The organism is Paraburkholderia sp. GAS206C (genome assembly GCF_050435645.1).
Lineage (GTDB): Bacteria > Pseudomonadota > Gammaproteobacteria > Burkholderiales > Burkholderiaceae > Paraburkholderia > Paraburkholderia phenazinium_B.
In genome coordinates this window covers 230,686-346,028 of the sequence record NZ_JBNDKR010000008.1, presented here as the reverse complement: position 1 = coordinate 346,028, position 115,343 = coordinate 230,686, and the positions used below count along the sequence as shown (strand labels likewise).

The 115,343-nt window shown below is 61.2% G+C and carries 99 protein-coding genes, 1 tRNA gene and 2 pseudogenes (1 of these 102 running past the window's edge); 64 read left to right on the top strand and 38 right to left on the bottom strand.

What is annotated here, in order from left to right; all coding sequences use genetic code 11:
- Positions 1-11: 11 nt before the first annotated feature.
- Positions 12-1,295, bottom strand: coding sequence for a putative zinc-binding metallopeptidase (locus P3T20_RS23695; RefSeq protein WP_429288045.1), 1,284 nt, complete (start codon positions 1,293-1,295; stop codon positions 12-14).
- Between the two features lie 362 nt (positions 1,296-1,657).
- Between P3T20_RS23695 and P3T20_RS23690 the strand changes: the two genes are divergently transcribed.
- The 6 genes from P3T20_RS23690 to P3T20_RS23665 all read left to right on the top strand — a co-directional run bounded on the left by P3T20_RS23690 (position 1,658) and on the right by P3T20_RS23665 (position 11,021).
- On the top strand, positions 1,658-5,203 hold the full coding sequence (locus P3T20_RS23690; protein ID WP_429288044.1) for a DUF2126 domain-containing protein: 3,546 nt from the start codon (positions 1,658-1,660) through the stop codon (positions 5,201-5,203).
- Positions 5,204-5,230: 27 nt separating this feature from the next.
- Positions 5,231-7,864 carry a circularly permuted type 2 ATP-grasp protein gene (locus P3T20_RS23685; RefSeq protein WP_429288043.1) on the top strand — a complete coding sequence of 878 codons (2,634 nt, stop codon included), beginning with the start codon at positions 5,231-5,233 and terminating at the stop codon, positions 7,862-7,864.
- A complete protein-coding gene (locus tag P3T20_RS23680) occupies positions 7,861-8,754 on the top strand; it encodes a transglutaminase family protein (protein ID WP_429288042.1) in 894 nt (297 codons plus the stop codon). Before P3T20_RS23685 ends, P3T20_RS23680 begins: the two co-directional genes overlap by 4 nt.
- Positions 8,755-8,815: 61 nt before the next feature.
- A complete protein-coding gene (locus P3T20_RS23675) occupies positions 8,816-9,571 on the top strand; it encodes a transporter substrate-binding domain-containing protein (protein ID WP_429288041.1) in 756 nt (251 codons plus the stop codon).
- A 17-nt stretch (positions 9,572-9,588) separates the two neighbouring features.
- The gene (locus tag P3T20_RS23670; protein ID WP_074267717.1) at positions 9,589-10,257 is read left to right on the top strand and encodes an amino acid ABC transporter permease; all 669 of its coding nucleotides are present in this window, start codon (positions 9,589-9,591) and stop codon (positions 10,255-10,257) included.
- Positions 10,254-11,021 (top strand): amino acid ABC transporter ATP-binding protein, encoded by a 768-nt coding sequence (locus tag P3T20_RS23665; protein WP_429288040.1) that lies wholly within the window; start codon positions 10,254-10,256, stop codon positions 11,019-11,021. Before P3T20_RS23670 ends, P3T20_RS23665 begins: the two co-directional genes overlap by 4 nt.
- Before the next feature lie 17 nt (positions 11,022-11,038).
- Here the strand turns inward: P3T20_RS23665 and fliD are convergent, their stop codons facing one another.
- The gene (gene fliD / locus P3T20_RS23660) at positions 11,039-12,526 is read right to left on the bottom strand and encodes a flagellar filament capping protein FliD (RefSeq protein WP_429288039.1); all 1,488 of its coding nucleotides are present in this window, start codon (positions 12,524-12,526) and stop codon (positions 11,039-11,041) included.
- Between the two features lie 195 nt (positions 12,527-12,721).
- Here fliD and P3T20_RS23655 point away from each other — a divergent pair, with 195 nt between their 5' ends.
- The 8 genes from P3T20_RS23655 (at position 12,722) to P3T20_RS23620 (ending at position 20,745) form a co-directional block, all read left to right on the top strand.
- Positions 12,722-13,147: a MarR family winged helix-turn-helix transcriptional regulator gene (locus P3T20_RS23655; RefSeq protein ID WP_074267720.1), complete on the top strand. Its 426-nt coding sequence runs from the start codon at positions 12,722-12,724 to the stop codon at positions 13,145-13,147.
- 101 nt (positions 13,148-13,248) lie between these two features.
- Entirely contained in the window at positions 13,249-13,665 is a 417-nt protein-coding gene (locus P3T20_RS23650) for a MarR family winged helix-turn-helix transcriptional regulator (protein WP_074267721.1), read from the top strand.
- Between the two features lie 74 nt (positions 13,666-13,739).
- Positions 13,740-14,843: an HlyD family secretion protein gene (locus P3T20_RS23645; protein WP_429288038.1), complete on the top strand. Its 1,104-nt coding sequence runs from the start codon at positions 13,740-13,742 to the stop codon at positions 14,841-14,843.
- Between the two features lie 61 nt (positions 14,844-14,904).
- The gene (locus P3T20_RS23640) at positions 14,905-16,473 is read left to right on the top strand and encodes a DHA2 family efflux MFS transporter permease subunit (protein WP_429288037.1); all 1,569 of its coding nucleotides are present in this window, start codon (positions 14,905-14,907) and stop codon (positions 16,471-16,473) included.
- A 20-nt stretch (positions 16,474-16,493) separates the two neighbouring features.
- Complete coding sequence (locus P3T20_RS23635) at positions 16,494-17,915, top strand: efflux transporter outer membrane subunit (protein WP_429288036.1); 1,422 nt, start codon at positions 16,494-16,496, stop codon at positions 17,913-17,915.
- Between the two features lie 61 nt (positions 17,916-17,976).
- The gene (locus P3T20_RS23630; protein WP_429288035.1) at positions 17,977-19,161 is read left to right on the top strand and encodes a thiolase family protein; all 1,185 of its coding nucleotides are present in this window, start codon (positions 17,977-17,979) and stop codon (positions 19,159-19,161) included.
- Between the two features lie 198 nt (positions 19,162-19,359).
- Positions 19,360-20,298 carry a 2-dehydropantoate 2-reductase gene (gene panE / locus P3T20_RS23625; protein ID WP_429288034.1) on the top strand — a complete coding sequence of 313 codons (939 nt, stop codon included), beginning with the start codon at positions 19,360-19,362 and terminating at the stop codon, positions 20,296-20,298.
- 141 nt (positions 20,299-20,439) lie between these two features.
- Complete coding sequence (locus tag P3T20_RS23620) at positions 20,440-20,745, top strand: hypothetical protein (protein ID WP_074267726.1); 306 nt, start codon at positions 20,440-20,442, stop codon at positions 20,743-20,745.
- A 55-nt stretch (positions 20,746-20,800) separates the two neighbouring features.
- Here the strand turns inward: P3T20_RS23620 and P3T20_RS23615 are convergent, their stop codons facing one another.
- From P3T20_RS23615 to P3T20_RS23585, 7 genes and pseudogenes are all read right to left on the bottom strand, one after another.
- Positions 20,801-21,847 (bottom strand): ABC transporter substrate-binding protein, encoded by a 1,047-nt coding sequence (locus tag P3T20_RS23615; RefSeq protein WP_429288033.1) that lies wholly within the window; start codon positions 21,845-21,847, stop codon positions 20,801-20,803.
- A 20-nt stretch (positions 21,848-21,867) separates the two neighbouring features.
- Positions 21,868-22,995 (bottom strand): NAD(P)/FAD-dependent oxidoreductase, encoded by a 1,128-nt coding sequence (locus P3T20_RS23610; protein WP_429288032.1) that lies wholly within the window; start codon positions 22,993-22,995, stop codon positions 21,868-21,870.
- Positions 22,988-24,421, bottom strand: coding sequence for an FAD-dependent oxidoreductase (locus tag P3T20_RS23605; RefSeq protein ID WP_429288031.1), 1,434 nt, complete (start codon positions 24,419-24,421; stop codon positions 22,988-22,990). Before P3T20_RS23605 ends, P3T20_RS23610 begins: the two co-directional genes overlap by 8 nt.
- 92 nt (positions 24,422-24,513) lie before the next feature.
- Positions 24,514-24,891: pseudogene (locus P3T20_RS23600) on the bottom strand ((2Fe-2S)-binding protein); the annotation flags it as partial.
- Between the two features lie 23 nt (positions 24,892-24,914).
- Positions 24,915-25,709 carry an ABC transporter permease gene (locus tag P3T20_RS23595; protein WP_429288030.1) on the bottom strand — a complete coding sequence of 265 codons (795 nt, stop codon included), beginning with the start codon at positions 25,707-25,709 and terminating at the stop codon, positions 24,915-24,917.
- 22 nt (positions 25,710-25,731) lie between these two features.
- Positions 25,732-26,709 carry an ABC transporter permease gene (locus P3T20_RS23590; RefSeq protein ID WP_429288029.1) on the bottom strand — a complete coding sequence of 326 codons (978 nt, stop codon included), beginning with the start codon at positions 26,707-26,709 and terminating at the stop codon, positions 25,732-25,734.
- Positions 26,702-27,793 (bottom strand): ABC transporter ATP-binding protein, encoded by a 1,092-nt coding sequence (locus tag P3T20_RS23585; protein ID WP_429288028.1) that lies wholly within the window; start codon positions 27,791-27,793, stop codon positions 26,702-26,704. Before P3T20_RS23585 ends, P3T20_RS23590 begins: the two co-directional genes overlap by 8 nt.
- A gap of 302 nt (positions 27,794-28,095) precedes the next feature.
- On the opposite strand from P3T20_RS23585, the gene P3T20_RS23580 reads away from it, so the two are divergent.
- Complete coding sequence (locus tag P3T20_RS23580; RefSeq protein WP_429288027.1) at positions 28,096-28,974, top strand: IclR family transcriptional regulator; 879 nt, start codon at positions 28,096-28,098, stop codon at positions 28,972-28,974.
- A gap of 23 nt (positions 28,975-28,997) precedes the next feature.
- On the opposite strand, the gene P3T20_RS23575 is transcribed toward P3T20_RS23580, so the two are convergent.
- Positions 28,998-29,570, bottom strand: a complete 573-nt coding sequence (locus P3T20_RS23575; protein WP_074267734.1) for a helix-turn-helix domain-containing protein — start codon at positions 29,568-29,570, stop codon at positions 28,998-29,000.
- Between the two features lie 503 nt (positions 29,571-30,073).
- Here P3T20_RS23575 and P3T20_RS23570 point away from each other — a divergent pair.
- Entirely contained in the window at positions 30,074-31,597 is a 1,524-nt protein-coding gene (locus tag P3T20_RS23570; RefSeq protein WP_429288026.1) for a peptide MFS transporter, read from the top strand.
- 128 nt (positions 31,598-31,725) lie between these two features.
- Here P3T20_RS23570 and P3T20_RS23565 read toward each other — a convergent pair whose 3' ends face one another.
- Positions 31,726-32,163: a carboxymuconolactone decarboxylase family protein gene (locus tag P3T20_RS23565; protein WP_429288025.1), complete on the bottom strand. Its 438-nt coding sequence runs from the start codon at positions 32,161-32,163 to the stop codon at positions 31,726-31,728.
- 111 nt (positions 32,164-32,274) lie between these two features.
- Here P3T20_RS23565 and P3T20_RS23560 point away from each other — a divergent pair, with 111 nt between their 5' ends.
- The 6 genes from P3T20_RS23560 to P3T20_RS23535 all read left to right on the top strand — a co-directional run bounded on the left by P3T20_RS23560 (position 32,275) and on the right by P3T20_RS23535 (position 39,094).
- A complete protein-coding gene (locus P3T20_RS23560) occupies positions 32,275-33,747 on the top strand; it encodes a PLP-dependent aminotransferase family protein (protein WP_429288024.1) in 1,473 nt (490 codons plus the stop codon).
- Between the two features lie 213 nt (positions 33,748-33,960).
- A complete protein-coding gene (locus P3T20_RS23555) occupies positions 33,961-34,413 on the top strand; it encodes an HU family DNA-binding protein (RefSeq protein ID WP_074267738.1) in 453 nt (150 codons plus the stop codon).
- A gap of 397 nt (positions 34,414-34,810) precedes the next feature.
- Entirely contained in the window at positions 34,811-36,220 is a 1,410-nt protein-coding gene (locus P3T20_RS23550; protein WP_074269340.1) for a circularly permuted type 2 ATP-grasp protein, read from the top strand.
- A 160-nt stretch (positions 36,221-36,380) separates the two neighbouring features.
- The gene (locus P3T20_RS23545; protein ID WP_074267739.1) at positions 36,381-37,331 is read left to right on the top strand and encodes an alpha-E domain-containing protein; all 951 of its coding nucleotides are present in this window, start codon (positions 36,381-36,383) and stop codon (positions 37,329-37,331) included.
- Between the two features lie 13 nt (positions 37,332-37,344).
- Positions 37,345-38,142 (top strand): transglutaminase family protein, encoded by a 798-nt coding sequence (locus P3T20_RS23540; RefSeq protein WP_429288023.1) that lies wholly within the window; start codon positions 37,345-37,347, stop codon positions 38,140-38,142.
- A 73-nt stretch (positions 38,143-38,215) separates the two neighbouring features.
- Positions 38,216-39,094, top strand: a complete 879-nt coding sequence (locus tag P3T20_RS23535) for a proteasome-type protease (protein WP_074267741.1) — start codon at positions 38,216-38,218, stop codon at positions 39,092-39,094.
- Between the two features lie 138 nt (positions 39,095-39,232).
- Here the strand turns inward: P3T20_RS23535 and P3T20_RS23530 are convergent, their stop codons facing one another.
- Both P3T20_RS23530 and P3T20_RS23525 read right to left on the bottom strand, forming a co-directional pair.
- Positions 39,233-40,378 carry a porin gene (locus P3T20_RS23530; protein ID WP_074267742.1) on the bottom strand — a complete coding sequence of 382 codons (1,146 nt, stop codon included), beginning with the start codon at positions 40,376-40,378 and terminating at the stop codon, positions 39,233-39,235.
- Between the two features lie 383 nt (positions 40,379-40,761).
- Positions 40,762-42,135, bottom strand: a complete 1,374-nt coding sequence (locus P3T20_RS23525) for a YhjD/YihY/BrkB family envelope integrity protein (RefSeq protein WP_429288022.1) — start codon at positions 42,133-42,135, stop codon at positions 40,762-40,764.
- Between the two features lie 220 nt (positions 42,136-42,355).
- On the opposite strand from P3T20_RS23525, the gene fdnG reads away from it, so the two are divergent.
- The 7 genes from fdnG (at position 42,356) to P3T20_RS23490 (ending at position 51,593) form a co-directional block, all read left to right on the top strand.
- Positions 42,356-45,427, top strand: a complete 3,072-nt coding sequence (fdnG, locus tag P3T20_RS23520) for a formate dehydrogenase-N subunit alpha (protein WP_429288021.1) — start codon at positions 42,356-42,358, stop codon at positions 45,425-45,427.
- Between the two features lie 15 nt (positions 45,428-45,442).
- Positions 45,443-46,378 carry a formate dehydrogenase subunit beta gene (gene fdxH, locus P3T20_RS23515; RefSeq protein ID WP_429288020.1) on the top strand — a complete coding sequence of 312 codons (936 nt, stop codon included), beginning with the start codon at positions 45,443-45,445 and terminating at the stop codon, positions 46,376-46,378.
- The gene (locus tag P3T20_RS23510) at positions 46,365-46,991 is read left to right on the top strand and encodes a formate dehydrogenase subunit gamma (RefSeq protein WP_074267747.1); all 627 of its coding nucleotides are present in this window, start codon (positions 46,365-46,367) and stop codon (positions 46,989-46,991) included. The genes fdxH and P3T20_RS23510 overlap by 14 nt, the downstream gene beginning before the upstream one ends.
- A 76-nt stretch (positions 46,992-47,067) precedes the next feature.
- A complete protein-coding gene (gene fdhE / locus P3T20_RS23505) occupies positions 47,068-48,000 on the top strand; it encodes a formate dehydrogenase accessory protein FdhE (RefSeq protein ID WP_429288019.1) in 933 nt (310 codons plus the stop codon).
- Positions 48,001-48,016: 16 nt separating this feature from the next.
- The gene (gene selA / locus P3T20_RS23500) at positions 48,017-49,534 is read left to right on the top strand and encodes an L-seryl-tRNA(Sec) selenium transferase (protein ID WP_429288018.1); all 1,518 of its coding nucleotides are present in this window, start codon (positions 48,017-48,019) and stop codon (positions 49,532-49,534) included.
- Entirely contained in the window at positions 49,531-51,453 is a 1,923-nt protein-coding gene (selB, locus tag P3T20_RS23495) for a selenocysteine-specific translation elongation factor (protein ID WP_429288017.1), read from the top strand. The genes selA and selB overlap by 4 nt, the downstream gene beginning before the upstream one ends.
- 47 nt (positions 51,454-51,500) lie before the next feature.
- Positions 51,501-51,593 (top strand) — tRNA-Sec (locus tag P3T20_RS23490).
- A 515-nt stretch (positions 51,594-52,108) separates the two neighbouring features.
- Here P3T20_RS23490 and P3T20_RS23485 read toward each other — a convergent pair.
- Both P3T20_RS23485 and P3T20_RS23480 read right to left on the bottom strand, forming a co-directional pair.
- Complete coding sequence (locus P3T20_RS23485; RefSeq protein WP_429288016.1) at positions 52,109-53,395, bottom strand: ATP-binding protein; 1,287 nt, start codon at positions 53,393-53,395, stop codon at positions 52,109-52,111.
- A complete protein-coding gene (locus P3T20_RS23480; RefSeq protein ID WP_429288015.1) occupies positions 53,379-54,113 on the bottom strand; it encodes a response regulator in 735 nt (244 codons plus the stop codon). Before P3T20_RS23480 ends, P3T20_RS23485 begins: the two co-directional genes overlap by 17 nt.
- A gap of 469 nt (positions 54,114-54,582) precedes the next feature.
- Here P3T20_RS23480 and P3T20_RS23475 point away from each other — a divergent pair, with 469 nt between their 5' ends.
- The 3 genes from P3T20_RS23475 to P3T20_RS23465 are packed head-to-tail and all read left to right on the top strand — an operon-like array spanning position 54,583 to position 60,455.
- Positions 54,583-55,821: an efflux RND transporter periplasmic adaptor subunit gene (locus tag P3T20_RS23475; RefSeq protein WP_429288014.1), complete on the top strand. Its 1,239-nt coding sequence runs from the start codon at positions 54,583-54,585 to the stop codon at positions 55,819-55,821.
- Between the two features lie 12 nt (positions 55,822-55,833).
- Positions 55,834-59,040: an efflux RND transporter permease subunit gene (locus P3T20_RS23470; RefSeq protein WP_429288013.1), complete on the top strand. Its 3,207-nt coding sequence runs from the start codon at positions 55,834-55,836 to the stop codon at positions 59,038-59,040.
- Entirely contained in the window at positions 59,037-60,455 is a 1,419-nt protein-coding gene (locus P3T20_RS23465; RefSeq protein ID WP_429288012.1) for an efflux transporter outer membrane subunit, read from the top strand. The genes P3T20_RS23470 and P3T20_RS23465 overlap by 4 nt, the downstream gene beginning before the upstream one ends.
- Positions 60,456-60,574: 119 nt before the next feature.
- Here P3T20_RS23465 and P3T20_RS23460 read toward each other — a convergent pair whose 3' ends face one another.
- Positions 60,575-61,231: a TetR family transcriptional regulator gene (locus tag P3T20_RS23460; protein ID WP_429288011.1), complete on the bottom strand. Its 657-nt coding sequence runs from the start codon at positions 61,229-61,231 to the stop codon at positions 60,575-60,577.
- A 341-nt stretch (positions 61,232-61,572) separates the two neighbouring features.
- On the opposite strand from P3T20_RS23460, the gene P3T20_RS23455 reads away from it, so the two are divergent.
- The 3 genes from P3T20_RS23455 (at position 61,573) to P3T20_RS23445 (ending at position 65,293) form a co-directional block, all read left to right on the top strand.
- Entirely contained in the window at positions 61,573-62,982 is a 1,410-nt protein-coding gene (locus P3T20_RS23455; protein ID WP_429288010.1) for a chloride channel protein, read from the top strand.
- A 197-nt stretch (positions 62,983-63,179) separates the two neighbouring features.
- The gene (gene pal / locus P3T20_RS23450; protein ID WP_429288009.1) at positions 63,180-63,683 is read left to right on the top strand and encodes a peptidoglycan-associated lipoprotein Pal; all 504 of its coding nucleotides are present in this window, start codon (positions 63,180-63,182) and stop codon (positions 63,681-63,683) included.
- A 539-nt stretch (positions 63,684-64,222) separates the two neighbouring features.
- Positions 64,223-65,293, top strand: a complete 1,071-nt coding sequence (locus P3T20_RS23445; protein WP_429288008.1) for a sensor histidine kinase — start codon at positions 64,223-64,225, stop codon at positions 65,291-65,293.
- Between the two features lie 167 nt (positions 65,294-65,460).
- Here the strand turns inward: P3T20_RS23445 and P3T20_RS23440 are convergent, their stop codons facing one another.
- Both P3T20_RS23440 and P3T20_RS23435 read right to left on the bottom strand, forming a co-directional pair.
- On the bottom strand, positions 65,461-65,895 hold the full coding sequence (locus P3T20_RS23440) for a universal stress protein (protein WP_429288132.1): 435 nt from the start codon (positions 65,893-65,895) through the stop codon (positions 65,461-65,463).
- 112 nt (positions 65,896-66,007) lie between these two features.
- Positions 66,008-66,292, bottom strand: a complete 285-nt coding sequence (locus P3T20_RS23435) for a hypothetical protein (protein ID WP_429288007.1) — start codon at positions 66,290-66,292, stop codon at positions 66,008-66,010.
- A 472-nt stretch (positions 66,293-66,764) separates the two neighbouring features.
- On the opposite strand from P3T20_RS23435, the gene P3T20_RS23430 reads away from it, so the two are divergent.
- On the top strand, positions 66,765-66,980 hold the full coding sequence (locus tag P3T20_RS23430) for a hypothetical protein (RefSeq protein ID WP_429288006.1): 216 nt from the start codon (positions 66,765-66,767) through the stop codon (positions 66,978-66,980).
- Positions 66,981-67,016: 36 nt separating this feature from the next.
- On the opposite strand, the gene P3T20_RS23425 is transcribed toward P3T20_RS23430, so the two are convergent.
- The 3 genes from P3T20_RS23425 to P3T20_RS23415 form a co-directional block, all read right to left on the bottom strand.
- The gene (locus P3T20_RS23425) at positions 67,017-67,412 is read right to left on the bottom strand and encodes a MarR family winged helix-turn-helix transcriptional regulator (RefSeq protein WP_083611650.1); all 396 of its coding nucleotides are present in this window, start codon (positions 67,410-67,412) and stop codon (positions 67,017-67,019) included.
- A 584-nt stretch (positions 67,413-67,996) separates the two neighbouring features.
- Positions 67,997-68,299 carry a putative quinol monooxygenase gene (locus tag P3T20_RS23420; protein ID WP_074267763.1) on the bottom strand — a complete coding sequence of 101 codons (303 nt, stop codon included), beginning with the start codon at positions 68,297-68,299 and terminating at the stop codon, positions 67,997-67,999.
- Between the two features lie 373 nt (positions 68,300-68,672).
- Positions 68,673-69,413, bottom strand: coding sequence for a YkgJ family cysteine cluster protein (locus tag P3T20_RS23415; RefSeq protein ID WP_429288131.1), 741 nt, complete (start codon positions 69,411-69,413; stop codon positions 68,673-68,675).
- Positions 69,414-69,729: 316 nt separating this feature from the next.
- Between P3T20_RS23415 and P3T20_RS23410 the strand changes: the two genes are divergently transcribed.
- Entirely contained in the window at positions 69,730-70,119 is a 390-nt protein-coding gene (locus P3T20_RS23410) for a thioredoxin family protein (protein WP_429288005.1), read from the top strand.
- Entirely contained in the window at positions 70,119-70,847 is a 729-nt protein-coding gene (locus P3T20_RS23405) for a cytochrome c biogenesis CcdA family protein (RefSeq protein ID WP_429288004.1), read from the top strand. The genes P3T20_RS23410 and P3T20_RS23405 overlap by 1 nt, the downstream gene beginning before the upstream one ends.
- Positions 70,848-71,012: 165 nt before the next feature.
- On the opposite strand, the gene P3T20_RS23400 is transcribed toward P3T20_RS23405, so the two are convergent.
- The 3 genes from P3T20_RS23400 to P3T20_RS23390 all read right to left on the bottom strand — a co-directional run bounded on the left by P3T20_RS23400 (position 71,013) and on the right by P3T20_RS23390 (position 72,897).
- On the bottom strand, positions 71,013-71,789 hold the full coding sequence (locus P3T20_RS23400) for a molybdopterin-dependent oxidoreductase (RefSeq protein ID WP_429288003.1): 777 nt from the start codon (positions 71,787-71,789) through the stop codon (positions 71,013-71,015).
- 15 nt (positions 71,790-71,804) lie between these two features.
- Positions 71,805-72,431, bottom strand: coding sequence for a cytochrome b/b6 domain-containing protein (locus P3T20_RS23395; RefSeq protein ID WP_074267767.1), 627 nt, complete (start codon positions 72,429-72,431; stop codon positions 71,805-71,807).
- A 199-nt stretch (positions 72,432-72,630) separates the two neighbouring features.
- Complete coding sequence (locus tag P3T20_RS23390) at positions 72,631-72,897, bottom strand: pentapeptide MXKDX repeat protein (protein WP_429288002.1); 267 nt, start codon at positions 72,895-72,897, stop codon at positions 72,631-72,633.
- A 207-nt stretch (positions 72,898-73,104) separates the two neighbouring features.
- Here P3T20_RS23390 and P3T20_RS23385 point away from each other — a divergent pair, with 207 nt between their 5' ends.
- Positions 73,105-73,329, top strand: a complete 225-nt coding sequence (locus P3T20_RS23385) for an NrsF family protein (protein WP_429288001.1) — start codon at positions 73,105-73,107, stop codon at positions 73,327-73,329.
- A 189-nt stretch (positions 73,330-73,518) separates the two neighbouring features.
- On the opposite strand, the gene P3T20_RS23380 is transcribed toward P3T20_RS23385, so the two are convergent.
- On the bottom strand, positions 73,519-74,424 hold the full coding sequence (locus P3T20_RS23380) for a LysR family transcriptional regulator (RefSeq protein ID WP_429288000.1): 906 nt from the start codon (positions 74,422-74,424) through the stop codon (positions 73,519-73,521).
- A 95-nt stretch (positions 74,425-74,519) separates the two neighbouring features.
- Here P3T20_RS23380 and P3T20_RS23375 point away from each other — a divergent pair, with 95 nt between their 5' ends.
- From P3T20_RS23375 to P3T20_RS23295, 17 genes are all read left to right on the top strand, one after another.
- Positions 74,520-75,470, top strand: a complete 951-nt coding sequence (locus P3T20_RS23375; RefSeq protein WP_429287999.1) for a ketopantoate reductase family protein — start codon at positions 74,520-74,522, stop codon at positions 75,468-75,470.
- Positions 75,467-75,859, top strand: a complete 393-nt coding sequence (locus P3T20_RS23370; protein ID WP_429287998.1) for a VOC family protein — start codon at positions 75,467-75,469, stop codon at positions 75,857-75,859. The genes P3T20_RS23375 and P3T20_RS23370 overlap by 4 nt, the downstream gene beginning before the upstream one ends.
- A 1-nt stretch (position 75,860) precedes the next feature.
- On the top strand, positions 75,861-76,319 hold the full coding sequence (locus P3T20_RS23365; protein WP_429287997.1) for a MaoC family dehydratase: 459 nt from the start codon (positions 75,861-75,863) through the stop codon (positions 76,317-76,319).
- Positions 76,319-77,539, top strand: coding sequence for a CaiB/BaiF CoA transferase family protein (locus P3T20_RS23360; RefSeq protein WP_429287996.1), 1,221 nt, complete (start codon positions 76,319-76,321; stop codon positions 77,537-77,539). Before P3T20_RS23365 ends, P3T20_RS23360 begins: the two co-directional genes overlap by 1 nt.
- The gene (gene aroE / locus P3T20_RS23355) at positions 77,539-78,372 is read left to right on the top strand and encodes a shikimate dehydrogenase (protein WP_429288130.1); all 834 of its coding nucleotides are present in this window, start codon (positions 77,539-77,541) and stop codon (positions 78,370-78,372) included. The genes P3T20_RS23360 and aroE overlap by 1 nt, the downstream gene beginning before the upstream one ends.
- 255 nt (positions 78,373-78,627) lie before the next feature.
- The gene (locus tag P3T20_RS23350) at positions 78,628-79,311 is read left to right on the top strand and encodes a GntR family transcriptional regulator (protein WP_429288129.1); all 684 of its coding nucleotides are present in this window, start codon (positions 78,628-78,630) and stop codon (positions 79,309-79,311) included.
- Between the two features lie 139 nt (positions 79,312-79,450).
- A complete protein-coding gene (locus P3T20_RS23345) occupies positions 79,451-80,248 on the top strand; it encodes an SDR family oxidoreductase (protein ID WP_429287995.1) in 798 nt (265 codons plus the stop codon).
- Between the two features lie 42 nt (positions 80,249-80,290).
- Complete coding sequence (locus P3T20_RS23340; protein WP_429287994.1) at positions 80,291-81,223, top strand: 3-keto-5-aminohexanoate cleavage protein; 933 nt, start codon at positions 80,291-80,293, stop codon at positions 81,221-81,223.
- 59 nt (positions 81,224-81,282) lie between these two features.
- The gene (locus P3T20_RS23335) at positions 81,283-82,029 is read left to right on the top strand and encodes an N-acyl homoserine lactonase family protein (protein ID WP_429288128.1); all 747 of its coding nucleotides are present in this window, start codon (positions 81,283-81,285) and stop codon (positions 82,027-82,029) included.
- Between the two features lie 26 nt (positions 82,030-82,055).
- Entirely contained in the window at positions 82,056-83,195 is a 1,140-nt protein-coding gene (locus P3T20_RS23330) for a sugar ABC transporter substrate-binding protein (protein ID WP_429287993.1), read from the top strand.
- Positions 83,196-83,253: 58 nt separating this feature from the next.
- Positions 83,254-84,783: a sugar ABC transporter ATP-binding protein gene (locus P3T20_RS23325; RefSeq protein WP_429287992.1), complete on the top strand. Its 1,530-nt coding sequence runs from the start codon at positions 83,254-83,256 to the stop codon at positions 84,781-84,783.
- 41 nt (positions 84,784-84,824) lie between these two features.
- Positions 84,825-86,933, top strand: coding sequence for an ABC transporter permease (locus P3T20_RS23320; RefSeq protein WP_429287991.1), 2,109 nt, complete (start codon positions 84,825-84,827; stop codon positions 86,931-86,933).
- An 18-nt stretch (positions 86,934-86,951) separates the two neighbouring features.
- A complete protein-coding gene (locus P3T20_RS23315; protein WP_429287990.1) occupies positions 86,952-87,908 on the top strand; it encodes a 3-hydroxyacyl-CoA dehydrogenase in 957 nt (318 codons plus the stop codon).
- Between the two features lie 31 nt (positions 87,909-87,939).
- Entirely contained in the window at positions 87,940-88,842 is a 903-nt protein-coding gene (locus tag P3T20_RS23310; protein WP_429287989.1) for an SMP-30/gluconolactonase/LRE family protein, read from the top strand.
- Between the two features lie 435 nt (positions 88,843-89,277).
- Positions 89,278-89,841 (top strand): (2Fe-2S)-binding protein, encoded by a 564-nt coding sequence (locus P3T20_RS23305; RefSeq protein WP_429287988.1) that lies wholly within the window; start codon positions 89,278-89,280, stop codon positions 89,839-89,841.
- 10 nt (positions 89,842-89,851) lie between these two features.
- On the top strand, positions 89,852-90,856 hold the full coding sequence (locus tag P3T20_RS23300; RefSeq protein WP_429287987.1) for an FAD binding domain-containing protein: 1,005 nt from the start codon (positions 89,852-89,854) through the stop codon (positions 90,854-90,856).
- A gap of 30 nt (positions 90,857-90,886) precedes the next feature.
- A complete protein-coding gene (locus P3T20_RS23295) occupies positions 90,887-93,121 on the top strand; it encodes a xanthine dehydrogenase family protein molybdopterin-binding subunit (RefSeq protein WP_429287986.1) in 2,235 nt (744 codons plus the stop codon).
- A gap of 742 nt (positions 93,122-93,863) precedes the next feature.
- Here P3T20_RS23295 and P3T20_RS23290 read toward each other — a convergent pair.
- The 3 genes from P3T20_RS23290 to P3T20_RS23280 all read right to left on the bottom strand — a co-directional run bounded on the left by P3T20_RS23290 (position 93,864) and on the right by P3T20_RS23280 (position 97,482).
- Positions 93,864-95,660 carry a thiamine pyrophosphate-requiring protein gene (locus P3T20_RS23290; RefSeq protein WP_429287985.1) on the bottom strand — a complete coding sequence of 599 codons (1,797 nt, stop codon included), beginning with the start codon at positions 95,658-95,660 and terminating at the stop codon, positions 93,864-93,866.
- A 79-nt stretch (positions 95,661-95,739) separates the two neighbouring features.
- Positions 95,740-96,606, bottom strand: a complete 867-nt coding sequence (locus P3T20_RS23285; protein ID WP_429287984.1) for a glucose 1-dehydrogenase — start codon at positions 96,604-96,606, stop codon at positions 95,740-95,742.
- Between the two features lie 507 nt (positions 96,607-97,113).
- Entirely contained in the window at positions 97,114-97,482 is a 369-nt protein-coding gene (locus tag P3T20_RS23280; RefSeq protein ID WP_074267772.1) for a winged helix-turn-helix transcriptional regulator, read from the bottom strand.
- Positions 97,483-97,591: 109 nt separating this feature from the next.
- Here P3T20_RS23280 and P3T20_RS23275 point away from each other — a divergent pair, with 109 nt between their 5' ends.
- Entirely contained in the window at positions 97,592-98,326 is a 735-nt protein-coding gene (locus P3T20_RS23275) for an SDR family NAD(P)-dependent oxidoreductase (protein ID WP_429288127.1), read from the top strand.
- Between the two features lie 137 nt (positions 98,327-98,463).
- On the opposite strand, the gene chrA is transcribed toward P3T20_RS23275, so the two are convergent.
- From chrA to P3T20_RS23260, 3 genes are read right to left on the bottom strand one after another with little or no spacing between them, the layout of a single operon-like run.
- Positions 98,464-99,699 (bottom strand): chromate efflux transporter, encoded by a 1,236-nt coding sequence (gene chrA, locus P3T20_RS23270; RefSeq protein ID WP_429287983.1) that lies wholly within the window; start codon positions 99,697-99,699, stop codon positions 98,464-98,466.
- A 27-nt stretch (positions 99,700-99,726) separates the two neighbouring features.
- Positions 99,727-101,145 (bottom strand): ATP-binding protein, encoded by a 1,419-nt coding sequence (locus P3T20_RS23265; RefSeq protein ID WP_429287982.1) that lies wholly within the window; start codon positions 101,143-101,145, stop codon positions 99,727-99,729.
- Entirely contained in the window at positions 101,142-101,801 is a 660-nt protein-coding gene (locus P3T20_RS23260; RefSeq protein WP_074267775.1) for a response regulator transcription factor, read from the bottom strand. The genes P3T20_RS23265 and P3T20_RS23260 overlap by 4 nt, the downstream gene beginning before the upstream one ends.
- Positions 101,802-102,443: 642 nt before the next feature.
- Between P3T20_RS23260 and P3T20_RS23255 the strand changes: the two genes are divergently transcribed.
- Positions 102,444-102,983, top strand: a complete 540-nt coding sequence (locus tag P3T20_RS23255) for a cytochrome b (RefSeq protein WP_429287981.1) — start codon at positions 102,444-102,446, stop codon at positions 102,981-102,983.
- A 275-nt stretch (positions 102,984-103,258) separates the two neighbouring features.
- Here the strand turns inward: P3T20_RS23255 and P3T20_RS23250 are convergent, their stop codons facing one another.
- The 5 genes from P3T20_RS23250 to P3T20_RS23230 form a co-directional block, all read right to left on the bottom strand.
- Entirely contained in the window at positions 103,259-103,816 is a 558-nt protein-coding gene (locus tag P3T20_RS23250; RefSeq protein ID WP_429287980.1) for a c-type cytochrome, read from the bottom strand.
- A gap of 527 nt (positions 103,817-104,343) precedes the next feature.
- Positions 104,344-105,177, bottom strand: coding sequence for a hypothetical protein (locus tag P3T20_RS23245; protein WP_429287979.1), 834 nt, complete (start codon positions 105,175-105,177; stop codon positions 104,344-104,346).
- A 170-nt stretch (positions 105,178-105,347) separates the two neighbouring features.
- Positions 105,348-106,451 (bottom strand): alkene reductase, encoded by a 1,104-nt coding sequence (locus P3T20_RS23240; protein ID WP_429287978.1) that lies wholly within the window; start codon positions 106,449-106,451, stop codon positions 105,348-105,350.
- Between the two features lie 219 nt (positions 106,452-106,670).
- Positions 106,671-107,393: an SDR family oxidoreductase gene (locus P3T20_RS23235; protein ID WP_429287977.1), complete on the bottom strand. Its 723-nt coding sequence runs from the start codon at positions 107,391-107,393 to the stop codon at positions 106,671-106,673.
- A gap of 79 nt (positions 107,394-107,472) precedes the next feature.
- Positions 107,473-108,147 carry a peroxiredoxin-like family protein gene (locus P3T20_RS23230; protein ID WP_429287976.1) on the bottom strand — a complete coding sequence of 225 codons (675 nt, stop codon included), beginning with the start codon at positions 108,145-108,147 and terminating at the stop codon, positions 107,473-107,475.
- A gap of 418 nt (positions 108,148-108,565) precedes the next feature.
- On the opposite strand from P3T20_RS23230, the gene P3T20_RS23225 reads away from it, so the two are divergent.
- Together P3T20_RS23225 and P3T20_RS23220 are read left to right on the top strand one after the other, a co-directional pair.
- Positions 108,566-108,958, top strand: a complete 393-nt coding sequence (locus P3T20_RS23225) for a lysozyme inhibitor LprI family protein (protein WP_429287975.1) — start codon at positions 108,566-108,568, stop codon at positions 108,956-108,958.
- Positions 108,959-109,164: 206 nt separating this feature from the next.
- Complete coding sequence (locus P3T20_RS23220; protein ID WP_429287974.1) at positions 109,165-109,707, top strand: GNAT family N-acetyltransferase; 543 nt, start codon at positions 109,165-109,167, stop codon at positions 109,705-109,707.
- A 96-nt stretch (positions 109,708-109,803) separates the two neighbouring features.
- On the opposite strand, the gene P3T20_RS23215 is transcribed toward P3T20_RS23220, so the two are convergent.
- Together P3T20_RS23215 and P3T20_RS23210 are read right to left on the bottom strand one after the other, a co-directional pair.
- Positions 109,804-110,205, bottom strand: a complete 402-nt coding sequence (locus P3T20_RS23215; protein ID WP_429287973.1) for a GFA family protein — start codon at positions 110,203-110,205, stop codon at positions 109,804-109,806.
- A 287-nt stretch (positions 110,206-110,492) separates the two neighbouring features.
- Positions 110,493-111,260: an SAM-dependent methyltransferase gene (locus tag P3T20_RS23210; RefSeq protein ID WP_429287972.1), complete on the bottom strand. Its 768-nt coding sequence runs from the start codon at positions 111,258-111,260 to the stop codon at positions 110,493-110,495.
- A 935-nt stretch (positions 111,261-112,195) separates the two neighbouring features.
- Here P3T20_RS23210 and P3T20_RS23205 point away from each other — a divergent pair.
- The 4 genes and pseudogenes from P3T20_RS23205 to P3T20_RS23190 all read left to right on the top strand — a co-directional run.
- Entirely contained in the window at positions 112,196-112,741 is a 546-nt protein-coding gene (locus P3T20_RS23205) for a hypothetical protein (RefSeq protein WP_429287971.1), read from the top strand.
- A gap of 101 nt (positions 112,742-112,842) precedes the next feature.
- Positions 112,843-114,075 carry a hypothetical protein gene (locus tag P3T20_RS23200; protein WP_429287970.1) on the top strand — a complete coding sequence of 411 codons (1,233 nt, stop codon included), beginning with the start codon at positions 112,843-112,845 and terminating at the stop codon, positions 114,073-114,075.
- Between the two features lie 419 nt (positions 114,076-114,494).
- Positions 114,495-114,857: pseudogene (locus P3T20_RS23195) on the top strand (integrase); the annotation flags it as partial.
- A 236-nt stretch (positions 114,858-115,093) separates the two neighbouring features.
- On the top strand, positions 115,094-115,343 hold the 5' portion of the coding sequence (locus tag P3T20_RS23190) for a tetratricopeptide repeat protein (protein WP_429287969.1). Its footprint extends 233 nt past the window's final position; the window shows 250 of its 483 coding nt (coding positions 1-250); its start codon is at positions 115,094-115,096; the stop codon falls past the right edge of the window.

Sequence of the window (115,343 nt, the reverse complement as noted above, 5' to 3'; positions counted from 1 at the left end):
GTAACAATATATTACGGAGCGGTTGCAGGATTCGGCGCGGGCGTGTCTTGCGGCGCTTGCTGTGGTTGATCGGGTTGCGGCGCCGGAGCGGGCTCAGCCGCTGAGGCGGTTTGGCCCGGCTGGCTCGTTTGACCGGGTTGCCCCGCTTGCCCCGTTTGACCTGTTTGACCCGGTTGGGCCCCTGCCGTCGGCCCCGGCGCCTGCGCCGCCTGGGCCGCCTGCGCAGGTTCCACCCCTGCCGCCGATTGCGCCGCAATCACCCGGTGCACCAGCCGCAGCTTCTCCACCACCGGTGCGGCAAGCGTGAACGGATACCCATCCGGCATGCCGAGGCTGCGGTTCAAACTGTTGAGCGCGTAAGTCAGCGGAAACCAGCGCTTCATCAGATTATCGAAGCTGGCGTCTTCAACCGGCGTCTGGTCGGTGAGCGTCGGATCGCTCGGGTCGAGCGGGATCAGCGCCACGCCGTACGAGGTGGCGGTGTCGAGCACGTCGACGATCAACAGGTAATGCGCCCAGGTTTCCGCCCAGTCTTCCCACGGATGCATCGTCGCGTAGGCGCTCACGTACGACTGCGACCAGTCGGCCGGGGCGCCGTCGCGATAGTAAGTGTCGAGCGCCGCGGCGTAGTCGACGCTTTCGTCGCCGAACAGCGCGCGAAACGGCTCCAGCCAGGGTGTGCCGTCCACCAGCCGGTCGAAAAAGTAGTGACCCGTTTCATGCCGGAAATGCCCAAGCAGCGTCCGGTAGGGCTCGTGCATGGCAGTGCGGGTGCGCTCCCGGTAAGCGTCGTCGGCCTCCGCGATATTCAGCGTGATCAGGCCGTTGTCATGGCCGGTGAGGACCTTCTCGCCGGGACTCGTCTCTTCGAGAAACTCGAACTCGAGCCCCGTCTGCGGATTCTCATGGCGCGACTCGACCTTGATGCCCAACGCCGCCAGCGTATAGAGCAGGCGCCGTTTGGCGACTTCCAGGCGGTACCAGTAGAGCCGGTTGTCCGGCGCGGTGAGGTTCGGGATGGTGCGCGTCAACTGGCAGGAGCGGCACAGCGTCTCCGGCTGGTCCGCCGGGATCATCCAGTTGCAGACGTTTTCGACCGCGTAGTTGTGGCATTGGCGATACAGCGCACCTTCGGCCTTGGGATGCAGGCTGCGCCACAGCCCTTCGCCGGCTTCCTCGAAGGCGCTGAGTTCGCCGAGATCAGGCAGATAGCCCAGCAGCGCCTCGCAGCGCTCGCAGCGGACGTTTTCGAAGAACACGAGTTGTTCGCAGCGGTTGCAGTGAAAGGTTCGCATGGCGGGGCTTCTAGTAAGGAACGGGGAGGCGTGACTGTCGCGGAGGATGCCGCAATCTTCATGCCGCATTTGCCAGAGGTCACTGGTTTAACGCACATTACGTGCATGATGGGGCATGTGGAGTGCGCCGCTTTGGTGCGCGCGGTCGGCAACGCCCGTTGCGGGGCGGGCTGGCGAAGGGCGCTCGACGCTCGCGCGCGGGCTCGCGAAGGCTGCAACGTCCACTGCGATGCGTGCAGGGTGTGTTTTCCGGCCGGCAGGCCAAAGCCGGGTCGAATCAGGACCGAACCCGGAAAGTTTTTCTACCAACGGCATGAAGCTTGCTTTTTGGCGGGCTGCCATTCTTCGCCCAGGAGTCAGGTGTGTCTATACGTGTCGCGCTGAACCATGTCACACATTATCGTTATGACCGCCTCGTCGGACTGTCGCCGCAAGTCGTGCGGCTGCGTCCGGCGCCCCATTGCCGTACCCCGATCGTGTCTTATTCGATGCGCGTCGAACCGGCCGAGCATTTCATCAACTGGCAGCAGGATGCCTTCGCCAACTACCAGGCGCGGCTGGTGTTTCCCGAGAAGACCCGCGAGTTCAAGATCACGGTAGATCTGGTGGCCGAAATGGCCGTCTATAACCCGTTCGACTTTTTCCTCGAGCCGTCTGCCGAGAAATTCCCGTTCGAGTACGCGCCTGGCCTCGCAGCCGAGCTGGCGCCGTATCTGGTCAAGCGTGAGCCGACGCCGCGCTTTGCCGAATTCGTGGCGAGCATCGACCGCTCGCCCAAGGTCACGGCGGATTTTCTGGTCGAGATCAACCAGCGGTTGCAGCGCGAGATTCGTTACCTGATCCGCATGGAACCTGGCGTGCAGACGCCCGAAGAGACCCTCACCACGGCTGCCGGCTCGTGCCGCGACTCGGGCTGGCTGCTGGTCGAGACACTGCGCCAACTGGGGCTCGCGGCGCGCTTCGTGTCCGGCTATCTGCTGCAACTGGCACCGGATACCAAGTCGCTGGACGGCCCGAGCGGCACCGAAATCGACTTCACCGACCTGCACGCGTGGTGCGAAGTGTATTTGCCGGGCGCGGGTTGGATCGGCCTCGACCCGACCTCGGGTCTGCTGGCGGGCGAGGGACACATTCCCGTCGCCTGTACGCCGGAACCGGGCAGCGCCGCGCCGATTTCGGGCGCGGTCGACGAGTCGGAAGTCGAGTTCGAGCACACGATGTCGATTCAGCGGGTGCTGGAAACCCCGCGCGTCACCAAGCCGTACACCGAGGAAGTGTGGTCCGACGTGCTGCAGATGGGCGCGCACGTGGACCGCGAACTGGAGGCCATGGACGTGCGCCTGACGATGGGTGGCGAGCCGACCTTCGTCGCGGTGCGCGACCGCGACGCCGCGGAATGGAACACAGACGCGCTGGGGCCGACCAAGCGCAGCTACGCGGTCGGGTTGATGGACAAGCTGCGCGCGCGGTATGGCGCGAATGGCTTCCTGCATATCGGTCAGGGCAAGTGGTATCCGGGCGAGCAACTGCCGCGCTGGGCGCTGTCGCTGTACTGGCGTGCAGATGGCGAGCCGTGCTGGCACGACCACACGCTGTTCGCCGACGAGCGCGAGCCGGGCAGCTATACCGCCGAGGACGCAAGGCGTTTCCTGACCCACCTGACGGGCAAGCTCGCGCTTGATACGCAGTTCATCAAGCCTGGTTACGAGGACACGTGGTACTACCTGTGGCGCGAGCGTCGCCTGCCGGTCAACGTCGATCCGTTCGAATCGCGTCTCGATGACGAGATGGAGCGCGTGCGCCTGCGACGTGTGTACGACAGCGGGCTGGCGTCGGTGACGGGCTACGTGCTGCCGCTGTCGCGCGAACGTGATCTGCCGCTGCAAGGGCCGCGTTGGGTCACCGGGCCGTGGTATTTCCGCGGAGACCGGATGTATCTGATCCCTGGCGATTCGCCGATGGGCTACCGCTTGCCGCTCGATGCGCTGCCGTGGGTCTCGGAGACGGACTATCCGTACCAGCACGCGCACGATCCGTTCGCGCCGCCTGCGCCGCTGCGCAGCGCGGCGCAGTTGCGCATGCAGTATGAAGGCAGCACGGGTGGGGCGGGGCGTGCGGGCGGTGCTTCTGGCGCAGATGCTAACGCAGCGGATGGCCAGGGCGCAGCGGGCCATGGTGGCGTTAGCGGCGCTGCGGCGTTGGGCACAGCCGGCAGCGGTCTTGGCGGTACAGGCACGGGCACGGGCACCGGCATTGGCGCCGACGCTTCAGACGCCTCACGCGCCTCCCTGCGCGTGCCCGAACGCGGTGAATCGGCAAGCTGGATCACCCGCACCGCACTGTGCGTCGAAGCGCGCGACCCGGCCCGCGCAGCCGGTCCGAAGGTCGAAACCGAAACCTTCGGCAGCGGTCGCAAGATGTTGCACGTCTTCATGCCGCCGCTGACCGAGCTCGACGACTACCTGGATCTGCTGGCCGCCGTCGAAGCGACCGCCGCCGAACTGGGCATGAAGATCGTCATCGAAGGCTACCCGCCGCCGCGCGATCAGCGTCTGAAGTTGCTGCAAGTGACGCCGGACCCGGGCGTGATCGAAGTGAACATCCACCCGGCTTCGAGCTGGGATCAACTGGTCGATCACACCGAGTACCTCTATCAGTCGGCGCACGAAACCTATCTGAGCACCGAGAAGTTCATGACCGACGGCCGCCACACCGGCACCGGCGGCGGCAATCACTTCGTGCTCGGCGGCGCGACGCCGGCTGACAGTCCGTTCCTGCGCAGGCCGGATCTGCTTGCTAGCCTGGTGGCGTACTGGATCAACCATCCTTCGCTGTCGTATCTGTTCTCGGGCCTGTTTATCGGACCGACCAGCCAGGCGCCACGCGTCGACGAGGCGCGCAACGACCAGGTCTACGAACTGGAGATCGCGTTCCGGGAACTGCAGCGGCAGATCGACCTGCTCGGCGGCCGCGAGGGCGGGCAACTGCCGTCGTGGATGATCGACCGGTCGCTGCGCAATATCCTGATCGACGTCACCGGCAACACGCACCGCGCCGAGTTCTGCGTCGACAAGCTCTATTCGCCCGATGGCCCGACCGGCCGCCTCGGTCTGCTCGAGCTGCGTGGTTTCGAAATGCCGCCGCATGCGCGCATGAGCCTGGTCCAGCAGTTGCTGCTGCGCGCGCTGGTGGCGCGCTTCTGGAAGACGCCGTACACCGCGCGGCTCACGCGCTGGGGCACGGAATTGCACGACCGTTTCCTGCTCGGCACGTTTGTGCAGATGGATTTCGACGACGTGCTCGCGGACCTGGCCGAGGCTGGCTACGCGTTCGACCGCTCGTGGTTCGCGCCGCATTTCGAGTTCCGTTTCCCGCTGGTGGGCGAAACCACCACCAGCGGCGTGACGCTGTCCATCCGCAGTGCGCTCGAACCGTGGCACGTGATGGGCGAGGAGGGGGCGCCCGGCGGTACGGTGCGCTATGTCGATTCGTCGGTGGAGCGGCTCGAAGTGCGAGTACTCGGTCTGAACGAGAACCGCCACGTCGTGACGGTCAACGGCGTGCCGTTGCCGCTGCAGCCCACGGGCCGTGTCAGCGAGTACGTGGCCGGCGTACGCTATCGCGCGTGGTCGCAACCGTCGGCCTTGCATCCGACGATTGGCGTCGACGCACCGCTGGTTTTTGACCTTGTTGACAATTGGACTGGGCGATCCATAGGCGGATGCCAGTATCATGTGGCTCATCCGGGTGGGCGCAATTACCAGACCTTCCCGGTCAACGCGTACGAGGCCGAAAGCCGGCGGCGCGCGCGCTTCTTCACGATGGGTCATACACCTGGGCCGCTCGTGGCCGAAGCGCCGCAACGCAGCCTGGAATTCCCGTTCACGCTGGACTTACGCTACTGGTGATCTGAAAACAATTAACCTGACACGACCTTGGCCTTTCAATCGACTTTTCCCTTTGAGGCAACCGCGGCTCACGCGGATGCGCTGTCGCTCCTGCGGGTGCTGCCGGTCCGCGATGGGCACTGGGACGAGTTGCTCGATTCGTCCGGGGCGTTGCGCGAACCGTGGCGGCAGTTTTTCGATCTGCTAGGCGAAGACGGTATCGCCAGGCTTGAAAACAACACCGCCTCGGTCGCGCAGCAGATCCGCGATAACGACATCAGCTACAACGTCTACGCGGACAAGGGCGAGCCACGGCCGTGGGCGCTCGATCTCTTACCGTTACTGATTGGCGAGGCCGAGTGGGCCGAAATCGAGCAGGGCGTGATGCAGCGTGCGCAGTTGCTGAACGCGGTGGTGGCCGATGTTTATGGCCCACAGACCCTGCTGCAGAATGGGCAGTTGCCGCCGGCGCTGGTGTTCGGCCATCCGGGTTATCTGCGTTCCGTGCGCGGCTTTACGCCTCCGGGCGGCCAGTATCTGCACGTTGTCGCCGTCGATCTGGCGCGTGCGTCTAACGGCAACTGGACCGTGATGTCGCATCGTACCGAGGCGCCGTCGGGCCTCGGCTACGCGCTGGAAAACCGGCTGATCGTTTCGAGCCAGTTTGCCGAGCCGTTCCGCTCGCTGCATGTGAACCGGCTCGCGCCGACCTATTCGCAACTGATCGCCACGCTGGTGGAGTCGGCGCGCGCCGTGATGCATGGCGACGCCGCGGACAGTTCCCCGCATATCGCACTGCTCACGCCGGGGCCGTTCAGCGAAACCTATTTCGAACATGTTTTTCTGGCGCGCTACCTGGGCGTGACGCTCGTCGAGGGCAAAGACCTCACGGTGCGCGACGACAAGCTGTATCTGAAGACGCTCGCAGGACTCGAGCGCGTGCACGTGGTGCTGCGCCGCCTCGACGACGCGTTTTGCGATCCGGTCGAGCTACGCGCGGATTCGAGCATCGGTGTGCCTGGTCTGTTGCAGGTGATGCGGGCAGGTAACGTGATCGTCTCGAACGTGCCGGGCTCGGGCTTCGTCGAATCGCCCGCGTTGCACGGCTTTCTGCCGGGCATCGCCGAGGCGCTGCTGGGCGAAGATCTGCTGCTGCCGGGCGTGCCGACGTGGTGGTGCGGCGAGGAAGCGGCTCGCGAGCATGCCTTCAGGCGGCTGGATGAAGCCTTTCTCGTGCCGACCTGGCCCGCGGCGCGGCGCGACAGTCCACCTGGACTGGAGCAAGGTCTACAGAATCTCGAAGCGTGGCGCAGCCGTATTGAAGCGCTGCCCGATAACTTCACGATCCAGCTTCCGTTGCCGTATTCGTGCACGCCTCGTTTCGAGGACGGCACGCTTGGCCGTCGGCCGTCGGTGCTGCGCGTGTATGCCATCGCGGATTTCGACGGCGGCTGGCATGTGATGCCTGGCGGCTTCACGCGCCTCGCGGCGGAACGGCAGGCCACCGTCTCGATGCAGTTCGGCGGTAGCAGCGTCGACACGTGGGTGCTATCGAGCCAGCCGATCTCCACGTTCACGCTGTTGCCATCGCCGATGCAGCCCGCCGATCTCGCGCGCAAGCATCGTACGGTGTCGAGCCGTGCCGCGGAGAATCTGTTCTGGGCCGGCCGCTATAGCGAGCGCGCTGAAAACAACGTGCGGCTGTTGCGCCTGATTCTCGGCTCGCTCGAAAGCGCCGACGCGGACGCGATGTTCGAGACGCTGGTCGAACTGGCCTTGTACTGCGGCCTGGTGCAATCCGGTGACGTGCGCGCCGAGGACTCGCTGCAGGCCTTCGAGCGGACGCTGGTGGCCAATCTGCACGAGGCCAACGGCGCGGCCAGCATCGGCCAGGTGCTGTCTGCGCAGGCGCGGGCGAGTGGCGAGATTCGTGGCCGCCTGTCGAATGATCATTGGCGCACGATTCTCGCCGCGCGCAACGATTTCCGCGACGCGTTGCAGAGGCTTATGCCGGCGAGCGTGTCGCAGGCGGGCGGCAATGGTTCGAACGGCGCCGCCGCGTCGGCCGGCAGCGGACGCTACGACCGCTATGACCGCGTTACCTTGATGGATGCGCTCGAACACCTCGCGACCCAGCTCTCGGCGATCAGCGGCGCGCAAGGCGACCGCATGACGCGCGACGAAGCGTGGCGTCTGTTGTTCGCCGGCCGGCATATCGAGCGGGTCGCGGCGATGACGTCGATCCTGCGCGTGGTAGCCGATAAGGGACAGCTTGCAACGCCCGCCGGATTCGATCTGCTGCTGCAGCTTTTCGACAGCACGCTCACGTATCGCTCGCTCTATCCGGGGCGTCTCGAAGTTCCGGCGCTAATCGATCTGCTGGTGGTCGAGCCGACCAATCCGCGTGGTTTATACGGGGTCTACGAGCGCCTGTGCGGCAAGCTCGACGAGATTTCGATTGCGGCGGGCAGCGCCCGGAGTCGCTCGTTTGTCGATCTGATGCCGCCGCCCGGCACGCTGCCATCGCTCGAAAGCCTGTGCCAAACGGATGAAAACGGCGCCTATGTCGCACTGATCCAGGTGTGCGACGAACTCGGCGCCTTTGCCGCCGCCGCGGCCAATGAAATCAGCGCGCGCTATTTCAGCCACGCCAACACGCTCGCTTCGCAGGTATCGTCATGAAGACCGCGCAGACCATCCTGTCGGTTTCGCATCGCACCACTTATCGTTATTCGACGTTCGTCGAGACCGCCCAGCATCTGGCGACGATCCGGCCGCTGGAGTGCGAGTGGCAGCGTGTCATCTCGCACGAAGAGACGATCGAACCGCAGCCGTCGTATCTGCATAGCCGGGTCGACGCATTCGGCAACGATGTGCTGTACTTCACGCTCGATGCGCCGCACGAACGGTTGCAAATGATCAGCGAAACGACCGTGGAACTGACGCCGCGCTGGACGCAGCTCGATCCGGAGACCACGCCGGCTTGGGACGAGGTGGCCGAGGCGCTGCGTTTTCGCGTGGGCGGCGAATTCCGGCCCGAAGTCGAGTTCTGTTTTGCTTCGCCGAATATCACGCTGCGGCCCGCATTGCGTGCCTATGCGCTGCCGAGCTTCGCGCCCGGCACGCCGATCGCAGCTGGAGCGATCGACCTGATGCATCGCATTTACGAGGACTTCGACTACAAGCCTTCGGCGACGATGTTCGATACGCCGGCCGAGCGCGCCTTCGAACTCAAGAGCGGCGTGTGCCAGGATTTTGCGCAGGTGATGATCGGCTGTCTGCGCTCGCTTGGGCTGCCGGCGCGCTACGTCAGCGGCTATCTGCGCAACGATCCGCCGCCCGGACAGCCGCGCCTGATTGGCGCGGATGCGTCGCATGCGTGGGTGTCGGTGCATTGCCCCGGCAGCGGCTGGATCGATCTCGATCCTACCAATGACGTGCTGGCCGATATGGATCACGTGACGCTGGCCATTGGCCGCGATTACAGCGATGTATCCTTGTTGCGCGGGATGATTCTCGGTGGCGGGGCGCATCGTGTTGAAGTGGGGGTGAGCGTGCTTCCGCTTGAGTGAATCGAGCGTCGCATTGATCCTTGCATCGAGCCTTTCATTGATCCTCTTAAGGAGCGCCGCCTTGAAACTGCATCGCCTGTTGTCTCTCGCGTGTTTCGCGCTCGCCGTCACGTTCGCCGGTTTCTCCGGGACCGCTTCCGCGCAAGGCGCCAACGTGCTGCAGGTCGCCACCGACGCCACCTTCCCGCCGATGGAGTTCACCGAAAACGGCGCGCGTACCGGCTTCGATATCGACATCATGAATGCGCTGGCGAAGGTGATGGGCAAGACCGTGCAGTGGACCGATATCGACTTCAAAGGCCTGATTCCGGGTCTGATTGCGCACCGCTTCGACATTGCGATTTCGGCGATCTACATCACGGACGAGCGCGCCAAAGTGGTCGACTTCACCGAGCCATACTATGCAGGTGGTCTCGTCGCGCTGGTGAAAACCGATTCGCCCATCAAGGCACTCACCGACCTGAACGGCAAGAAGATCTCGGTGCAGGTGGGCACGAAGTCGGTCAACTTCCTGCGTGACAACTACCCGCAAGTGCAGCGCGTCGAGGTGGAGAAGAATCAGGAGATGTTCGATCTGGTCGGCATTGGCCGCGTCGACGCTGCCGTCACCGGCAAGCCTGCTGCTTATCAACTGGCGAAAACGCGCGGCGGTTTTCGCGTGATCAGCCAGCAGCTCACCACCGAGCAATACGGCATTGCGGTCCGTAAGGACGAGCCTGAACTGAAGACCGCGTTGAACACCGCGCTTGCGAAGATCAAGGCGGACGGCACCTACACGGCGATTGTCCGCAAATGGTTCGGCGCCGACGCACAGTAAACGGCTAAGCCATCCAGATGGAACTCGATTTCTCGCCGGTCGTCGCAGGCTGGAGCGACATCGCACACGGTGCGCTCGTCACCGTGGAAGTGACTGCCGCGGCGCTTGCGCTGAGTTGTGTGCTCGGACTTCTTATCGGCATTGGCCGGCTTACGCCGAAACGCCGCGTGCTGTACGGGTTTTGTACTGCTTATCTGACGTTCTTTCGCGGTACGCCGTTGCTTGTGCAACTGTTTTTGCTGTTCTTCGGCTTGCCGCAGTTCGGCATCCTGTTGCCTGCGTTCGTGTGCGGCGTGCTTGGGCTTGGGCTGTATTCGGCTGCGTATGTGTCCGAGATCGTACGCGGGGCGATTCAATCCGTGGACCGCGGGCAAATGGAGGCGGCACGCTCGATCGGCATGTCGTCGGGGCAGGCGATGCGCGCCATCATTCTCCCGCAGGCCGTGGTGCGGATGATCCCGCCGCTCGGCAACGAGTTCATTGCGCTGATCAAGAACTCGGCGCTGGTTTCGCTGCTGACGATCGACGATCTCATGCATGAAGGACAGAAGATCATCAGCGTGTCGTATCGTTCGCTCGAGGTGTATCTCGTCATTGCGCTGGTCTATCTCGTGTTGACCCAGGCGACGCATTACGCGCTGCATCGCGTCGAACGCCATCTGCGCGCAGGGGGCATGGTGCAATGAACGACGCATCGCAACCTATCGTTCAGATTCGCGGACTGACCAAATCGTTTGGCTCGCATGTGGTGTTGAACGGCATCGACTTCGACATTCAGCCGCAGCAAGTGGTGGTCGTGATCGGGCCGAGCGGCTCGGGCAAGAGCACGTTTCTGCGCTGCTGCAATGGGCTCGAGCAGGCCGAGGGGGGCACCGTCGATATTTGCGGACATCGTCTGGTGGATCACGGCGTCATGCTCAAGGAGCGCTCGCTCAATGCGTTGCGTGCTGAAGTGGGTATGGTGTTTCAGTCGTTCAATCTGTTTCCGCATCTGTCCGTACTGCATAACATTACCGTGGGGCCGCGCATGTTGCGTGGTTTGAGCAAAGGCGATGCTGACGCCGCGGCGCTGGCGTTGCTTGAGAAGGTTGGCCTTGCACATAAGGCCGATGCGATGCCCGCCAGTCTTTCGGGTGGCCAGAAGCAACGTGTTGCGATTGCGCGCGCTCTCGCCATGCAGCCGCGTGTGATGCTGTTCGATGAGCCCACCTCGGCGCTTGACCCGGAACTGGTTGGGGAAGTGCTGCAGGTGATGAAACTGCTGGCTAGCGAAGGTATGACGATGGTAGTCGTCACGCACGAAATGGGCTTCGCGAGAGAAGTCGCCGACGTCGTCGTAGTGATGGACGGCGGCGTGATTGTCGAAGCCGGTCCGCCCTCGGAGATTTTCTCGGCGCCGACTCAACCGCGGACACAGGTTTTTTTGCAGGCTGTCTTGTCGCGGGGGTGAGGTGTGCGGTTGGCGACCTACTTGTTATTCGCCAGCGCCCCATCACTATTCTTCCCGCCAAACAACGCGGTCAGATAGTCTGCGTTGTGGCTGGTCTGCGCCATCAACTGATTGAGCGCCGTGAACTGCGCCTCATACCGCTTGGTGAGCTTGTCCGTGTAATCGGTGAGCTGGTCCTGCTGGGTGGTCAGCGATTTCAGATCAGTAGTGAGCGCTGCGGAGTGCGTATCGAGCAAACCGCCGGTCTTCAGGAACGACGTAAGCGACGTGTCCAGCGACGCAGCCAGACCAGTCTTCGAATTGAAGAGCGCTGAGACCGCTGTCGAGTCGTTACTCAACGCGCTAGTCAGTCTGGCATCGTCGATCTTGAGCGTACCGTCTTTCTGAAACGTGATGCCGATCCCTGCGAGATTCGCCGCGCCGCTACCCTGTTTCACGCCGCCGCTCATCGCGCCGGAGAGCGTGTTGCGGATCGCGTTGAGCGTCGAGTCGCCGAGCAGCACGCTACCCTGGGAACCGGCCGCCTTCGTTGCATCGAAGCCCGTGAACGAAGCCGCCGCGGTGACGAAGTTGTTGTACGCCGTGACGAACGCGCCAATGGCGGTCTTCTGATCGGTGACGTCCTGCGCGATCGTCAGCGTCTGCGGGTTGCCTACGGCATCGTCGGAAAGGTTTAGCGTCAAGCCGTCGATCGCCGAGGTGACGGTGTTGCTCGCACTCGCGATCGCCATGCCGGAGATACTGAAATGCGCGTCCTGGCCGGCAACGCTTTGCTTCCAGTTGCCCGAATCGTCCACTACCGTGGTGGCAGGCGTCGTGGTCGAGGTGCTGGTTTTGACGCTGAGCTTGTTGAGTTCAGCGTCGCTAGAGGTGACCTGCACGTTGATGCCGTTAGCCAGCCCTGTGGAGGTGGAGTGCAGCAACAGATGCGTACCGTCCACGCCGTTGACGACCGTGGCCGACACGCCCGGATTACCGGATGCCGAGTTGATAGCCGCGGCAATATCGGCAAGCGTGCTCTTGCCCGGTTCGATATTGATCGTGGTGCTGTTGCCGCCCAACGATATCTTCAGCGAGCCAGAGCCGAGCGCCTCTTTGCTGCTGAACGCGCCCGAGGTGATGGACTGCGAGGAGGCAATGTTGTCGACGTCGACCGTGTAGCTTCCAGCCACAGCGCCTTTGCCGGCAGTGGCGGTGAGCCCCTTGCCGCTGGCGGTGGCCGTGAAACTCGAGAAGGCGGTGCCGTTTGCGAGCGGCGTCAAGGCGCTTTGCATCAGCGACAGGACCGACTTCAATGTGCCGAGTGCGGTCAACTGATTGTTGTCGCGCGTCGCCTGGCTGGCGAGCATGGCCGTTTTGCCGGCCACTTTCGCATTGACGAGCGCTGTGACGAGGGCGTTCACGTCAGTAGTCGAGTTGGTCGAGCCGCTGATGATCGATTGCGCGGCTTCCTGGAGTGCGGCGCTCGCTGAACTGGAAGCGGTGTTGCTGGTTACCGTTGTCATGACGTGTTAGCCCCTCGCGTCTTTTTTGATACATAGAAACGGCGGTAAGCGGGCGCTCAAACAAGTGCCCAAGCCGCTCTAACCCCGGTGAATCGATTTGTAAGATATTGTAATAACGTATTCGAGGAGATTACAAGAAGTTTTCGATTTGCTTGCTTCTTGACTCTGTGTGTACGCACATATAGACTCGCTCTCATGACCCGACCTATCTCTTACGACGAGTGCAATTGCTTCGCGCTGCGGCAAGCCGCCCGCTATGTTACGCAGCTTTACGAGCGCCATCTCGGCGAGGTGGGGCTGACGGCTGCGCAGTTCACGATTCTGGCGAAGCTGGCGCGGCGGGCACCGGCCACCATGGTCGAGATGGCCGATTCGATGGTGATGGACCGCACAACGCTGGTGCGAGCGCTCAAACCGCTGCAGCGCGATGGTTTGGTGGTTAGCGAAGCATCGGAGCACGATGGGCGGACCTATCTGCTCAGCTTGTCGGAAGCGGGCAAGGCGACCTTCGCGCAGGGATCCGCGGCATGGCACAACGCGCAAGCCGAGTTCGAAGGAAAGTTCGGCCACGCGAGGGCGAAGGCGTTGCGGGCTGAACTGTTCGGTATGACCGCTGAGTGAAGCGGCCACCGGACGCGCCCGTTAGCACTGCAAGGCTGTAAGGTTGGCGATCATCTTTTATGCTGGTAAGTGCGTATGCACTTGGAATCAGGATCGACGAGATGCAGGTGTTCCCCGATGACGATTGTTTCGCGATTCGCCAGGCCGCTCGCTACGTGTCGCAGCTTTATGACCGGCATCTCACCGAGGTTGGTTTGACGATCACGCAGTTCTCGATCCTGAGCCGGATCAGTCGCGCGGCGTCGATGACGATGAAGGTATTGGCGGATCAGATGGTGATGGAACGGACCACGCTGGTGCGTGCGATCCAGCCGCTGCAGCGCGATGGCCTGTTGCAGAGTCGCAGCGCGGCAACGAAGGGCAGGGAACTGGCGCTTAGCCTGACCGAGGCCGGTGAGGCGAAACTCGCGGCCGCGCGCGTTTGCTGGCACGCGGCGCAGGACGACTTCGAGCGCCGTTTCGGCGCTCAACGCGCGGCATCGCTGCGGCGCGAGCTGTTCGATATGACCAAGGCTTGATTATCAGGTAAGGGGTGGCGTGGTTTTCACGCTCGCTTTGACCAATATTTAGTGCATACACACACACCATCATCATGTCCACTACACCTTCGACTATTGCTCCGCCCGGCGCCGCCGGCCTCGCAAAACCGGCACGACGTACCCCGTGGATGCTGCTCGCGGTGATTGCCGTGGCCGTGGTTCTGGCCGCGGCGCTGTCGTACTGGTTTGTGATTGGCCGCTTTGTCGAGACCACGGACGATGCCTACGTCGGCGGCGACGTCACGGTGATGGCGCCGAAGGTGAACGGTTTCGTCACCGATCTGCTGGTCCATGACAATCAGCACGTGCAGGTGAATCAGGTACTGATCCGGCTGGATTCGCGCGATTACGATGCGCGTCTCGCGCAAGCTACCGCCGACGTCCAGAGCGCCCAGGCAGCGGTCACCGAGTTGCAGGCCAGGAAGTCGCTGCAACTGGCAACCATCGCCGAGCAGGCGGCCGAGGTGAAGGCATCGGGCGCGGAGTTGACCCGTAGTGCCCAGGACGAGACCCGTTACCGCGAACTCGTCAAGGATGAAGCCGTGTCGAACCAGATCGTCGAGCGCGCCGATGCGGATCTCACCAAGGCGCATGCCGCGGTGGATCGCAGCGGCGCGGCGCTGCTGGCCGCGCAGCGCCAGATCAGCGTGCTCGACGCGCAAATCGGTGCAGCGCAGGCGCGCGTGGCGACGGCGCAGGCGGCACAGCGCGTCGCGGAGCTGAACGTCGAATACACCACGATCCGCTCGCCGGTGGATGGCTACATTGGTAATCGCACGGCCCAGGTGGGGTTGCTCGCCAATACCGGCGTTTCGCTGCTGACGGTCGTGCCTTCGACGGGTCTGTGGGTCGACGCGAACTTCAAGGAAGACCAGTTGAAGAAGATGCGCGTGGGCGATGCGGTCGACGTGTCGCTCGACGCTTCCAGCAAGTCGCTGCACGGCGTGGTCGACAGTCTGGCGCCTGCTACTGGCGCGACCTTTAGCGTCCTGCCCGCAGAAAACGCAACCGGCAACTTCACGAAAATCGTGCAGCGCGTGCCGGTGCGGATACACCTCGAGGTGCCTCCAGACATGCTGGGCGTGCTGCGCCCCGGCTTGTCCGCGACGGTGAAGGTTCATGTCGGCAGCGGCGGCAGCACGCCGGCGCATTCGTGACCGCAGCGCCGAATCGCGCGGCTCTGCGCTCGCGTCCACGTCCGTTTGAGACCTGCCGACCATGACCCAACCCTTGAACCCTGCCGACCAGCCCACCCGCACCAAGGCGTTTGCATTCGCGCTGATGTGCCTCGGGTTTTTCATGGCCACGCTGGATATCCAGATCGTCGCGTCTTCGCTGCGGGATATTGGCGGTGGCCTGTCCGCCAGCCAGGATGAGCTCTCGTGGGTGCAGACCTCGTACCTGATCGCGGAGATCATGGTGATCCCGATGTCGGGCTGGCTCACGCGCGTTTTTTCGACGCGCTGGCTGTTTGCGTTCTCTTCCCTCGGCTTCACGATCACCAGCATGCTGTGCGGTCTCGCGTGGGACATCAACTCGATGATCCTGTTTCGCGGCCTGCAAGGCGCACTCGGCGCCGCGATGATTCCCACTGTGTTCACCACCGCGTTCGTGCTTTTCCCCGGCAAACAGCGGCTGATTGCGTCCACCACCATCGGCGCACTCGCTTCGCTTGCGCCGACTATCGGCCCGGTGATCGGCGGCTGGATCACCGATCAGTGGTCATGGCACTGGCTGTTCTACCTGAACCTCGTGCCGGGCGTATTAGTCACGGTGCTGGTGCCGAAGTTCGTGCACATCGATAAAGTCGAGCTGTCGCTGATAAAAAAAGGCGACTACCTCGGCATGCTGCTGATGTCGCTTTTTCTCGGCTGCCTCGAATACGTGCTCGAAGAAGGGCCGCGCAAGAACTGGTTCGGCGACGACGTAATCGTGCTGTGTACGTGGGTCTCCGCCGTCAGCGGGTTTCTGTTCCTCGTGCATGCGTTCACGGCCAAAGAGCCGATCGTCGATTTGCGTGCGCTGGCGATCCGCAACTTCGGCATTGGCAGCCTGCTGTCGTTCATCACGGGCATTGGCCTCTTTTGCACGGTGTTTCTGACACCTGTGTTCCTCGGGCGCGTGCGTGGCTTCGACTCGCTGCAGATTGGTATCGCGCTGCTGTCCGTGGGGTGTTTTCAATTGATCGCGCTGGTGGCGTATTCGCGGCTCGCACGGGTGATCAACATGCGCTGGCTGATGGTCTTCGGACTCGCGTGTTTTGGTCTGGGCTGCTATCTGTATGTGCCGTTGACTAACCAATGGGGCTGGCAGGAATTGCTGTTGCCGCAGGCGTTGCGCGGTATCGGCCAGCAGTTCTGCGTGCCGCCAATAGTCACCATGGCGCTTGGTTCGCTGCCGCAATCGCGGCTGCGCTCGGCAAGCGGGCTGTTCAACCTGATGCGAAACCTGGGCGGTGCTATCGGCATTGCAGTGAGCAGCACGATGCTCAACGACCGCCTGAACCTGCACTACGAGCGGCTCGACGAGCACGTCACCGCCGGGCGTCCGATAGTCGAAGGGTTACTGCAACAGCAGGCTGCGCGGCTCGCCGCGATCGGCGGCGACACGCTCAATGCTGGCCATGCGGGACTGGACTTGCTGCACACGCTTCTGATGCGCGAAGCGCTGGTGCTGACCTTCTCCGACGCCTATCTTGCGGTGGCGCTCTGTTTTGTGGTGGCTTTGGTGAGCGTGGCGTTTTCGCGTCCGTTCGGCCTGAACGTGCCGCCTCCCGACGCTCATTAGAAATTGATCAGGATAGCGATATGAAATCGATCGCAGCATATAGCATGGCGAGTGCGCTGCTTCTGGGACTCGCGGCCTGTGCGGTACAGCCCGAGACGCACGCGGATCTGCCACACTCGGCTCAGGCTGTGGCGCCGGCCGCGTGGAGCGTCGACGCACCGCAAGATACGGTGGACGCAAATACCTGGTGGACGCATTTCGGCGACCCGGTGATGCACCAACTCGTCGAGTCAGTGCTGAACAGCAATCTGGATGTGCAGGCCGCGGTAGAGCGCGTCAAGCAGGCACAGGCCGTCACCACGCAGCAACGCTCGACGTTGCTGCCCGAACTCGACGCTACGGCGACGGCCGCGGACCAACGGGAGAATGCGCCGCCACCGCTCGGCTATGTACGTCAGGCTGGCTTCGGCGTAGCGGCGAGCTGGACGCCCGACGTCTTCGGCGGCGAGCGGCTCGCGGTGCTGGCTGCCGAGGCTCAGGTTTCGGGCCGTGAGGGTGCGCTCGACGAACTGCGCCTCGCGCTCGCGGCCAACACTGCGTCGGCCTACATCGATCTGCGTTGGGCGCAGTCGGAGCTGCAGATCCTGAACGACAACGAGCAGATTCGAAGCCGGGCGTTGAAGCTGACGCAAGAACGGCTGCACTATGGCCTGTCGACGCAGCTCGACGTCGCCCGTGCGCAGAACCAGTTGCAGGACCTGCAGGCGCAGATTCCGCATGTGCAGTCGACGATCCAGCATCAGTTGAGTCTGATCGCGGTTTACTCGGGACGTACGCCGGAAAGCGTCAATGACCTGCTGCTGACCACGGCGCGCGATATCCCCGTGCCGGCGCAAAGCGTGCCGCAAGTTCTGCCCTCCGAAGCATTGTTGCGCCGTCCCGATGTGCGGACTGCCTATGCGAGCGTCGAACAACGTGCAGCGGAAGTGGGGCAGTCGAAGGCGCAACGTTATCCGCAGTTCAATCTGAATCTCGCGGATGGTTTGCTGGCGTCGTCGTATCTCGGCTTGCCAACCCTGACCGACAACCTGTTTAGCGCCGCCTTGAACGCGACCAGCCCGATTTTCAACGCGGGCCGTATCACCGCCAATATCGACGAGCACCAAAGCAAGCTGCGCGAATCGCAACTCGGCTTGCAGCAGACGATGCTGCAGGCGCTCAAGGAAGTCGAAGACACGCGCAGCGATCTGGTCAGCGATTCCACGCAGGTGGAGCGTCTGGGCGGTGCACTCGATGCATCCGGTCATGCGCTGCGGCTGTCTACCGAACTCTATAAGGACGGCGCTTCCAGCTTCCTCGACGTGCTGGCTGCGCAGGAAGCGTATCTGCGGGACTCCGAAGCATTGAATCAGGCGAAGCGCGAGCATGCGCTGGCGACGGTCGCGTTGTACCGGTCGTTGGGCGGCGGATGGGATGCGCCGGCGGCGGTGGCCGCCAATTGAGGCACGCTTGCCTCGCGCATGCGGGGCGTAGGCGTGCGGTACTTCATAGCGGGAGATGATGATGAGCAAGCGAGATGTAGTGATCTGCAATCCGGTGAGAACGCCGATTGGTGCTTACAACGGGACGCTAAAAGAGGTGCCGGCGACGGATCTCGGTGCCGTTGCGGTGCGCGAGACGCTGAGTCGCAGCGGTCTTGCGGCAGAACGACTGGGCTCGGTGGTGCTGGGTAATGTGATCCAGGCCGGCAACCGGATGAACCCGGCGCGTCAGGCGGCAATCGGCGGCGGTGTGCCGGTCGCGGTACCGGCGTTGACCGTGAACCGTGTCTGCGGTTCAGGCGCGCAGGCTATCGCATCGGCGGCAAATGAAATCTGGCTGGGTCTGGGCGACGCCGCGGTGGCGGGCGGCATGGAAAACATGGACCGTGCACCGTATCTGCTCGACGGAGGCCGCTGGGGCTATCGGATGGGCAACGCTCAGGTGCACGACAGCATGCTGCGCGATGGTTTGCTGGATGCGTTTTCCGGCGAGCATTCCGGCTGGCATACCGAAGACCTCGTGACGCTGATGGACATCACGCGCGAGGCGCAGGACCGCTGGGCCGCACGTTCGCAACAGCGTTTCGCGGCGGCGCAGAAGCGCGGCCTGTTCGATGCCGAGGTAGTGAGCGTGCAGATCGAAGGACGCAAGGGACCGCAGCCATTCTCACGCGACGAGCAACCTCGTCCGGACACCACGGTGGAAACGCTGGCCAGGCTGCGTCCGGCGTTCCGCCCCGACGGCACGATTACCGCCGGTAACGCGCCGGGTCTGAACAGCGGTGCGGCAGCGATGGTGGTTGCGGAGCGCGGCTTTGCTGAGTCGCACGGCATCGAGCCGTTTGCGCGGCTCGTCGCGTACGGCGTGGCGGCGGTCGAGCCCGGCATGTTCGGGCTTGGGCCGGTGCCGGCCGTACAGATGGCGCTGGCGCGCGCCGGCTGGCAGTTGAAGGACGTCGAGCGGGTCGAGATCAACGAGGCCTTTGCCGCTGTGCCGATTGCCGTGTTGCGCAGGCTCGGCCTCGACGAAGCGCTCGTCAATGTCGAAGGTGGGGCGATCGCACACGGTCATCCGATCGGCGCAACGGGCGCCGTGCTGACCACTCGTCTGATCCACTCGATGCGCCGCGATGGCCTCAAGCGCGGGATCGTGACGTTGTGCATCGGCGGCGGCCAGGGCATCGCGCTGGCGCTCGAAATTCTCTGAGCCTTGCGAAAGCGGAGCGGCGTCGCCACCAATGCGCGCGCGCAGGGAGGCGAGCTGCCCAATGCACACCGCGTCGATGCGGACCGGGAATTTTTGCTACATTCACGCAGATGCGCCGGTTCGCGTCCCGCGGCCTTCAGGCGGCGGGCGGCACAGTGCCCGTGAACGGCGCAACACATTCTCCCGAGAGACAAAGCGATGCGAATTCTAGTTGTAGGTGCAGGTGCGGTGGGCGGCTACTTCGGCGGCCGTCTGGTTCAGGCTGGCCGTGACGTGACATTCCTCGTGCGAGCCGGCCGGGCCGAAGAGTTGCGGCGTGCCGGCCTTGTCATCAAGAGCGCGCACGGCGACGCCACGCTGCGTGACGTCAAGACCGTGCAGACAGGTGATACCGCCGAGCCGTTCGATCTGGTCGTGCTGAGCTGCAAGGCCTACAACCTCGACGATGCGATCGCGTCGTTCGAACCTTTCGTCGGCTCGTCGACGGTGATCATGCCGTTGCTCAACGGCATGCGGCACATCGATGTCCTTACGCAGAAGTTCGGCGCTGCGCGTGTGCTCGGTGGTCAATGCTTTATCGCAGCGACACTCAACCGCGAGCGCGAGATCGTTCACCTGAACGAATCTCAGGCAATCTCTTTTGGCGAACTGGAAGGCGGCCTGTCGGAGCGCGTGCGCGCAATTGGCGAGGTCATGTCCGGCGCAGGTTTCGACGTCGCGACGAGCGACAATATTCTGCTGGGCATGTGGGAAAAGTGGGTGTTTCTCGCAACGCTCGCGGCGAGCACGTGCCTGTTCCGTGGCGCAGTGGCCGATATTCTGAGTGCGCCGGATGGCCGTCGTGTGATCGAAGGCGTGCTCGGCGAATGCCGCGCCGTGGCGGAGCACAACGGCTTCTCGATGGGGCCGAAGTTCGACGCGCGTGCCAACCAGACACTGTTCACTCCTTCGCCGTTGACGGCTTCCATGCTGCGCGATGTCGAAAATCACGCCCGCACGGAAGCGGACCACATTCTCGGCGATCTGATCCAGCGCGGCGGATCGGCGCAACAGCGCGATTCGGGACTGTCGCTGTTGCGCATCGCGTATAGCCATTTGAAGGCCTACGAGGCTCGTCAGGCACGCACGGCTGAATAGTCGGGTAATAGCCGGGCGTTGGGGCGCCGCTGGCGAGGTTTTGCGGCGCACGGCGCACAGCACGCCTTAGAACGAAACATGCCATGCAGTAGAATCGATCAGGCCGCGAACGCAGCGGCGGTCGTTCAACAGGAGGGCATGATGCCGAGTCCAACGGGATCCGTGGTGGCGCTGAGTTCGGCGTCGGCGACGACGTTTTCGATCGGTATCGTCTATCTCGGCTACTGGGGGATCCACGAGCCCGCGCCGTGGAGATTCACCGATGCGCTGGTGGTCCTGTGCGCGCTGGGCGGTTTCGCCTGCCTCGGTCTGGTGCCGTGGATGGCAACCCGCCCGGTCGAGTCGGAGAGTAACGACGCCGGGATTCGCGTGGCCCGACGTCTGTTTTTGGCTGGCGTGTGCGCGATCTGGTTCTCGGTGTCGCTTTCCGTCATGATGTCCGCTTAAGCGCGGCGCGCGGCGCGCTGCAGCGACGCTGCAACGCACCACGCACCGCGGGTACTTACTGCTCGATCTGCCGGTTCCAGCGCGTATCCCACTGCGCGCGGTGCGCGTTGATCGCATCCCAATCCACCACCGTCACCTTGTGCAGCAGATCCTCGACATTGCCGAGGCTTTGCTGCATCGCGGGCGGCATCTTCGCGAGGCGGTTGGTCGGAATCTGCTTGCCGGCGTCGGCCGCCTTGGTCTGCGCAGGAGCGGACAGCAGGAATTGCGCGAGCTTCTGGGCGAGCGCCGGGTCCGGGTTGTTGTTCACCACGCACAGGTCGACCAGCAGTAGCACCGCACCTTCCTTCGGATTCGCGTAAGCCACCGGAATGCCCTTGTCCTGCAGATCGCTGACACCGGTCGGCGTGAGCGGGAACAGGGCGGCTTCGCCCGTCTGCACCATTTCCGAGATCTTGGCCGAGTTGGGGATGTACTCCGCGACGTTCGGCCCGACGGTCGTGGACCACTTCGTAAAGGCGGGCTCGACGTTCTGCTCGTTGCCGCCCATCACACGATTGATCGCGAGGAAGCCATGCAGGCCGAACGTGCTGCTCGACTCCGACTGGAACACCACTTTGCCCTTGTACTTCGGATCGGCGAAATCCATCCATGAGGTCGGCGGCGCCCAGCCCTTTTCGGCAAACAGCTTCTTGTTGTACGCAATGCCGGTCATGCCGAGTTGCACGCCTGCGCCCATATCGTCTTTCATGCGCGCGAACGGGTACAACTCCTTGAGCACCGGTGCGTCGTCGAGCTTTTTGCAGACGCCCATGCTGACCGCGCGCGCCATCACGCCATCGTCGAGAAACACCACATGAATCTGCGGATTGGCCTTGTTGGCGAGCAGCTTGGCGAGGATATCGGACGACGTGCCCGGCACCACGACCACCTTCACGTCATTGGCTTTTTCGAAGTCGGGGAACACCTGGCTCGTATAGGCCTTCTCCATCGGGCCACCGTTCATGCCGATGTAGATCGTTTTGGTCTGCGACCACGCCGGCGTCGCAGCACCGAAGGCACACAATGCGGCGAGTGCCGCCATGGTCCGGAATAGTTTCATGATGGATCTCCTGGGTTTGACTAGAGAGCGTGCAGGGTAGGGACGGAGGTGAAACGATCGATTGCAAATGCGTCTAGCGGCGTAGAGGTCGCGCCGCGGGTAATCAGATCGGCGAGCACTTCGCCGACTCCGGGCGCGAGCAGAAAGCCGCCGCCCGAGAAGCCGAACGCGTGCAGCAGTCGCGGCACGGTGCGGCTCGCGCCGATTATCGGGTTGCTGTCCGGCGTCTCGCCTTCCACGCCGCTCCATGTGCGGATCAATAGCGCGTCGCGCAGCGCAGGCAACAACGCACAGGCGTCGCGCATGACGGCGCGGGTGGTGTCGGTGGAGGGCTGGCCGTATTCGCCGTCGCCGTGTCCACGGCCGCCGCCGACCACGCAGTTGCCGCGTGCAACTTGCCGCGCGTAGATGCCGCCGCCATACACGCCCAGGTTGTGCGTGATGAAGAGCGGCAACGGCTCGGTGACCCACATGTTCGGGTAGATCGGCTTCATTGGCACGCTTTCGCCAAAGGATGCGGCGATCTTGTCGGCCCATGCGCCGGCAGAATTGATCAACCAGTCCGCAGTGAAATGCTGATCGCCCGCGCGTAACTGGAAGTGCGTGCCGTCGTGGCTAACTTCGGTCAGTTCGGTCTGCTCACGGATATCCGCACCTGCGGCACGCGCAGCGCGAGCGAAGGCCGGCGAGACGAGGCGCGGGTTCGCGTGGCCATCGCTGGCACACAGCGAGCCGCCGATGGCCGCAGCGCCCAGCCACGGGTAACGGCGCCGGAATTCGTTGCCGCCGATCACTTGCGGATCGAGACCGTGCGTGCGCGCCATCCGGGCCCACGTTTCGAGCGCGGCGAGATCGGACTCGCTGCGTGCGAGCCGCAAATGGCCAGAGACTACAAACTCGCCATCGATGCCGATCAGTTCAGGCAAGCGGTCCCAGACGCGCCGTGCCCGCATGGCAAGCGGCATCTGTTCGGCCGGCCGTCCCTGGCAACGTACGCCCCCGTAATTGACGCCACTCGCCTGGGCGCCACAGAAGCGCCGTTCGAACAGGCCCACGCGCAGGCCGCTTTTGGCGAGCGCAAGCGCAGCCGAGGCGCCGACCAGGCCGCCGCCGGCAATCGCGACGTCGTAGTGCAGAGGCCTATTCATCGCGGGCCTCTTCGGGTATCTCGGCGACGTCGTCGGCATACAGCGCGGGAGAGAGCGGAATCGGCTTGACAGGCGGCTGGCTGCGCAGCCGGCCGACCGCTTCCAGCGGCTTGCCGGTTTCTGCGCTCAGCAGGGCGAGCGCGGCTTCGCCACACATGCGTCCCTGGCAGCGGCCCATGCCGACGCGTGTCAGCGCTTTCAGGCGGTTGATCTCGGTTGCTCCACCGCTGCGGATGCAGCCGCGCAGCGCGCCCGCGTTCACTTCTTCGCAACGGCACACGGTCATCTCGTCAGGCCATTGGGATGCAATGCCGGCGGGCAGCGCGAAGGCAGCTTCGAGGCCCTGGCGGAACACGGTGATGCGCTGCAGGCGGCGCTCGAGTGATGCTGCGCCGGGCATATTGGGGCCACGGGGATGGGCAATACCGAGATCGTCGAGGACGGCGAGGGCGGTGCGGCGTCCTGCGAGTTCCGCGGCATCGGCGCCAGCGATTCCCGCGCCGTCGCCGGCCAGGTAAGTGCCTGGCACCGAGCTGCGTCCAGCGGCGTCGAGTTCGGGCAGCCAGCAACGATTCTGCGCATTGAAGCGGAAACGGCAGCCGGCCAGATCGGCGAGCTGGGTCTCCGGACGCAGGCCGAAGCCGAGGCCCACCGCGTCGCAGACGAGGGTCTCTTCAGTTGCGCCGTTGCCCGCACCGTGCCAGGCGATGGATTTGACGTGGTGCTCGCCGCCGATGCCGACGAGCGTCACATTGCGCTCGATCCGCACGCCATGCGCTTGCAACCAGCCCACGTAGTACAGCCCCTTCGCCAATGTGACGGGCTGGCGTGCAAGTTTCGGCGCAGCGGCGATCTGCTGCGAGAACGCGCTGGTGTCGAGCACGGCCACGACCCGCGCACCGGCTTTCACGTACTGATACGCGACGAGGTACAGCAAGGGACCGGTGCCCGCGAGCACGACGCGCTGGCCGATCGCGCAGCCCTGTGACTTCAGCGCGACCTGCGCGCCGCCGAGCGTATAGACGCCCGGCAGGGTCCAGCCGGGTATGGGTAGCACGCGGTCGGTGGCGCCGCTGGCGATGATCAGACGCGTGAACGGCACGCCGGTTTCGCGTCCTGCGTGCAATGTGTCGAGGCGCCCTTGCCCGCAGGACCACGCCAGCGTGTCGGGCCGGTAGTCCAGATGCGGCAGCAGCGCCGCCATTGCTGTATGCAGGGCGTCGGCCTTGCGGGCTTCGAAACCGTAGAGGGTTTGCTTCGTGCGTTCGAATGCGGCATTGGCGGGCGGTTGGCGATAGATCTGTCCGCCCCAGCGCGCATTTTCATCGAGCACCACGGGGCGCACGCCCGCTGCAACGAGCGTTTCAGCGGCGCGTACGCCGGCTGGTCCCGCGCCTACGATCACCACGCGTTGTTCGTGCGTCATGGCGTGGCTCCGTCGGCGGCTGGGTTGCCAGCATCTCGCGCGTTACCGGCGTTACCGGCGACCGCAGCAGTACCGGCAGTACGAGCAGCATCAGCGTCCCCAGCAGCACCAACGCTACTCGCGGCATTCACCGCGCAGCCAACCGGCGCAGCGCTGTGCGTAACAATGCGCATGCCTTCCGTGAGCAAAGTGGAACATGCCCGCAGACGAACACCATCTTCGCTGCGCACCCAGCAATCCTGGCACGCGCCGATCAGGCAAAAGCCGGCACGTGGTTCGCCACTGAATTCGCTGCGACGGACCTCGCGCTGCTGCGTCAGAATCGCAGTCAGCACAGTGTCGCCGTTCAAGGCACTAACCGGCTTGCCATCAAGCACGAAAGCGAGCGGCGCGCGCCGCAGCTCCGCGACGCGTACGAATTGCGGGCGGTGTTCAGCGGAGGATTCAGGTACGTGCAGCGTGCCGGACATGGTAGGCGAAGCAGAAGAAGTCATCAGTGCTGCCCGATCAAAATGCGATTGAGCCCATACACGCGGTCGAGCAGCAGCATCGCGCCGGCCGTGATAAAGATCACCAGCGCAGAGACGGAGGCCATCATCGGATCGATCGATTCGGTCGCATACATGTACATGCGCACCGGCAGCGTGACGGTTTGCGGCGAAGTGACGAAGATCGACATCGTCAGTTCATCGAAGCTGTTGATGAAAGCGAGCAGCCATCCACCTGTGATGCCGGGCAGGATCATCGGAAAAGTGATGCGGCGAAACGTGGTCCACGCATCCGCACCGAGCGACGCGGCCGCATGCTCGACGCTGCGATCGAGGCCACTGACCGAGGCGAGCACGAGCCGCATCACAAACGGCGTGATGATGATCATATGGGCCAGCACGAGCCATGCGAACGAGCCGGTTGCACCGATCAGCGCGAAAAAGCGCAGCAACGCAATGCCCAGCACGAGACCGGGAATCACCAGCGGCGACAGCAGCAAACCGTTCAGAAAGCCGCGCCCAGGAAAGCGCGCCCGGCCGATGGCAAGTGCAGCCGGCAGCGCGACGATCAGCGACAGCGTGGCCGACGCGAAGGCAAGCTTGAGGCTGTTGAAGAACGCCGAGATGAAGTCGGGATAGTCGAGGATCGCGCGGAACCAGCGCAGCGAGAAACCGTGCATGGGCAACGTCAGCGTCTCGTCGGGCGTGAAGGCGACCAGTACCACGATCGCAAGGGGAGCCAGCACGAACAGGATCACGAGCGCATGAAAGAGTAGCGCGAGAGGGCCGTTTTTTCTCATCGTAGTCTCGTCGTCTGGTGGATTAGCCCATGCTCCGGGCGTACCTGCGCTCCAGCAGCCGGTAGTAGGTCAACATCACGATCAGGTTCGCAATCAGCAGCAGCACGGCGATGGTGGCGCCGAGCGGCCAGTTCAGCGAGCTGAGGAATTCGTCGTAGACGGCCGTGGCGGCCACCTTCAGGCGTCGTCCACCGAGCAGGCCCGGAATCGCAAAGGCGCTCGCGGACAGGCCGAACACCATCAGGCTGCCGGACAGGATGCCCGGCGTCAGTTGCGGCAACACGATGCGCCGCAGCGTCGTGGCAGGCGAGGCCATCAGCGACAGTGCGGCGTTTTCGGTTTGCGGGTCGAGCTTCTGCAGGGCTGTCCACACGGGGATCACCATGAACGGCAGCATCACGTGCACGAGAGCGATGACGATCGCGAAGGTCGTGTATTCGAGCTTGTATGGTCCGAGACCCACCAGGGCGAATGCCTGATTCACCAGGCCGCCCGGATTGAGCAGCATGCTCCAGCCAAATGCCCGCACCACCACCGACACCAGCAACGGCGCCAGGATCACCAGCAGGAACAGCGAGCGCCACGGATCGCGCATGCGCGACAGGACATACGCTTCGGGTGTGCCGATCACCACGCACAACAAGGTCGTCACGAACGCAATGCCGAAAGTGCGCAGGAAGATCGTGTGGAAGTAGCTCGACGTCAACACTTCCGCGTAGTTGCCGAACTGGAATGCAGCAATCGGACCACTCGCAGGATCGAAGCGGTAGAACGTCAGCACGAGCGTCATCGCGAGCGGAATCAGCACCAGCGCTGCGAAGAGCAGGAAGGCGGGTGCGCACATCAGCCATAGCGGGACAAAGGCATGCCATGGCGCGCGGCGTGTGCTTCCGGCGCGGTGACCACTATCGCCGTTGCTGCCGTTGCCGCTCTCGTTGGCTTTGCCTGTGCTATCGGCGTTGTCCGCGTTATCAGAGGAAAGAGGCGGCGCGCTAGCCATGGCGTGCCTCCCGCTGCACGAAGCGGATCGCGTCGCTATTCCAGTCCACGCCGACCGTGGCGCCTTCCGCTAAAGGTTCCGTACCTTCGTTCTGGCAACACACCAGCACTTCGCCGAGCTTCGAATCCACCCGGTACAGCCATTGGCTGCCCAGGAAAAAGCGGCTGGTGACGGTGGCGGGCAGACGTCCCGCACCCGCTGCGCAGAGCCGAAGTTTTTCGGGGCGAATGCATAACGTGACGGCATCGCCGATGTTGACGACGCGCTCGCGCATCGGCAGTTGTGCGGTATTGCCGGTCTCAGCGAGATCGTGGCCGAGGTCGATGCGGATGTCGTTGCCATCGCGCGCGACGATCTTGCCCGGCAGCATGTTGGCCTTGCCGATGAACTGCGAAACGAAGTGGTTTTCGGGGCGCTCATACGCGCGATACGGCGTATCGACCTGCGTGATGCGACCCGCTTCCATCACGACGACGCGGTCGCTGATCGACAGCGCTTCCGACTGGTCGTGCGTGACCATGATAGTGGTCGTGCCGATCTTGCGCTGGATCGTGCGCAGTTCGAACTGCATGTCCTCGCGCAACTTGGCGTCGAGATTCGACATCGGTTCGTCGAGCAGCAGCACGGGCGGCGCGATGACGATGGCGCGCGCCAGCGCCACACGTTGCCGTTGGCCGCCGGAGAGTTCGCGTGGAAAGCGGTGTGCGAGCGTGTCGAGCCGCACCAGTGCCAGCGCTTCACGCACTCGTTCGGCGCATTCGGTTTTGCCGATGCCGCGCATTTCCAGACCGAAAGCGACGTTCTGCGCGACGCTCATGTGCGGAAACAGCGCGTAGCTCTGGAACACGATGCCGAGTCCACGCTGGTTAGGCCTGGTATGTGTGATGTCGCGGCCATCGAGCACGATGCGCCCGCGTGTGGTCTCGACGAAGCCCGCGATCATCTGCAGCGTGGTGGTCTTGCCGCAACCGGAAGGACCGAGAAGCGAAACGAATTCGCCCTTTTCCACCGACAAATTGACGTCGGCGACGGCATGCAGGTCGCCGAACGTTTTCGTCACGTCCGTGAGTGTGAGGAACGACATGATCTGGCCTTTCGGTGGCTCGGCACCGGCTGAATCGACAACGCTTCTGATGGAGCCGACTCTAGCTAGCCAAATTATGCGTCGTCAAATGCAAATTCCGTTTGGCGGTATAAGAATGGAAAAAATTCCATTGATAGGAATGAATTGTTCTAAAGGGCGGTGCATCATTCCGCTCTGTGATGCGCGAGAAATCCCTAATATGCAGGAGGAAGTGCGTGCCAGAGGGTAGCGGTCGGCTATTCCATTGACGAATAAAAATCTTTATAGTGTTCCGTACAGTGGAATAAGTTTGAGGAAAAACTATGAATGCTGCCGCAAAGCGAGGGGTTGCTCATGCCGACACGCCCGATGCCCCCGACGCACCCGGCACGGGCATGCTGCAGCGCTCGTTTGCCGTCATCCGCGCCTTGGCCGATGCGCAACCCGATGGCGGGCGCGTCACCCGGCTAGCGAAAGCGGTGGGGCTGACCCAGGGCACGGTACACCGCATCCTGCACGCGCTGATCGCGGAGGGAATGGTCGAGCAGGACGAGAATTCGAAGCTGTATCGCCTGAGCGTCGAGTTCTTTGCGCTCGCGGCTCAGGCGGGCAATCCGAGCGGCATGCGCACGCTGTGCCGGCCGGCGTTGTTGCGATTGTGCGCGAGCCTTGGCGACACGATTTTCCTGCTGGTCAAAAGCAGTTTCGACGCGGTGTGTCTGGACATCTGCGAAGGGCCGTTCCCGATTCGCTCGTTCACCGGTGATATTGGCGGGCGCGTGGCACTTGGCGTTGGGCAGGGGAGTCTCGCGATTCTGGCGTTTCTTCCGGAAGCCGAGCGAGAGGAAATCATTCGCTTCAATGTGCCGCGCATTCGTGGCTACGGCGTGCTCGACGAAGTCTATTTGCGTACCGAAATCGAACGGGTACGGCAACTCGGGTACGCAGGCCGCAATAGCGGCGTGCTGGACGGCATGGCCGGCGTGGCGGTGCCGATTCTCGACCGCACCGGCGTGGCGGTGGCGGCGCTCAGCGTCGGCACGCTAGCCGCGCGTCTCGGCGACGACCGTCTGCCGATGGTGGTCGAATTATTGCGGCGCCAGGCTCAGGCACTCGGACCGCAGACCAACCCGTTCGATGTGGCATTGCGCCGGCCAATGCATGGCCTCTCACGTGTCATGACGAACGAGCGGGTGGCCTGACCGAAGGTGGCGGGGCGCCCTTATCAGAACAATCTCGGTGTTCCGACCCAAACCACCAGCGATTCGCCGCGCGCCGTATTGGCCCAGCTATGCGGCACGGTCGACTCGTAGTGCGCGCTATCGCCTGCCTGCAGCGCAAACGTCTTGCCTTCCAGCGTCAACGAGACCTTGCCGCTGATCACATACAGAAATTCTTCGCCTGCATGGGTATTCACCTCGGAGCGTTTCTGTCCTGGGGGCATCTTCACCAGAATCGCTTCGAGCTGACGGCCGCCTGTCAGGTTGGTCAGGCGCGCGAACAGGTTCGCAGAATCGGCGAAACCGAAAAACTTCAGCTGGTTGCCGCGGCTGACCGAGCGTTCTTCGCTGGGCGTGTCGACGAAATACTGCACGGTGACGCCGAGCGCGCTCGCGATCCCCGCTAGCGACGTCAGCGAAGGCGTGGCGAGGCCGCGTTCCACCTGCGAGAGGAAGGGTTTTGAAATGCGTGCTGCTGTGGCTGTGTCATCGAGTGTGCGCTTCAGCCGCTGGCGCAGCGCGCGTATCTTGCTACCCAGCTCGAGGGCCGGATTTTTGTTTTCAGTTTTCGTGACCATAGCGAGATGAATCAGCCCGTCAAAATATGTTTGATTTAAGTAAACAAAATTTGATAGCCTTGTAGGCCATCGCACTAGCGCGAGTATGCCCGGGGGCGTTTTTTTTCGAAATAAACTCTCTATAGTGCCAGAAGCCCATTCTGGTCGGCAGTTTGCTCAGTGACAGGTGCCGTCCGGAGGCGCAGCAGAGGATAACAGCGTCTATTTGGAATTCGCACCATTCATGCATCTGGCGCTTAAATTACGCGATGCGTTTGGAGTAATGGATGATATCGCGCGGCAGGCGCGGGAAAAATGTGCGATTGCCCTTACGTGGTGTTACCTGCATCAGTGAATTCCCTGAGTGACGCGAAGGTTGGCACTCAGGAGAATCGCGAGCGCTCGCGAAGCGGCATAAGCTTTCGGTTCGCTTGCTCCTTGAAATCCCGCGCACGGCGATCCTGGGCGCGGACATACGGGCGGCGCGCTCACCGAAGCGCGCCGTTGCCAAGAACACGAGATTAATGATGAATTCAACCGTATCCCAGACTCGATCGTTTTCGACCGTCTTCCTGATCGAGCTGTGGGAGCGTTTCGGCTACTACGGAATGGCCGCGCTGTTGGTCCTGTTCATGATCGACAAGCTCGGCTTCACCGACAGTCATGCCACGCTCACCTGGGGCGCGTTTACGGCGCTCGTGTATGCCGCGCCGTCGGTAGGCGGCTGGATCGGCGACAAGATCCTCGGCGCCCGCCGCACCATGGTGTTCGGCGCACTGGTGCTGTGCTGCGGGTATCTGATGCTGGCGATGCCGAACGATCAGCTCGGCTACATGTATGGCTCGCTTGGCGTGATCGTCGTGGGCAATGGCCTCTTCAAGGCCAATGCGGCGAATCTGGTGCGCCGCATCTATGAAGGCGACGACGCGCGTATCGACAGCGCGTTCACGATCTACTACATGGCCGTCAACATCGGCTCGACGGTGTCGATGCTCGCCACGCCGTGGATCAAGGACCATTGGGGCTGGCATGCGGCCTTCGCCGTGTGCTGCGGCGGCATGCTGCTCGCCGTGGTGAATTACTTCATCATGTTCCGCACGCTGGCGCATGTGGGTTCTGCACCGGACTCCGAACCGATCCGCTGGGATCGCGTGGGCATGGTGGTAATCGGTGGCGCCGCGCTCGGCCTCGCAACCATGTTCGTACTGCAGCATAAGGCGATTGCCGTGGCCTGCGTTTACACGGCAGGTGTCGCGATTCTGGCGATCTTTGGCTACATGCTCGCGAAATGCGAACAGTCGGAACGCGCCGGTCTGATTGCTGCGCTGGTGCTCACACTGCAGGCGATCCTGTTTTTCGTGTTCTATCAGCAGATGTCCACGTCGCTTACGCTGTTTGCAGTTCGCAATGTCGATCCGCATTTCTACGTGCTCGGCACTTCGCTCTTCACCTGGAGCGCGGCGCAGTTCCAGGCGCTCAATCCGATCTGGATCATGCTGCTGAGCCCGATTCTCGCGGTGATGTACACGCGGGCGGCGAAGAGCGGCAACGATGTGTCGGTGGCAGTGAAGTACGCGATTGGCTTCGCGGTCGTTGCAGCGGGCTTCTTCGTCTACGCAGTGAGCGGTCGTTATGCAGTGGACGGCCGGGTGTCGTCGTGGTTCATGGTGGGTGGCTACGGCCTGTATTCGCTCGGCGAACTGCTGGTGAGCGGCCTGGGTCTCGCGATGATCGCGCGCTACGTGCCGGCGCGTATGAGCGGCTTTCTGATGGGCGCGTACTTCGTGGCGAGCGGTGTGTCGCAATACCTTGGCAGCGTGGTGGCGAACTTCGCGCAGATGCCTTCCGGCGATCTCGATCCGCTGCAGTCGCTGCCGCTCTATACGAAACTTTTCATGGGCCTCGGCTGGCTCGCAGCGCTCGGTGCGCTGGTGGCCGTTCTGCTGTTGCCGCTGATGAACCGCCTGTCGCGCGAGCATCATCGCAGTTCGAACGAAGCGCGCGAGAACGCGCAGGCTGAAGGGCAACTGTCTGCCGTAGCGAAGTAAGCATCAGACGGGAACGGATGCCGCTTCCCGCTCGATAAACGGAACAGGGCGCGCCTTTGCGGCGCGCCCTGTTCCGTTTACGGCCTTGTTTTATGGCCGCTTCCTGTCACTGCGCTGTGCGGCTTCATTCATTCCGGAATCTTGCGAAAGCCGACCGAGATCCGGTTCCAACCGTTGATCGCGACTACCAGCATCGTCAGGTCGGCCAGTTCCTGATCAGTGAAATGCGGTCTTACCGCGTTCCACACTGCATCCGGCACATGAGTCTGGGCAACCAGCGTGAGCGCTTCCGTCCATTCGAGCGCCGCGCGTTCGCGTTCGCTGAAGAATGGCGCTTCGCGCCAGACAACGACAGACGCGAGACGCCGCTCCGTTTCGCCGCCTTTGCGCGCATCGGTAGTATGCATGTCGACGCAGAACGCGCAGCCGTTGATCTGCGAGGCACGAAGTCGCACCAGTTCCATCAGCGGCTTCTCGAGACCGCATTCGCTGACGGCCTTTTCCAGCGCCATCATGGCGCGGGTGCCGGTGGGGCTCGCTTTGTAGAAGTCGAGACGGGATTGCATGATTTGCTCCTGATTGAAAATGTCCGCAAGACGGGACCACGAACGTCAGCTTAGGCCTTAAAGTGGTCGTATAAAATAGCCATTTATCGACTATTTCAGGTAGCCACTTCGATGGACATCCACATCGTAGTCGTTGGACGCCGCGACCTGGCGGGCCAGATCTACCGGCAATTGCGCGCGGGCATCGTCGAAGGACGTTTGGCGGGCGGCACGCGTTTGCCTTCCACGCGCGATCTCGCGGTGCAACTCGGCGTGTCGCGCAAGACGACTCTTGATGTGTTCGAGCGGCTGCTTGCCGAGGGCTATCTGAGCGCGCGCACAGGGGCAGGGACGTTCGTTGCCGAAGGTCTGCAGCGGCTACCCGTGCAACATGCGGGCTACGTCCGGACAGTTGAACCGGCGCGTGCACAGACGAAAGCCCGTTCGAAAGCGCGCGCACAGCCGCTTTGGGAACACATGCCTGCCGGCTTGTCGTTGCCGGCATCGAAGCTCGTGTTGGAGCACGAATTCATCGGCGGCATGACGGACAAATCGCTGTTCCCGTTCGACGTCTGGCGCCGCTGCATCAATCAGGCTGTGCAAGCGCAGTCGCGCAGTCCAGGTATTTATCGCGACGCCGCCGGGGAGCCGGAGTTGCGTCTCGCGATTTCGCGCTATCTCGGGTTTAACCGCGCGGTCGTGTGCAACGCGGATGAGGTACTCGTCACGCAAGGCGCGCAGCACGCGCTCGACCTGATGGCGCGTGTCATGCTGCGTCCGGGTGACGTGGCGGCGCTCGAAGATCCCGGCTATCCGCCCGCGCGTGCCTGCTTCGCGGCGGCCGGGGCGAAGGTCGTTGCCGTGCCGGTGGATGCGGACGGCCTGATGGTTCACAAGCTTCCGGACAATGCGCGGCTCGTTTATGTCACGCCTTCGCACCAGTTTCCGCTCGGCATGCCGATGAGTCTCGAGCGTCGCGTTGCGTTGCTGGAATGGGCGCAAAAGCGCGGCGCAGTGATCATCGAGGACGACTACGACAGCGAATATCGCTTCGAAGGCCGGCCTATGGAGCCGTTGAAAAGTCTCGATCGCGCCGGACTGGTCGCTTATATCGGCACGTTTTCGAAAACGATCTTCCCGGAGCTGCGAGTCGGCTACGTGGTGCCGCCCGCTCCATTGCTCAGGCCGCTTTGCACGGCGCGGCAGGTTGCCGACCTGCACGGCTGCACGCTGACCCAGACCGCGCTTGCGGCTTTCATGCTGGATGGCGAGTTCGCCAAGCATTTGCGGCGCATGCACAAGGTTTATGCGGCGCGTCGCGTGTGTCTGCTCGAGCATCTGCAAGGCGGCCTCGAACCATGGTTTGACGCCGTGGTGCCGACCGCCGGCATCCATCTGGCCGCGCGCCTCAAAGGGACGATTACCGAGGAAAAGGTGATCGCAGCGGCGCGCGCGGCGTCGATCGGGCTCTACGGAATCGCTCGATTTCATCGTCGCGCGAGGCCGCAGCCTGGTCTGATGTTCGGCTACGGCGGCATCGCGGTTGAACAGATTGATGCTGCGTTAACGGCGCTTGCGAAGCTGATGCCCCGTCTCGCACGCTGAGCGCCAAGGTTCATTTTTCATGCGCCGTTTCACGTTTACCCCCTGAAATACGGGTTAAAAAGTGTTGCGGAGTCGGCGCGACGCAACAAACCGTAACGCTAATACACAAAAGAGTCGCGCAAAACGCCATAGCGCTTGTAGAATCCGGCCTTGAAGCGTGCGCATACCGCGGGCGCTTCTTGCATTCACTGACCAACAACAGGTAGGAGAAACATGCCGACTTCCGCAAAAAAGGTGGCCAAGAAGGCTGCTACGGTACCGACCAAAAAGGTTGCTGCGAAGAAAGTTCCTGCGAAGAAAGTCGTCGCAGCTAAGAAGGTCGCCGTGAAGGCGTCTGGCGGCGCCCCGTCGCCGATCAAGGACACCTTCACGAAGGCCTCGCTGGCTGCACACGTCGCAGAACTGGCTGCTGTTGAGCCGAAGGCTGCCAAGGCTGTGCTGGCCGCGCTCGAAGACACGATCCTCGGCGCAGTCCACAAGAAGGGTGCTGGCGAATTCACGCTGTCGGGTCTTCTGAAGATCGTCGTGCAAGCTGTGCCGGCGAAGAAGAAGCGCTTCGGCAAAGACCCGTTCACGGGCGAAGAGCGTTGGTTCCCGGCCAAGCCGGCTAGCGTGCGCATCAAGGCACGTCCGCTGAAGAAGCTGAAGGACGCAGCAGCAGCGTAATCGTGCAGGACGTCCCGCTGGTTATGGCCGGTTCGATAACAGCGGTTGGCGTCACGCCGAGCTGATGTGCTGAATGTTAAGGCAGTGCAAAATCCCCGCGGGTGCGAATCCGCGGGGATTTTTATTGGCGCTGCGGTTTGTTGCACAACGCGCACGGGCTGGGCGTATGAGGCCGCCAATACGCCATGGAGATGCGCCCGATGCACCGGAGTAGCGCATTGCGGGGCGCCGCAGTACGATGATGCCGAAGCTGTGCGGGCCGTATGCGCTGTTCGTGTGCATCCTTCTCCGGTTTGTGTGCGGAAAGCCAATGGCATAGCGTTTGCTTTGATGCTTGTCGAACACCCGAATGCGCAGCGCATTCGCCTTCTATCCGACAACAAGAGCGGGGCGTGACATGCGATGCTATGACGAGATGCGTCATCACGATGAAGTCGTGCGGCCTCATTACGCACGCTTCGAGCGCTGGCTCGTAAAGCAGGGCAATGAGGCAATCGCGCGCAAGCGCGCGGAGGCGGACCTGTTGTTTCGCCGCGTGGGGATCACCTTCGCGGTTAACGGCGACCTGTCCGGCACCGAACGGCTCATCCCGTTCGATCTGATCCCGCGGATCATTCCGCGCGGCGAATGGCAGTCTCTCGAAGCGGGTCTGCGGCAGCGCGTGCAGGCGCTCAATCTGTTTATCCACGACGTCTATCACGACCGCAATATCGTGCGCGCCGGCATCGTTCCCGCTGAGCAGGTCTATACCAATGCGCAATATCGTCCGGAGATGCAGGGCGTCAATGTGCCGCTCGGCGTGTATGCGCATATTGCCGGCGTCGACGTGGTGCGGGCCGGCGACGATGGTGCCTTCTACGTGCTCGAAGACAATCTGCGGGTGCCGTCCGGTGTGTCCTACATGCTGGAAAACCGCAAGATGATGATGCGGTTGTTCCCGGAACTGTTTGTACAGAACCGCATTGCGCCGGTGGCGCACTATCCTGATCTGCTGCTCGATACGTTGCGATCGGTCGCGCCGGAAGGCGTCGACGATCCGGTCGTCGTGGTGCTCACGCCGGGCATGTACAACTCGGCGTATTTCGAGCATACGTTCCTGGCTCAGCAGATGGGCGTGGAACTGGTGGAAGGCAAAGATCTGTTTGTCGACGACAACTACGTCTTCATGCGCACCACCCAGGGACCCAAGCGCGTCGACGTGATCTATCGCCGGGTGGACGACGACTTTCTCGATCCGCTTGCGTTCCGTACCGATTCGGCGCTCGGCGTGCCGGGTCTGCTGACCGCTTATCGGGCTGGGCGCGTGGCGCTCGCCAACGCGATGGGCACCGGCATTGCCGACGACAAATCGATCTATCCGTACGTGCCGGAGATGATCGAGTTCTATCTGGGCGAGAAGCCGATTCTCAACAACGTGCCGACGTTCCAGTGCCGCAAGCCGGACGATCTCGCCTATACGCTCGCGCATCTGCCTGAGCTGGTGGTGAAGGAAGTGCACGGTGCAGGCGGCTATGGAATGCTGGTGGGACCGGCTTCGACCACGGCCGAGATCGAAGACTTTCGCAAGCGTCTGATCGCGCGCCCGGCCGGCTATATCGCGCAGCCGACGCTCGCGTTGTCGGCGTGTCCAACCTTCGTGGAGGCGGGCATCGCGCCGCGCCATATCGACCTGCGGCCGTTTGTGCTGTCGGGCAAGACCGTGACGATGTGCGCAGGCGGGCTGACCCGTGTGGCGCTGCAGGAAGGGTCGCTGGTGGTCAATTCATCGCAGGGAGGCGGGACCAAGGATACCTGGATGGTCGACTGAAGGGGTCGCGGGTCTCGCTGCCGTCGCAAAGCGGCGGCAGCCACACCCGCTGACAAGGAAAGCCGGCGCGATGCTCACATCAGATCGTATAAGCGCCGGCGCGAACGGGTAACCAGCGCGGGCCAGGAATGCCCAGCGTCATCAATCATGGAAAGCCGTCATGCTAAGCCGCACTGCCGACCACCTCTTCTGGATGGCCCGTTACATGGAGCGCGCCGAGAATACCGCGCGCATGCTGGATATCAATCTGAAGGCGCTGCTGCTGCCGCAGACGCCGGAGCAGGAGGCCCGCGCACAGCGTTCGGTGCTGCGCATCTCCGAACTCGAGTCGGCCTTCACGCAACGCTACGACGAACCGACGCGCGAAAAGGTGCTGGATTTCATGGTGGCGGACGCTGCCAACCCGTCCAGCATTTATTCGTGCCTGCAGGCCGCGCGTGAAAACGCTCGCGCCGTGCGCGGCACGTTGACCACCGAATGGTGGGAGACGATCAACGACACCTGGCTCCAGTTCACCGAGCGGATCGCGGCGGGGCAGCTCGCCACGAGCCCGGATGGTCTGTTCGAATGGGTCAAGTTCCGCTCGCACCTGTCGCGCGGCGTGACGATCGGCACCGCGCTGCAGGACGATGCGTTTTTCTTCACGCAGCTGGGTACGTATCTGGAGCGGGCCGACAACACCGCGCGGATTCTCGACGTGCGCTTTGCCGACGTCGAGCCGAATTCGCGCGACGCCGCACGTCAGCTCGAAGATTTCTACTACTGGACTTCGATTCTCAGTTCGGTGTCGGCGCTGGAGATCTATCGCAAGGTGTATCGCGATGTCGTCACGCCGGCGCGCGTGGTCGAACTGATGATCCTGAACCAGCAGATGCCGCGTTCGCTGCTCGCCTCCGTGGATGGCGTCTGCAACAACCTGGCGATGCTGCGTACTACGGGCTCTAACCAGTGCGAGCGTTTTGCCGGCAAGCTGCGCGCCGAGCTGGTGTACTCCGACATCCGGCAGATTTTCGAAGCCGGCCTGCACGCTTATCTGACGCAATTCCTGGCTCGGGTGTTCGAACTGGGCAATCTCGTTGCGCGTACCTATCTGATGTTGCCAGTGGCCTGACGGAGTTATTTTTATGTACCTGACCATCCGCCACGACACCGCCTATCGCTACGAATCGACGGTTCACTATTCGATCCAGCAGCTGCGCCTCACGCCTTCCAGCGGCGCCTCGCAGACGGTGCGGCGCTGGAGTATCGACGCCCCCGGCAAGCTCGATTCAACCTTCGACGCCTATGGCAACGTGCTGCATACGCTGGTGCTGAACAAGCCGCATAGCGAGATTCGCCTGCATGTTTCGGGGGAGGTCGACACGATTGCGCTGGTCGACGGCCAGCTGCGCGATGCGGTCGGCCCCATTCCGCTCGAGCACTACACCTGCGCCACGCGGCTGACCGAAGCCGATGGGGCAGTGCGCGAACTGGCACAGTCGGTGGCAGCGCTCGATTCGCCGCGCGGCCTGATCAAGCTGGCCGAGGAGATCGCACAGCGCGTGAAATACCGGCCCGGCACCACGGAAGTGACCAGTACGGCTTCCGAGGCGCTCGCGCTTGGCAACGGCGTGTGTCAGGACCACGCGCACCTGATGCTGGCCTGCTGCCGGTTGCGTGGCATCCCGGCGCGTTACGTGAGTGGCTATATCGAGCCGGGCGATGTGCCGAATGGCGCGAGCCACGCCTGGGTCGATGTCTGGCTCGGCACTGGATGGATTTCCGTCGACGTAACGAACGCGGCGTTTGCAAGCGAAATCTACTGCCGGCTGGCAGCGGCGCGCGATTACGAAGCGGCCGCGCCGATCCGCGGACGGCGCATCGGCGGACTCGAGGAAAAGCTGAACGTCTCGGTGACGGTTAGTGCACAGTTACCACAGTAAGGTGGATCGCACCAAAGGCTGCGGCGGCGTCGCATTACAATAGCGGCGTCTGCTGGTCTTCTGGATATTTTCTATGACTTACTGTGTGGCGATGTGCGTGGACGACGGACTCATCTTTTTGTCCGATACTCGCACCAACGCCGGCGTCGATCACATCAGCACCGCGCGCAAGATGACGGTGTTCGAGCAGCCCGGCGAGCGTGTGCTGGTGCTGCTGGGCGCCGGCAACCTGTCGCTGACCCAGGCGGTGCTGCAGGAGCTGAGCGAGCCATCCGACCCCGAGCGCCCTACGCTGTGGAGCGCGCCGACCATGGCGGACGCGGCACGCGTCATCGGCCAGGCAGTGCGCGACGTGCATCAGCGCGAAGCCCAGGCGCTGCAGGAATTCGGCGTCGACTTCAATTGCAGCTTTATTCTGGGTGGCCAGATTGCTGCCAGCGGCAAGGCGCGTGCGAGCCGGCCGCATCTGTTCATGATTTACGCCGCGGGCAACTTCATCGAATCGTCGGCGGTGAACCCCTATTTCCAGATTGGCGAGTCGAAATACGGCAAGCCGATCATCGACCGCGTGCTGACCCCGACCACCCCGCTCGACGAGGCCGCCAAGTGCGCGCTGATCTCGATGGACTCGACGCTACGTTCGAATCTGTCCGTGGGCCTGCCGCTCGATCTGCTGGTGTACGAAAAGGACGCGCTGCGCGTGACGCGCTTCGTCTCGGTCGATCATGACAACACGTACTTTGAAATGATCCACCGCACGTGGGGCGAGCGCCTGCGTCAGGTGTTCTCCGAGATTCCCGATCCCGACTGGCAGGCGTCGGCCAACGTGCCGACGCAGCGCCCCGAGCGCGCCCTGGTGATGCATCGCGCGCCGGTAGGTGGCGACGAGGCGGTCGAAGCGAAGCCGGCTCAGACGCTGGCGCAAGCCGAGAAGCACAAGGCGCAACGCTAGTAGACCCGTAGAACGGGTGCGCGGCACTTGCCAAAGGTCGCGCAAACAATCCCCGCAGCAATGAAAAAAGCCAGCCACCGGCTTATCGCCTGTGGCTGGCTTTTGACAGCGTCCTGCTTCAGCTGTCCGTCAAGTCGATTAGAACTTGTGACGGATACCGAGGCTGACGATTGCTTGCGAGTTCGAAGCCGAGAATTCGTCGTAGTCAGCAACCGATGCCACTGCGCCCGTGCCCGTTGCGCGTTGATAGGCGCCAACCAGGTAGAGGTCCGTGCGCTTCGACAGGTTGTAGTCGCCGCCCAGCGAGATCTGGTTGTACGATGCCGAGTCGCCGTTGCCCGAACCGTGCGTGAACGTGTAGCCCAGACCCAGCAATGCTGCCGGCGTCAGTTGGTAGTTCACGAAACCTGCGCCGACGTTGTAACGTTCCGTCGAGGTGAACGCCGAGAACGCGTCCGCCTTGTACTGGGCGTTGCTGTAACGCAGACCAGCCGTAACCGGTCCGATGACGTACTGTGCGCCGATCGAAGCGATACCGATCGACTTCGCCGTCACGTACGGCGTGTTGATCGAGTTGAACGTGCCGTCCGACGTACCAGCCCAGCCGCCGTTGCGACCTGCCAGCGTGTCGGCGTTATCCATGCGGATGTAGCCGGCTGCAACGCTGAACGGACCGTTTGCGTACGTAGCTGCGCCCGACCAGGTTTGACCCGAGCCAGTCGAACCTGCGACGCCGCCGAATGCGTACATCGCTTCGAACTGGAAGCCAGCGTACGTTTGCGACGTGTACTTGATTGCGTTGTTCGTACGCGAGCTGTTGTCGTTGTTGTCAACGTCGCTCGGCGTCGTGAACGTGGAGCCCCAGTAGTTGTCAGCCGTGACTGCCTGGACCAGGTCGACGACCGGGTCATACTGGCGGCCGATCGTGACCGTACCGAACTGGTCGCTCGACAGGCCAACAAATGCCTGACGGCCGAACAGCTTGCTCGAGCCGTTGTACGAACCCATGGCGCCGCTGTTCGGGCTGAAACCGTTTTCCAACTGGAACACAGCCTTCAGGCCACCGCCCAGATCTTCCGTACCCTTCAGGCCCCAGCGGTTGCCCTGCAGGTTGCCGGCGGCGAGGCCGACGGAACTCTTGTTGCTGCCCGAAACGTTAACGTTATTAACGTACTGGATCGAATCGTCGAGCACGCCGTACAGGGTCACGCTGCTTTGAGCATGAGCGGCGCCTGCTGCGCCCAAGAGTGCCAGCGAGAGGCTAGACAGTGCGAACTTTTTCATCCATTTCTCCACGCGATGATTGGTTTAGTTGTTGCGGGATGGAGAATAGCGCAGGCCGTCTGAAGGGTAATACTGAAAAAAAATGAGTGTCTCGTAAACGTGACACCGGCCGAAAACGCTTATATATCAAGGAAAGTGGACATTGTTGCTAATACAGCAACACCGAATGTCGAAATCCGCATTATTGTTGTTTCGTTCATAGTCAGGGCGTTGGCATGTGTCACAGAAGCGTCCGTGGCGGGACGGATGTAACTTTTTGTATCTTTGGGCGGGGCGACTCGAGATCGTCAAATTCCATTGAAATCAACCCTGGATTGATTTGCGTGCTAGACAGTTGCGCCCGAATGTGAGTGTTCTCCCTGGTATGGGACGCGAAAAGGGTCTCAGCCGGCGTTATCGTCGCGGCGGCGGCCGGTCACCGCGGTCACGAGGAACCCGGCGCCGGCGGCCAGCAGCATCGATCTCCACGGATACCGTTTGACATAGCGGTCCGCCGCCGCAGCTTTGCGCCCAGCCTCCAGCAGAGTCGAGGCGGCAGCGCGAGTTGCCTGGCCCTCCGCCCGGAAGACCTTGCGCCCAATGCTGGCGGCCGCGCGGACGTCCATCGCCCGCGAGGCTGGAGATTGCTGACCGCGTTGACTCCGCTGAATCTGCTGCGCCTGTGTTTCCGGCTCGCTTGCCGCGGTGCCTGCCGGAGCCCCATTAGCAGCGGTGCTCTGCGCGTCCGGACTGTCTGGCCGTTCTGTCGGCGCCATGGCCTGCGCGAGCGTGGCGGCGGGCGACAGACCTGCGGTACGTCCGGACATCGTCGAAGCAGCGAACACCGAGGCCATCTTCGCGCGGCTGCCCGGCGGGGCCTGGTCCAGTTGCCCCCATGCGCCACGCGGATCGTGCAGACGTCCGCGCGCCGCCGAGAACTCCGCGCCGAGCAGCAGCACGGCGGCCGAGAAGTACAGCCACATCAACAGCACCGCCAGCGAACCCGCCGCGCCGAACGAATTGGCCATGCCCGCATGGGCGAGATAGAGAGCGAAGAGTTTCTTGCCCGCCGAGAACAGCACGGCTGCCACCGCACCGCCCACAAAGGCGTCGCGCCAGCGGACCACGGCGTCCGGCAGGAATTTCAGCAGGGCGGCGAAGGCGAAGGCCAGCACCAGCAGGCCGACTGCCAACTGCATCAGGTTGCCGATTACGACGTAGGGCGAGTTGCCCCACAGCCACTGACCGATGAACGTAATGGCCGTATCGAGCACCAGCGAGACGATCAACAGAAACGCCACGCCGAGCACGAGTCCAAACGAAATGAGCCGGACCCGCACCAACGCGATGACGCTGGACGAGCGCGGTCCCGAGAGCGGCCAGACGATGTTGAGCGCGCTATTGAGCGACGAGAACGTGGCCGACGCGCCGATCGCGAGGAGCGCGAACGAAATGATCGCCGCGATCCCGCCCGCGCTACCCGCATGGCGGGCATTCTGGACAATTGTTTGCACGCCGGTAGCGGCTTCGTCGCCGAGCAGCCCATGGATATGGGCGAACAGTTCGCCGCGCACGGCCTGGGCGCCGAAGAACCATCCTGCCACGGCGATCACCATGACAAGCGTGGGCGCCAGCGAGAACGCCGCATAAAACGCAATGGCTGCCGCCATCGCAGCACAGCGGTCTTCAGCGAACTGCCTGAACGCACCGATTGCCCATGAGGCTTGCTGGCGCGCTGCGCTTTGCAATTTGTCGGCGGATAGCGTGTCGATGTCCATACGGCCTCTTGACGGGATCGTGGCGCCGGAAGTTGCTCACGTGCAGATGCGGCACGGCGGGTATGACCTTACGTATTGCAAGCACTATGCCTGTCACTATAACAAGGACGATCCCGCGGCAGGGTATGGCCGGCTGGGGTCATGCACAGTCACACGTACACATATAAGTAAACGTCTTATACTTTTTACTACCCACACAACATCTATGCCGAGGGCGACCATGCTGCAAATGTCCCGGCGTCAGTTCCTGAAGGTGACGGCATCCACGCTGGCCGGATCGAGCTTGGCCCTGATGGGCTTCTCCCCGGACCCCGCGCTCGCCGAAGTCCGTCAGTACAAACTGTCGCGCACCACTGAAACCCGGAACACCTGCCCGTATTGCTCGGTGGGCTGCGGGATCCTCATGTATGGCCTCGGTGACGGCGCGAAGAACGCCACGGCCAGCATCATCCATATAGAAGGCGACCCGGATCATCCGGTCAATCGCGGCACGCTGTGTCCGAAGGGCGCGAGCCTGATCGACTTCATCCATAGCCCGAGCCGCCTCTTGTATCCCGAGTATCGGGCGGCCGGCTCCGATCAGTGGCAGCGCATTTCGTGGGATGACGCGCTCGACCGCATCGCGAAACTGATGAAGGCCGACCGCGACGCCAACTTCGTCGAAACCACCGAGGATGGCAAGAAGGTCAACCGCTGGCTGACCACGGGGATGCTCGCTGCATCGGCCGCAAGCAACGAAGTAGGGTATCTGACGCACAAGGCCGTGCGCAGCATGGGGATGTTGGCGTTCGACAACCAGGCGCGTGTCTGACACGGCCCGACGGTGGCAGGTCTTGCCCCGACGTTTGGCCGTGGAGCGATGACGAACCATTGGGTCGACATCAAGAACGCGGACGTGATCCTGGTGATGGGCGGCAATGCGGCCGAGGCCCACCCGTGTGGCTTCAAGTGGGTAGCGGAAGCCAAGGCGAACCGCAAGGCGCGCCTGATCGTGGTCGACCCTCGCTTTACGCGAACCGCATCGGTGGCGGACTATTACGCGCCGATTCGCACCGGCACGGACATCGTGTTCCTCGGCGGGGTGATCAACTACCTGCTGACACACGACAAGATCCAGCACGAGTACGTAAAGAATTACACGGACTTTGCGTTCATCGTGCGCCAGGATTTTGCCTTCAAAGACGGCATCTATTCCGGCTACGACGCCGACAAGCACGCGTACCCGGACAAGGATTCGTGGGATTACGAGCGTGGCGACGACGGCTTTGTGAAGGTCGACATGACGCTGCAGGATCCGCGCTGCGTCTATAACCTGCTCAAACAGCATTACTCGCGCTATACGCCCGAGATGGTCGAAAAGACCTGTGGCACACCGAAGGAAAAATTCCTGAAGGTCTGCGAAATGCTTTCCACGACGGCCGTGCCCGGGCGTGCGGGGACGATCCTGTATGCGCTTGGCTGGACCCATCACTCTGTCGGTGCGCAGATGATCCGCACCGGCGCGATGGTGCAACTGCTGCTCGGCAATATCGGCATCGCCGGCGGCGGCATGAACGCGCTGCGCGGTCACTCGAACATCCAGGGGTTGACGGACCTCGGGTTGATGTCGAACATGCTGCCGGGCTATATGACGCTGCCGACGGAAGGCGAGCAGAACTACGCCGACTACATCAAGAAACGCGCTACACAGCAGTTACGGCCCAACCAGCTTAGCTACTGGAAGAACTACGGCGCGTTTTTTGTGAGCTTCATGAAGTCGTGGTGGGGCGACGCGGCCACAGCCGATAACAACTGGGGCTACGACTATCTGCCCAAGCTCGACAAACTATACGACTTGCTGCAAGCCATCGAACTGATGGATCAGGGCAAGATGAACGGCTATATCGCGCAAGGCTTCAATGTGCTCGCATCCTCGCCGAACAAGGCCAAAACCGCTTCCGCGCTGGGCAAGCTGAAATGGCTGGTGGTGATGGACCCGCTCGCCATCGAAACCGCCGAGTTCTGGAAGAATTATGGCGATTACAACGACGTCGACGCGTCGAAGATCCAGACCGAAGTCTTCCGCTTGCCCACGACCCTGTTTGCGGAGGAACGCGGTTCGCTGGTGAGTTCGAGCCGTGTGCTGCAGTGGCACTGGAAGGGCGTGGAGGGTCCAGGCGAATCGAAGAGCGACCTGGAGATCATGTCGGGGATTTTCCTGCGCATGCGCAAGGCGTATCAGGAGCAGGGCGGCAAATTCCCGGATCCAATCGTCAAGCTCGCATGGCCGTACGCGAACCCGGAAAGCCCGACGCCGGAAGAGCTGGCGATGGAGTACAGCGGTCGCGCGGTCACCGATCTGACCGACGCGAAGGACCCGACCAAGGTGCTGGTGAAGAAGGGCGAGCAACTATCGGGCTTTGCGCAATTGAAGGACGACGGTTCGACCGCAAGCGGCTGCTGGATTTTTTGCGGCTCATGGACCCAGGCCGGCAACCAGATGGGGCGGCGCGATAACGACGACCCGACCGGTATCGGCCAGACCCTCAACTGGGCGTGGGCGTGGCCGGTGAACCGGCGGATTCTCTACAACCGCGCATCGTGCGATCTGAACGGCAAGCCGTTCGACCCCACCCGCAAGCTGATTGGCTGGAACGGTTCCGCATGGACCGGGGCGGACATCCCCGACTTCAAGGTGGACGAGCCCCCGGAAAACGGCATGGGACCGTTCATCATGAACCCGGAAGGCGTAGCGCGCTTCTTCGCGCGCGACGAGATGAACGAAGGGCCGTTCCCCGAGCATTACGAACCGTTTGAAACGCCGCTGGGCTATAACCCGCTGCATCCGCAGAACGCGCAGGCCACCAACAACCCGGCCGCGCGCGTGTTCCCGGAGGACCGGGCGGCCTTCGGCAAGGCAGCGGACTTCCCGCATACGGCGACCACCTATCGTCTGACCGAGCATTTCCATTTCTGGACCAAGCACGCGCGGCTGAATTCGATCATTCAGCCGCAGCAGTTCGTCGAAATTGGCGAAGACCTGGCGAAAGAGGTGGGCGTGGTGGCGGGCGACCGCGTGAAGGTATCGTCGAATCGCGGCTATCTGATTGCCGTCGCGGTGGTGACCAAGCGGATCAAGCCGCTGATGATCGACGGCAAGAAGGTGCAGACCGTTGGCGTCCCGCTGCATTGGGGCTTCAAGGGGCAGACGAAGCCGGGGTACATCACCAACACGTTGACGCCGGTGGTAGGCGACGCGAATTCGCAGACACCGGAATTCAAGTCGTTCCTCGTGAAGGTCGAGAAGGCATAGGGGGCAAGATAAAAAATGGCACTGCAATCATTGGATATCAAGCGCCTGTCCGCTACCACGACTCCTCCCCCGGGGGTACGGGAGCCGGTGACCGGCACCGTGGCGAAGCTGATCGACGTCAGCAAATGCATTGGCTGCAAGGCGTGTCAGACGGCGTGCATGGAGTGGAACGACCTGCGCGACGAGGTGGGAATCAACCACGGCGTGTACGACAACCCGCTGGATCTCACCGAGCATTCGTGGACGGTGATGCGTTTCTCCGAGTACGAGAATCCGGACGGGAACCTCGAATGGCTGATCCGCAAGGACGGCTGCATGCACTGCGAGGATCCGGGCTGCCTGAAGGCGTGTCCGTCGCCGGGCGCGATTGTGCAGTACACGAACGGCATCGTCGATTTTCATGAGGAGAACTGCATTGGCTGCGGCTATTGCGTGACGGGCTGTCCGTTCAACATTCCGCGCATTTCGAAGACGGACCATCGGGCATACAAATGCACGCTATGTTCCGACCGCGTCGCGGTGGGTCAGGAGCCGGCGTGCGTGAAGACGTGTCCGACCGGTGCGATTGTGTTCGGCACCAAGGAGGACATGAAGCAGCACGCGGCGGAGCGCATCGAGGATCTCAAGGAGCGCGGCTTCGAGCACGCGGGACTGTACGATCCTCCGGGCGTGAGCGGGACGCACGTGATGTATGTGCTGCACCACGCGGACCAGCCTTCGCTGTACCACGGCTTGCCGGATCATCCTCGGATCAGTCCGATGGTGCGTTTGTGGAAGGGCATTGCGAAGCCGCTGGCGGTGGCGGGGATTGCTTTGGCGGCGCTGTCCGGCTTCTTCCACTACACGCGAATTGGTCCGAACGAGGTGACTGAGGACGACGAACTGGCGGCGCGGGATGAGGCCAGGCGCATTCGTGGCGAGCGCGAGGAGCAGAACGATGAAGTCAAATGACCCGAATCTGATTGTGCGTTACACGGCGAACGAGCGGACGAATCACTGGATCACGGCGATTTCGTTTGTGATGCTGGCGTTGTCTGGGTTAGCGTTGTTTCATCCGTCGATGTTCTGGCTAACGGCGTTGTTTGGTGGCGGGCAGTGGACGCGGATCCTGCATCCGTTTGTGGGTCTGGTGATGTTTGTGTCGTTCCTGATTCTCGCGGTGCGATTTTGGCATCACAACTATCTGGACCGTGACGATGTGCAGTGGTTAAGGCAGATTGATGATGTGCTCGCGAATCGCGAGGAGAATTTGCCGGAGATTGGGCGGTATAACGCTGGGCAGAAGCTTTTGTTTTTCACTATGGTGGGGTGTCTGGTTTTACTGCTTTGCAGTGGGGTTGTTATCTGGCGGCGGTATTTTTCAGTTTACTTCCCGGTTGAGGTGATTCGGCTTGCTGCCCTTGTCCATGCTTTTGCCGCGTTTGTTCTCATTGTTGGGATTGTGGTGCATATCTATGCTGCCATCTGGATCAAGGGGTCCGTCGGCGCTATGGTGCGTGGTACCGTCACTCTAGGGTGGGCGAGGAAGCATCATCCTAAGTGGTTTCGGGAGAGTGTTAAATAGGAAGGCCACCAGCCAAGGCAACAGAACACCCCGCCCCAAAGCGTGCGCAGCAAACAAAGAAAGAGCCGCAGTTGATATGCCCCAAAAAATCCTAGACCCATCACAGATAGCATCCCAGGACCCCTCAGCGATCCCGCGCATCCGCCTGCCGGAGCGGGCGACAGTATTTGAAACCCGCGCAGCGAGACTAAAAAACCTCGCCGCTGGCAATCCGATCTCCGCTTACATCAGACTGATGTCAACAGTAGCCGCGGCCCAGCACCTGCAGCTAACAACCATCACCCTAAACCTCCCATCGCGGGAAGCGATCACCCAGGCTCAACACCACTCCATGCCGCTAATCCCGGCCCTCTCGCCGGATCGAGACCCGCAGTGGCGCACCATCCTCCACCGCTTGCTGGACAAGGTCGAAGCCGCCGGCGCCATCACCCCCGCACTCGGCAACGTTCTCGACGCCCTGCGTCTAAAGACCCCTGAAGAACTCGATACCCAGGCCGACGCGGTCCTGGCCCATCGCTATAACGAAATCGATCCCGCCTCCGCTCCGTTTATCATGGCGGCCCTCCAGGTGGTCTGGACCGATCTTGCGAGCCGTCTCGATCCGCGTGATATTCCCTATCTCGACACGCCAGGCGTCTGTCCCGTCTGCGGCGCTCTGCCAGTTGCCAGCATCGTGCGCGTCGGCGGTCAGTATCAGGGCTACCGTTATCTGCAATGCGGTCTATGCTCCAGTGAATGGCATGTGGTCCGCACCAAATGCTCGAATTGCGATTCGACCAAAGGGATCGCCTATCATGGCATCGCGGGCGGTAACGAGGCCCTCAAGGCGGAATCCTGCGATGAATGTCATACGTATCGCAAGATCGGCTATCAGGAGAAAGACTTCGAGTTCGAGCCGCTCGCAGATGACCTCGTGAGCCTCACGCTCGATCTGTTGATGAACGAAGCAGGCTATCGGCGTAGTAGCCCCAATCCGTTGCTATGGCCTGAAGTGTCATCGGACGCATAAGCAGGAGAAACGTCGCGTGAGCGAAGTGCAGGGAAACCCGTTAAACGCGCTGCTGGCACGTGTGCCCGCCGTGGAGCGAGTCATGTCGTCCTTAGCCGTGCAGCCTTTGCTCGCCGAATACGGCCGCACCCAGGTGCTCGCCGCCGTGCGTGCCGCGCTCGACAGGCTGCGGCAGAATCTGCAGGCCGGCGTCGGGCGTGCCGCCGAGCGGCAGGATGATGGGCACGCCACAGCGTCTGCGATGTCTCACGGCGGTCCGGACGTTCTGCAGGGCGGCATGCCACTTGACGCCGCGTGCAACGAATCTCACGTCGTCAGTCAGGCCGCCATTCTGCTGGCGCAGCGCGCGCAGAGCCGTCTGCGCGCCGTTTTCAATCTTACCGGTACGGTGCTGCACACCAATCTCGGCCGTGCGCTGCTGCCCGACGAGGCCGTGCTCGCCGTTGTTGAAGCGCTCACGCGTCCGGTGAATCTCGAGTTTGATCTCGCAACCGGTAGCCGGGGCGATCGCGACGATCTGATCGACGACATTATCTGCGAGCTGACCGGCGCTGAAGCGGCCACGGTAGTGAACAACAACGCCGCGGCCGTGCTCTTGACGCTATCGGCGCTTGCGTCGAAGAAGGAAGTGATCGTGTCGCGTGGCGAACTCGTCGAGATTGGTGGCGCGTTCCGCATTCCCGACATCATGTCGCGCGCGGGCGCAAGGCTGCGCGAGGTCGGGGCGACCAACCGCACGCATCTGAAGGACTACGAAGAGGCTATCGGTCCGCGCACCGCGATGCTGATGAAGGTCCATTGCAGCAACTATGCGATCAGCGGTTTTACGAAAAGCGTCGAGCTCGATGAACTCGCGCCCCTTGCACGCCGGCATGGTTTGCCGGTTGCAGTCGATCTGGGCAGCGGCACGCTCGTCGATCTCGCGCAGTGGGGATTGCCGAATGAGCCAACCGTGCGCGAGAACATTGTCGCCGGGGCCGACCTCGTGACGTTCAGTGGCGACAAGCTGCTTGGCGGTCCGCAAGCGGGGCTTATCGTCGGACGTACCGATCTGATCCGCAAGATCAAAAAGCATCCGCTCAAACGTGCGCTGCGTGTGGGCAAGCTCACGCTTGCGGCGCTCGAGCCTGTCCTGCGCCTTTATCAGGCGCCTGAATTTCTGCGTGAACGCCTGACAACGCTGCGTCTGCTGACACGTCCAGCCGCGGAAATGCAGGCGTTTGCCGAGCGCGCGTTACCGCTTTTGCAGCACGCACTCGGGGAGAGTTTTATCGTGAGCGCCGAGCCCATGTTCAGTCAGATCGGTAGTGGCGCGTTGCCCGTCGAGCAGCTGCCTAGCTACGGACTGGTGGTGCGCCTTGCAAGCGGGAAGCGTAGCGGCCGAGCATTGATGAAACTCGAGAAAGCGCTTCATGCATTGCCGCGACCGGTCATTGGCCGCATTGCCGACGATGCATTGCGGCTCGATCTGCGCTGCCTCGAAGCCGTCGATGAAGCCACGTTCCTCTCGCAGTGCGAGGCGTTGCACGCATGATCGTCGGGACTGCTGGACATATCGATCACGGCAAGACGACGCTGGTGCGGGCGCTGACGGGCGTCGATACCGACAGGCTCAAGGAAGAAAAGGCGCGTGGCATCTCGATCGAACTCGGTTATGCCTATACGCCGCTAGAAAACGGCGACGTATTGGGCTTGATCGATGTGCCCGGCCACGAGAAGCTCGTTCACACGATGGCGGCGGGTGCATGCGGCATCGACTTTGCATTGCTGGTGATCGCCGCGGATGACGGCGTGATGCCGCAAACGCGGGAACATCTGGCGATCCTGCAACTGCTCGGTGTATCGCACGGCGCAGTGGCGCTGACGAAGACCGATCGTGTCGATGCGGCGCGTCTTGCGCAAGTGCGTGTAGAAATTGACGTGTGGCTCGCTACATCGTCGTTTGCTGGAGCGCCGGTGTTCGAAACCAACGCGACGCAGTCAGACGACGCTGGGGTAGCACAACTCAAAGCCTATCTGCACGAAACCGCGGTCGCATGGCGAGCGCGTCGCGATGACGGGCTATTCCGCTTGGCGATAGATCGGGTGTTCACCTTGACCGGGCAGGGCACGATCGTGACGGGAACCGTTTTCGCCGGACGCGTGACCACCGGCGATACGGTAGTGCTCGCGCCGGCCGCGACGACGGTGCGCGTACGCAGCATTCATGCGCAGAATCGCGCAGCGGAGGCGGGCCATGCCGGACAGCGCTGCGCGCTCAATCTCGCCGGTATCGAAAAGGAAGCGATCACGCGCGGCGACTGGATCGTCGATGCGCGATTGGCCGAGCCGTCGGAACGGCTTGATGTCGAACTGACGCTGTTAGCCGATGCCGGCATTGCATTGCAGCACTGGACGCCGCTGCATGTGCATATCGGCACGACGCATCGGGTCGCGCACGTAGCGTTGCTGGATGGCGATACCTTGCATGCTGGCGAATCGGCGCGAGTGCAACTCGTTTTCGATGCGCCCGTGTGTGCGTTGCCCGGCGATCGCTTTATCGTGCGTAATGCGCAGGCTAGCAAGACCGTTGGCGGCGGCCGCGTGCTCGATCCGTTTGGTCCCGCGCGCAAGCGTCGCACTCCTGAGCGTCACGCGTGGCTCGATGCGCTGCGAGCATGGCTCGACGCACGCACGATCGAGCCGCTGCTCGAGCAGGCTCCGCACGGCATGCTGCGTTCGACTCTCATGCATGTAACGGGGTTGCCGGCAAACCTGCTGAGCGTGCCGGAGACCGCACTGACTATTCCCCTGCACGGAAAGACCGCGGACGATGCGGTGGTTGTGCAGCGTCGTCATTGGGAGCAGTTGGGCGTGCAGGTCGTGAGTGCATTGGAGCAGTTTCATCTGCGCATGCCCGACGAGCAGGGCCCGGACGCCGCGCGCTTGCGCCGTATCGCGGCGCCGCTGTTGCCGGATGGGTTGTGGCGCGCGCTGGTTGACGCGCTGGAAATGCAAGGGACAGTGGTGAGAAGCGGTGCCTGGCTGCATCTGCCGGAGCATCGTGTCGCGCTCGACGCGAGCGAGGAAGCTTTGGCCGCGAAGCTGTTGCCCTTGATCGCGCAAGGCCGTTTCGATCCGCCCTGGGTGCGCGATCTGGCAAGTGAGATTCATGAGCCGGAAGAGAAGGTGCGACAACTGTTGCGCAAGCTTTCGCGGCAGGGTGTGGTGTACCAGGTGGTGCGGGATCTTTTCTATCACCCGGACGTGGTGTATGAACTGGCGCGCCTGGTGGGTTCGCTCGCGCAGGAGCACGGCGGTGGGCTGGGCGCGTCCGCGTTTCGCGATGCGAGCGGTTTGGGACGCAAGCGTGCGATCCAGATTTTGGAGTTCTTCGATCGCGTTGGATATACTCGTTTCCAGCGCGATCTTCGACTCGTGCGCGGCGACAGTCGTTTGCTCGAGACGCTTTGAGCGTGTCCGTGCCGTCGCCGTGTCCGGGGTATTCATCTTCCCGAGAAGGAAGGCATTCGCATCTGGTGGTGCGGCTGGACTTCAAATCCAGTAGGGGGTGTCAGACACTCCCTGGTCGGTTCGACTCCGGCTGCCTTCCGCCCTGCAAGGCTTCCCGGCTATTCCAGCATCTTCCGCAGATGTCCTCCAGGTCGCGGATTTTGAAGCGGTTTATGGGTAACGACGTGCTTGCTGCTTCCGCCAGAGTCCCGCACAATTTCCACAAGAAGTATGGGTAGCGGTATGGGTTTTGTGGGTAGGAATGGAGCGGAATTCCAGGATCCAGTCGTGATCGGGTCGATACGCACAGTTCAACGCATGACTCGTACTTTTCCGCACGCGAGTCCGCTCGCGCTGCGGACTCATAATCCTCCCCGAAAGGACGCCGCGGGTTCGACTCCCACCCGGCCCACCATTCGTTGTTCCAGCAGGTTCCGGACGTTCCGTCCAAATCTTTCCCACTCTTGCCGCACACGCGTTTCAATGCCCCCTTGCTTCCCGGAAGCTCGTGTGTCACCCGTTGACATCCTCAAGTTTGCGGCGAACAACCGTGATTGGTCCGGAGGGAGCAGGCTTCTATCGCGCGAAGGGCGTTTTCTATTGCCAGCGTGTGGTGTCACGCGCCGCCGCGATTGCCGCCGCGATTGCCGCCGTGTGCAGCAGGAAACGTCAACGACACTGCAAATCCCCCATCGGGCGCATTCTCCGCGCTAAATGCCCCACCGTTATACCGCACGAGGCGTCGGACGATTGCAAGTCCCAGTCCGCAATGGGCGTTACCTCCACGAGCTTCGTCGAGCCGCACGAAGGGTTGCAAGGCACGCTCGAGTTGCCCGGCAGGGATGCCGCCGCCATGATCGCGCACGCTCAACACGTACTGGCCGTTGCGCCTGAAGGTTGAGATGTCCACTGGCGGTTCTCCGTACGTCAACGCGTTTTCGATCAGGTTGGCGAGAATCCGGTCGAGGTCGACCAGCGGCAAATTGAAACCATCACCGGCGTGCAGGTTAAGCCGCACCAGCGCATCGTCTGCGAGACTGTCGCCGTAGTGGCGGTGGCAATGTGCGTCGACGCCCGCGTGCGGGGACGTGTCGGCCGTCTCACGTGCGAAGTCGAGGAACTGCGTCACGATGCGCGACAGCGATTCGGCGTCACGCAGAAAGCCGCTGCGGTTCGCTTCGTCGGGGAGGAGATCGGCGCGCACCTGCATTCGCGTGATCGGGGCACGCAAGTCATGCGCAACGCCCGCCAGCATCACTGCGCGCTCCTGTTCGGCTTGCGCGAGTTCATGCACCATCTGATTGAAGTCACCGATCAACTCTTTCACTTCACGCGGACCACCTGGCTGCACCACGGGCGCGCGGTGGCCGACACGGAATTCGCGCGAGGCTCGCGCAAGCCTGTGCAGCGGCCGCTGCAAATACCATGCGCCGAGCAGCGCGATGATCACGGCTAGCGCGAGCATCAATAAAGATGCGCTCAGGAAACGCCGCCCGGGCAACGCCGCGTTTTGCAGTTTCGCCCAGTCCGCATTGCCGGCATAACGCACCCACACGGCGCCGTTGTCGGGATCGAATATGACCTGACTGCCCGGTGGCAGCTTGCTGCGCAGGTTGCGGTCGAACGGCGTGTTCGTGTTCGTGCAAGGCGCGGGGCAGCCGGACTGGATCGCCTTGTCCGCCGGCACGTAGGTCACGCCGAGCGTCGCAGCGATGCTCGAGGCGGCGAGCGAGCCGTCGTGCTCAGCCTGCATGGCAAGCTGTACCGCGTGCTGCATATGAGTCGCATCGAGCTGACCACGCTCCGAGTCGACGATGATCAGCAAGGTGACGTGAACCAGCACGATCAGCCCGACCGTCATCAGCGCGAGGCGGCCGAACAGCGTGTTAAGCGGGTTTTTCATCGTCGCTGTTGCCTGGTACGAACATGTAGCCGATGCCGCGCAATGTCTGGATCCGGCGTGGATTGGCGGGGTCGTCCTCGAGCAGGCGGCGCAGGCGCCACACCGGTACGTCGATGCCGCGTTCGGTCACTTCCGCGTAGGGGCCGTGCAGCAGGTCAACCAGCTTCGTGCGCGAGAGCGCCTCCATGGGATGCAGCGCGAACACTTCGAGCAGCGCGTATTCGCTACCAGTGAGTTTGAGTGGCTCGTCATCGCGATACAGGGTGCGCGTCGCGAAGTCGAGACGAAAGCACCCAAAGCGAAACGCTTCCCGCCGTTCCACCTGGATCGCTAACGGAGCTTGCGCGTGCCGGCGCAGTACGGCGTGAATGCGCGCGAGCAGTTCTTGCGGCATGAACGGCTTGCCGAGATAGTCGTCGGCGCCGAGTTCGAGACCGATCACGCGGTCCACGCCGTCGGCGCGCGCCGTCAGCATGATCACAGGAATGGTGTTGCCGCTCGTGCGGAGTTGTCTGAGCGCGGTAAGTCCGTCGATGCCCGGCATCATCAGGTCAAGCACGACGATGGAGGGGCGCTCGCGTTCGAGGCGGCGCATCAGTTGGTTCGCATCGTGCAGCACCGAAAATTCGATGCCGCGTTGCTGAAAAAACGTTCTCAGCAGATCGCGCAGATCGGCGTCGTCGTCGACCAGCAGGACCTGGATTGGCGTGTCGGACATGGTTGGGCCTGACGAGGTGAGCGCTGTTGACGCTGTAAGGGGCGGTGTGTATCCGCACAAGAGCATGGCGAGGCGCACGAGGGCGAAGATTCCGCCGCGCCGGCTGCTGGCCGGTCGCACACCGAAATATAGCGAAATACCGGGCCGCGCCGGTTGCTGGTTCTTAGCGGCGCTTACAGTTTATTACGCGGCGGCAAAGTAGAGGGTGGGCATTGGGTTACACGTTGTAATCAACCCCTAAGCCACCGTAATCGACTGGCCGCTAATCTGGGTCATCCATAGCCGCTGGCATGGCATTGCGCGGTTTCCCTCGAGCCTGGCGCCGCTTCTGGCGCCGCGCTCCGTTGTGCGCGAAATCAGGCGCATTCGCAGGCGACATATCCTCGTTCTCCTTACGCGTTTGAAGGACGCATGCGTCATTGCATGCCAGGCGGCCCTTTGTCGAACCCAGTCGAAGGATGCCCTGAGCATGACACGAGTTCATATTTTGCCGGCACGTTCGCCGCGTGCAACGATAGTAAGCCCGCTTGCCGTCGTGGCGGTGATCGCCGCCTTCGCCCTCGCGGGTTGCGGTCAACAGGCGCCGCAGATGCCACCCCAAATGGTCCCCGAAGTCGGCGTGGTAACCATCGCGCCGCACGCTGTGGTCGCCAGCACGGAACTGTCCGGCAGGCTCTCCGCCATACGTGTGGCCGAAGTCAGGCCGCAGGTAGAGGGCATCGTGAGAAAGCGCCTCTTCACGGAAGGCGCGGTGGTCGCGGCGGGCAGCGTGCTTTATCAGATCGATCCCGATAGTTACCAGGCCGCTTACGATCAGGCCGTTGGCACGCTCGCGAAAGCGGTGGCCACGGCCGCCGCGGCGCAGACCAAAGCCACGCGCTACACGGCGCTGTGGAAGGTCCAGGGCGTCAGCCAGCAGGACTATGACGACGCGATCTCGTCGTTGCAGGAAGCGCAAGCGGATGCGGTCGCCGACCGCGCCGCGTTGAAGACGGCAGCCATCAATCTTGGCTACACGAAGGTGGTCGCGCCGATTGCCGGACGCATCGGCAAATCCAGCGTGACAGAAGGTGCGCTCGTCACGGCGGAACAGACCACTGCACTGGCCACGGTTCAGGCCACGGACCAGATGTATCTCGATGTGACCCGCTCGTCGGCGGACTGGCTGCGGTTGCAGAAAGAGTTCGCCAGCGGTCAGTTGCAGCAGGCCGGCAAGGATGGCGCGGTGGTTCATCTGGTGATGGAAGACGGCTCTCCCTATGCGCAGGCCGGCAAGCTGCTGTTCTCCGATATCACCGTCGATTCGACCACCGGCTCGGTCACCTTGCGTTGCGTGTTCCCGAATCCCGATGGCGTATTGCTGCCCGGCATGTTCGTGCGTGCCCGGCTTGAAGAGGGCGTGAACCAGCAGGCGATCACCGTGCCGCAACTGGCCGTCTCGCGCGCCTCCGACGGCTCGGCCAGCGTGCTGACGGTCGATGCTGCCAACAAGGTGGAGCAGAGACACGTCACCGCAGATACCGCCAACGGCGCCGACTGGATCGTCACCCGCGGGCTGAAAGCCGGCGACCGGGTGATCGTCGCGGGTTCGCAGAAAGCGCGTACGGGCGCTCTCGTCAAGCCGGTGAAGAGTCCCGCCACGGCGGACACCGCTGCCACTGCAGCGACCCGCGCGCCGCTGGCCGCACTTCCGACAACCGGTAGCTAAAGCGAGACTCTCATGGCTGGATTTTTTATCAATCGACCGATCCTCGCGTGGGTCATCGCCATCGTCATCATGATGATAGGCGGGGCTGCCATGACGACACTGCCGGTCGAGCAGTATCCGAGCGTGGCGCCTGTCTCCGTGCAGATCACGGCGACCTATCCGGGTGCCTCCGCTGAAACCGTCGCGACCACTGTCACGCAGGTGATTGAACAGAAGCTGAGCGGTATCGATCATCTGCTGTATATGTCGTCCACCAGCAGTTCAGCCGGACAGGCCACCATCACGCTGACGTTCCAGCAAGGCACCAACGCGGACATCGCCCAGGTGCAGGTGCAGAACAAGGTGGAGCAGGCAACCTCGTCGCTACCCCAGACGGTACAGGATCAAGGCGTGCAGGTCGCGAAGGCGGCCAACGCGTTTCTGATGATCGTTTCGCTGTCTTCGAGCGACGGCAGTGTGAACTCGATCGACCTTGGCAACATCATCGCCACGCAGATCGAGGACCCGCTTACGCAGATCAACGGCGTCGGCGACGTGACGCTTTTCGGCGCGCAGCACGCCATGCGCATCTGGCTCGACCCGGTGAAGTTGCAGGCCGTCGGCTTGACGACCAGCGACGTCACGACAGCCATCACCAATCAGAACGTCCAACTCTCGGTCGGGGAAATCGGCGGCAAGCCGTCCACCACGGCTCAGGCGATCAACGCGACCATCTCGTCCTCGAGCCTCCTCACGACGCCCGCACAGTTCGGCGCCATCCTGTTGCGGGTGAATAGCGACGGCTCGAAAGTGCAGCTCAAGGACGTGGCGCGCGTCGAAGTGGGCGGCGACGACTACAGCACGGATTCGCGTCTGAACGGCAAGCCGGCGGCGTCGCTCGCCATCAAGCTCGCGAGCGGCGCCAACGCGATGAATGTCGCCAAGGCGGTGCGCGCGAAACTGACCGAACTGGGCGCGCAACTGCCACAGAACGTGGTGGTCGATTACCCGTACGACACGACGCCCTTTGTGCGCATCTCCATCGAAGAGGTCTTCAAGACCTTGATCGAAGCGGTGATGCTGGTGTTCGTCGTGATGTACGTGTTCCTGCAAAATCTGCGTGCCACGCTGATTCCGACCATCGTCGTACCGGTTGCGTTACTCGGCACTTTTGGTGTCATGTCGTTGGTCGGCTTTTCGATCAACGTGCTGTCGATGTTCGGGCTGGTGCTGGCCATCGGGCTGCTGGTGGACGATGCCATCGTGGTCGTGGAAAACGTGGAGCGGCTCATCGCAGAGGAGGGGCTTTCGCCAGTTGAAGCGACGCGCAAGGCGATGAAACAGATCACCGGCGCGCTGGTGGGCATTACTACCGTGCTGATTGCGGTATTTATTCCGATGGCGTTTTTCTCGGGTTCGACTGGCGCGATTTACCGGCAGTTCTCGATCACGATTGTCGCGGCCATGCTGCTATCCGTCTTCCTTGCGTTGACGCTTACGCCGGCGCTGTGCGCGACCTTGCTCAAGCGTTCAGATGTCGGGCATCACGAGAAGCGCGGTCTCTTGGGGTGGTTCAACCGCGTGCTGACGCGCGGCACTCACCGGTACGACGCGGCTGTGGCACGCGTGATCGGCAGACCTCTGCGCTATATGGTGACTTACGCGCTGATTGCGGGTGTGGTGGCATTGCTCTTCATGAAACTGCCTTCCTCATATTTGCCGGATGAGGATCAGGGCATCGTTATCACGTCGATCTCGGCACCCGTCGGCACGCCGGCTTCGGTCACGCTAGACACTATCAAGCAGGTGGAAGCGTATTACCTCGGGCTGCCGCAGGTGGACAAGATCATCTCGATCACGGGCTTCAGCTTCAACGGTTCGGGGCAGAACAACGCGCTCGCCTTCGTCAGACTGAAGGACTGGAGTGTACGGCGTGGTGAAATGAATTCAGCGGCGGCGATTATCCAGCGCGCCAACATGCATTTCGCGGCCACCCGCAACGCGCAGATTTTCGCGCTCAATCCGCCGGCCATTCAGGAGCTCGGTACGCAGAGCGGGCTCGACTTCGAACTGGAAGATCGAGCAGGGCAAGGTCACGACAAGCTGATGGCGGCGCGCCAGCAACTGATTGCCCTGGCCGCTAACGACAGCGCGTTGTCCGGTATGCGCCCGGGCGGTCTTGACGATACGCCGCAGTTCAACGTGAATATCGACCGCGAGAAAGCGAGTGCACTCGGCCTTTCGATCGCCGATGTAAATGACACGTTGCAAACGGCGTTCGGCTCCACATACGTCAACAACTACGTCGATACGGGGCGTATCCAGAAGGTCTACGTTCAGGCTGACGCGCCGTACCGGATGATGCCGTCGGACATTGGGCGCTGGTACGTGAGGTCGAGCAGTTCCAGCACGACGACCAGTTCCGGTAGTTCGAGCAGCTCCAGCAGCTCGGGCGATTCCAGCAGCACGACCACGACCAGCTACGACGGTGAGATGGTGCCGTTTTCTGCTTTCGCCACCGGCAAGTGGACCTTCGGGCCGCCGCAGATCGAGCGCTTTAACCGCACGCTGGCCATGGAGATCACCGCGCAGACCGGCCCGCACGCGAGCACCGGCCAGGCTATGGCCGCCGTCGACGCGCTCGTGAAGAAGCTGCCGGCCGGCTTTGGCATCGACTGGACCGGGCAGTCGTATCAGGAGCGTATGGCCGGCTCACAGGCAATCTATCTGTACGCGATTTCGGTGATCGTGGTGTTCCTGTGCCTCGCGGGCCTGTACGAAAGCTGGTCCATCCCGATCGCCGTGATTCTGGTCGTGCCGCTCGGCGTGCTGGGGGCGGTGCTCGGCGCGCATATCCGCGGCCTCTCGGACGATATCTATTTCAAGGTCGGCCTGCTCGCGACCATTGGACTCTCAACCAAGAACGCGATCCTGATCGTCGAATTCGCCAAGGACCTGCAGGCGCAGGGCCACAGCCTGATCGACGCCACGCTCGAAGCCGCGCGCCTGCGCCTGCGACCGATCCTGATGACCTCGCTTGCCTTCGTGTTCGGCGTGCTGCCGCTCGTCATCAGTACGGGGGCGGGATCGGCTAGCCGGCATGCGATCGGCACCGGCGTGATGGGCGGCATGATCGCCGCGACCTTGCTCGCGATCTTCTTCGTGCCGGTGTTCTTCGTCGTCGTACGGCGGCTGTTCGGCGAGCACGGCCATACCCCGAAAAACGAAGGTAATGAATGATGAAACTCAAACTGGCCGCCTGCAGTGTGGCACTGGCGGTTGCCGCGCTTACGGGCTGCACACTCGATCCGCATTACGAACGGCCCGCTGCTCCGGTTCCGGCCGCCTATCCGCAAGGCGACGCCTACCAGAGTACGACCGCGGCGCAAAAGACGATCGCCGGCGCGCCGCTTGCAACCGATACCGATTGGCATCAGTTTTTTCGCGACCCCCGTCTGCAGCGGCTGATCCAGATCGCCCTCGACAATAACCGTGACCTGCGCGTAGCCGCGCTGAACGTGGCCGAGTATGAGGCGCAATACCGGATCACCCGCGCTGCGCTCGCGCCGACCATTAGCGCGAGCAGCAGCTTGACGCGTGAGCGCGTCGAAGGCGTCACGACGGGTGACAATGAACTGAATGTCGGCACGACGTCGTGGGAGATCGATTTCTTTGGCCGCCTGAGGAGCCTCAAGCGCCAGGCACTGGAGAACTATCTCGCCACCGACGCATCGCGCGAGAGCACACGGATCAGCCTGATCGCAACAGTGGCAACCGACTACCTGACGTGGTTGTCCGACGAGCGGCTCCTGAAGGTGACCGGGGACACGGTCAAAGCGGATCAGGCCACGTACGACGTGACGAAGCGCATCCAGCAACTGGGTAATTCTTCGCTGCTGGATGTGCGGCAGGCGGAGAACACGCTGGCGAGCGCGAAGGCAAGCCTTGCGTCTTACCGGCGTGCGGTGGAGCAGGATCGCAACAACCTGGTTGCGGTGCTCGGCGCGCCGCTTCCGGACGATCTGCCGCCCGAGCCCAAACTGGACGATGCGTTCGACGACGGTTCGATGTTCGCCGACATCGGCGCAGGTGTGCCGTCGATGCTGCTCACGCGTCGTCCGGACATCGTGGAAGCCGAGCATACGTTGAAGGCGGCAAACGCGAACATCGGCGCCGCCCGCGCGGCATTCTTTCCGAAGATCGAACTGACAGCTACTGCCGGGGCGTCGAGTTCGACGCTTTCCAGTCTGTTCAAGGCAGGCAGTGGGGCGTGGGTATTCTCGCCAAGCATCTCCGTGCCGATCTTCGACTACGGCAGCAACAAGGCAACGCTCGATGTCGACAAGATCGAAAAGAATATCGACGTCGCTGATTACGAAAGCACTATCCAGACGGCGTTCAAGGAAGTGGCGAATGCGCTTGCGGCGCGGGCGACGTATGTCGATCAGGTGCAGGCGGACCGCGAGTATGTGGCGTCATCCGAGAGCTACTACACGCTGGCTCAAGGGCGTTACAAGGCGGGTACGGATAGCTTCCTCACGTTCCTCGACGCGCAACGCACGCTTTACACCGCGCAGCAGCAACTGGCGTCGGATAGCTTGTCGCGCCAGTCCAATCTCGTCACGTTATACAAAGTGCTCGGAGGCGGATGGTAGTGAATGGTGCTGCGACCATTAGTTCGGATTTGCGCGATTCCGTTGCGGCAATTCCGACTGGCCTCATCCGCCAGATCGGATATTCTGCGCTCACGCGTCAGTAGACGACCAGCATTGACTTATCCGGCTGCATGTCCACTACTGATTGACTTGCTGATGTGGTTGTCTATCACGTCAATGCACAGGAACGCGGCCTCCGCGATCTGATCGATTTCCGCGTCGGTGTTCGTTCGCGGGGACATCGTCAGGCACTTGCGAAGAGACCCGCTCAACGTCCCATGGATGAAGGCGGCCGCCTGCCTCGTGTCGAAATCCGCGGACAGTTGGCCGAGCGCCACCGCACAGCTCAACGCAGCCTCGATCTGTGCTTGGGCGTGGATACCCGCCATGTGAATGCGTTCGCACAACTGCGCTGTCTCCGATGCGTTCTCGCATGCGGTGAACACAATGCCATACAGACTCCGCGTCCGCGCGTTCTGCAACACGTCGCGCAGACACCGATGCAGATCGGTGCGCAACAATCCAAGCGGATCGCCGTCGCTGCTGCATGGTTCGATCGAGAACGGGTCGAGCGGCAGGCTGGAGCTTTCGAGCATCGCATGAAGCACCGACTGTTTGTTCTTGAAGTGGCCGTGCATCGTGCCGCGCGTCATGCCGGCCTCCTTCGCGATGTCGTCGAGCGACGTACGTGTCGCGCCTCGCAGAAGAAAGATACGTTCCGCTGCGGCGATGATCTTCGCCCGCGTATCGAAAGCGCGTTGCCTAGCCCTGCTCATACCTTTTGCTCATTCGTTCAGTACATCGTCGCTCGAAAAGACGCACCCGTGATGCGGCTGATTTAATCACCAGTCAATCTTACGGCGATGTCGCGCGCGTTTGATTAGTGAATCTTACTAACCCGGCCATTCCAATTCCTTTTCTTCCGCAGACGTCCTCCAGGTCGCTGACTTTAAAGCGGGTTGTGGGTAACTGCATGCTTGCTGCTTCCGCCAAGGCACCCAGCTGCCATAGATATAGTTTGCGCGGACCATGGTCAACTGCCTTGCAAAATGTCGTCTGCGGGCAAATATGGCACACTGTGCTATATTTCACTTGCTGAAGCGTTTCCGGTGGCCGCATGCATATTCCAGAACTTATCGACAAACGTGCGCTACAACACGCCCGGCGACTATGGCTACACTACGGTGTCTTCTGGTTGGGCGCCATCGCTACCGGGCTGGTGGCCGTTTTCTACGCGAAGCTGATCGACGTCGGCTATGACACCTTCCTTCGCTACGCGACGCGGTACTGGTGGCTACCGCTTCCCGTCACCCCGGCAATCGGCGCACTGGGTGTGTGGCTCACCAGACGCTACTTTGCTGGCGCCGAAGGCAGCGGCATCCCTCAGGTTATGGCCACACTCCATGACAGCGGCGATCTTGCGCCACGTCTGCTGAGCATCAGGATCCTGATCGGCAAGATTCTGGTGTCGTTCCTCTCGATACTCGGGGGATTCACGATCGGCCGCGAAGGGCCGACGATCCATGTGGGTGCCGCGCTCATGTTCAACCTGAGACGCTTTTATCCGCAGCGATTCCGGGCCATCCGGGGCATCGAACTGGAGCGGCGTCTGGCGCTCGCCGGTGCCGCCGCAGGTCTGTCGGCGGCGTTCAATGCGCCGCTCGCGGGAGTCGTGTTTGCCATCGAAGAGTTGACCCGCAGCTTTGAGCAGCGCACGAGTGGCGTGCTGATTACTGCGATCATCTTTGCTGGGGTCGTCTCGCTGGGCCTGCAGGGCAACTACACGTATTTCGGAACGATCGACATCGGCAGTCGCTTCCCCGATCTGCTGGCAGTGGCGGTTGTATTGATTGGCGCCGTGTCGGGCGTTGCCGGTGGCATCTTTTGCTGGCTACTACTGAATACCAATCGCTGGATGCCTGCGTCGGTGGTCGCCTGGCGCACGAACCGGCCGGTGGCATTCGGAGCGGCATGCGGCCTCGTGGTCGCGGTGATCGGTGTCGCATCTGGCGGCCACACGTTCGGTAGCGGCTACGCCGAAGCGCGCGCGATGCTGGAAGGACGTGCGCAACTAAGCGCTGCGTACCCGGTCGTCAAAATGGTTTCGATGGTCGGGTCGTATCTGCCAGGCGCGCCCGGCGGCCTGTTTGCGCCGTCGCTCGCAATTGGCGCCGGTATCGGCAATGCGTTACACCTGCTGTTTGGCCAGATGCAGTTGCCCATGCTGATCGCCCTTGGCATGGTGGGCTATCTGGCAGCGGTTACCCAAAGCCCCATTACCGCTTTCGTGATCGTGATCGAGATGATCAACGGCCATGCGCTTGTCATCTCCCTCATGGCCACGGCGTTGATCGCCAGCCAGATATCGAAACTGTTTGCGCCTGCACTTTACGAAGCGTTGTCTGAACGTTACAGCAGGCTCGATGTAGCGCCGGATGTCGTACCACCCAGCGCTACCGGGGAAAGTTCATCGCAGGGAGATCCGACTGACGATCCGCGCACGGCACAAGCCGCAGAACGCCTGTGACAGGTCAGCCACGTTGGGAGGACGGAAACGCGCGCCCAGCTCTCCGTGCGGCCACCCTAATGGATTTGAAAACATGACTCTCCGTCATTTGTATTAATCGCCCATCGCTGTTCGCGAGGTTAACCACCCTCCGCTCTGGAGCGATCACGGTAATCGTAACGAGGCGCGATCGCGCCTTCGGTCAGAGGAGACCTACCATGACCAGGACTGGATTTTTCGCTACCACGCTCATTGCGAGCATGCTCGCCGCGTGTCATTCGGGTGTGAGGGTGGAACCGCAAAGCGGTGCCACCCAGGGCAACTCCACCGCCAGCCAGCCGGCAAACGTGGCGCCCATAACGGCCGATGAACTCAACAATCCTAATAGCCCGCTCGCGAAGCGAAGCATCTATTTCGACTTCGACAGCTATATCGTCAAAAGCGACTATCAACCGCTGCTTGAGGCCCACGCGAAATATCTGATGACTCACCCGAACCGGCATGTTCTGATTCAGGGCAACACCGATGAGCGCGGAACGAGCGAATACAATCTCGCGCTGGGTGAAAAACGCTCGGAAGCAGTACTCCATGATCTTGAGACCCTTGGCGTACCCGACTCACAGTTGGAAGCGGTTAGCCTGGGGAAAGAAAAGCCGCTCGCTTTGGGCCACGATGAGGCATCGTGGGCACAGAACCGGCGCGCAGACCTCGTCTACCGGTGAGACCGCGTGGCCCGAAGAAAGCTGGATGTCCCGTTGTCAACGCCGCTAGCGAATTCGAAGTGACCGTCCAATGTGGCCAGCAGCGTGACTTTGTTCTCGGTGAGGACACGAGACCCTGCTGTACACAACGGTTGACGTTCATTGAACAAACAGGTGACCTGCAACTCGCCAGGTCCGTTCCGCCCAGCTCCGTTTAAACCCGGCCAGCCGCAGATGGATCAACCCTGTCCCCAGCTTGATTGTTACGCATTGTCGATCTGCCGCAGAGACGTCCACGTTTGCTGTCGAACTGCGTGTCACCGCTGTCTCGCACCATTCAGCGCCTTTGCAACTGCTAATTCTGTTCTAAGTTTTGTGGTCCAGGCTCAGATGGCGGTTGCAGCCCAGGCGTCGCAACCGTAGTCGCAAAACGCGATGGAGACAGATCGGAACCGCCGGTACAGGAGTTCGCTATGTATGGAAGATTCGCTGCGAATTCTCTGAGCCGGCGTCTTTGCTTTTGGCTACTCTGCACATTGCTCACCGTCGGTTGTGCGGGAATGGCCGGAACCGTCCTGGTTGCTCGCAAGTTCGAAACTAACGTCAGCCAATCCGCCGGGGCTGCTGCGCCGCAGAACGCGGGAGAGGTCGTAGATACAGCACGCGGGTCAGATATCGCAAGCAGTGGAAACAATGAGAAGGGCGGTGGACTGCCGCTGGACTGCGTCGCACCAATTGCCATGTCCCTGCTGCTCCTGGCGCTCGCAAATGTCCTGATAGTGTGCCGATGTCTGCGCCCGCTGGATCAGTTGCAGCACCTTGTCGCTTCGCTTGATCCTGAAAGGCCAAAACCGGTTGAGGCGGGAGATGTGCCGTTCGAGTTAAAGCCCATCGTCGATACCATCAATGGTTTGGCTATGCGGCTTTCATCGCGCAGCGAAGTGGACAGGCGATTTACGCGAAATGCGGCCCACCTGCTGCGCACTCCGATTGCGGCCGTCAGCGTTCAGGTTGCCAATCTGAACAACGCGCCGAGCGGGCAGCATGAAGAGCGCCTGGCCGAGTTGCAGCAAGGCGTCGAGCGATTGACGTCACTTGCCTCACAACTCCTCGATCTGGCGAACGCGGATGGGGAAGCGCCCCGCGATATTGTTACCAACGTTGCGCTGAGCCGGGTTGTCCATGACGTCGTCGCGAACCTTTTCCCGTTCGCCATTCAACGCGACGTGGACCTCGGCGCGGGTCGAATACAGGAAGTGAAAGTCCGTGCGTCAGAGGCAGATCTCAGGATCCTGCTGAGAAACGTCGTCGACAACGCGATCCTTTACAGCGGTGCAGGTGCACACGTCGATATCACAGTATCGCGCATAGACAACGTTGCGGTCATTCTGGTCATCGACGACGGGCACGGCATGACTGCGCAGCAAATTGATCAGGTGTTTGAAAGATTTCAGCGCGATGAAACACACCAAGGCAACGGGAGCGGACTTGGTCTTCCAATCGCGCGGGCCCTGGCCACGCGCTATGGTGGAACAGTCGAACTGGAGACCCGTTCGCCCCGGACGACTGGCATGATAGTACGAATTGAAATTCCCGCAATACCTGACCGCGAAAATCAGGACGACGTGTAGAGCACGCCAGGACTGTACGTGACGCAAACGCGTTTTTTCATTGTGCTTCAGCGTGCAGTGAACAAACAGAACCATACCGGTTCAAGAGGCCTCTTCAGAAAGAGGCTCCGGCTTTTGCCATGGCGAGGTTCTGGACCAGCCTTGAACGAGTAGATGGATGCCTCCGGCTAATCGCACACTTCGAACAGAACGCCGCAGGACACACGATTGAGCAACGAAGTATGGTTCTCCCCGGTCCACCAGCGTGCGAGGAAGCCTTCGGGATGGTGGCCAATAACGATCAGATCAACTTTCAGTGAGTTCGCGAGACGTGCGATTTCTTCAACGACGCTCCCAACAGCAAAATGCCCTGTCGCCGTGACACCCCAGGCATGAAGTTTCTCGATTCCTTCCTGGAGTATCTCTTTTGCTGTACCTTCGTCAATGTCGGGCTTCACCGTAGAAAAGAAATCATAACCACCTGAACACCACGAGGAACCTAGAATCGCGAGCAAATGGGTTTCGGCCTGCAGTTGCCGCGCAAGTGCCGAGCCGCAGCGTAGCGCCAGCCTCCCTTCGGGGGTGCCGTCATAACAAAGAAGAATCCGGTTAAACGGAGCCATTATCCAGATCACCTCCAACGACCCGCCGGAGATCGTCACCCATGCGGATCCGTTGTCACCGCACAGGTATCGCCGGTACGTTCGCGACCACCACCTACCCAGGCCGGGCGAGCTAGACGAAGACCGTAACCGCCTCGATCAGCGCCAGGCCTAATAGCGTGCCTAGCGCCGCACTCCGCAGCTTCGGATGCCATCGTTCGATACGCAGCGCTGTAAGCAGGCTGTCGGTGAAAATGATCCCGAGAAGCGCAAAAGTCACGATCAGATAGCTGATCCCGAAGTCGCTGTTAATGAACACGATGTCCTCCCAAAATCCACCCTTCAATTCTATGTCACGCTGTGACACATGCAAGATTCCATGAGCGATCTGGCGCAAATTCAGACTGTCGAGTCTCATTTTTCTCACCGGCTCAACCGCGCGGGTTTGTCCCTACGTCGTCTTTAAGTTTCGCTTAAGCCCTTCATCCTAGATTCGAGCAGGTGGTAACGGCTCATGGCATCGTCGTCTGGCAGTATGTCCGAAGAAGCCTATGTGCCTTGATATTCGAATGCGGCAAGTCCGAATATGCTTGCGGGCGGGAACTGAACCTTGAGAGCACGGCCTCGCGTGCTCGTTGCGACTGGACTGCTAGAGGTGGCCAGACAGCCCTATTCCCTGTACCGGGGCTGACTTTGAGGATCCGGACGTAAGACCGGATCCGTTTTTTTATGCTGGGTGACACGGTGCCTGACGCGTCGCGACAATCACACCTCCACGTCACCGTCCCGTTCGTCCATTCCGAGTTTTACGAGTGTTCGACATCGGACTTCCTCCTTCCCCCCAGCGATGCGAACAAACTCCGTCTATACGATAGTTGTCGAGGTATGGAATGAAGAGACTGCTCAGTCCGCACGAGATTGCGATGCTGTTTGTGTTACTCACTTCGCCAACCGCGGTCGAACTTTCGGACCCCGACGTGGCAGGCCTCCAGCGGGAACATCTGGTCGAACTGGTCATGACAACGATTGATGCCGCCGAGTTCAAGCTGACGTCGGAAGGCGCGGAACTGATCAGGCGGTTTGGATCGATGAGGGACGATGGCTAGCCTAGCAATATCGACGGCGTGCGGATCCGCGGATCTTCAGTCTTCTCCAGTCGTCTGGTTGAACGCCCAACCGAATGCTTCGATCTCCGGTTTGTGCTTAGACGCGAGCCGAGCGAGACATTGTGCCCCTTTGGCCGTCAGGTGCACTTCAACCTGACGCCCGTCTGCCCTGCTGGCACGACGCAATACAAGCCCGTTGGCCTCGCAGCGCGACACGAGCGCGACGGTACCATTCGGCGCTGCCTGAAGCCGCTCCGCCAGTTCTCCGACCGTGGCCCAGTCACGTCCCGGGAAACCGCGGACATGCAGCATTAGTTGATACTGCAGAGGCGTGACACCTTCGGCATGTGTCACCTCCTCCGAGAAGCGAAGAAATCGACGCAATCGATAGCGGAAAAGTGACATCGCTTCGAGGTCTTCCTTATCCGGCATACTCTGTGGATCTACTGGTTTCCTGTATGTCGCCATTCTGTAGGTTCCCGTAATCGGAATGGGCTGGTTGATCCGACATCATACCCACGATCTCCCCGCGCATGCACACACGCGTTTCAACCGCCCCGCGATCTGGGCGCCGAAATGGCTGATAACAATCCGGCGGCATCAGCGTATTTTTACAGATATAGATCGTGAATCACCGAGCAGAATTATATTCGTTGTGGTGACTCTATACGTTGTACTTAACATCAGTTTCGGGCGATAGCGTTTTGGGGTCGCGAGCACCATGAACGTGGCGACGAGCAGCATGGTAATGAATGGTAGTGTGACCGCGAACCACGCCAGTCTGATGAGTGCGGCGGGCACCGCCATCCCCACCCAGGTCAAATGGATCGGCCAGCCCTCAGGCGAAGGGGTCGCCGTCAAATGGACAGGGCAGTGCGCTACCCGGCCATTCCTTTGAACGGTGCGTTTGCACTCTCTGTATTTAACAGACACCGGTATGCCAGCGTTCGGACAGGTCGCTGGCTACACCGTGCGTTTCGACTCTCAAACCCTTAGCACATAAGAATTTCCAAGGCTCACCCTGGCAGCTTGTCGGCTAGCACGTCGGCTCGCCGTATCGACGGAGGATTGGTCAGCAGTTCGTCTGCGCGTCCTAACAACGCCTCAGCAACACGACCGTTAAGATGCGCTTCCCGACCGGCCTCGTCGCCGAAGGCATCGAATATTCCAAAAGTATCTGTATCGAACCGCACGGCGAACCATGCCGTTGTTGCCGGCTCCTGTAGCACCAGAGCCTGCGCACTGGCGAGAAAAGCTGCCACTACGTCCTCTTTGCCCGGCTTGGCTTTTATTTCAACGAATAACGCAACATTTGTCATAGCTATGCTCCTGATCAATCGTTTGCGCCGTCGGTGCGGCGATGGAATCCGATACGTCTGCGTAATGTGGTATCGGTCAATGCCCCAGCATACGAGGCAGTCTATACGTGAATTCGGTGGACGGCTGCAGCGGATGACATCGATGGGAAAATATTCTCTTCGGTCATGCTTCAGGCGTTAATAGTTTCGGGGCCGGCCCGTCCGGGCGCCTGGAGTCTGACGGTACAAAGACTTCCGAACAATGCGATCCATGTGATGTTGCAGCAAGAAGCAAGTCGCCAACGTTTCCGGCTCAGCGTCTGGGCGCACACCGCCGGATTTGGTTCATCGTCGTGGCCGTCAAAGACCGTGGCCCGAGCCCGGAACTGACATGCTAGTTCGCTTCAAGGAGCGGAATGTAACCCTCAGTCGGTAATAGAGCAGTGTGCATTTCCGAATGAGCGCCCACCGAATTGAGGGTGTCGACTGTCGAGCGTCGATTTGACAGGATGCGCCATGGCACCGCTCGTGTAGGTGAGGCCGGATCCAACGCTCTGTATAACTCGTCGAGCATTGCACGAGGAGGGAGCGTGTACGTCACAAATCCCTCATTGGCCAAAGATGCGGTATGAAAACCAGCGTTGCCACACAGACGCTCTTTCACAGGAACATCGTGGATGGCTACGTCACGCGAGTTCCGGATCAGGTCCGCCGTGATGGAATCCACGATTTGACCGCCTTTGATAAATGAGGGCTTGTCGGCGGCCCAGGCCTCCGGCGGGCAAGCCTTGTGTGTTGGCATCAGTTCAATGAAAGGATTGATTTCAGCCGGATAAATTCTGCACACGTTTGGCCTTGCTTCGTATCCGCCGCATCGCATATCTGGTTGCAGGTGCGGGCAGGCGCCATCGAAGGCGGCCACGACTGTCACCAGCACGCGGATTGCAAGTTCACCGCTTTCGGCGGCAAAAGAGCGGATTCGCCTGTGTTTCACCTGGCCGTCATCCGTCGATGGCTCAACGGGCCAAGGCATCGCTTCGCAAAACACCTGGACGTCTCCCCCTCGTTCTAGCCAGCGTATGGCTTCGTGAACGCTGAGGGGCAGACGAAGGTTATGACAACAATCGCCGCACATCGTGCATGCGAAACTTATATCCATGGCCATATCGATCTCGGGGTTCAGAAAGCGAAATACAGGTACACACAAAGGGAAACGAAAGACAGCCCAACCGCGGTTGCAATCGATCTTTTGCTAGTTCGATCTGAAACCCGTTTCGGTTACATCCGAACGTGAAAATAGCCTCCGCTTCACCAGACGCTTCTGGGCCCGTCGAGAGCTACGAACAGGGGCAACAGATTTGAGCCGCGCTGTAACCGATGTCGCCAAATATCCGAACTAGGATGGGGTACCGACTTTTTCCCTCCTTCCCAACCACCAAAGGGGCCTAATCATGAACCGGTTGCCATTCGTTAAACATATCGTGGGCGCAGCGCTCCTGGCCGTATCAGCCACTGCATTCGCGGGCGAGGTGGCCTTTACTCAGGCAAGCTTCGATCAGACAGTCTCAGCGGGCCTGCCTGCCGTCGTGTACCTGCATGCAAGTTGGTGTCCCACGTGCCGGGTTCAAAAGCCGATCGTCGACCGTCTTTCTGTCGACCCCAAGCTGAAGACGGTGACGGTTTTCATAGCTGACTTCGACTCGGAAACTAAACTGAAAAGAGTACTGAAGGTGACTCAGCAGTCGACCTTCGTCGTCTTCAAGAACGGCCACGAAGTGGCGCGTTCGACAGGACAAACCCAGGAGGCTGCAATCCGGGCCGTGTTTGAAAAGGCGCTGTGATGCAATTCGCCGTCGCAACGTACGGATTGGGTTTCGTCGCGGGGGCGGCATCGGTACTGTCCCCCTGTGTGCTCCCGCTACTGCCTATACTCGCGACGTCAGCGTTGGCTAAACATCGATTCGGCATCGTCGCGCTGGCAGGGGGGCTGGCTATTTCGTTTGCGGGTGTTGGCATATTTCTCGCCACGCTAGGAGCGTCAGCCGGGCTGGACCCTGAGGTTCTTCGACGCGGCGCAGCGGGCGTGATGGTGTTTTTCGGCCTCGTCATGTTATCGGGCACCCTTCAAAGGGCTTTCTCCCGGCTGAGCGCCGTCATCGGTGTGAAGGGCCAGCAGGCGCTCGACGATGTGAAAGGAAACGGACTGCTCGGGCAGATGATGGTGGGATTGCTGCTCGGAGTCGTTTGGACCCCCTGTGTTGGGCCAACTCTGGGTGCGGCGACGTCGCTGGCTGCACAAGGTCAGGATCTCGGACACATCGCCATCCTGATGGCGCTGTTTGGCTTGGGTGCGGCATTGCCGCTGGTTTTGCTCGGAACGATCTCGAGAGTTTCGCTTATGAAGATGCGGGGCACACTCGCCACGTGGGGTAGTACGGTCCGCTGGACGCTCGGTACGCTCTTCGTGGTGATGGGGATGATCGTCATCACTGGCTTGGACCGTCAACTGGAAACCCTTCTCCTGTCCGCCAGTCCGGCGTGGCTAACCGCGCTGACAACATCGATATGATCGGGTTGGCAGCATCGGGGGGCAGGCGGACGTAGACTCAGCTGCCGCTTAGGGGTGTCATGGCATCTGACGCTGGCAGGCTGGTTGCTATTGCAGGTGAAACACCGCCGCGTGTTCCTACAACAGGTCGGCGCGGACGGCCGTCTTCGTACGGGCTTGCGAGGCTCACGATCCACCAAACCAGTTATAGCCTTGATCGACCCAATAGCCGCCCGGAAACGTGTTGGTTACGAAAATTTCCATGATGTGCTTGGGATTCTTGTAGCCGAGTTTCGTGGGCATTCTGAGTTTCATCGGATAACCGTATTTTGCAGGCAATTGCTGACCGTCATACGTAAAGGTCAACAGCGTCTGCGGATGAAGCGCCGTTGGCATATCGATGCTTTCGTAGTAATCGTCAGCGCATTTGAAGCCGATGTATTTCGCCGATGTGTCCGCACCGACGCGCTTGAGAAATTCCGAGAACGGTGTGCCGCCCCATCGGCCGATGGCGCTCCACCCTTCGACGCAGATATGCCGCGTGATCTGTTCGGCCTTCGGAAGTGCGTAAAGATCGGCAAGAGTCCAGTCCCGCCTGTCCTGAACGAGACCGCTCACTTTCAGGCGGAAATCGCTGCCATCGACCTGCGGCACATCGTCGATGCCGTAGAACGCATTGAACGGGAACGGGCGTGTGATCTGTGCTTCGGTGTAGGTCGGCGCGAGGCGGCTCGGATCGAACAGCCAGCCCTGCACGCTATCGTTCATTCTCGACACGCGCGATAAAAACGTCTCAACCGACTTGTCGTCCGACAGGCTGCATCCGGTCAGCATCGCAAGGCCGCCGAGCGTGATAATGCGCTTGCCGAACAGTCGCCGTGACGGCATATCGAGGTTACGACGCACGTCGATACTGAGCGACTCGTGATCGACGCTCCAGGAGGAAGATTTGAATAGCTTCATAATGGCATACCTCGGCTAGTGGCCACGAATCATCGTAAGCAGCGAACGCGGCACAAGAGCGACCATTGTCAGATGGACGACGATAAAACCGGCCAGCAGTGACATCGCGCAGAAGTGAACGACGCGCGCGCGGTCATATCCGCCCATCAATTCGCGCAGCAACGGAAACTGCACCGATTTCCAGATCGCGAGACCGGATACGATCAAGACGGCGATGTCGAGCATCACGAACAGGTACGCGAACTTCTGCACCGCGTTGTAGTGGCTCGGGTCGGCGTGCGACAAACGACCTTTCAGCGCTTCGCCGAGGTCGTGCAAGATCGCGCGAGGCGAAAGCGGGAAAAACTTCGACATGAACCGTCCGGTGACGAGGTTCATGGCCAGATAGAAGAGGGCATTGAAGAACAGCAGCCACATCGCCGCGAAGTGCCATTGCAGCGCACCTCCAAGCCAGCCGCCGAGCGTGATGCCGGGCGGAATCATAAAGTTCTGAAACACCGGCGACGCGTCGTAGATTCGCCAGCCCGACAGCATCATTAGCACCGCAGCCAGCGCGTTGAGCCAGTGCGTGATCCGTACCCACGCGGGTTGAATCGTGCGCGCCGCGTCGTGCGATGCACGGGGCTTAAGGATTGCATTCATGTCGAATCTCCGGGATTGGCGTCGACGCGGGAGAAAACTTCGTTTGCTTCATGATGGTGCACGCTGGGAGTTCCCTGAAATCAACGCCGCGGCGACAGACAGAAATGATGTTACCCGCATGACTGACTCCCGCTGGATAAGCGAAGCGGTATGAGTATCCGGCGGTGCGTTCCCGGCATGCCGGGAACGCCTTGGGCACTTATTTGCTCATCGCGTCGTCTTTCTTCATCGCGTCGGGTTTCATCGTGCTGCCGTCCTTGCTCATCGAATCTTTGGCCATTGCGTCCTTGCCCATTGCGTCCTTGCCCATTGAGTCTTTGGACATCGAACCTTTGGCCATCGAGTCTTTGCTCATCGCGTCTTTCGACATCGAATCATTGGACATGGCGCCGCTCGCCTGTGCGAACGCCGAACCACCGCTGACGAGCAACGCTGCGGCGAATGCTGCGATTGCAATACTTTTCATGACGACTCCTTGGATGTTGTTGACCGGGCCGGTGGGGCCAATGCGGCGTATGCGGCCCATGTGTGTATCGGGTGAACCTGCTGTCCAGCAACTACCGATGCGTTATCCTCGCGCATCTGTAAGGTAGTTCGTCACGTGGCCCGATACGGTTACAGCAGGCAAAAAATTTTTTCTTACGCGGATCAAAATGGGACGCGCGGCGCGTCCGTGAACTCCATCGGTGTCGCGCCGGTGGACCGTCACGCACTAACGAAACGCTTTGGCGCTGCTGTGCTGGTGGGCGCGACCGGTGCTTTGCTGACCACGGCGGTGGTGCCAGGCATCCGGCGCGACCTTGCCGAAGTGGCAGCCACGCCGATCTTTTGGGCCAGGATCGCGTTACCCTTATGTCTGATGATTGGCTCGCTGCGGATGTCGACGCCCTCTCCGTAACGGCCATTCGGTCGGAGTCCGGTGCTACAGCTCTTCAACGCCCCGCCTCGAAAACATTTGCTAGCCGCAGGATTTCATCGACAGTTGCAAGGAATAGAATTGCCCCATGTTTGCTGCAGTGCCGCTAACAAATAACGGCACATCTTTCGGCTCGGACAGGAGGGTAGGCGTGGTGTCGAGTACGCTGGCTCAACCCGAGCTGCCAAACAACTGCACCACCAGCCCCCGCAGCCAACGATTCCCCGCTTCATGGTGATATCTGGCGTGCCAGTGCTGCCGGACGGCGAAGCCATCCACGGGAACCGGGCAGGGACGAATGGCCAGATCATTAACTTTAGCCAGGGCCTCACCGATGTGTCGCGGCAGCGTGGCAATCAGGTCAGTCGTTTTGATGATCGCCCCTAGTCCCAGAAAACCCGGCAACTCCAGCACCACGTCCCGCTCGATGTGTTCGCGCACCAGCGCTTGTTCGAGCAGTTGCGCGCCCGTCCCGGCAGTAATTGCAACATGTGCCTCCGTGCGGTATTGCTTCAAGCCGAATTTAACGCCCAGCCTCGGGTGATAGCGATTCGTCAGACACACCCAGTCCTGTGTATATAGCTGCTGCTGGTAAATGCCGCCGCCCAGCCAGGGTATATGGCCGATCGCCAGGTCGGCCTCGCCGGATTCCAGCGCCCGTTCGGTATTGCCATCGATCCGCGTGGCTTCGAGGCGTATGCCCGGCGCTTGCGCGCGCACGTGCGAAAGCATTCGGGGAAGCAGCGTGATGTGACTGGCGTCGGTCATGCAGATACGGAAGCGCCGTTTTGCGGTGCTGGGATCAAATGCGATTTCCCACGCAGCGAAGCGCCGCAGCGACTCGAGAATTTCCCGGCACGGTCCGATCAGTGCATCGGCTTGCGGCGTTGGCGCCATGCCGCCCGGCGTGCGAATAAACAACGGATCCTGCAGATGCTCGCGCAACCGGCCCAGCCAGATGCTGATCGTCGGCTGGCTCTGGCCAAGCTGCTCGGCCACGCGCGTGACACTGCGGACGTCATACAGAAGATCGAAGAGCTGCAGCAGCTTCAGATCGGGGAGTTCTGTCGGATTCATAGCTTTATTGTCTAGCGCAATGGAGTCATTGTAATCATTGTATTGTCGATATGAACGCCGACTCGTATCGTGGTCTCCGAATTGAGGAGACGACAGTGAAGATTGCGATTCTGGGTGCGGGTGCGCTGGGTTGTGCCATCGGCGCGGCGCTCACCGAAGACGGTAACGAGGTGTGGTTGCTGAACCGCTCGGCGGCACACGTGGAAGCGATGCGGCGCGATGGCCTGCAGGTGGACGATGCCAACGGCTCGCGTCGTGTGAAGGTTCGGGCCACGACACGGGCTGTCGAGGCCGGTGCCGTCGATCTGGTCGTCGTACTGGTGAAGTCGTTTCATACCGATGCGGCGATGCGCGGGGCACTGGCGCTTGTCGGACCGGAAACGTTGGTCCTCTCGCTGCAGAACGGCCTGGGGCATGAGGATCTGCTTGCTGACATCGTGGGTCGCGAGCGTGTGCTGGCCGGCAAGACCTATGTTGGCGGTGTAATGCGCAACCTGGGGTATGTCGAGTCAGGCGTCGCCGGCAAGGCCACCTATATCGGCGAGTTAGATGGTCTAATCACCCCGCGCGCACGCGCAATTGCCGAAACGTTCAATTCCGCCGGACTCGCCACCACGGTCAGCGACAACATCATCGGCACGATGTGGGACAAGCTGCTGGTCAATGTCGCGACAGGCGCGCTGACCGGCACCACCGGCCTCACCTACGGCCAACTCTACGATGAGCCGCTTCTGAAAACGACCGCCATCGCGGCAGTCGCGGAAGCGATAGCGGTCGCGCACGCCGCCGGCGTGACGCTCTCCACGTCCGATCCCGAACGCCCGTGGACTATCGCCGGCGAAGGACTTTCCCCGGCCTTCAAGACCTCGATGCTGCAAAGCCTCGAAAAGGGCTCCATCACCGAAATCGACTTTATCAACGGTGCGGTCGTGCGCTGGGGACAACAGCGCGGCGTGCCGACCCCGGTCAACGCGACGCTGGTGGCCTGCATCAAGGGCATCGAGCGCGCCATGGCCGACAGACAACTCCCGGAGACAACCGTATGACCGCCACGAAAGCCTATCTGGAGCATGTCGCCATCTGGGTGAAAGACATTCACTGGCACATCCGATTCTTCGAAGACGTCCTCGGCATGGCCATGCGCGAGGTGGATGGCACCCGCGAGGAGCCGCGGCAGTACTGGACACTTGGTGGTCTGCAATTCGTCCATAACCCGAACCATGAAAGTCCCGAAGGTCGGCTCGCGCATCTCGGCGTGATGTGTGAAGACATGGAAGCCGCGCTGGCTGCTGCGCAGCGTTATGAAGTCAGTGAAATGCCGCAGGGACGTAACTGGATTCGCTTGCCAGACGGCCTCGCCGTAGAGCTGATCCAGGCCAGGCCCGCCTCGTGCGTTGCAACGGCACTGGCGATCAACCCACGCGCGGAGGATTGAGATGACGATCGTCGATAAGTACTGGGACGATGCGTGCGAGGGCGACGAATGTGTGAGCCCGAACTACACGGTGACCAAGGAACGCATTCTGGCTTATGCCGACCTCACCGGCGATCACACGCCGGTGCATGTGGATGAGGAATACGCGAACGCGAGCCACTTTGGCTCGATCGTCGCACACGGTCTGTTTGGGCTGTCCATCGCCGATGGCCTCAAAACCCAGAGCGAATACCGCTTTCTGCCGGGGATGTCGCTCGGCTGGACATGGGACTTCAACCTGCCCATCAAGGTCAACGACGTGCTGCACGTGAGGTTCCGCGTGGGCGCGATGCGGGCGAGCAGGAGCCGCCCCGGGTGGGGCATCGTTGTGCTGCCGTCCGAGCTGATCAATCAGGATGGCCAGGTTGTCCAGCATGGCGAGCATCGCCTGATGGTGCCGCGTCGACCGGGAGGCTTCTGATGCAGGCACGTCCTCTCGAAGGCATTCGCGTCGTCGATTACAGTCACTTCCTGGCTGGCCCGTACGTGGGACGCTGCCTCGCAGCGCTCGGCGCCGAAGTGATCAAGGTCGAGCGTCCTGGCAGTGGTGACGCGGGGCGTCAGCACGCCACCGTGCTCGATGACGAACAGAGCGGCTACTTCCTGCAACTCAATATGGGCAAGCGTGGCGTCAGCGTCAACATGAAGGACCCGCGTGGCAAGGAATTCATGCGGCGCCTGTGCGACTCGGCGGACGTGTTTGTCGAGAACTACCGGCCGGGTGCGCTGGACAAGCTGGGTCTGGGCTACACCGAGCTGTCCGCGCGAAATCCAAAGCTGGTCTATTGCTCGATCTCGGCCTACGGTCATACGGGACCGGATGCACATCGCGCCGGCTTTGGCCTGATTGCCGAAGCGAAGAGCGGCATCATGCAGATGATCGGCAACCCCGGCGAGCCGCCGCCATTGATGCGCATCTCGCTCGGCGACATGTACACGGGCATTCACGCGGTGGCGGCTATCAATGCTGCGTTGCTTGGCCGAGTGAAGAGCGGCCGGGGTCAGCACATTGATATGGCGCTCTACGACACGCTGGTGTCGATGCACGAATACGCTGTGCAGTGCTACACATTGCAAGGCGTCGTGCCGGAACAAACCGGTCACGACATGCCGACTTCGACGCTCTATGGCGTGTTCCGTGCCGCCGACGGCGATCTGGTGATCGCGGCGCAGGTGGACGACGCGTGGAAACGCTTCGCCGCCCTCATCGAGGCGCATGGCGGACCGTCCGGTTTCGGAACCGACACGCGTTTCCACGACGGCGTGGGACGCAATGCCAACCGGTTGGAGATTCTGTCCGTGGTAAAACCCTGGGTTGCCAGCCGGCCGGTCGCACAGGTGCTGCAACTGCTCGATGGTATCGACGTGCCTTGCGCGAAAGTGCAGCGCATCGACGAAGTGCTTGCCGATCCGCAGATCGTCGCGCGGGACATGGTGGTCGAGCAACAGCATCCGCGCTATGGCACGTTGCGTCTGCCGAACCTGCCGTTTCGCTTTTCCGACTGCGATACGACGGTCCGCGAGGTCGCGCCCGACCTGGGCCAGCACAATGCGGAAGTCGCGCAGTCACTGGGCTTCGGCGCTGCCGAGATCGACGCCATGCAGACCGACGGTGTCCTGTATTCAAAGGTGAGGCCATGATGACTGACCAGTACGCGGTGATCGGCAACCCGATCGGCCACACGAAATCCCCATTGATTCATGGTCTCTTTGCGCTAGAGACGCGCCAGGACATGTCGTACACGGCCATTGAAGCCCCGGTCAGCCCGCGGGACGCGTTTGCCGAAACCGTGAGCGCTTTCAGGGCTTCGGGCGGTAAAGGCATGAACGTCACCGCGCCCTTCAAGCTGAAGGCGTTCGCGATGGCCGACGAGCGCAGCGAGCGGGCGCAACTGGCCGGAGCGGCTAACGCGCTGAGGTTTGAAGACGGCCGGATCGTGGCGGAGAATTTCGACGGCGTCGGATTGGTGCACGATATCGAAGTCAACCTGGACCTGCCGATGTCCGGCAAGCGCGTGCTGATCCTTGGCGCCGGTGGTGCCGTGCGTGGGGCATTGCTTCCATTCCTCGCGGCGCGACCCGCTGAACTTGTTGTCGCCAACCGCGACGTGACCAAAGCCGAGGCGCTGGCGGCGCAAGTCGGCGCGCCGGGTTCGCTACTCGCCTGCGGCTACCGGGACCTTGAAGCTATGGGGCGCTTCGACCTCGTGGTCAACGCCACGTCGGCGAGCCTCATCGGCGAGTTGCCGCCGGTTCCGCCGAATGTGTTCAGCCCGAAGGGAACGGCCTACGAACTGGTCTACGGCAAGGGGCTGACTCCCTTCCTGCGCCTTGCGCGCAATGCTGGCGTGCTGGGCGTCGCGGACGGCGCAGGCATGCTGGTGGAACAGGCGGCGGAAGCCTTTGCATGGTGGCGCGGCGTTCGGCCCCAGACGCGATCCGTCATCGACCGGCTTACGGTTCCCCTCGATTGAGCATCTGACTGATCCGGTACGCAACCGGCATGACGACGTAGCTCTAGATCTGCCATTCCGTGAAGCCGGCAGGGGCCGGCGGCGTGCTGTCCGCCCGGTAACGCGCCGATAGGCTCGCGTTTTCCCTGATCATTCTCGCGTTGACTTTCCGACATCCACAGACCAGACTAACGCAACTGTGATCACACATCACAGGTCAAAAATGTCAGGGAGTAAGTCGTGGCGACTCGTTCGGTTCCGCATGCCATTCCTCCTATGGAGGCGGTCACTCATGAAACCATGGGGGACAAGGTTTACCAGCAACTGCGGCAAGCGATCATGAGCGGCCGTTTTGCGCCTGGCCAGCCGCTGAGCCTGCGCGGCGTTGCGGAAGCCGTCGGTTCGTCGACCATGCCTGTGCGTGGTGCGCTAACCCGTTTGCAGGCCGAAGGGGCGCTAATCGACGGACCCGGACGTGCGCTGATGGTGCCGCCGATGACAGTGTCGATGATCGAAGAGTTGCGCGATGTGCGCATCGCCCTTGAAGGCTGCGTGGCGGAGCGCGCCGCGTCGATGATGACCGATGCACATCTGGAGGCGGTCCAGCAGATCTACGACGAGATGGATGTGCACGTGGAGGCGGGCGAAACGAGCGCCTACTTGCGCAGTAATTTTGCCTTCCACTCTGCGATCTATACCCACGGCGCCAGCGAGTTGACACTCGCCATGATCCAGAATCTGTGGATGCGGATCGGCCCCTTCCTGAACATGGTTGCACCCGACATTCCGCACATGCGGCGCTCGATGAGCGCGCACAAGGCGATCATCGATGCGTTATGGCGGCGCGATGGCGCAGGCGCACGTGCCGGTATCGCGCAGGACATCGGCGACGCAGCAGGCGATCTAAGGGAGCGGCTGCAGGTTAAAGCCGGGACGCCATTGAAACGGGCAAATCGTTAGCCGTAAGAAGGCGGAGGAAAGCAGACCCTTAGACGCGCACACGTTTCTATCGGTGTCGTGCTATCAATTGGTTGTACTAATAAAATGGTGAGGAATTACTGGTTTACGAGCGGGCAGAGACACATGGAGGCAGTAAAAAATGACGTTCATGAAAATGCTGCAGCCGCGCACGGGCTTGCGTGTGCTGGTGACAGGCGGCGGTTCCGGTATCGGACTAACAATCGCACAAGCGTTCGTCGAAGCAGGGGCCCGCGTGCACGTCTGCGACGCGAGTCAGGAGGCGCTCGATACCTTGCGCGAGGACCGTTCCAATGCATCGATCACCTCGACGCTCGCGGACGTCGCCGATCAGGACGCCGTCGCGCGGGTCTTCAGCGACGTGCAGAGTCAACTGGGCGGCCTCGATGTGCTGGTGAACAACGCGGGCATTGCCGGTCCGACGGGTGGCATTGAAGAGCTCGACGTAGCCGCGTGGGAACAGACCGTCGCGATCAACCTGAACGCGCAATTTTATTTTGCACGCCTCGCGGTGCCGCTGCTGCGAGCCGCGCCGGACGGCGGCTCCATCATCGCGCTTTCATCGGTGGCCGGGCGGCTCGGCTATGCCTACCGAACTCCCTACTCGGCGACCAAGTGGGCCGTGGTCGGGCTGACCAAAAGTCTGGCGATAGAACTGGGTCCGCACGGAATCCGCGTCAACGCGATTCAACCAGGCATTGTGCGTGGTCCCCGCATGCAGCGGGTGATTGCCGCGCGGGCGGAACAGCTGGGTTTGAGCTACGACGAAATGGAGGCGAAATATCTGGAGAAGATTTCGCTGCGCCGCATGACCACGCCGGAAGAGGTGGCGGCGACCATCCTGTTCCTGTGTTCGCCTGCCGGCAGTGGCATTTCCGGCCAGGCCATCTCCGTGTGCGGCAACGTCGAAGTGCTGTAGGCCGCGCGACAGAAACCGATCCATCATCAGGAGGAATGCACTGTGGCCAGCACCCGTAAAGTCATCATTACCTGCGCGCCCACCGGCGCGATTCACACGCCTTCGATGTCGCAGTACTTGCCTGTCACGCCGCAAGAAATCGGCGATGCGGCGCTCGCTGCCGCGAAGGAGGGCGCTGCGATCCTGCACTTACATGCGCGCGATCCCAAAGACGGCCGTCCGACCCAGGATCCCTCCGTGTTTGCAGAATTCCTGCCGCGTATCAAGGCGAATACCGACGCGGTCATCAATCTGACGAGCGGCGGCAGCCCCCATATGACCGTGGAAGAGCGGTTAAGGCCTGCGCACTATTTCAAGCCCGAGGTTGCCTCTCTCAACATGGGCTCGATGAATTTCGGCCTTTACCCGATGCTTGATCGTTTCAAGGAGCTGAAGCACGACTGGGAGCGGCAGCATCTTGTCAACAGCCGCGATCTCGTCTTCAAGAACACGTTTGCCGACATCGAGTACATCGTGACGTCATGCGGCGCGAACGGTACACGGTTCGAGTTTGAGTGCTACGACATCTCGCACCTCTACAACCTGGCTCACTTTGTCGAGCGCAAGCTGGTCAAACCGCCGTTCTTCGTTCAGAGCGTGTTCGGTTTGCTCGGCGGTATCGGCGGGCACCCGGAAGACCTGATGCATATGCGTCGAACCGCGGATCGGCTGTTCGGAAAGGACTACGTATGGTCGATTCTCGGCGCGGGCCGCAACCAGATTCCGCTCGCGACGCTGGGCGTGGCTCAGGGATCGAACGTGCGTGTCGGCCTCGAGGACTCGTTGTGGATCGGGCCCGGCAAGCTCGCGGAATCGAGCGCCGCACAGGTCGTCAAGATTCGTCAGGTTATCGAAGGATTGTCGCTCGAGGTGGCCACGCCGGCTGAAGCGCGACAAATGCTTGGGCTGAAAGGAGCCAGTGAAGTCAACTTTTGAAGCGTCGAAGCATCCTTTTGGAGGAGACAGTGGGAACCTCAAAACTCAAGGTCGTGGCGATGCCCACCGGGTGGCTGACGGTAGACCGGTCGTCACAGGTTTACGGCCGCTATTTCGGGCAATCGATCAAGGTGCCAGTCTGGTCGACGGCGATCGTCGGCGCGGACAAAAAGATTGTTGTCGATACCGGCATTCACGATCCGGGTTGGGTCAGCAGCTTTGTGTGTCCGTGCGAGCAGGCGCCCGAAGAGCGGCTTGAACGTGCGTTAAGGGAATACGTCGGCTGGAATGCGGAAGACGTGGACATTGTCATCAACACCCATCTTCACTACGACCACTCTGGCGGCAACACGCTCTTTCGCAACGCGCGTTTCGTCGTTCAGTACGCGGAATGGGAATACGCGGGACGGCCGTTGCCAACGCAGGCGACCTACTACCAGGAATTCCTGATCGGCCGCGATCCGCTCGCGTATTTCCGCTGGCAGTTTGTGAATGGAGTCGCGGATATCGCGCCTGGTGTGCGTGTGGTGCCGACACCGGGTCACACACCTGGGCACCAGTCGGTGGCGGTGGACACCGCCGATGGCGTCGTCGTGATTGCCGGCGACTGCGCCAATTGCATGGAGAACATCGTCGACGCGACGCCGGTTGGCATTGTCCACGAGACCGCGGCAGAACTCGCGTCGTTGCGCCGTATCCGGCAGATTGCCGATTTCGTCATACCGGGTCACGACCCGAACGTCAAACCCGGCACAAGCGGGTTGGAACTCCCTTCGTCGGCACGTTTGCAGCACGTTGAAACTTAATAAACACAAATGGATTGGAGGACGACATGAACCTAGTCACGAAATGGATCAGCCGTGCGCGGCCCCTGGCTTGCCAGGTCACGCTTGGCATCGCGTGCGCCGCGGCGCTGTTGGCGCCAGGTGTTGCAGCGGCGGCGGAGAAGTACAAGATATTCCTGTCGATGAGCTACGTCGGCAATGACTGGCAGTCGGAGGCGGCCAATATGATCAAGGCGGCCGCTGCCACGCCGGCACTACGCGACAAGGTCGACCTGGAAATTCAGGTAGCAGGGACCGATGCTCAGAAGCAGATCCAGCAGATCAACTCGATGGTGCAGGCCGGTGCAAAAGCGATCATCGTCTATCCGGTCTCGCCGACCGCGCTCAACCGGGCTATCAAGAATGCCTGCTCCAAGGGCGTGGTGGTGGTCGCCTACGACGGTGAGGTAACCGAACCTTGTGCGCACAACGTGACCATCGACCAGCATGAGGCCGGTCGTGTCACAGCGGAGTGGCTCGCAAAAACCATCAACGGCAAGGGCAATATCGTACTGATTACGGGCGTGCCCGGGACGTCGGTCGATCGTGCACGCACCGATGCCGCGAAGGAAGTGTTCGCGAAGTATCCGGGTATCAAGATCGTCGCTGAGGGTGTCGGCATGTGGAGTCAGGCAACTGCGAAGACCGAGTTGTCGAAGATTCTCGCTACTAACAGCTGGGACAAGATCGACGGATTGTGGATGCAGGTGGGCTGCTTTACCGCCGCGTCGATGCAGCTTGAAGCGGGGGTCGCCGACGACAAGATCAAGCCATGCGCTGGTGAATCGTCGAACGGCCACCGGATACAGATGCTGCCGCCCGGGGTGGTGAAGGGCACGGGCTCGTATCGCTCGATCGGCTACCGGTCGATCTCGTACGGATCGCCGCCGTATTCGGGCGCCTATGCACTCAAGCTCGCTGTCGCCAAGCTCGACGGTAAAGACTTTCCGAACCATGTGAAGCTGACCCTGCCGCTGGTCGAAACGTCGCAGTCCAAACTGTGTACGACCGGCTCGATCGACGAACTGAGAGCGGGCTGCACGGCGTTCCCGCCGGATAAGGTGCCGCCCGGCTGGTTCGCCGACATCTACTCCGACCAGACTCAGGAACTAGGCTTTGGCGCGGCCTTGACCGGTAAGCCTGACTGAGGCAAGTCACGAATGGAGCGTCGCGGCAAAACGCGGTGCGGTCCCAAGGAGAAAGTCGATGGAGATCGAATACGCAGTCGATGTGTCGAACGTAACGAAACGCTTTGGCGCCACGGTTGCGCTCGACGGTGCGTCGTTCCGTGTGCGGCGTGGCGCGGTGCATGCGCTGCTCGGCGAGAACGGCGCCGGCAAGTCGACCACGGTGAAGCTTCTGTCCGGGTTGTTGAAACCGGATGCGGGCCGCATTTCGATCATGGGTAACGAAGTGCAGATGCATGGTCCGAAGGACGCGCACCGCGCCGGTGTGCAGACGGCGTTTCAGGAAATGACGCTTGTACCTGACCTGACCGTCGCGCAAAATCTTTTGATGTCCTACGAGCCGACGGGCTGGTTCGGCCGGATCCGTCGGCGCGAAGCGCAGCGCCTCACCGCCGAGTGGCTCGAACGGCTGGAGTTGACCGACGTTCAGCCTGGCGCCTTTGTCGGCGATCTGGCTCTACCCGTGCGGCAGAAGATCGAGATCGCCAAGGCGATCGTTCGCGAGCCGGACGTGCTGCTGCTGGACGAGCCGACCTCCGCGCTGTCGGGACAGGATGTCGACTGGCTGGCGCGCCGGATCGACGAACTGAAGGTGCGCGGCGTGACGTTTGTGTTTATCACGCACCGGATGCAGGAAGTCCGCGCGTTCTGCGACAGCCTGACCATCTACCGCAACGGCCGCGACGTTGGCGCATTCGAGGCAGCCAACATTTCCGATGACGAAGTGATCCGCCTCGTGATCGGCCGCTCGCTCGACGCAAAGTATCCGCCGAAGGAGATTGCGCCCGCAATGCCCAACGGCGGCACGCCAGCGCAGCGTCCTCCCGCAATGGAAGGCAGCGGCATCCGCATCGACGGTGTGGTCAACGGTTTCGACCTGTCGATCAAGGCGGGCGAAGTTCACGGTATCGCAGCGCTGCAGGGAATGGGCCAGCGCGAGCTGTTCGAGGGATTGTTCGGCGCAACCCTCATCGACGAGGGGGAACTGCGCATCGATGGCGAGCCGGTCACGCTGACGTCAACCGCTGACTCGCTCAGGCGCGGCGTGGCGACGAGCTTCCTGCCCGAAGATCGCAAGACGGAGGGCTTGTTCCTGCGCCTTTCGGGTGGCAACAACGTGTCGTTGCCGACGATCGGACAGTTCACGCGCTTCGGCGTGATCGACGGAAAGCGCGAGCGCGCTGCGATCGCCGGGGCGCTTGCGCGGATGGAAGTCAATCCCCGCGCACTGTACAAGCCGTGCCTGTCGTTCTCCGGCGGCAACCAGCAGAAGATCGCGATGGCCAAGTGGTTGCTGACCGAAAGTCGCGTGTGGCTGATGTTCGACCCGACGCGCGGTATCGACGTTGGCACCAAGCATCAGATCTTTGTGTTGATGCGCGAATTCGCCAGAGCAGGTGGGGCCGTGCTGTTCTATTCGACCGATGTGCCGGAGCTCGTGAACGTGTGCGATCGGGTCTCCGTGGTTTACCGTGGCCGCAACGTGGGCGCCCTGTCTGGCGACGCGCTGACCGAAGAAAACGTGATGCGCAGGATGCTGGCGAGCTAGATCGAAGCGCACCCTGAACGTATGGCGGTAAGGAGAGAGAAGTGAAAACCATCGCAAACCATGCAGTTGCCGCTGCCGAGCGGGACCTCGTGCGTCCCGGCGCGAGCCGGGGGCTTGCCGCACAACTCGACCGGCACCGCGGACTGATCATCGCGATCTTCGCGCTGGTCGCGATCACGACTAGCTGGGTTGCGCTGTCGGCGACGCCAGTGGGTCTTTACGATATCGGCTCGGTGATTTCCAGCGCGACCACCCTTGCGCTCGTAGCGATCGGCCAGACCATCGTGATCCTGACCGGGGGCTTCGACCTGTCCGCGTCGGCTGTCGTGTCGCTTGCCAACGTGCTCGCGGTCCACTTCGTGCAAGGTAGTCCGGTCGAGCAGCTCGGCGGCGTCGTGCTGATCGTTGCTATTGGCGCGGGCGTAGGGCTCGTCAATGGAGCGTTGATCGCCTGGTTCCGTCTGCAGTCGATCGTCGTCACGCTTGCAACGATGTTCATCTTGCAGGGCCTGACGCTGTTGATTCAGGGCAAGCCCGGCGGCAGCGTCGGCGACATGTTCGCTAACTTCGTGACAGGTGACCTGATTCCCAACAAGCTGCCGATATCGGCAGGTATCCTGATCGTCGTGCTGCTCGCGTGGTGGCTGATCCGGCAGACGCGTTTCGGCATGGCCATCTACGCGCTGGGCAGCGACCCCGACAGCGCTCATGCCAACGGCGTGCCTGTGACCCGTTACAGGATCGCTACCTACGCCGTTGCCGGCGCATTCTATGCGCTGGCCGGCCTCTACGTCGCTGGGCAGACAGGATCCGCAGATCCTTTGGTGGGCCGGCCGCTGCTGCTGTCGATGTTCACGGCGGTTGTGCTGGGCGGAACGCGCCTTGGCGGCGGGCGGGGCGGTTGCGTCGGCACGGTGTTTGCAGCCATGACGTTGATGATCACCGTGAACATCCTGCTGGTGCTCAATGTGTCCGCGTTCTACACCACCATCGCCGAGGCGACCATCCTGATCCTTGCGGTGCTGGGCTCGTCCATCGGCAAAAACTCGGCTGCCCATCATAGTGTGCGTTACGTTAGCACCTGTTTGCGTGCATGGCGGACCGGCACACGGGCAAGCCGCGGCGAGACACGCCGGGTGCAACTCGGCAACGTCGCGCCCCGGGCGATCCCGAACACCGAACTCAACGGTAACTGGGCCGGAAACTGGCTCGAGCAAAACCGCGAATGGGTGAAGTACATCGTGCCGGCGTACCTGCTGTTTGTCGCGGTGCTGGTGGTGACAGGCTTTGTGTACGGACCACAGGTACTGATCAGCGGCCACTTCATCAGCAGCATGCTGACGCTCACGTTGTTCCTCGCGATCCTCGGGCTGGGTCAGGGCGCGGTGATCATGACGGGTGGCCTCGATCTGTCGGTGCCGTGGCTGATCACGATGGCTGGGGTCTTGCTGACTGGAATGACTCATGGTGTCAACATCGACGTGATGTGGGCCGTGCCCCTCGTGCTGGGCACCGGTCTGCTGGTCGGTCTGTTCAACGGCGTTGGTGTAGTCGTGCTCGGACTGCCGCCGATTGTTGTCACGCTCGCTGCAAACGGTCTGCTGCAGGGAATTACGTTGATCTATTGCAACGGCTCGCCGCAGGGTTGGGCGCCGCCGGTGCTCAGCAGCTTCACCAACGGCCAACTGGGTCCTCTGTCGCCCGCCGCATGGTGTGTGCCCCTGTTCCTCATCTTCGCGCTGCTGATGCTGCATCGCACGCCGTTTGGGCGCCGCGTCCACGCGATCGGCAATTCACAGATCGCCGCGAAACTCGCAGGAGTGCGCGTCGGCGCGACGTTAATCGCGGTGTACTGCCTCTCAGGCTTGTGCTCCTCTCTCGCCGGGCTTTTGCTGGCGGCCTTCAGCAACCAGGCGTTCCTTGGGATGGGAGACCCCTACCTGTTGCCTTCGATTGCAATTGTCGTGGTCGGCGGCGCGTTGATCACGGGTGGACGTGGCCACTACCTGGGCGTCTTTGGCGGTGCGCTGTTGTTGACCGCGCTCGGAACGCTGCTGGCAGGCACGACGGTTCCGCCTGCGGTGCGCGACATTATCAACGGGCTGGTTGTCCTGGCAGCGGTGATTACGTTGCGCGACAAGCGGGCCTGATCCTATCTGGAGCGTCAGATGACACATCGTACGAGGCGAGTCGCAGTGATTGGGTCGGGGCGAATCGGCCGCGCATGGGCAATCGTATTTGCGCGTGCCGGCTTCGATGTGAATCTTCACGATGCGGATCAGGAAATGCTCGATGGAGCACTGCCCGCGTTAAAGGACAGTGTTCAGGACCTCGCTGAATTCGGTTTGATCGATGAACCTGTCGGGCAGATCGTGGGGCGTGTGACGTTGCAAGCTGCGCTTCGCGATGCGCTGGTGGATGTGGAACTCGTGCAGGAGAACATCGCGGAAGCGGTCGAGGCGAAGCGCGCGCTGTTCGCGAAGCTCGACCGGCTTACGCACCCTGACGCGCTGCTGGCGAGCTCGACCTCAGGAATCCCGGCATCGGCCTTTGCGGAGCGATTGCCGGGCCGTGCGCGATGTCTGGTTGCGCATCCCGTCAATCCGCCATCGCTCGTGCCGCTCGTCGAGCTATGCGGTACGCCATGGACCTCGCCGGAAACCCTGTCCCGCGCGCGTGTCCTTTATGAGCAGGCTGGGCAGAAACCGGTCACCGTCGAGCGCGAGATTGCAGGTTTCCTGCTGAATCGTTTGCAAGGTGCGGTGCTGGATGAAGCAATGAGCCTTTATGTGCGGGGTTATGCGAGCGTCGCCGATCTCGATTCAGTCATGCGCGACGGACTCGGACTGCGTTGGTCGTTCATGGGACCGTTCGAAACCATCGATCTGAATGCACCGGGCGGCGTAGCGGACTATTGCGAGCGTTACGGTGGTACCTACCGCTCGATTGCTGCCGGATGCGTTCCATTTGACTGGTCGGCGCAGAACGTCGCGCAACTCGACGCGGAACGCCGCGCCGTGCTGCCGCGTGATCAGATCGAAGCGCGCAGCAGATGGCGTGACCGGCGTCTGATGGCGTTGCTTGCGCATCGCCGTGAGCTCGCCAAAGAGGAGGATGACGTGTGATCAGGTCCCAATCAACACAACGGAGACATCCATGATCGAAACTCGTTTGCTGGTCGACGCCGACAATCACCTGGGCGAAGGACCATTGTGGGATGTGCGGGAGCAGCGCCTTTACTGGATCGACAGTACCGCAGCCGAAATCTACAGTTGCAAGGCGGATGGAAGCGACGTAAACCGCTATTTCGTGCCCACGCATATCGGCTCGATGGCGTTACGGGAGCGGGGCGGCGCAGTCGTGGCACTGGCTAGCGGGCTGCACTTCTATGACTTCGATGCGCAAACCGTGCGACTGATCGCGGACCCCGAACACGACGAACCCGAAACACGCTTTAACGACGGAAAAGTCGACCGGCGAGGCCGTTTTGTTGCCGGCACGATGGCCTACGATTTCGATCGCTACGATGCCGATCGCGGGCGGCGCCCAACCCGCAGCGGCGGTCTTTACCGTCTCAATACTAACGGCACCGTGACGCGTCTGGACGGTGGCATCAGCTGTTCTAACGGACCTTGCTGGAGCCCCGACAACCGCACGCTGTACTTCACCGACACCTACGACAAACTGATGTACGCCTACGACTATGACATCGAGACAGGCGCTGCATCGAACCGACGTGTGTTCGCGTCCGCGAGAGACATGGCGGGCACGTTCGACGGCGCGACCGTGGATGCGCAAGGCTATGTCTGGTCCGCTCTGGTGTTTGGCGGCCGTATTCTGCGCTTTGCCCCGGACGGCCGTCTCGACCGGGTCGTGCCTTTTCCTGTGCGTAACCTGACGAGCGTGATGTTCGGTGGTCCCGATCTGGACGTGCTTTATGTAACGACCATGGGAAGGCCGATGTGGGGGATTCCACAGAAAGAGCGCGAGAAGGGTGGATTGTTTGCCGTCACCGGGCTGGGTGTGAAAGGGTTGCCGGAACCGCGCTTTGCGGGGTAGGCCCGGATAGCGTCGGACCGACTGTGCACCAACCGGCATCACGAAAGCCGATGGCGCAATCATGAGTCAGGCATATATAGACGCAATGAAGCAAATTGAATCCCCGGCCTTGCAACCAATTCGAACCAGCGACAAGTGTCTACGGCCAAAGCTCATCGTTTAAAGGTTGCCGGCAACGGGCAGAATGAAAGCGCCGCGACGCGGCGCCGGCACGTCAGGAGCAATCAGACGCGAATTTGCACGTTTTTCGGGCGGGAATAGGCGTAAGTTTCTGCGCCTTGCGCGCACCCCTTGGCGGATTCCAGCCGTGCACGCCAATATGAGCGCTCACGGGAATGAGGTTTGCTTGGCAACTGGCTTGCAGAAACCTCAAAGTTCTTACCTCGAGGCAGCCGTCGAGCAGGGCGATTTGTCCCAACCGTCAGGAGTTCCGTCATGACCGAGCAGTCCGCTCCCATCCGTATTGTCGACCCGACCGTTGGGCCGAAGGCCGAGGTCCCGCAGGCGCAAAGCCATACGCGTGCCACCCAGCCGGTGACCATGCCCGTTGAATTGAAGATAAACGGCAAGCATTACCAACTCGCGCTCGACCCGCGCACCACGCTGCTCGATGCGCTGCGCGAGCACGTGCTACTGACCGGCACGAAGAAAGGCTGCGACCACGGCCAGTGCGGTGCATGCACCGTGCACGTCAATGGGCGACGCGTGAACGCGTGCCTGTGTTTCGCGGCAAATCACGAAGGCGACGAGATTACGACGATCGAAGGCATCGGCAATTCGCAGTCGCTACATGCCATGCAGGCCGCGTTCGTCGAATGCGACGGCTATCAGTGCGGATATTGCACTTCGGGCCAGATCATGTCGGCGGTCGCGTTGCTCGATGAGCCCGTCGGCCCGAGCAACGCCGACGTACGCGAGGCCATGAGTGGCAACCTGTGCCGCTGCGGCGCCTACCAGAACATCGTCGCCGCGATCCAGATCGTGCGCGGCAAGGCCTGAGGAGCGTGCCATGGAACTCTTTCAACTGTCCCGCGCCTCCAGTGTCGAAGATGCCGTCCGCGTTGGCGCGACCTCCCATACCGCACAACAGGGCGCCGAGGTGCGCTTCCTCGCAGGCGGCACGACGCTGCTCGACCTGATGAAGCTCAATGTCGAAAAGCCTGGCCGCGTGGTCGACATCAGCCGCCTCCCGCTAGACGCCATCGAAGCGACGGCCGCTGGAGGCGTGGAGATTGGCGCAACCGTGCGCAATGCCGATCTCGCCCATCATCCGCTGATCCGGGGAGCCTATCCGGTGCTCTCCCAAGCGCTGCTTTCGGGTGCCTCCGCGCAGTTGCGCAACATGGCGACGACCGGCGGCAATCTCCTGCAGCGCACGCGCTGCGTCTATTTCCGCGATACGGCCATGCCGTGCAACAAGCGTAACCCCGGTTCGGGTTGCGCCGCGAAGACGGGCTTTAACCGTACACAGGCCATCCTCGGCGTGAGCGATGCTTGCATTGCGTCGAATCCATCGGATATGAACGTAGCACTGATGGCTCTCGAGGCGTCCGTGCACATCCAGGGTGCGCGCGGCGAACGCAGCGTGCCCATTGACGAGTTTTTTCTGCTGCCGGGCGATACCCCCGAACGCGAGACGGTACTCGAACCCGGTGACCTGATCACACACGTAACGCTGCCGCCGCCAGCGCCGGGCGGCCGTTCCTTGTACCTCAAGCTGCGCGACAGGGCGTCTTACGAGTTCGCGCTCGCCTCCGCCGCGGTAATAGTCACCCTGGTAGACGGGAAGGTAAGCCATGCGCGTGTGGCGCTAGGCGGCGTGGGCACGAAGCCATGGCGCTCACGAGAGGCGGAAGCCGCGCTCACAGGGGCCGCTCCGGGCGCGGAGGCGTTCCAGCGCGCCGCAGCCGATGCCCTCGCTGATGCGCAGCCGCAATCGGAGAACGGCTTCAAGGTCGAGCTTGCGCAACGCTGCCTCGTGCACGCGCTGACGCTCGTCACGACGCCGGCCTGATCCCGCCCGTCCTCCAAACAGGAAGCAACCATGTCCGACGTTCTCCATTCCGTACACGAAGTCATCGGCCGCGCGCATTCGCGCATCGACGGTCCTGTGAAGGTAAGCGGCGAAGCCACCTATACCTCCGACATCCATTTCCCCGACATGCTGCATGCCGTGCCGGTCTGCAGCGCGATAGCCGCGGGCAAAATCGTCTCGCTCGATTTCGCCGCCGCCGAAGCGATGCCTGGGGTGCATGCGGTGCTGCATCGCGGCAACATCGGCCAGTTCTATCGCATTTCCGGCAACTCCATGGATACGGGCTTTGTAGACGAAGCGCGGCCGCCGTTTGAGGACGACGTGATCCGCTACTACGGCCAGTACGTGGCGCTCGTTATCGCCGAGACCTTCGAGGCGGCCAGCGCAGCCGCGGCGGCCGTCCATGTGAGTTATGAAACGGCGCCGCACGACGTGAGCACGGCGCTTTCTACCGACGAGGAACTGACGGTGGAGAGCGAGCGCGGGGACGCGGACGCGGCCTTTGCCAGCGCGCTGGTTACCCTCGACGAAACCTACGTGACGCCCGTCGAGACGCACAACCCGATCGAGCTGCACGCAACCGTCGCGCGCCTGGACGGAGACGCATACACCTTCTATGAGACGTCGCAGGCGGTCTCGAATCATCAAGGGACGCTCATGCAAATGCTAGGCCTTCCGAAGGAAAAAGTGCGCGTAGTGTCGCGCTATCTCGGCTCTGGCTTTGGCGGCAAACTCTGGATGTGGCCACATTCGCTACTGGCCGCGGCTGCGGCACGCCATACGGGCCGCCCCGTGAAGCTCGTTGTCAGCCGCAAGATGATGTTTCAGAACGTCGGTCACCGGCCGCTCACGCAGCAGCGCGTGCGGTTATCGGCGTCCCAGGATGGGAAGCTGAGCTCGCTCGCGCATGAGTACCTGAATCACACAGCAATCGCCGATGTCTACGCCGAAACCTGCGGTGAACTCACTCCCGGCCTCTATAGCGTACCGAATCTGCGCGTTGCGTCGACGACAGTGAAGCGCAATGTGGGCTCGCCCACCGCCATGCGCGGGCCCGGCGCAGTGCCAGGATTGTTCGCCATTGAATCAGCCATGGACGAACTGGCGGTCAAGCTCGGCATCGATCCAGTTGAGCTGCGCATCCGCAACGAGCCGGAGGTGGATGAATCAAGCGGCTTGCCCTTTTCGTCCCGGCACCTCGTCGAATGCCTTCGGACCGGCGCCGAGAAGTTCGGCTGGGCTCAACGCACGCCCGGCGTCGGCTCGATGAAACGCGACGACGGAGTCGTAATTGGCTGGGGCGTGGGCGCGTGCAGCTGGCCCGCCCTGCGCTTTTCGGCGGAGGCGACTGTGGACTTGCGCGACGATGGCACGGCTCGCGTGGTCTCGGGTACACAAGACATTGGCACGGGCACGTATACCATTCTCGCGCAGTTGGTCGCTGCCCAGACGGGCCTGCCGCTCGACCGGATCGAAGTCGGTCTTGGCGATACGGCATTGCCGCTTGGCCCGATCTCGGGGGGCTCGGCCGCAACGGCGTCACTCGTGCCGGCGGTGTCGGATGCAGCACGCGCCGCCGTAAAGGTTTTGCTGACGCGCGCCGGAACGCTAAGCGACTCTCCCTTTGCCGGTATGAACCCCGACGAACTGCGCATGAGCGATGGCCGGGTACACCGCAAGCACGAGCCGGCGGAGAAAGGCGTGCCGTTCCAGCAGATCCTGTGCGCGGCGAAGATGCGCTCGGCCTCCGGTAGCGGCAGCGCGAAAGGCGGTTTCGACGACCCGCTCAAGAAGAAGTATTCGCTCCACTCGTATGGTGCGCACTTTGCCGAAGTGACGTGGCAGCCGGAGATCGCGCAACTGCGCGTGTCGCGTGTGGTGACCGTGATCGATGCCGGCCGCATCCTTAACTTGAAGGCGGGGCGCAACCAGATCGAGGGTGCCGTGGTGATGGGCGTAGGCATGGCGCTCTTCGAGCACACGAGCTACGACTCGCAGTCAGGCGCGCCGATCAACAGTAATCTGGCCGACTACATCATCGCGACGAACGCCGACACGCCTGAACTCGACGTCACTTTCCTCCACCACCCCGACACGATCTTCAATGAACTTGGCGCCCGGGGTATCGCGGAAATCGGGCTCGCCGGAATCGCACCAGCAATCACAAGCGCGGTGTACCACGCAACGGGCGTGCGGGTGCGCAAGCTGCCGGTGATGATCGAGGATCTGCTTGCGGCGAGATGAGAGCGTCGTATCCCGAACGGGTGCCGCGCTGGGACCTCTCGCAGATCGAGGTCGTACTTCAGCTTCGGCCCCGATTGGTTGTCGCTTGAAGCATTTTTTTAGACGGCTGCGAGTGGGCCGGGCGGGAATTCTGCTGTGGTCTCGGAATTTGTGTACGAGGCCGACCCCGATGCCGCGCGTGTCGGTGCCGGGAGTGATCGCCAGGCCCGAATATGCCGTGCCGGCCAGCGTGTAGGCCGCCTGATTCCTGTTCTGGATAAAGCCGGCGGCAGTGGACACGTAGGACAAGACTGCGCCGGATGCGAGAGTAATCAACCTTTTCATGCGGCATCTCCATTTTTATCCGCATCGAAATATCGATGCTTTTATAAATATCTATTTGTTCGGTATAACTAAATGTTGCGTAGTGAGCCGTTCGAGCGTCCCGATACGCCCGGATACGTCATGGTTTTACAGAGGGATGGTCGCTTTCGATGCGAGTCTTCGGATTGTTGAGGACGGCAACGGGCGGGGCAAGCTAACGGTCTTTAACATCACTTTTGTCCAGAGCGGCGCAAGCTCTCCAAAGGAGGACATTCCACCAGAGCTGTACGCGGGCTCGGTGAACCTGAATACCTGCGACGCCCTCAGTTACGCAAACCTTGCCCAGAACTACGATGATGCCGCAGCGGCCACGAGGAATGGATTGAATGGAGAGTATCCGGCCTTTGCGCAAGATATCTGCTGGCTAACGCGGTTGCCGTCATTTGTCGCGATGCCCGGGAATCACCGCATCCAGTACCTGCTTCGCTGTCTCGACGATCACGTTGCCCTCGTTCGGGTCGCGCCGGATCAATGTGGACGCAAAAGCCTTGGCCTGCGCCAGCGTGATGTGCGGCGGTAGCGGCGGGATGTTCGGATCGGCTTTCACTTCGAGCACGACTGGACGGTCGGCGGCGAGCGCCTCGTCCCAGGCGGCGCCCATGCGCTCGGCGTCGTCCACGTAAATACCTCGCAGCCCGATCAGTTCAGCAAAGCGGTGGTAGGGTACCGACGGGATATCCTGTGATGCCTCGAACTTCGGGTCGCCCTCCATTGCGCGTTGTTCCCATGTCACCTGATTCAGGTCGCTGTTGTTCAGTACCATGCAGATCCAGCGTGGATTGGCCCACTGTTTCCAGTACTTTGAGACGGTAATCAGTTCTGCCATGTTATTCATCTGCATCGCGCCGTCGCCGACCAGTGCAATCACGGGACGCTCCGGATAGGCGAATTTGGCCGCGATTGCATAGGGCACGGCGGCACCCATCGACGCGAGTCCGCCAGACAGGGAGCACATCATGCCGCGCTGCACTTTGAGGTCACGCGCATACCAGTTCGCGCACGAACCAGAGTCGCTCGTGACGATGGCATTGGAAGGCACGCGCGGGGACAGCTCCCAGACGCTGCGCTGTGGATTGATGCCGTCTTTGCCGGGTTCATGAGCGCGTTTGTCGAGCGTGTTCCACCAGTCAGCAGTCCAGCCTTCGATTTTCTTGCGCCACGCGCGGTCCTCTTTCTGTTCGAGCAAGGGCAGCAACGCGCGCAGCGTCTCCGCGCTGTCGCCGACGAGATTGACTTCCATCGGATAGCGCAGGCTCAGCATGTCGGCCTTCGTATCGATCTGCACACCGCGTGCAGCGCCTTCTTTCGGTAAAAACTCCGCATACGGAAAGCCTGAGCCGATCATCAGCAGCGTGTCGCACCCGGTCATCAGGTCGTAGCTTGGCCTGGTGCCGAGCAGGCCGATCGACCCGGTAACCCACGGGAGATCGTCAGGCAAGACCGCTTTGCCGAGCAGGGCCTTGGCGACACCCGCGCCGAGTTTTTCTGCGACAGCAATCACTTCGTCCGTCGCGTGCAGTGCGCCGGCACCGACCAGGATGGCCACTTTTTTGCCGGCATTGAGCACGTCCGCTGCCTGTTGCAGGTCATCCGGGTAGGGCGTGACCCGCGGTGCGCGGTAACCAATACCCGAATGCAGTGTGCCGTGTTTGCGGCCCGGCGCTTCGTAGGGCAGGTCCTGCAGGTCGTTTGGAAGCACGATCGCCGTGACTTTGCGCTCGGAGAGTGCGGTTCGCACCGCGCGGTCGACGAGATGGCGTACCTGCGAAGGCACGCTCGCCTGTTCGACGAAGGCGCCGGCGACGTCCTTGAACATCGAGACCAGATCGAGCTCCTGCTGATAGTGGCCGCCCATTGCTGCCCGAGCTTGCTGGCCGGCGATGGCCAGCACAGGCATGTGATCCATGCGGGCGTCGTACAGACCCGTGACCAGGTGCGACGCACCCGGTCCCGAGGTGGCGATGCACACACCCAGCTCGCCGGTGAACTTGGCGTGCGCCGAGGCCATGAAGGCGGCCATTTCCTCATGGCGTACCTGCACGAACTCGATTTTTCCTTTCGCCCGGTTGAGGGCGCCAAATACGCCGTTGATGCCGTCTCCTGGGTAGCCGTAGATGCGCCGTACGCCCCAGGCATGGAGTCGATCGACGATGAAGTCACCAACGGTCTGGCTCATTGCGATCTCCCAATGAAGAGATGAGGACGGTTCGGCAACAGGAACATTCCTGGACGGCGCGCCCCCGATTTCTGAAATCCTAGAGGATGGGCGCACCGCCAGTGACGGCGATGGTCGCGCCGGAGATGTAGCTCGCCTCGTCAGAGGCCAGCATGACATATGCGGGTGCCAGCTCGGCAGGCTGGCCGGGCCGCTTCATCGGCACCTGCGCGCCAAATTTTTCGACCTTATCCGGTGGCATCGTTGCCGGAATCAGCGGTGTCCAGATCGGTCCCGGCGCGACGCAGTTCGCACGGATGCCTTTCCCGGCAAGCAGTTGCGCAAGTCCCCCCGTGAAGTTCTGGATCGCACCTTTGGTTGTCGCGTAGACGAGCAGGGCCGGATTCGGATGATCGGCGTTAATCGACGCCGTGTTGACGATCGACGCACCCGGTTTCATATGTCGTACCGCGGCCCGTGTGATCCTGAACATGGCGCCGATATTGGTATCGACAGTACGATGCCACTCTTCGTCGGTGATCTCGTCAAGCGAGGCATGCGTCATCTGGTATGCGGCATTGTTGACCAGTACGTCGAGCTTGCCGAAGGCGTCGACCGCCTGCTGCACGATGGCGTTGCAATGGTGAGCGTCCGTCACATCGCCACGTGACAATACGGCCCGCTGGCCAGCTTTTTCAATCCAGTGCGCGGTTTCGTGGGCATCGTCGTCTTCGTCGAGATAGGCGATCAGCACATCGGCACCCTCGCGTGCGAAGGCAATCGCGACGGCCCGGCCAATGCCGCTGTCGCCGCCGGTTACGATCGCAGCCTTGCCTGCGAGCCGTCCTGAGCCTTTGTACGATTCCTCACCGTGATCCGGCACGGGATCCATTGAAGCGGTATGGCCTGGCACGTCGCTTTGCTGCTGTGCCGGAAAGGGAGGGGCGGGACGATTGGCGTGGGACATGACATTCTCCGTCGAATTCAACATCGCGAGCCACGTGAAGTCACGTGCTGCGTCCTCAATCGGTCGCAGCAAGAGGCGATCCCGCTAGTGCATGCAACCAGCACGATTCGATGCGATACGTCGAGGAGAGAATTTTGCGGCAACCGCGGCGGTGTCCCGTGTTGCGCTAAAGATGACCGTCACACCGCATAGATAGTGAAGCGATCAACCAGTGGCGACCGCTATGTCGCGTATGAAAATTCTGCGACCGGATTGAAAAGAGTGCATTACGCCCGACATTTCGGAACCCGTGACCGGTCAGAATCCGCAATCGGCCAAGGCGACGGCGAGCCAGGTGGCAGCACTCCTTGATAACTGAATCTCTCTCTCGGTGAGCTGAATGTGTCCTCATTGAATGGCATCAGAACTCACGACTTCGACCTCTATCTGGAGTCCGTTCGCGGCGCTGACGCGCATGCGCCCTCCCAGGAACGCGAAGGGGCGCATGCGGTTCTCCAGAATATTCTGCTAAAGCGAACGGTCGCGCTCGGCAAGAGTGTTCACCATCTCTGCCATGTTCTCGGTTCCCCAAGTGCAAAGCGGGACGATCTTATCGGCCAGACTACGACCGAGCGGAGTCAACGCGTAGTCCACGCGTGGCGGCACCTCCTTATAGTCGGTCCGCGCCAGCACACGATCGGCCTCCAGTTCCTTCAATTGCTGGATCAGCACTTTGGCGCTGACACCGTGGACATTGCGTTTGAGTTCGCCGTAGCGCTTCGGGCCGTCGAGCAGGAAGTAAAGGATCAACGGTTTCCACTTGCCCGCGATGATGCTGAGGGTGGCGGCGAGCCCGTAGGAGTACCGGCCACCGCATTTTTCAGAGCAGTCATTCATTTGACAGTTACCAAAAGGTGCATACTTGTACTGAGGTTATCAGAACTGCATACTGGTCTCAAGTAAGCAGTTCGCTGCTTCCCAACCACGCCAAGGAAGGATGCACATGATGACCAGACTGAATGGAAAGACCGCTGTGATCACCGGTGGGGCTACCGGCATCGGCCGGGCCGCAGCAAAACGCTTCATCGAGGAAGGTGCCTTCGTTTTCATCTTCGGCCGCCGGCAGGAGGCGCTCGACGCCGCTGTCGCCGAACTTGGGCCCAACGTCCGCGCGGTGAAAGGCTCGGTCTCCGATGAGGCCGACCTCGACCGACTCTACGCGGCGGTGCAAGCCGAGCGCGGAACACTCGACATCGTCTTTGCCAATGCCGGGGCGGGAAGCATGCTTCCGCTCGGCAAGATCACCGCCGAGCACATCGACGAAACCTTCGACACCAATGTGAAGGGTACGATCTTCACAATCCAGAGGGCGCTGCCGCTGATGAGCGAGGGCGGTTCGATCATCCTGACCGGATCGAGCGCGGGCACCACGGGCGCGCCAGGAATGAGCGCGTATAGCGCGAGCAAGGCGGCCGTGCGCAACCTCGCGCGGACCTGGGCGCAAGATCTCAAGGGCACTGGCATCCGGGTAAATGTGCTGTCGCCAGGCGCGACGGCCACGGAACTCGCGAAGGAGGCGCTGGGCGAGGAAGGTCAGAAGGCCTATGCCTCGATGACGCCACTCCAGCGCATGGCCGATCCGGCGGAGATCGGAGCGGCGGCGGCCTTTCTCGCGTCGCAGGACAGCAGCTTCATGACCGCTAGCGAGGTCGCCGTCGACGGTGGTCTGGCGCAACTCTGACACCAGGCATATGCGTATAGCAACTCAATGCGCCGTGAGCTATCCATCGCAGTCAAGGCGACATGCATCGATGTAGTCCACTGTGAGCGTCGAGTTCCTCCCTGGATGCTCTCTGGGCTTCTGCGGGCATCGTCGATTCAGTGCAGGGTCGCCTCGGCAATGCCGGCCAGCGCGCAGACCACAACGACGGCGAGCGGTGGAATCTTCCAGCGCGTCAGCAGGAAAAAGCCGATGGCCGCGACGGCAAAGTCGAGTTCCGAGCGAATCGCACTGGTCCAGATCGGCGAGTACAGCGCGGTGGCCAGGAGTCCAACGACTGCAGCATTCACTCCTGCAAGCACTGCCGCCATCGATTGGCGAGCGCGCAGCGCTCGCCAATAAGGTAGCGCTGCAAGCACAAGTAGAAGGCCTGGCAGAAATATTCCCACTGTAGCGAGCAACGCGCCGGTCCAGTGATTCGGCGCTTTGACCATCATCCATCCAAGAAATGCCGCGAATGTAAACAAGGGGCCCGGGACGGCCTGCGCGGCGCCGTAGCCTGCCAGAAAATCGTTCGAAGTGACCCAGCCGGTTGCGACAGTTTGCTGTTGCAGAAGTGGCAGCACGACGTGACCGCCGCCAAACACCAGGGCACCGGAACGATAGAATGCCTCGAAGACCTTGAATGCCTGACCCGAGCGAAGTCCATCAAGGACAGGAAGCCCGAACAGCAAGACACAGAACAGGATCAGCGCGGCGGCGCCCACCGTGCGGGAAACGGGGAATTCGTGTGTGTGTCGTGGTACATGGCTGCCGTCTGACGATGCCGTTGTGTGGCACAACGCAGATCCGAGCACGGCACCGAGGCCGATAACGATGAGCTGTGCATAAGCGGTCGTCAGAATGCTGAGTACCGCTATAGCGATGAGCGCGATGGCCGCTCTGCGGCGATCGGGACAAAGGCGACGCGTCATGTCCCAAACTGCCTGAGCGACGACGGCGACAGCGACAAGCTTCAGACCGTGTATCAAGCCGCTACCGACCGGGCCACCCAGGTTCGGGGCGATGGCAGCGAAGCAGAGTAACAGCAGGACTGAGGGTAGCGTGAAGGCACACCAGGCAGCGAGTCCTCCAAGCCACCCTGCTCGCAGAAGGCCGATCGAAAATCCCACCTGGCTGCTGGACGGTCCTGGAAGGAACTGACAAAGTCCGACCAGATCTGTGAAGGTTTCGTCATCAAGCCAGCGAAGCCGCTCGACGAATTCGCGGCGAAAATAGCCCAGATGAGCAATCGGACCGCCGAAGCACGTCAGTCCAAGCTTGAGGAAGACCGCGAGAACTTCCAGGACGGCACCTCCTCGACTCGAGTGCGGCGATGCGATATCAGTTTTCATACGTGGGTGTGAAGTGCCACCGCGCCGTCATCGTGGCTCGTTGAGATTGCTATTGGCATCGGCGCCGGGAAATGAAACATGGACTGCGAGTCCCTGGCCGCCGATGCCAGTATCAAAGTCCAACCTTGCTCCAAAGTACTCCGCAATGCGGGCGACGATTGACAGGCCGAGTCCGCTGCCGTTCGCACCATTGCCAGTCACGCGAAAGAAGCGATCGGTCAGACGCGTGATGTCCTCCGTATCCACGCCGGGGCCGTTATCTCCGACTGTCAGCACGACCGCATCGGCGTCGCGCCTGATAGAGACCTCGACTCGGCCGCCCTCATCGCAATACTTGATCGCATTGTCAATCAGGTTGTCGAGCACAATGTCCATCAAAACCGGCTCTGCCATGACCATGTAGTTAGCGTCGCCGACCAGAGCGACGGTCATGCCTTTTCGTCGAGCGTCTGGCTCGTTGGTGGCAATGGCATCCTTGACGAGCGCAGCAAGTGCAACAGGTTGCGCAGGTACCTTGCGATGTTCGTCGAGCCGGGCCAGCAGAAGCAACTGTTCGGCAAGATGGGCGCTGCGATCCACGCCCTGTACGACCCGCTGCATGGCAAGTTGTTGCTGGGCGGCGTCCTGTGCCGCGAGCGCAACTTGTGCCTGAACCTTGATCGCGGCCAGCGGTGTCTTCAGCTCGTGCGCAGCGTCAGCGGTGAATGCTCGCTCGCGGTTGATTGAAAGTCCTAGTCGTGACAACAGTTGATTGATTGCATCGACAAGTGGACGGACTTCGACCGGCGTCGGCCCGATCCTGATCGGCTCGAGTTTGCTGGCATCTCTTGTCCGGATCGCCTTCGAGAGCGCCTCAAGAGGCGCCAGACTGTGACCAATACTGATCCAGACCAGCAATGCGAGAACTGGCAACGCCAGAGCGATCGGCTTCGCAATACGAAGTGCTACCCCGGTGGTCAGGTCACTGCGCTGATTGGTTGACTCTAGCACTCGTACCGTACGACCTGACACACCATCGTGAAGCATATAGGTATGCCACGGCTGGCCGCCAAGTGTTACCGTTCGCGCGCTTGCTGTGGCGTCGGCTGGTACCTCGAACGCATCCAGGGACTCGAGCTGCGCGCTACTAGCCAGGACGCGTCCCTGCGCATCGCGCACCTGGAAGAGCGCTTCGCGCGGCGACTTGTCGCCATCGTTGCCGTTTGTGTGGCCGGGACCGCGGCCGTATTCGGTACGCGCGTCGATACGCGTCCTGGACAGGACCGAGAGGTCGTTCTGATCGAGCAGAACGATGAACTGCGCGAGTTGAACAAGGCGCGCGTCGTCCCATTCTCCAACCTCGCGCGTCGCCTCACGGTAACTCCAGCCGAGGGCGATAGCCCACACCAGGATAATGCTCGCGAGCACTAGCAGCGCGAGTCGACCGCGTATCGATCCTGGCATCATGCCTGCTCCATCACGTACCCGATACCCCGGACGGTTTTGATCAAATCCGCCCCAAGCTTTTTACGCAAGTTGGATATATGTACTTCAATCGTGTTGCTTTCGACTTCTTCGTGCCATCCGTACAAGCTTTCTTCAAGACGAGATTTGGATTGCGGCACACCCTGGTGCGTCAGCAACTGATGCAGCACGGCCCATTCGCGAGCAGTCAGCGGAATGCGGACATCGTCGCGCAATACGGTCTTGGCGGCCGGATCGACAGTCAGAGCGCGATATCGGAGGACTTCGACGCCGCGCCCCTGCGAGCGCCTTAAAAGCGCACGACAGCGTGCAATGAGTTCCGTCAGGTCAAAAGGCTTGCCGAGGTAGTCGTCCGCACCCGCCTCGAGGCCGCCCACCTTGTCGGCAACCGTCCCTTTTGCGGTGAGCACAAGCACTGGCACATTCTTCCCACAGCCCCGCAACCATCCCAGGAGTTCGAGGCCCGACATTCGGGGCAGTCCGAGATCGAGCACGACCAGCGCATAGTCGGTGGTTTCGAGAGCCAGTTGCGCGTTGCGACCGTCCTGCGTCCAGTCGACCGCAAAATTTGCGTGACGAAGTCCTGCTTCGACACCACTACCAATCAGATCGTCATCTTCGACAAGAAGTATTCGCATACAGGTGCGCCCAGAGAAGCATCCGGCAAAACTGTCATCGACGCGGCAACGCGTCTGGCCATATTTGCCAGTGTAACCACGTTGGGGCAATGAAAGCGCATGATGCCGACCTGCTTAAGATTTCCTTCAGGTTCGGCCATTAGTATCAGCTAACCGCGCATGGATGCACAGTTGTCACCTGGAACCAGCCGAGGTCCATCGGTTGATCGATCGCTACAAGGAAAATGAAAGTGCCTTCGATATCTACGTTCATCCGCATCGGCGAGTTGCGCCATGACACCATCCACGATCGACATGCTACGAGCCTGTCTCCTGACAGCGTTAACTGCTGCCACCGCGATAGAAGCCGCGGCACTTCTGGCTATCGGCCCGTTCCGTGTTTCCGAAGACGTGCTTACATGGATGACCTTTCGCGCAGCAACGGAGGTGGCGATTGCGTGCATGCTGCTGGTCACAAGACGACTTGCGCGCCCGCGATTGTTTCGGTTCTGTCCGGATGCCTGTGGTTCTTCATCTCCGGTTCGATCGCAAAGCTTTCGAGTCGGCCAGGTGTTAGCGGTAGCATCTTCGAAACCGATGTTCGCGGGTTCCGTTGAATCCACGGGCGAGCAATGAACGCAATCAAAACCAGGCGACCACTCCATGGCGGATTTTCTACGATCGGCTGAAGCACGTTATGACGGCGTAGCGCGTCTCCTTCACTGGTCAATCGTAGTGTTGATCACCATTCAGTTCGTGATTGGCTGGACGATGCCTGATGTTCATCACGATACAAAGCCGGTTGGACTGATCGCGTGGCATCTCGGCGTCGGTGCGACGCTGGTTGCCGCTATGGCGCTAAGAATCATCTGGCGACTCACGCATCGGCCTCCGCCCGACGCATTGTCGCCAATATTGAGTGCCGCTTCCCGGATCACCCATCTGCTTCTCTACGCCGCGCTGGTTATCGTGCCGGTGTTGGGATGGATCAACGCATCTTCACGTGGCTGGACCGTAGATTTTTTAGGCGTCGTGCCATTCCCCGGCTTGACCCCGACAGGTTCCGCATTCGGACGCGCGATGGGGGACGTCCATGGAGTCCTGGCGTGGGTGCTGTTTGCACTGATCGCGGTACATGTTGCTGCGGCGTTGTTTCACCGCTTTGTGCTTCGCGATCAGGTCATGCATCGGATGTTGCCGTAATGTCAGCGTTGTTGTGGCACATGCGGGACACAGATGTTAAGGCCTTTGTGATTCTCGCTGGCCAGTTCATGCGGGCAGGAATGCTGTCTTTGTCAGGCTCACATTCAAGAAGGTCTGACGCAGCCACGCTGTGAGTCAACACCGGTTGCGGCGGACACCTTTGTTCGCGAGGGAAAGCGGGGCCAGCGGGCGCGCGACGCCACGAGCAACGTCGGATACAAAGAAGGGGCGGGGCTCGCGCTGGCTAAGGATGCCGCCCATTCAACAGGAATAGCTTACGGCTGGGTGTTCGGTTTGCCGGCGCTTAGCTTGTCGAAGTCTTGAGAAGAAATGCCGCGTGCTTTGTAGAGGAACGCTGTCAAGTCCCAGATGGTCTGGTCGTCTTGCGTTTTGCCGAACGCGGGCATCGCGGTCATTTTCACGCCGTTTTTGATCACCCAAAACATCATCTGAGGGTTGTTGCGGCGCCTTGCACTTAGCAATTCCGGCGCAATCGGAAAAATGCCCTGGCCAATTGGGCTCAGCGTTTGCCCCGGTGCGCCGTGACACGCCGCACAGGTTGCCCGATAGAGACGGGCGCCGGCTTCGACATTGGCGACGGTCATCAGGTCGGTCGGCACCTTGATACCGGCCGCATGGCGGTGCAGCGACTGCATGTAGGTCTTATGCAACGCCCAGGCGACAATTGGGTTGTGCCCCGATGCAGCCGATACATCATACAGGCCCGAATACATAACTCCGAATCCGGCCGCCGCGATCGCGACAACGGCCGAGACAAATGCGCTGAGCGTGGGATGGCGGAGAAGAAAAGAGGAGCCTTTAGCAATGCTCATGTTTGATCACCTGTTGGAAGCGGTATAACTGTCGGCTAATTTCGAACAACGGATATGCCTTAAAAAGGCGGCGGTTTCCTGCCCCGCAGTTCGCTTTACGTCAAGGTGAATACGCACGCTCTGCCCAGCGCTGCGACAGACATGGCGGTGGGCCCGGGTGACTGGACTTGAAGGCGCCCTGTTGGCGTTGATACCGTGCGGACATTATTGGATCTGGTAAATGACGGCACTCTTGCCCGCTGATTACAGATTCGTCATTTACCGCGCAAACGTGACGCCCGACTGTCTCTTGCCAGCGGGCAAGCTGTCGGTCGTGAATTTCGGTCAACCATCCCCTGTGGGTCGTTCTGAGTCGATCGCCGCGGGGCCATTGCGGCCACAAACCGTCCAAGCCAGCGAGGGAGAGAACGATGGGGATGGTGGGCGGCGTCCAGTCCGGCAGGAGTTACTGAACCTCGCCGCTCTCCATTTCACGATCGAAAAGCCACATCGGTGAATATGAATAGCGTCCGTGTCGAATCGGTGTGTCAAGCAAAGAAAGCGATCGCCTGGCCGTTCAACTTTGGCTTATCGACAATCGGGCCCAGGCAGCGCCCGTCGGCGAAGTCGAACGCAATGACGGTGTCCTGAGCGACGCAAAACAAATATCCCTCGGAGTCGAAGCGCAGACCCCGAGGACGATGAAAGTTCGTCTTCCGATCCGCCCGGAACACGCGGACAAGGCTACCGGTTGAACTGTCGTACTCGCGGACGGTACATACCGCGTCCGGTTTTCCGAAGGGAAACTCGCTGGACACAAGCACGTTTCCGTTCGGCCCGATCGTGAGATCCAATGGACTCACTGCGTCGTCCGTAATGAAGCGGGAAGCATGCAGTTCACCGTCCTGATCAAACACGACGATGTTGTTTTCACCCTCACCGTCCGGACCGATGCCGGACGCGAGGAAAAGCTTGCCATCCGTGCCGAAGGCGAATCCGCGAGGGTACGGAACCACACCGGCGGGCAGTACGGATTGCGCGGCGCCGTCGAGATAGGGGGGAAACGCGGCAATTGTCCGCGCGCTACGCAGTCCAACGTAATAGCGGCCATCGGGTCCCAGGTGGCCACCTCCGGCATTCAGTCCTGGAACGGCACCTGTGTCGCGTACCACCGTCCCTTTGGTGTCGAGTGTAAGGATGCGGTCGTTTCCGCTATTGACATAAAGATGCTGCCGATCCGGACTGACGCTCATGCCGCGAGGATCGACGATGCGAGGGTCGTCGCTGAACGAACCAATGAAAGTACCGTCGAGTCGGAACGACAGGAGCGCCCCGTATCCATCGCCGTTCGAACCAGAAGCGCTGGTAACCAGAATGCTCATATCGAGTCCTGCGAGATAGGTTGGAAACTCTCGCCCTGCCGTGCCGTAGTGGCCAATGCAACGACTGGCGCTACGTTGGCGCAGGTCGCTGCGTCGTTCAGGGCGTGCTTATGTGAAGGGAGTCAAGCACCGGAATCCGCTCTTCCGGGTCTGGATGGTGGGGTGCAGAATTACGCCGCCTGCGTTTCAGCATGGAACGGGTAGTCGGTGTAACCGCTTGCGTTTCCGCCATAAAAAGTACTCCGGTCGTACCGGTTGAGCGGCAGATTCAACCGCAGGCGCTCGGGCAGATCGGGATTGGCGATGAATTGGCGGCCAAACGCGACGATGTCCGCGTGGCCCGCTTCGATGATCGCGTCCGCAGTCTCTTTCGTGAAGCCGCCTGCAGCGATTAGCGTGCCGGTGAACTTCGGGCGCAGATGGCGCGCCGCGACCGGATCGTGAACTTCGCCGATCGTTTCCGTGCCCTTGATACGTGGCTCGACCACGTGGAGATAGCCGATGCCGCGCTTGTCCAACTGCTCCGTCACGTAACCGAAGGTGGTTTCTGGGTCGCTGTCATGCATCGAACCATAGGTGCCACTTGGTGCAATGCGCACGCCAACCCGATCCGCTCCCCACACCGAAATCAGTGCGTCCGTCACTTCGAGGAGGAAACGGGCACGATTTTCAATCGGTCCGCCGTACTCGTCGGTGCGTGTATTCGAACCGTCCTGGAGAAACTGGTCCGGCAGGTAGCCGTTTGCGCCGTGCAGTTCCACGCCGTCGAAGCCCGCGCGCAGTGCCCGCTCGGCACCCCTGCGGAAGTCCTCGACAATGGCGGGGATTTCGTTCAATTCAAGCGCGCGGGGCATCGCGAATTCGACTTCGCCGTTCACCGAATACGCATGGCCTTCGGCTTTCAGCGCGGACGGAGCAACGGGCGGCGCGCCACCTGGCTGAAGATCGGGGTGAGACTGACGGCCTACGTGCCACAACTGGAGGAAGATGCGCGCGCCTTTGGCGTGCACGGCATCCGTGATGCGGCGCCACCCTGCAATCTGATCGTCGGAGTAGATTCCCGGGGCCATTGCGTAGCCGTAGCCTTGAACCGAAACGGGGGTTGCCTCCGTGACGATGAGACCACCTTCGGTTGCGCGCTGCGTGTAGTACTCAACCATCAGATCTCCCGGCACATCGCCGGGCTCCGAACGCATGCGTGTCAATGGCGCCATCGCGACGCGATGGGAAAGCGTGTAAGGACCTACTTTGACGGCTGAAAACAACTTGCTCATGAAGTTACTCCTTGCGGATCAGCTAGCACCGGCTTGCGGCACGAGTGCGGTAACACGTTCGATGGCTCTTGCAACTGCGGCAGCGAGCCACAACGGCGATTTGCTGTCGGTCAGACCTCTCCTGGTAGCGGTTCGCCAGACAGCGGTTTTGCCCAGTGGGTGCATGGTCAGTGCAAAGGCGCGCGCTTTCGTCGCCTGGACCGAGGAGATATTCGGCCCTCAGATTGAAGCCTTGCCGATCGAGGCGCCGCCGTCGACAAACAACGTTTGACCCGTAATGAAAGCAGCATCGTCGGACAGCAAAAAAGTGATGGCTGCGGCAATCTCGTCTGGCTTGCCGAAGCGTTTCATTGGGACGGCAGCAAGATACCGCTGCTCTCCTTCGCTTCCTGGCGCGTTGTTGGCTCTAAACAGTTCGGTTTCCGTGGGGCCGGGTGCGACGGAATTGACCGTGATGCCGGTGGTCGCCAGCTCAAGCGCCCAGGAGCGCGCAAAACTCACCAGGGCGGACTTGGCGGCCGCATAAGCCGTACGTTCCACGATGCCAAGGACAGTGAGGCTCGTTATGTTGACGATTCGGCCCCAGCCTTGGGCGCTCATATGGGGCAGCAGAGCTTGCGCCGCCTGTATAGCTGGATGCAGATTGAGCGACATGACGGAGTCAAGCGTGTGCAGATCGATGGCGCCCAGCCTCTGCGGTTTGACGAGGCCAACGTTATTGACCAGGCCGTCGAACTTGTATTTCGCCACAAGACTATCGAGCACAGCCTGCGTTTTCACGCGGTCGGAGAGGTCGACAGACACGAGTGTTCCTGGGAAGGCAGGGTCGTCTGCCTGACGCGCCAGTCCCACTACCCGGTGCCCGTCTGCGTTCAGCCGCGCCGCGACGGCTCTGCCGATGCCTTTGCTGGCACCGGTTACAAGAAAAGTGCGTGATTTCATCTTGCCTCGATGTTGATGTAACGGTTTGCCTGTTCAATCGTTCCCGGCGGCTTACGGCCGGGAACAAAGCAGGACCGATTCAGGATACCGAATCAAGCTTCTTGCGGAGAACCGGCAACATATCCTGAGGCTCCGGACGGCGCGTATAGTCCGGGTTGACTTCGGAGTACACGATCGTTCCGTCTTGCCCGACCACGTAGCGCGCCGGCATTGGCAACGTCCAACTATCGTCGCCGTTGAACGCCGGTAGATCGTTCTTGAGGTTCTTGTACAGATCCACGAGATAGTCGGGCAAAGCAAAGCGGATGCCGAATGCGGCTGCCACATCGTTGTGCGTGTCGCTCAGGATCGGGAAGCTCAGCTTATTGGCACGGACGGACTTGCGGCTGTTCACGGCATTCTGCGGCGAGATCGCGATCAGGCTGGCACCTTCGGCCTTGAACGATGGTAGCGCTTCTTCAAGGGCCGTCAGTTCAAGATTGCAATACGGGCACCATACGCCACGGTAGAAACTGATCACGATCGGTCCCTGCTTCAGCAGTTCGACAGACGACACGGGTTTGCCATCCGGATCATTGAGGGTAAATTCCGGCGCGACGTCGCCTGCTTTCAGAGCGCGTGCAGCCTGACCGGACGCCGCGAGTTCGGCTGTCGCACGTTCCATGATCGGATGGATTTCCGGCGGTGCAAAGTACGGGGCCTTTCCGCCTTTGAAATCGGTCTTGAATGCGTCGAGCCTGGCTTGAAGTGACATGACAATTCCTTTCCTGATGAGGTTTAACGCACATTGCGTGGTTGGAATAGTCAGTCAATGCAAACCCGCGGAGAAGACAGCATGCATGCATAACTGTCATTCCTGCTGGGCATGGGGGATGACCAAAAGAACAGAGCGGCGGCGTGGGCAAGTGGCCGCGCGGCGCTCGTCAACGCGCGTGACCTGGGCGACGTCCGGTCTGCGGGTATCAGCAGACATTGGACCTTGAGATGCCATCGGCCGCTCGGGTCGAGGTGAGCCAATCACGATTGGGCCCAGTGCGGCCACAAGCGGTCGTCCGCCATATCCGTCTGAATCGTCGACAACCGAAAAGCAAACACCCCGGTTGGGGTTAAAGGGCGCTTGGATTTAGCCGATATTGCAGAAAACGGTTTTTCCTTACGCTGACCGGTGGCCCATGAAAAGCTTACTAATTGTGTTCCTCCTGGCTGTCGCTGCGCCGCCCACGTTCGCCTCACAGTGCGACGAAGCTTTGGATCAGAGAAGCATGAACGAATGCGCGTTCAAGCAAGCTCAGCAACAAGACCTTGCTCTGCAGAGCGTTTACAAACACCTCACTACACAGCTAACTGACCATCAACGTGACTTGCTCGAGAAAACCGAGACCGCGTGGCTAGCCTACCGCGACTCAGCTTGTCGGTTTGCCGCAAGTGGAAGTGAAAGCGGGACGTCGTATGGCCAATGGCTTTCGATTTGCGCCCGAGAAATGACGCAAACCAGGATCCGGGAATTGGAGCGGTTGTCGCACTGTCACGCCGGTGACGGTGAGTGCCCGACGCCTGCGGAGTGAACTACTCGCAGGGCTAACATCGCATAATCGTATGCGCGCGGAGCATCAAACGGGCTGACGAGCGTCTCCTTTGGAGTACATCGCGTGACCTTCCGGGTCGACCTGGGCCGACTGCGTCAGGCAGGGAGCGGCCACTAAGGGGCATTCGACAGAGAGACGTACATCGTCGACAATCCGACGACACCGGCAGGTAAACAGGGGGGAAAATGCCGCTACGCTCGGAAGAAATCAACATTGAATCAGAGCGGCTTTCGATTCGGCCGTTCTCGGCCGACGATGCTGAAGCCAGCTTTCGCTGCATTACGCCTTCACTTACTCGTTTCATGTCGTGGGAGCCGCCCGCCACCAGAGGCGACTTCGATCGCGTCTGGCTTGGTTGGTTGCCTACAATAGCGGAAGGGACGGACTTTGTGTTTGCAGTCCGTCAACGGGATGACGGGAATTTCCTTGGATTGGCCGGACTCCATCGTGTTCGGAACGCGAGCGCGGAATTAGGCATTTGGATTCGGGAAGACTTTCACAAGCAACGCTTTGGCCGTGAAGCTGTGGGTCTTGTTGCGAGGTGGGCAAGCTTGGCCCTTGGCATCGAAAGCTTCACTTATCCGGTAGCCGAACAAAACTATTCGAGCCGCCGTATCGCCGAATCTCTCGGCGGTGTTATCGTGGACCGGCGCGAGACAACGAAATACATGTCCGTGATCTACCAAATACCTAACCAATCAACGTTCGGCCAGGAGCGAAAGATATAGGGTGGCGGCGAGGTTCGGCCAACAAGAGACGGTCAATGCGAGCGGCCGAATCGTCGACAATGCAACTCGGGTAGCTAATGCGACTGCTGTCGCTGGCTAATCCATGTGCTCGATGTCCGGGGGCATTTCAACCCAGGAGTGCATGCGTTCTTCGTACACGGAGAAGGTCGGGGCAGGAAACGTCGGGTCTGCGAATGCCCCGACGGTGATGATGATGCTGTTTTCGCGTTCCTCATTGGTGTAATACACCCTGGAACCACATGTGGGGCAGAAATGGAACGTGCTCTTGCTTCCGCCGTCACCAACCCGAACGAACGTGTTTGAGGTACCGGTAATGGTCACCGACCCTGCGGGAAATCGAGCCTGTGCAGCGAACACGCTACCGGTTCTGCGTTGGCAATCGAGGCAGTGGCAAACGGAAACGCCGACCGGGGCACCCGATGTCGTGGCTGTGAGTTGGCCACAAGCGCAACTGGCAGTTCGGTTCGTTTCGAGCATCCTATTCGCGCTCCCTCAACTCGGTGTTGTACACATCTGGTGTCAACGCTTCGGCGTAATCCGGTATAAAAACCTCGGTCTCAGTCGTGTGTGGGCACCTACTGAGAAGCGCGTGATCTTACCTCTTCAAAAAATCGATTTTGCGTTACGAATGCCCGCTTCCCGAAAAGCCTAGAGCTCGTCGTAGGGCACGTTATGCCAGTCACATGAGACGCTCTTCGGCCAGAATCGGTCACTTACCTCGGCCGCGAAAGACTGCGCGACCGAGGAGCCTTAGCCCGTAAGTGTCAGACGCGCGAAAGCAAATAGTAGCCAAAGCCGAGCGTTGCTCGCCCCCACTGCAAATATGTGCTGTGCCAATCTTGCATTCGCTTTAAGAACTTCTCCGCATCGGGATCATCCGGATTCGCCGCCAAGTATTGCATCATCGCGTCGCAGTACCTGCCTTCGTATTCATCCCACTCATCATCGCTGCTGGTTGCGGTTCGCAGCAGGTTGTAGCCCAACGCACTGGCGCGCTGGGCGTTTTCCACGTGAGAAACGAACTCGTCGGCTGTTCCGCTAATTGCATCTAGATAGCCTTGCGAGGGTGGCCGCTTCCAATACCCGTCGGCGACGAGCAAACGGCCATTGGGTTTCAGCCAGTCGAAGGCGACGCGCAGGCATTCTTCGAACGAACCGAATGCGTGCGTAGATCCGACGCAAAGGATTGCGGCGTATCCGCCTTCGGGCCGAGTGTGCTCCAGTAAGGGAGCGTTGATCAAGCTCAGCCGCGAGTCGTTTGGAAAGTCCTGCCGAAACGCAGCTCGCGCCTCGACTAAGAAGCTCTGATTGGTATCGACGCCGACACCACGTGCCTGCGACATGTGCAGCACATCTCGCAATAGCGCTGCTTTGCCACAACCGGCGTCCAGCACGATGTCATCTGCGGAGAGATTCGCGACGAAACTGCGAAGGAGTTCATGAGCTTTATTCCGCGACAGCGGGCTCAGGTAACGGTGGTTACTGTGTGCAATCGTGGAAAAACGGAAAGAGTCGTAGTTCGTGTTGGTCATGGTTCTCTTGCGAAAGGGTATTGATGGTTTTTTTCAACATCGATTCACAAAGAGCTTTCATACACGAACCTCCCAAATATTGTCGTTATACAGCGCAGCAAGCTTACACAGATTCGCGAACGGCTGCAATTTTTACGCTTGGGACCGTCCGCTCTGGGCGTTAGCGGATGGCCGGTTCGGGTCGCGTGCTGTCGATAGCGACCGTGAGAGATTCGGGCGGTCTATGCGGTTTGCATGAGGCTGCACGCGGCCAGTGAGGGACATTTCGCATCGTTACCTAGATCTTCGACGATCGATAACTTCGCGAACTGTAACTGCTACCCGGTAAATCAACGCAATATGCCGCTATCAACGCTTGGTGACCGTGCTGCAATGTTGACTAGCGTTCTGTCTTCACCGGGGCTGATTTATGCCGACCTCATAACGAGCAGCGAGTAAAACGCACAATTGAAGATATTTTGAAAGAAAATATAAAGAGATATCTCTAAAGTTTTTACAAAAATGTGCCGTCACTAACCAGATATAAGAGCAGCAAGCCGAAATCATCATCTACAAAAACCAACCTGACGAGGGAAAATTTTCGAATAGAAGGACCACTTACACTCGTTTGAGCCATTTGACGAAGGTTCGCTGAAATCTGCACTGGCTGGCAATAACCTGTGATTTAAGAAAGTGCCTGCAAGAGCGTTTTGTATCGGGCCGGCGTGGTCAAAATTTTAGCCATCCTCGTCATCCTCGACGTGACGTTAAGGTCGCCGTCGATCATTGGCGACCTGCGGATGCTGACGACGAATGGATGACCTCCTACGCGATTACCAGTTGCCTTCTGTTCCAGTCCTGTTGCAGAACCGTTTCTGCCGCCGGTCAGCGGTGGGTATAAAACGCGCAGGACAGCGCATCGCGCGAATAGTGCATTAAGTTAAGAGAAATATTAAATGCTGACATCCAAACTAGTCTCGATTGCTGTCTTCGCCACCGTTGCTCTCACTGCGTGCGGAGGCGGCGTGACGGCCTCAGGTTCAGGTAGCTCTACCTCTCCGGCAACTCCAGCAGCTTCAGGGACTTATGTTCCCAATGGCAATGCGGCAACGGTTCAGGGTATCGATTCCGCTGGTCGAGGCTACCGCGATGACGTTGCGCAACTCATCAGCGACAGTTACTCTGCGGTTCCCACTGTTAAAGTCGGTGCCGAGCTTGCAGCACAGGCCTACCAGGCTTCGCTCTCAACTGCGGCGCAGGCGATGTCGGACACCACTCCAATGATTGAGCAGGAGGCCCAAATTGGCGGGTGTGCGGCGCGCAACGCGGGGCTTTCGAATGCACAGGCGCTCATAACCGCTGAGCACGCGATTTACGCTCGTACATTCAACACGGATGCACGGATGGCTGCGCGACAGAAATACGCGGCGAAAGCGACAACCGCTGGGGTCTTGCCGTTCGACCCCACAAAATGCGCCTCCATTGTCGGAGGCGCGCGCTGATGCGGTCAAGATTCCATCGATTGGTCGCAACGTTCCTGATAGTCAGTGCTCTCGTCTCTACGACGGCGCAAGCGACGTTTGTCCGACCCGCAGTGCCAAGCATGTCGGCCCTGGTGTGCACCACGGCGCCCAAGTTTTACTACATCAACGGCATCATGGCGCCGGACGCGGAAACCGAAGGCACGGAGGCGCAAATCCTCGCTATGGCTTTGGCCGCAGAAGGAATAGGACACTACAACGAAGTAGAGAGCATCTACAACCCGTCGGAAGGTCTGTTCCTTGACATCGGGCGCAAGCTTTTGGCGCAGAAGGTGGCGGAAGGGTTGTCCGGGTTGCTATCGTTCATGGAGAACGCATTCAACTTCATGCTGGGCAACTCTTCGACGTTGACTGCTGCCGACCAAACGAACATCCAGAACTCGTTGGCAGCGGCGACGGCTAACGCGGTGACCAACGGCCTGGACAGCGCAGCTGCTCAAACCTTGAAAACCGCTACAGACACCGTCATCAATCAGGCGGCAATCGGCATTAAGGTCGTATTGGTGGCGCATTCCGAAGGCAACATGTTCGCTCAAGCGCTCTACGCCGAAACGCAAATACAAGGAGCCAATGTCTACAATCCGTCCGGATTCAACATTGCACAGCAGTTCCAGGTCGTAAATGTCGCGACCCCAGCCGCACGAGCGGACACTGGAAAATATGTGACGGCCAGTCAGGACATCGTTATAAATCTGGCTGCTCGTGCACTTGCTTTGGTAACCGGGACACTTCAACCAGCTACCGCCAACTGGGACGCGGGCCCAAACATATACGCGTCGGACCCGATAGGTCATAGCTTCGTTAAGGTCTACCTGAACAAAAGTCTCAACGGCCTGGAAGGACAGGTCCTGACGTTGGCTACGCAAGCCGCTTCCGCCGCGCAATCTTTCGGGCAAGAGAACCCGGAAGGTCCGATGCAGATAGTTGCCACGACTGGAGCTGGTACGGCGAGCTACACGGTGACGGCACCGGACGGCAGTACTACGACGACGCCTCTCGGAAATGGTGCAAACATGACCGTATTCAAACCGTCCTGCTCGGATTTGAAGGAAGGAACATACTCAGTCACGGCCAATATCGTCTCCGTACAGCAAGGTCCAGTTTTCGGTGTCGATACAGAACTAAGCGTGCCCGTCTTAAACGTAAGCGGGACCAATGCGGGTAATCAGTTCATCGATTTCTGGAGCAGCCCCTCGCCAATATCAGACCAAGGAACCGTGATGGACATCGAGGTGTCGAAAGACGAGTCCAGCGGTGGGTTCAACGAGCAATTCTTCATCTATTCGAGGCAGTAGCGGGCTTCTGAACCGGTCGCTCGAGGGTCGGTTGAACTGACATCAACCGCGTCGTCCGTAGACAATCAGCTGACCGGGTTGCTGCGTCGACTATAGAATTTCGCCCCTGCCGGCGGCACGCTGTCGCACTTCCCGCACGAGAACGGCATGAGCGCCCCGGCACATTGCGTGCGAATGCGCGGACCCAGCGAGTTTGCTGCGCCGTCGAGCGCGGCACGCGGACGTAACCAGCAAAACCGCCGCACCGTTGCGTCGCCGGTGGCAGCTTCGTGGGCGAGCAAGTTGGTCAAGCAAAGCCGAGCCATCAGGTGCTACTCGAATGACCGCTTCGGAGAATCGCGACCGTCCCTTGTGGGTCGGACAGCGCCCGCGGACAGGTGGCTCAGACTAGTTCTCCCTTCACTTGAAAGGAGAACGTCATGAAAGCGATTGACGAAGGAATCGCCGCGAGGATACCTTGGAACAAGGGCAAGCTGACGGGGCAGAAGCCTCCGCTGAAGCTCAGGGAAATCTGGGCCATTCGGATCCGCCTCCAACTTTCGGCGCGAGTTCGCGATCTCGCGATGTTCAATCTGGCAATCGACAGCAAACTGCGCGCGTGCGATCTGACGAAGCTGCGGGTTTGCGACGTTTGCCACGGGTACGTTGTCGCCAGCCGAACGACGATCATGCAGCAGAAAACTCAACGGCCGGTTCAGTTCGAGATCACAGAGCAGACCCGCGACAGTATCGGGACATGGATCAAGGCGGCAATGCTGACGCCGCGCGACTTCTTGTTTCCGTTTGTCAGCCGAAGGCGTGAATATTGCGATTGTGAAAGACGCAGGACATTCGATGGCTTGGGAAAATCCTCCGGGGCTCGCTTTGGCTATCCGGCAAGCAATAGAGTAGACGGCAGCGCAAGCTGAAAGACCGTTCTGGGGCGACCGCCGATGTTCACGTCGAACGGCGATCGTCCAGGAAGAGACATTCACCAGTACACTAAGGATTCGATACATCCCCATAAGGTTCTGGAGATATGAGCGTCAAACTTTTGCGCAAAATGCGTCAAGGCGGTGAACATGAAAAGGCGCGCGAGCTGGCAGTCCAGCTAGCTGCTGATCGGCCCAATGACGCTCAGCTGCAATTCGAAACAGCATGTGTGCATGATTACTTGGGCCGAGAGGCAGAAGCTGTTCCGTTCTATCTGGCGGCGATCAAGGGGAATCTGGATAAGCCGTTCTTGAGGCAGGCATTTCTCGGCCTCGGAAGTACGTATCGCGTGCTGG

Coding starts and splice junctions, on each gene's coding strand:
- P3T20_RS23695 (WP_429288045.1), bottom strand. CDS start 1,295: ATGCGAACCTTTCACTGCAACCGCTGCGAACAACTCGTGTTCTTCGAA.
- P3T20_RS23680 (WP_429288042.1), top strand. CDS start 7,861: ATGAAGACCGCGCAGACCATCCTGTCGGTTTCGCATCGCACCACTTAT.
- P3T20_RS23670 (WP_074267717.1), top strand. CDS start 9,589: ATGGAACTCGATTTCTCGCCGGTCGTCGCAGGCTGGAGCGACATCGCA.
- P3T20_RS23665 (WP_429288040.1), top strand. CDS start 10,254: ATGAACGACGCATCGCAACCTATCGTTCAGATTCGCGGACTGACCAAA.
- fliD (WP_429288039.1), bottom strand. CDS start 12,526: ATGACAACGGTAACCAGCAACACCGCTTCCAGTTCAGCGAGCGCCGCA.
- P3T20_RS23655 (WP_074267720.1), top strand. CDS start 12,722: ATGACCCGACCTATCTCTTACGACGAGTGCAATTGCTTCGCGCTGCGG.
- P3T20_RS23650 (WP_074267721.1), top strand. CDS start 13,249: ATGCAGGTGTTCCCCGATGACGATTGTTTCGCGATTCGCCAGGCCGCT.
- P3T20_RS23645 (WP_429288038.1), top strand. CDS start 13,740: ATGTCCACTACACCTTCGACTATTGCTCCGCCCGGCGCCGCCGGCCTC.
- P3T20_RS23640 (WP_429288037.1), top strand. CDS start 14,905: ATGACCCAACCCTTGAACCCTGCCGACCAGCCCACCCGCACCAAGGCG.
- P3T20_RS23635 (WP_429288036.1), top strand. CDS start 16,494: ATGAAATCGATCGCAGCATATAGCATGGCGAGTGCGCTGCTTCTGGGA.
- P3T20_RS23630 (WP_429288035.1), top strand. CDS start 17,977: ATGAGCAAGCGAGATGTAGTGATCTGCAATCCGGTGAGAACGCCGATT.
- panE (WP_429288034.1), top strand. CDS start 19,360: ATGCGAATTCTAGTTGTAGGTGCAGGTGCGGTGGGCGGCTACTTCGGC.
- P3T20_RS23620 (WP_074267726.1), top strand. CDS start 20,440: ATGCCGAGTCCAACGGGATCCGTGGTGGCGCTGAGTTCGGCGTCGGCG.
- P3T20_RS23615 (WP_429288033.1), bottom strand. CDS start 21,847: ATGAAACTATTCCGGACCATGGCGGCACTCGCCGCATTGTGTGCCTTC.
- P3T20_RS23610 (WP_429288032.1), bottom strand. CDS start 22,995: ATGAATAGGCCTCTGCACTACGACGTCGCGATTGCCGGCGGCGGCCTG.
- P3T20_RS23605 (WP_429288031.1), bottom strand. CDS start 24,421: ATGACGCACGAACAACGCGTGGTGATCGTAGGCGCGGGACCAGCCGGC.
- P3T20_RS23595 (WP_429288030.1), bottom strand. CDS start 25,709: ATGAGAAAAAACGGCCCTCTCGCGCTACTCTTTCATGCGCTCGTGATC.
- P3T20_RS23590 (WP_429288029.1), bottom strand. CDS start 26,709: ATGGCTAGCGCGCCGCCTCTTTCCTCTGATAACGCGGACAACGCCGAT.
- P3T20_RS23585 (WP_429288028.1), bottom strand. CDS start 27,793: ATGTCGTTCCTCACACTCACGGACGTGACGAAAACGTTCGGCGACCTG.
- P3T20_RS23580 (WP_429288027.1), top strand. CDS start 28,096: ATGAATGCTGCCGCAAAGCGAGGGGTTGCTCATGCCGACACGCCCGAT.
- P3T20_RS23575 (WP_074267734.1), bottom strand. CDS start 29,570: ATGGTCACGAAAACTGAAAACAAAAATCCGGCCCTCGAGCTGGGTAGC.
- P3T20_RS23570 (WP_429288026.1), top strand. CDS start 30,074: ATGATGAATTCAACCGTATCCCAGACTCGATCGTTTTCGACCGTCTTC.
- P3T20_RS23565 (WP_429288025.1), bottom strand. CDS start 32,163: ATGCAATCCCGTCTCGACTTCTACAAAGCGAGCCCCACCGGCACCCGC.
- P3T20_RS23560 (WP_429288024.1), top strand. CDS start 32,275: ATGGACATCCACATCGTAGTCGTTGGACGCCGCGACCTGGCGGGCCAG.
- P3T20_RS23555 (WP_074267738.1), top strand. CDS start 33,961: ATGCCGACTTCCGCAAAAAAGGTGGCCAAGAAGGCTGCTACGGTACCG.
- P3T20_RS23550 (WP_074269340.1), top strand. CDS start 34,811: ATGCGATGCTATGACGAGATGCGTCATCACGATGAAGTCGTGCGGCCT.
- P3T20_RS23545 (WP_074267739.1), top strand. CDS start 36,381: ATGCTAAGCCGCACTGCCGACCACCTCTTCTGGATGGCCCGTTACATG.
- P3T20_RS23540 (WP_429288023.1), top strand. CDS start 37,345: ATGTACCTGACCATCCGCCACGACACCGCCTATCGCTACGAATCGACG.
- P3T20_RS23535 (WP_074267741.1), top strand. CDS start 38,216: ATGACTTACTGTGTGGCGATGTGCGTGGACGACGGACTCATCTTTTTG.
- P3T20_RS23530 (WP_074267742.1), bottom strand. CDS start 40,378: ATGAAAAAGTTCGCACTGTCTAGCCTCTCGCTGGCACTCTTGGGCGCA.
- P3T20_RS23525 (WP_429288022.1), bottom strand. CDS start 42,135: ATGGACATCGACACGCTATCCGCCGACAAATTGCAAAGCGCAGCGCGC.
- fdxH (WP_429288020.1), top strand. CDS start 45,443: ATGGCACTGCAATCATTGGATATCAAGCGCCTGTCCGCTACCACGACT.
- P3T20_RS23510 (WP_074267747.1), top strand. CDS start 46,365: ATGAAGTCAAATGACCCGAATCTGATTGTGCGTTACACGGCGAACGAG.
- fdhE (WP_429288019.1), top strand. CDS start 47,068: ATGCCCCAAAAAATCCTAGACCCATCACAGATAGCATCCCAGGACCCC.
- selB (WP_429288017.1), top strand. CDS start 49,531: ATGATCGTCGGGACTGCTGGACATATCGATCACGGCAAGACGACGCTG.
- P3T20_RS23485 (WP_429288016.1), bottom strand. CDS start 53,395: ATGAAAAACCCGCTTAACACGCTGTTCGGCCGCCTCGCGCTGATGACG.
- P3T20_RS23480 (WP_429288015.1), bottom strand. CDS start 54,113: ATGTCCGACACGCCAATCCAGGTCCTGCTGGTCGACGACGACGCCGAT.
- P3T20_RS23475 (WP_429288014.1), top strand. CDS start 54,583: ATGACACGAGTTCATATTTTGCCGGCACGTTCGCCGCGTGCAACGATA.
- P3T20_RS23470 (WP_429288013.1), top strand. CDS start 55,834: ATGGCTGGATTTTTTATCAATCGACCGATCCTCGCGTGGGTCATCGCC.
- P3T20_RS23465 (WP_429288012.1), top strand. CDS start 59,037: ATGATGAAACTCAAACTGGCCGCCTGCAGTGTGGCACTGGCGGTTGCC.
- P3T20_RS23460 (WP_429288011.1), bottom strand. CDS start 61,231: ATGAGCAGGGCTAGGCAACGCGCTTTCGATACGCGGGCGAAGATCATC.
- P3T20_RS23455 (WP_429288010.1), top strand. CDS start 61,573: ATGCATATTCCAGAACTTATCGACAAACGTGCGCTACAACACGCCCGG.
- pal (WP_429288009.1), top strand. CDS start 63,180: ATGACCAGGACTGGATTTTTCGCTACCACGCTCATTGCGAGCATGCTC.
- P3T20_RS23445 (WP_429288008.1), top strand. CDS start 64,223: ATGGCCGGAACCGTCCTGGTTGCTCGCAAGTTCGAAACTAACGTCAGC.
- P3T20_RS23440 (WP_429288132.1), bottom strand. CDS start 65,895: ATGGCTCCGTTTAACCGGATTCTTCTTTGTTATGACGGCACCCCCGAA.
- P3T20_RS23435 (WP_429288007.1), bottom strand. CDS start 66,292: ATGAGACTCGACAGTCTGAATTTGCGCCAGATCGCTCATGGAATCTTG.
- P3T20_RS23430 (WP_429288006.1), top strand. CDS start 66,765: ATGAAGAGACTGCTCAGTCCGCACGAGATTGCGATGCTGTTTGTGTTA.
- P3T20_RS23425 (WP_083611650.1), bottom strand. CDS start 67,412: ATGCCGGATAAGGAAGACCTCGAAGCGATGTCACTTTTCCGCTATCGA.
- P3T20_RS23420 (WP_074267763.1), bottom strand. CDS start 68,299: ATGACAAATGTTGCGTTATTCGTTGAAATAAAAGCCAAGCCGGGCAAA.
- P3T20_RS23415 (WP_429288131.1), bottom strand. CDS start 69,413: ATGTGCGGCGATTGTTGTCATAACCTTCGTCTGCCCCTCAGCGTTCAC.
- P3T20_RS23410 (WP_429288005.1), top strand. CDS start 69,730: ATGAACCGGTTGCCATTCGTTAAACATATCGTGGGCGCAGCGCTCCTG.
- P3T20_RS23405 (WP_429288004.1), top strand. CDS start 70,119: ATGCAATTCGCCGTCGCAACGTACGGATTGGGTTTCGTCGCGGGGGCG.
- P3T20_RS23400 (WP_429288003.1), bottom strand. CDS start 71,789: ATGAAGCTATTCAAATCTTCCTCCTGGAGCGTCGATCACGAGTCGCTC.
- P3T20_RS23395 (WP_074267767.1), bottom strand. CDS start 72,431: ATGAATGCAATCCTTAAGCCCCGTGCATCGCACGACGCGGCGCGCACG.
- P3T20_RS23390 (WP_429288002.1), bottom strand. CDS start 72,897: ATGAAAAGTATTGCAATCGCAGCATTCGCCGCAGCGTTGCTCGTCAGC.
- P3T20_RS23380 (WP_429288000.1), bottom strand. CDS start 74,424: ATGAATCCGACAGAACTCCCCGATCTGAAGCTGCTGCAGCTCTTCGAT.
- P3T20_RS23370 (WP_429287998.1), top strand. CDS start 75,467: ATGACCGCCACGAAAGCCTATCTGGAGCATGTCGCCATCTGGGTGAAA.
- P3T20_RS23365 (WP_429287997.1), top strand. CDS start 75,861: ATGACGATCGTCGATAAGTACTGGGACGATGCGTGCGAGGGCGACGAA.
- P3T20_RS23360 (WP_429287996.1), top strand. CDS start 76,319: ATGCAGGCACGTCCTCTCGAAGGCATTCGCGTCGTCGATTACAGTCAC.
- aroE (WP_429288130.1), top strand. CDS start 77,539: ATGACTGACCAGTACGCGGTGATCGGCAACCCGATCGGCCACACGAAA.
- P3T20_RS23350 (WP_429288129.1), top strand. CDS start 78,628: ATGGAGGCGGTCACTCATGAAACCATGGGGGACAAGGTTTACCAGCAA.
- P3T20_RS23345 (WP_429287995.1), top strand. CDS start 79,451: ATGACGTTCATGAAAATGCTGCAGCCGCGCACGGGCTTGCGTGTGCTG.
- P3T20_RS23335 (WP_429288128.1), top strand. CDS start 81,283: ATGCCCACCGGGTGGCTGACGGTAGACCGGTCGTCACAGGTTTACGGC.
- P3T20_RS23330 (WP_429287993.1), top strand. CDS start 82,056: ATGAACCTAGTCACGAAATGGATCAGCCGTGCGCGGCCCCTGGCTTGC.
- P3T20_RS23325 (WP_429287992.1), top strand. CDS start 83,254: ATGGAGATCGAATACGCAGTCGATGTGTCGAACGTAACGAAACGCTTT.
- P3T20_RS23315 (WP_429287990.1), top strand. CDS start 86,952: ATGACACATCGTACGAGGCGAGTCGCAGTGATTGGGTCGGGGCGAATC.
- P3T20_RS23310 (WP_429287989.1), top strand. CDS start 87,940: ATGATCGAAACTCGTTTGCTGGTCGACGCCGACAATCACCTGGGCGAA.
- P3T20_RS23305 (WP_429287988.1), top strand. CDS start 89,278: ATGACCGAGCAGTCCGCTCCCATCCGTATTGTCGACCCGACCGTTGGG.
- P3T20_RS23300 (WP_429287987.1), top strand. CDS start 89,852: ATGGAACTCTTTCAACTGTCCCGCGCCTCCAGTGTCGAAGATGCCGTC.
- P3T20_RS23295 (WP_429287986.1), top strand. CDS start 90,887: ATGTCCGACGTTCTCCATTCCGTACACGAAGTCATCGGCCGCGCGCAT.
- P3T20_RS23290 (WP_429287985.1), bottom strand. CDS start 95,660: ATGAGCCAGACCGTTGGTGACTTCATCGTCGATCGACTCCATGCCTGG.
- P3T20_RS23285 (WP_429287984.1), bottom strand. CDS start 96,606: ATGTCCCACGCCAATCGTCCCGCCCCTCCCTTTCCGGCACAGCAGCAA.
- P3T20_RS23280 (WP_074267772.1), bottom strand. CDS start 97,482: ATGAATGACTGCTCTGAAAAATGCGGTGGCCGGTACTCCTACGGGCTC.
- P3T20_RS23275 (WP_429288127.1), top strand. CDS start 97,592: ATGACCAGACTGAATGGAAAGACCGCTGTGATCACCGGTGGGGCTACC.
- chrA (WP_429287983.1), bottom strand. CDS start 99,699: ATGAAAACTGATATCGCATCGCCGCACTCGAGTCGAGGAGGTGCCGTC.
- P3T20_RS23265 (WP_429287982.1), bottom strand. CDS start 101,145: ATGATGCCAGGATCGATACGCGGTCGACTCGCGCTGCTAGTGCTCGCG.
- P3T20_RS23260 (WP_074267775.1), bottom strand. CDS start 101,801: ATGCGAATACTTCTTGTCGAAGATGACGATCTGATTGGTAGTGGTGTC.
- P3T20_RS23255 (WP_429287981.1), top strand. CDS start 102,444: ATGGCGGATTTTCTACGATCGGCTGAAGCACGTTATGACGGCGTAGCG.
- P3T20_RS23250 (WP_429287980.1), bottom strand. CDS start 103,816: ATGAGCATTGCTAAAGGCTCCTCTTTTCTTCTCCGCCATCCCACGCTC.
- P3T20_RS23245 (WP_429287979.1), bottom strand. CDS start 105,177: ATGAGCATTCTGGTTACCAGCGCTTCTGGTTCGAACGGCGATGGATAC.
- P3T20_RS23240 (WP_429287978.1), bottom strand. CDS start 106,451: ATGAGCAAGTTGTTTTCAGCCGTCAAAGTAGGTCCTTACACGCTTTCC.
- P3T20_RS23235 (WP_429287977.1), bottom strand. CDS start 107,393: ATGAAATCACGCACTTTTCTTGTAACCGGTGCCAGCAAAGGCATCGGC.
- P3T20_RS23230 (WP_429287976.1), bottom strand. CDS start 108,147: ATGTCACTTCAAGCCAGGCTCGACGCATTCAAGACCGATTTCAAAGGC.
- P3T20_RS23225 (WP_429287975.1), top strand. CDS start 108,566: ATGAAAAGCTTACTAATTGTGTTCCTCCTGGCTGTCGCTGCGCCGCCC.
- P3T20_RS23220 (WP_429287974.1), top strand. CDS start 109,165: ATGCCGCTACGCTCGGAAGAAATCAACATTGAATCAGAGCGGCTTTCG.
- P3T20_RS23215 (WP_429287973.1), bottom strand. CDS start 110,205: ATGCTCGAAACGAACCGAACTGCCAGTTGCGCTTGTGGCCAACTCACA.
- P3T20_RS23210 (WP_429287972.1), bottom strand. CDS start 111,260: ATGACCAACACGAACTACGACTCTTTCCGTTTTTCCACGATTGCACAC.
- P3T20_RS23205 (WP_429287971.1), top strand. CDS start 112,196: ATGCTGACATCCAAACTAGTCTCGATTGCTGTCTTCGCCACCGTTGCT.
- P3T20_RS23200 (WP_429287970.1), top strand. CDS start 112,843: ATGTCGGCCCTGGTGTGCACCACGGCGCCCAAGTTTTACTACATCAAC.